Consider the following 114726-nt stretch of genomic DNA (forward strand, 5'->3'; position numbering starts at 1 on the left):
TGCGGTCGACGGACCTGCTGCGCGATTTAAACCGGCTGCGCCAGGAGTGGGGCGTGTCGGTCGTCGGCACGGTTTTGGACGAGCGCGCCGAACCACTGGCGACCTACGCACGCGACGCGAAGACGGCCATCCTGTTCGGCAACGAGGCGCAAGGGTTGGACGCCGCCACGATCGCGGCGTGCGACCGGCACGTGACGATCCCGATGAAGCTCGGCACCGATTCACTGAACGTCGCGGTCGCCGCGGGAATCGTGATGTACGAACTGACGCGGGTACGCGCTTTGCCATAAGATGCCTGCATGGCACGCGCAACCGTATTGGCGATGTGGGCGTTCATGTTGTTCGCGATCCACGGCTGCGGCCGAAGCGATGAATCGACGATCGCAGAACAACCTGCAACGCAATCGGCCACGGAGCCCGCTTCGCCCACGACGGTGGCCCCCAGTTCGACGCTCATCATCGACGGCAAGCCCGTCGCGTTCCCCGGTAGCAGTCTTGGCGTTACCGATACCGGCGAAGCGCTGACGCTGCTGCTCTACTCGCCCGAATTCGCCCTTCAGGATGACCCGACCGCCAACACGGTCCTGCTGAACATGACGGTGGAAGCCGACGCACCGAGCGATCTGCCCACGGCCAGCGTTCGTCTGGTCGGCACTGCGGCCGGCAATGAGAACGACACGCCCAACGGGCTCTTCCTGAACGGCAGCGCCACGCAGCTGTTGCCCCTAGATGTGCAGGTGACGTTCAGCGGCGATCCCAACGGCGTCATCGTCGCCCACCTGTCCGGCAAATTTGCCGCGATGACGAACGGCACGGCCGAGCGTACGGTGACCGTTACCGGCACCCTCGCCGCCACCGTCGACCGCGAGGGCACCAGCGACGCGGCCCCGCCGACCACGGTGCCGCTGGAACCGTAGAATATTGAACCGCCGAGACGCGGAGGACTTCGGAGTACCTCAGAGGGTGTTATTAAGTCTGGCCCCTCTCCCATGTACTCATGGGGGAGGCTGGGAGGGGGTGATCTCGAACGACGACAAGTGTCAGCCGTTCGAAATCGCCCCCTCCCAGCCTCCCCCGGCGTACCGGGAGAGGGGCCGGAGCGAGTCCGTCCGGCTCAATGAACACCCTCTCAGGATGACGGCGTGCGTCGGTTGAGGCGTAGTGCAAACCCGCGTCTCCTCTCCCTCCGTCTCCGCGTCCTCCGCGTCTCCGCGGTTAATCCTTCGTCATTCACCGGAGCACCCATGCCATCAACCACACGAACCGAACGCGACTCGATGGGCGAGATGACCGTGCCGGCCGACGCGCATTACGGCGCCAGCACCGCCCGGGCGGTCGAGAATTTTCCGATCTCCGACCTGCGCTTCAGCCGGCGGTTCATCGCGGCGCTGGGCATCGTGAAGTGGGCATGTGCCGATGCGTCGGCGGGCTTAGGGTTGATCAACGACCAGCGCAAGTCGCTCATTCAGCAGGCGTCCCAGGAGGTGATCGACGGCAAGCTCGACGCCGAGTTCGTCGTCGACATCTTTCAGACCGGCAGCGGCACCAGCACGAACATGAACGCCAACGAGGTGATCGCCAGCCGGGCCAACGAGATCGACACCGGCCAGCGCGGCGGGAAGGCGCCGGTCCACCCCAACGACCACGTGAACATGCAGCAGAGCAGCAACGACGTCATCCCCACCGCGATGCACGTCGCAGCGGCCACGGCGCTGCAGGCCAACCTGCTGCCGGCGCTGCAGCATTTGCACGATGCGCTGGCGGCAAAGGCCAAGGCGTTCGACGACGTGGTGAAGATCGGCCGCACGCATTTGCAGGACGCCACGCCGATCCGCGTGGGGCAGGAACTGTCCGGTTACGCGCAGCAGGCGCTGCTGAGCGCGCAGCGCTGCCGCCGGGCGGTCGAAGCGCTGCGCGAACTGCCGCTGGGCGGCACCGCGGTCGGCACGGGCATTAATGCGCATCCGGAGTTCGCCGCCAGAGCGATTGCCGTCATCTCGCAGCGCACGGGCGTTTCGTTTGCCGAGGCGGCCAACCACTTCGAATCGCAGGCGGCCAAGGATGCGATCGTGGAGGCCAGCGGGCTGCTGAAGACGATCGCGATCAGCCTGTCCAAGATCGCCAACGACATCCGCTGGCTCGCCAGCGGGCCGCGGTGCGGGCTGGGCGAGTTATCCATCCCCGCGACGCAGCCGGGCAGCAGCATTATGCCGGGCAAGGTGAACCCGGTGATGAGCGAGATGGTGCTGCAGGTGAGCGCGCAGGTCGTCGGCAACGATGCGACGATCGCCTTCGCGGGCAGCGGATTGGGGAGCACGTTTGAGCTGAACGTGATGATGCCGGTGATGGCGTACAACCTGCTGCAGTCGATCGATTTGCTCGCCAGCGCGAGCCGTGTGTTCGCCGACCGCGCCGTCGCGGGGCTGGAGGTGAACCGCGAGCGCTGCGAGTCGCTGGTCGAGCAATCGCTGGCGATGTGTACGTCGCTAGCGCCCAAGATCGGCTACGACAAGGCCGCCGAGATTGCCAAGGAAAGCTTCAAAACCGGCAAGACGGTGCGGGAGGTGGCGTGCGAACGGAAACTGATGAGCGACGATGAGCTGAACAAGCTGCTCGACCCCATCCGCATGACCAGCCCGCAGGCGGATGTTGTCGGAAGCGGGGGTGGGTGACGAATTGCCGTGGCATGGGCGTCTCGCCCATGCAGGCGGTTATGCCAGAGAATTCTTTTTGCTGGCTGCGGCTTGATCGAAGCGGGCTGCCACTAAAAGCATTGCCCGTTCCAGTCCACATGCATGGGCGAGACGCCCATGCCACGGTCGGAGCAAGCCGTACCTACCGCTGCAGCCGATCCCGAATCACGTCCCACGACAATGGCGGTTGGCCGTCGATGGGTTGGAACAGCTCGTTGTGGTCGGCGTGCAGCACGACGCGGTCGCTGACGCCGTCAAGCTTCGTGCTGCGCAGCGAGACCGGCCCGTCGCTGCGACTGTTGCGGTTCTTCAGGCGGTCGCTGAAGCGTTCGATCCCGCGCACGGTTTGGCGGAAGCCCCACAAATGTTCGGCGCGGTCGGGGATCGCCTTCTCCAGCGCGCCCACGGTACGGCCCGCGATGCGCCACGCCGGGTGACGGTCGCCGGCGATGATCGTGTACTTCACACCATCGCGGCGGGGCTGGGCATTCAGCGTCTCGATGAACGCGGAGTTCGGCGCCAGATCGGTGCCGGCCTCGCCGAGGCCGTCGGTGATCATCCAACTGGGCCGCCATTCGGGCTGGTTGCGCCACAGCGAATAGTGCTCGTCCAGTTCCAGCAGAAACCGATATTTCGCCCAGCGGCTGCCTGCGTTGGGTGGGCCGATGAGGATCAGGTGGTCGATGCCGCCGGCGTAGGCGTCGCTTTCGATGTAGACGCGGGTGACGAGCGAGCCCATGCTGTGTGCGACGATGTCCACCCGCATGTCCGGAAACATCTGCCGAAACGCCTCGTAGTGCTTGGCGAACAGCCGGCCACTGTCGGCGATCGGTTGGTCACTGGGATAGCTGAACCAGCCCACCTGATACCCCTCGCTGCGCAGCAGGTCACCTAGGCAGAGCCACTTTTCACGATCCGAATCCAACCCGTGCACCAGCAGCACCGTTCGGCGGGCGGGGTCGATCTTGTGCGGTAGCAACAATCCCATCGTGCGGTTCTGCGCGGCCGTCGCTTCGGGCGCCACGGTCGCGGTGAACGTGCGCACCGCGGCCTTGGTGGCTTCGGTATTCGCAGGCAGTTTTTCGGTGTCGTAATGAATAATTGCCGCATCAGGCGTGAACTTGAGCGTGCACCCTGCGCCAAGGGCCGCATTCAACGCATGGACGATGCGCGAGCCGTCCAGCGACTTCACGTCGATCGCGGCCACGGGGCAGTTCACCGCCGGCAGCCCAAGCTGGGCCATCGCGGCCGAAAGGTCCAGCAATTCCAGCTTTCCGTCCTTCAACGGCACATGAATCTGCTTTGGCGCCGCCATGGCGGGCATGGCAGTGGCCAAGGTGAGCGTGATCAGCAAAGCAAACAGGCGTTGGCACATCATCGGAAACTCCTTTTTCCACTTCGCTGGGCAAAGGGACTGGCAATAAAAATCAGAAGTCCCATAATAGGCTTGCTCGGCCGCAACTATCTGCGGGAGTGCGGGGATTCCCTGTATCCGCTTGCTGCTTTTTACAGGACCGTGGATTTTAGCTGCAAGTCTGCGACTACGGATGACGAAATTGTGTGAGTTACTGCACTGTACGCGATTATGTTTTATCGCGTAGGTCATAACGATGATGTGGAGCCGCGATGGGGCGTCTTCACAGTGGGAGATGGCACGATGTCGAACGATGATGGTTCAGTCACGCCTGACGGTAAGTCGGAGCTTTCTTACAAATTCCAGCGATTGCGCGAACGCATCCGGGCCGCGGTCACTTCGGGTGAACTGCACGGCAAGCTGCCTGGCGAGCGCACGTTGGCCAAGCGGTTTGGCGTGAACGCCAAGACGCTGTCCAAGGCGCTGACCGACCTGGCCGCCGAGGGCCTGCTGGACCGCAGCATTGGCCGTGGCACCTACGTGAAAGGGACCGGCCCGCAGGCAGTCACCAGCCAGGGCCGCTGGCTCGTGCTGGCCACACCGACGCAGGCCGATGGGTCGTTCGTGCGCAAGCTGACCGCAGCCGCGCCCGACCTGCAGGTGTACACAGAGGGGCAGTGGAACCTTCGTCCCAGCTTCCTGCAGCCGTTCACGGCCGTCGTGAGCCTCGATCCGTCGGTGCCGGAGTCGCTGTTGCGCGATCTGGTCGTGCGGAACATGACGGTGGTGACGGTCGATTATCAGCCGAAGATCTTCTCGATGCACGCGGTGCTCGACGACTCGTTCGCCAATGCCGCCACGCTGTCGCGCACGCTGTTGATGGATGGCCACCGGGCGTTCATCGCGATCGAGGACAAGGACGACGCCTCGATCAGCAAGGCGCTGCGCACGACCGCCCAGCGCATCGCGCCCGAGGCGACGGTCGACAGCCTGAGCCCGAGCGAGGTCGGCTCGCTGGCCGGCGGCTCGTCGCTGGGGCCCGTCGCGATCGTCTGCGAATCGTGCGATCTCGCGACCGACCTGCGAGCCCGCCTGGGCGATCGCAGCGACATCACCGTCTTTGCCGTCGGCTGCACCGATGGCCAGCCCGCGGTCGCCGGTTGCTACACCAACGAGCGCAACAAGGTCGCCGCGATCGTGGCCACGCTGTCTGAGCCACCGGCCCGCCCGACCGCCGTCTGGCTGGCCGGGGAAGTGGTGACGCAGGTCGCGACGCAGAGCAGCCCGCGACCGGTCAGCACGATGAACCGCCAGAACGTCGCCATGGCGTCGTGATAAGTGCGGCGACTTGAGGCCGCATAGCATGAAACTATCGAAATAGGGGCAGGCCGTCGGGCCTGCCCTTCTTCGTTACCGATCCTCCCGGGGCGTTCGCTTTCTCCACCAGCCACCTCACCATTTCGCGCGACCGATCCGGCGCGACTACAATCGTCCCATGATCGTTCGCGACCTTGGACAGATGCCTTATCGTGATGCGTGGGCCGAGCAGCAGCGCGTGCACGAGGCGGTCGTGGGCGGGGCCGAGGAGCAGTTGCTGCTGGTCGAGCATCCACCCGTCGTCACGCTCGGGCGTCGGCCGGACGTGGTGCGGAACCTAATCTCCACGCCCGAACAACTGGCCGCGCGCGGGGTGGAACTTGTTGAAACCGACCGCGGGGGTGATGTCACGTTCCACGGGCCGGGGCAACTGGTGGCTTACCCGATCGTGCGACTGATCGACCATCAATTATCAGTCGGGGGCTACGTCCACCGGTTGGAGGACGCGATCGTGTCGGCCTTAGGTAACCTGGGCATTCCGGGCCATCGCGATGCGTGCGCGGTAGGGGTGTGGGTAAAGCCCACCGACGACCAGCCGGCCGCCAAAGTCGCCGCCATCGGCGTGCGCGTACGGCAGGGGGCCACGCTGCACGGGTTGGCGTTGAACGTGACTACCGATCTGGCGTTCTTCGACCTCATCATCCCCTGCGGATTGAAGAACCGGCCTGTAACCAGCATCCAGCGTCTGCTGTCGCCGCAGGAAGTCTCGATAACGCGAGTAAAGCGTGTGCTGGCGGACCGGTTGACCGCGGTGTTTCAAGGTACGCCGTCGGCGGTCGGATGACGCGCTGAGCCAGAGCATTGTCAGATAAGATGTAGCGTTTGGTCCCCTCTCCCGCGTACTCGCGGGGGAGGGTAAGGGAGGGGGGCCTTTGCGGCTATCGAGCGTTTTACCGTTCGGCCCCCTCCCCAGCCCTCCCCCGGAGTACCGGGAGAGGGAGCCAGAGGTCGCTTCGATCTTGATGATTCACGCATGGGCCGCGAACTGCTTATAGAGGTGGGCGTACTTGCCGCCTTTATCGACCAGTTCATCGTGCGTGCCGCGTTCGACGATGTGGCCGGCGTCGATCACGAGGATCTGGTCGGCGTTCATGATCGTGCTGAGGCGGTGGGCGACGATGAACGTCGTACGGCCGGTCAGCAGGCGTTCGAGCGAGGTCTGGATGATCGCCTCGGTGGTCGTGTCGACGGCGCTGGTCGCTTCGTCGAGCATGAAGATGCGCGGGTCGGCCAGGAAGGCGCGGGTGAAGCAGATCAGTTGCCGCTGACCCAGGCTCATGTTCGCGCCACGCTCGCCTACCTCGGTGTGGTAGCCGTCCTTCAGCAGGCCGATCGCGTCGTGCGTGCCCAGCGCGTTGGCGGCGGCGATTACGTCGTCCAATGTGGCTTCCGGGCGGGCGTACTTGATGTTGTCCAACACCGTGCCGGTGAACAGGTAGTTCACCTGCAGCACGAGGCCCATCTGCTTGTGCAGCGACTCGCCGGTGACGTAGCGGATGTCGTGACCGTCCACCAGCACGCGGCCGCTCTGCGATTGGTAGAAGCGCGCGATCAACGAGATGATGCTGCTCTTGCCACTGCCCGTTGCGCCCACGAGCGCGATCGTCTGACCCGGCTGCGCCTCGAATGACACGCCGTGCAGCACGGGGCGGTCGGCGTTGTAGCCGAAGACGACGTTCTCGAATCGCACGTGACCCGTGATCGGGGGGATGGGTTTGGCGTCCGTGGCGTCCTGCACTTCAGGCGTGGCGTCGAGCAGTGCGAAGACGCGCTCGGCGCCCGCCATCGACATCATCAGCTGGTTGTAGAAGTTCCCGAACGCGATGATCGGGTTCATGAAGTAATCCCAGTACAGGAATGCCGCCACCACCTTGCCCACGCTGCTGATGCGTCCGTCGACCACGAGGTACGCGCCGTACGCCAAGATCGTCACCTTGCCGATAAACCCCAGCAGCTGCAGCAGCGGCTGATAGACGCCGTTGATGCGGGCGGCGTGCATGTTGTTGGCAGTGTTCTCCTCCTGCAGACGGTTGAACTCGCCGACGTTGGCGTTCTGCCGGTTGAACGCGGTGACGACGCGGATACCGGTGATGTTCTCGGCAAGGTTGGCGCTGACGCGCGTGAACCCCTCGCGCACCTGTTGCCACATGTTGCCGCTCTTGCGCAGGTACATGCGGTTGGCGACGAATAGCACCGGGCCGATCCACGCGACCGCGAGAAACAACCGCCAGTCGGTCGAGATGAGAAAGCCCGCAGCAATCACCATCTGCAGCGTCCAGATCGTGACGTGGTGAATGCCCCAGACGTTCACCTCGCGCATGGCGTTGACGTCGCTCGTGCAACGGCTGATGACGCGGCCGAGCTTCGTCTTGTCGTAGAAGCTCATGCTGAGCCGCTGCAACTGCGCGAAGATCGCCCGGCGGGTGGCGAACTGCACGCGCTCGCCGGCGCCGGTCATGATCAGGATGACGAACCGCTGCATGATCAACGCCGCCGTCAGCACGACCGCCCAGAGCAGCACGACGTTCACGACGTGCCGCACCGATGGCACCTGCCCCTCCAACTGACCGCTCGCGTGATCGATGATGTGCTGCGTGAACAGCGGGCTAAGCATCTCCAGCGCGACCATCGCCATGCCCAGCAGCGTGCCACCGATGTAACGCCAGCGGAACGGCCAGAGGTTCTGGCCCATGCGGCGCAGCAGCGCCAAATCGATCTGCTTGTAACGTTGGTCTTCCGGCTCACCGGAGTCGGCCTGTGCGGACGCCGGCTTGGCTGCAGTGGTGGATGTGCGGGCGACTGTCGTCATGGATAACTGCCTTCGCGCGATCGAAGCGGACGCACCGTCGATTGCTACATGTCCTGGTGTCCCCGCCCGCCTTCGCGGGCGGCGGTGGTGACGGCGTTCACGGCGCGGTTGTCGCTCACGCGGCGCATGTGGGACGGGTTGTTGTCGTCGGTCCGGCTGTCGGGTTGCAGTTGGACGGCGGCGATCTCGCGGTAATGGCCGTCCTCGGCCATCAGCTCGTCGTGCGTGCCCATCTGGGTCACGCGGCCGCTCTCGAGCACAATCACGCGATCGGCGCGCTTGGCGGTCGACAGGCGGTGGGCGATCACGAACGTCGTGCGGCCGTACATCGCGAACTTCATGCCGCGGCGGATCAGGTCTTCGGTCTCCGGGTCCACGGCGGCGGTCGCGTCGTCCAGCACCAGGATGCGCGGGTTGGACAAGATCGCCCGCGCGATCGCCAGGCGCTGCCGTTGCCCACCCGACAGGCTGCTGCCGCGCTCGGCCAGCACGGTCTGGTACCCGTGGGGCATCTGCTCGATGAACTCGTGCGCCTGGGCTAACCGGGCCGCCGCCTCGACGGGGCCACCGCTCATGTGCGGGCGGCCGTAGGCGATGTTGGCCTCAACGGTGTCGCTGAACAGGTACGTCTCCTGGAACACGAACGCGACCTCGCTGCGCAGCTGGCTGAGCTCGCACTGCTTGATGTCCATGCCGTCGACGCGGATCGTGCCGTGCTGGGGGTCGTAGAAGCGGGCCAGCAGGTTCACGAGCGAGGTCTTGCCCGCGCCGGTCGGCCCGACGATCGCCACTACGCTGCCGCCGGGCACCTCGAAGTCCAGGTCGCGCAGGACCGGCTTGGCGGGGTCGTAGCCAAATGTGACGTTCTCGAAGCGCACGTGCCCCGGCCCCGGGGGCAGCGGGCAGCACTCGGGGTGCTCGACCACGGTCGGCGGCGCCATCAGGATCTCGTACAGGCGGCGCGCCGAAACGATGGCCGCCTGGTACTGCTCGTTGATCGCGCCAACCTGCTGTAACCGGCCCAGAATGACGCCCATGCTGGCGCCCAGGATCAGGAAGTCACCCGCGTTCAGCTTGCCCTTGATGATCAAGATGCCAGCGGCCAGGAACAGTGTGAGGTTGCTGGCGGTCGCGATGCCGCGCACGACGGGTGTGAAGTTCGCAAACAGCCTGATGCGGCTTTGCACGCGCCCGAAGAACGAGTCGAGGTTCTCACCGTACTTGGCGATCTCCTTCTCCTGCGTTGCGAACGCCTTCACAACGTGAACGCCAGCGATATTTTCAGTGATTAGCGAGACGTTGCGGTCCTCGGCTTCCATCACCGCCTGTCCGGCCGGCTGCGCCTTCTTGCCGAACCGCAAGATGTACCACGTCCAGATCGGCAGCGGCGCCAGCGCCAGCAGCGCCACCCAAGGCGACCGCGACAGCAGCAGGATGATGTTGCCCGTCACCATCATCACGATGTCCAAGCTGATCAGCAGCGCGGTCTGGAGGAACGCGCGAACGTTCTGCAAATCGGTCAGCGACCGGTTGATGAGCTGGCCGCTGGAGAGCGCATCGTGGAACTTGAATCCGACTCGCTGCACCTTGTCGTAGACGGCCTCTCGGAGGTAGTAGACCATCGTCATGCTCATCTTCATCTCGAAGGTGATGCGCAGGTAGCGCAACACGAGCAGGCCGAGGGTCAATCCGATCAGCAGCATCACGACCGACCGCAGCGCGACGATCTGCGGGTCATCCGAGGCCAGGAACGCCCAAAAGCTCTGGCCGGTCTGCGGCTTGGCCACCAGTTGCTGAATCCGGTCTACGATGCTGCCACTGACGCCGATCGACAGCACCTCGGCCGTGTTGCCGAGCACCACGAACGTACAGCAGAGGAACGCCAGCCCCTTCACCGGCGACAGGAAACGCAGCATCCACGAGAACAGCTGCCAGTTCGAGACCTTCTTGGCCTCGTACAGCAACACGTCCGGTGGCACCGACGGATCGGTGGCGCTGGCTTGGGATACAAAGGGTTGATTCGAAACAACTGCGGATTTGGTCGCCACGGTGCCTACGCCATCCTTGGGGAATGCGGGATACGCTACCTTGCTCACCCTCAACGTCAATAGCGAAAGCGAAAATGGAGTGAAGCGGACGCCTGTAGCGCGTCTGGACTTGGGTCTGATAACGGTAGACCTTGCCCGGACGTGAGGCGTCTTCAGCTTAGCTGAGCACGCCAAAGCAGTTGTGAGCACCCTTTGGAACTGGCTTGTACGAACACGTTTCCCTCGTCGTCCAACACGACCGCGCGACGTCGTACAACGCGCGCACGGATCAGTTCCCCCATCTTCCACGGCGCGGTCGGAAAAACGTCCGGATTTCCCCTCGCGCGCCCTTCCAATGCTCCGCACGAGCCCAATTTCAATCATATGTTTCGCGTGGGTGTGACGCGGGCGTGTCGCCAGTGTCGCGATGTCAGAAGTTTGAAGGAGTCGGAAGAACATGGGCGCGAAGCAGTACGTCGGTAGCGTGTTATCGGTCCGTAGCGAACGGGTGCAGTTGCTCGGTGGCCGCCGGTCGGTCGTCGAGGCGTTGGAGGGTCGCCAGCTGATGGCGGCGCAGATCACTGGAACGGTGTACGAGGACATGACCGGCAACGGCCTGACGCGCGACGACCGCCGGGCCTCGGCGATCACCGTCAACCTCTACCGTGACGCCGACAACAACGGCAAGCTGGACGCCAGCGATGGGGGCCCGATCGCCAGCGCGATCACCAAGCGCGGCAATTACCGCTTCAGCAGGCTGGAGATCGGCAACTACCTGGTCGAAGAGGTGCTGCCCGCAAACGCGGTGCGCACGGCGCCCACGACCGCCGCGGTGCGCGACGTGGACGTGCTGAAGAACAAGCGGTACGGCAAGGTCAACTTCGCGCACTACGTCGACCGGTTCGACGAGAACTCCGTGCAGAACGTCACCTACGTGATCAACGGCACCACGACCGTCACCTCGCTGGCGGGTCACGTGAAGCAGGGCGACACCGTCGAGGCGCGCTTCACGCTGACCTCGAAGCAGACCGTCTCGCTCGTGTCGTACAAGACGACCAGCCCGCTCGGCCAGCCGTTGAGCGACCAGTACATCTACGATAAGGCCAGCGCCACGCTGAAGCCCGGCACGTACAGCCTGAAGGTGAAGGTGCCCAACTGCTATTTCCAGGTCGACTTTACCGGTGGCCGGCCGATCGATCGCTTCGGGCACGCGTACAGCAACATCACGTACACGAAGCAGAGCCGCCTGATCGCTGCCGCCGTGGGTGGTGAGAACGCCAACCCGGCGGGCACGAACTGGCACACGCAAAAGCAGGACAAGGACGTCGTGAAGGGCAAGAACGCCAAGTGGAACGGCGTGTTCTACTTCTTCAAGGACCGCTTCGTCGCCAAATGGCGTTAACGCGACCTGGTTCGGAAACACCCACGCGCCCGGCGGGCATGCACCATGCATGCCCGCCTTTCTTTTGCGCGCGGGCCCGTGATACGGTTCGTGATTAAAACGCGCGCGACCATGTCATCCTGAGAGGGTGTTAAAGAACAGCGCCGCGTCCGCTCCGACCGTGGCATGGGCGTCTCGCCCATGCATGTTGACTGGATTGGGAGGCTTCATTTGTGGCCGCTGCGCCGATCGAGCCGCTGCAACCAATGCTGTCTTCCGGCATCACCACACGCATGGGCGAGACGCCCATGCCACGGTCGGACGGTCACTCGCCGCGGCTGGTCGATCTACAGTTCCATCAGGTCTTCCACGATCGCATCGGGCTGCATTTCCGGTGGTGCCCCGATCATGTCGCGGCGGCGCGTGACGCCGGTGAGCGTGAGGATCGTGCGCATGCCCATGGCCTTGCCGCCGGCGATGTCGGACTCGAGATTGTCACCGATCAGCACGCATTGGTCGGGCGCCACGCCCAGCCGCGCGCACAGCTCGTTGAAGAAGATCGGTTGCGGCTTGCCGGTAAAGGTGGGGACCGTGTTGGCGGCGTAGGCGAGGTAATGCGACAGCGCGCCGGCGCCGAACTCGATGCCGCGCGGGCTGGGGTAGACGCGGTCGGCGCAGATGCCGATCAGCCGCGCCTTTTTGCGCAGCAACTGCAACGCCACCCGGCGGCGGTCGTCGGTCGCGTAGACGTTCACGGGCGCGCCCACGATCACCGCGTCGCACGGTTCGCCTGCTGTCTGCACCCAGTGCACCAGGCCGTCCAGCATCTCGGCGATCCCCTCGGTGGCCAGGTTGTACACGCGCGGGCGGGGGCGGGCGGTGGGGGGCGCGTCGCCGGTGTCGTTACCGGTGCGCTGGCCCGTCTGCGTCAGCACGAAGTCGCACGCGGCGGCGGCGGCGGTGTAAATGTGGTCGGGCTCGATCTCGACACCCATGCGCGACAACCGTTCCACCAGCCGCACCGGGCTCGACGTGCTGTTGGTCAGGCAGGCGTACGGCCGTCCCTGCGATTGCAGCCGGCGGACGAGGGCGACCGCGCCCGGCAGCGCGTGGTCCTCGTGATACAGCGTCCCATCCAGGTCCAGCAGCACGGCGGCGTAGTTCGATAGGTCGGTCGGCACGCGGCGCAGTGTGACGCACGGCCCGTCGTCTGACAAGCCGCGCCCTCTGCAACCGTGCCACCGCCTTATCGGACGCGGCCACATCACGGTCGGTCGCGCAGGCGTCATGCGTGGCGCAGGCTGTACTGAGGAATCGACCGCCAACCTCTAATGTGCGCCGGCGGCTTTGCCGAAGGTGCGTAGGGGAGGCATCTTCAACGCATGAAACGACACGCAGCAACCAATCCTCGCAACCGCCGTCGACAGGGCGGCGTGCTGGTCTACTCGATCATCGCGATGACCGTGTTCATCGGCTTCGTGTCGTTCGCGCTCGACTGGGGGCGCGTGCAGTTGTCCAAGACCGAGCTTTCCACCGCCACCGACGCCGCGGCGATGGCCGGTGCCTCGTACACGCACAAGGGGACGTACTACGCCCGCATGCACGCCAAGGACACCGCGCTGAAGAACCGGATCGGTGGCAAGGAGCTGACGCTGCTCGATGCCGACGTGCTCATCGGCCGCTGGGACACCGCCACGCGCACGTTCGAGACCCCGTCGAACGATCCCAATGCCGTCCGCGTGACCGGCTACCTCACGCAGGAGCGCGGCAGCGCGATCCCGCTGACGTTCGCCGGCGCGGTGTCGTCCCACACGTCGGCCGAGGCGCGCGAGATCGCGACGGCGGTGTATGTGGGCAGTCCGCAGATCACCCGCAAGGTGCGGGCGACCGCCAACCCGTTCCTGGCCGGCATGGGCCCCGGTTCGATCGCCAGCCACATCAACCCGCACCACAACCCCGACTACGGTGGCGACGAGTACGCCGAGAACCCCGCGGATCGAAAGGCCTCACCGCAACGGATCCCGGCGGCCTCGAAGATGAACTTCACGTTTGGCGCCATCACCGGCACCGCCAACCACGACCCGAACGACACGCGCTTCCAGCCCGACGGCAAGTTTTCCGACATTGGGCACAACAACACGACGACGAGCGACAGCAACTCGAAGACCAATCAGTTCTATCACGAGAACAACATCCACGACATGATCGCGCCGATCAACGCGCTCGTCGGCGTCTTCCTGAACGACGACAAGCCCACCGACTCGGCTCTGCCCGTGATCAGCGAGGACGACAAGAAGAAGGCGCCGACCGACTACTCGACGCCCGAGGCCCGCAACCGGTTGACCTACGAGCCGAAGCTGAAGCAGATCTTCTTCATCGGTGACGGCCTGACCGACAACGGTGTGCGGCAGACGTTCGTGGCGCCCGAAGGCGCAACGCGGCTGTATCTGGCGACGTGGGACTTCTACGAGTGGAACAACAACGGCGGCGAGCGTGAGGTTGAGATCAACCCCACGGGCCGCGTCTACCTGGTCGAATGAACATGAGCCTGCAAGCCTCACATCGCCGGGGTGGCGTACTGGTCTACGTGGTCGTCGCGATCACGTCGATGATGGCGTTCGCATCGCTGGCGATCGACTGGGGCCGCGTGCAGCTGGTGAAGACCGAACTCCAGCGCGCCGCCGACGCCGCCGCGCGGTACGGGGCCAGCGGGCTGGCGACCAGCAGTGCGACGGCGGTCCAGAACGCGATCCTCGCCGCCGCCGACAACACCGCCGATGGATCGTCGGTGGTGCTGACCAGCGCTGACGTCATGGTGGGCAACTGGAACACGACGACGCGCGTCTTCACCGCCAATGGCTCGCCGCGAAATGCCGTACAGGTGACCGCACGTCGCACGCAAGCGCGGGGCACGGCCGTCAAGTTGACCTGGACGGGCACGGTGCCCGGTGCCCCTTCCTCGGTGAACGTCGGCGCCACGGCCACCGCGTACGCCGAGGGCTCCGTCTTCAAGGGCTTCATTGGCCTGAGCAGCTTCGTCGCGAAGAACAACTCCGTGGGTGTCAGTTATCGATCCAGTTCGAACGTTGATCCGAACCCGGGCAACGCCTCGACGCGCGGCATGTTTGGCACCAACGGGGTGATGGACGGCAAGAACAACGGCAAAGTGTTCGGAGACCTATATCTGGGCCCCGCAGGCTCCAACGATGGAATAAGCGTCACCGGCTCCATCCGGAGCATGAGCAGCGCGATCCCCGAGCCCGTCCTGCCCGCCTGGAACCCCGGCACGAATCCGAACTCGATCCCACAGGCCTATAGCGCTGGCACGGCCCAGTTGGCGGGCGGAACGTACTGGTTCTCCAGCCTGAGGGTTACGGGAGCGCTGTCGTTCAGCGGTCCGACCACGCTGTACGTCAACGGCAACGTGGACTTGAGCGGCAGCCTTCTGGCGCACAACTCGATCCCCTCGAACCTGCGCATCTACGTGCTCGGCTCCGGCCGAACCTTCGGTGACGACTCGTCGAACGACGTGGAGATCTGCGCTCAGGTGCTGGCGCCGGGCGCCGCGCTGGAGGCCAAGAACAACATGAAATTCCGCGGGCGCGGCATCTTCCGCTCGATCGAGACGAAGAACAACGCCGAGTACTACTACGACGAGGACGACGGCCCGGCCGGCCCGTCCTCGTCGATCTCCCTCGTGAAGTGATCGGTCGGCGTCAGCACACTTACGGCTCGTGCGCGCACGGTCCGCCGATCCAATCCCAATCGTTCACCCGCGGCCTCGTATGAACCGGTGAGGCGATAGAGGTGGGCGCAGTACCGCGACAGCAGCTGGTCGGCCGTCAATGAACCGGCGGCGATGGCGCTTGCGAGGTCGTCGCCATGGGCGACGCTGGGCAGGGAAGTGGGGCGGTAATCGCCGCGCACCAGCACGTTACGCACGCACTGTTCCAGTTCGCGAAAGTTGCCCGGCCAGGGGTAGTCGCGGCCGAGGTTGCGCTTGATGCTCGCCATCGTCTCGTCCGCCAGCGTGTCGGCTTCGGCTGGTAGCAGGCGCTGGGCGATGAACTCGATCAGCGTGCGCAGCTCGCTTGCCGAGTCGCCCAACTGTTCGCGCAGCGACGGCGTCGTGATGATGTCGCTGCACAGGCGATAATAGAAGTCGCGCCGGAAACCGCCCGCCTGCATCTCCGCCGCCAGGTCGCGGTTGGTCGCCGCGATGATCTTCCCGCGAAACGCGATCGTCTTCGTCTCGCCCAGCCGTTGGAACGTGCGCGTCTGCAGCACGCGCAGTAGCTTTACCTGAATCGACGGGTCCAACTCGCCAATCTCATCCAGAAACACCGTACCCAATGGCGGGCACGTTTGCAGCCAACCCATGCGGTCGTCGATGGCGCCGGTAAAAGCGCCCCGGCGATGGCCGAACAGTTCCGACTCCACAAGCGTGGGCGACAACGCCGACAGGTTCAGCGGGTAAAAGGAGCCGGCGAAGTCCTCAGTGAACGTTTTCGACTTAGCATCAAACGGGATGTACCGCGATGCGCCGATCGCGCGGGCCACCAGTTCCTTGCCGGTGCCGCTGGGCCCTACGATGAGGGTGGTGAAGTCCCCGGTCTTGTCGAACAGCGACCGCCGATAGCGGCGCATGTCGTGCGTGAAGATCGACTGCCAAATGCCGGCCCGCAACCGCGCCGCCGGCATCGACGTGCCCACGATCGAGTTGAAGATCTGGTCAAACGCCCGGCGGATCTGAAAGAAGCAGGCCAGCATGTGGGCCGGGCAGGGCGCCTCGCGCCGCAGCAGCTTGCCGTCTCGGAAGAAGTGGCGCACCTCGTCGCGCAGCGCTTCAAAGATGCCGACGAGCCCGCGCATGGGCTTGGCGGCGCGGGCATCGTTGATGGCCGTCTCCAGCGATTCGTTGTGACGGTAGTAGAGCGCGTAGAGCACGAGGTCTTCGTAGAGCTGTCCCTCTTCCCCCGTTGGCCGCACCCCGGCGACCAGCTCGCTGCGAAGCGACTCGCACTGCCGTTCGATGACGTCCTTCAACGCCTCGATGTTCGCCCGCTGCCTTAACCCCGCCGCCGACACGTTCCAAACCGCGCCGCGCTCACTGAACGAGTCGCCGAGCACCTGCCGTTCCGCGGCGATGCGCTCGGGCAGAAACGGGTTGCAGTAGACCATCTGCGAAATCGCCTCGATCTGCGGACGGGCGGTAGGGGAGATAAGGGGCATACATTGAATGTACATACCTTGTGCATTGAATGCGCATCATTCTTCCGATCTGTTCGCGATGATCTAATCGTAATATTTCATAAGTCTTTTGTATGGGACCTCTTGAGATTGATCTTCGTCTCGCGGCACACCCATCGCTTAAGGGTCTTCCATGAACACGCTCAACACTCAACGTCGTTTGATTTCGGTCCTGTCGATCGTGGCCGCGATTGCGGTCGCGAGCGGGTGCGATCAGCCGAACCGCCGGGCGGCGCGCGTCCCCGGTGCCGTCGTCCAAGGGGGGGCGGTTCGGTTGGTCGTGCCCCCCATGTCGTCGGTCGGACCGAGCGTCCAGATGAAAGCCCACAATCCGGCGGAGCACGCTCAGTACCAGGCGTACCTGGCGTCGCGGTAAGGCCAGGGTCGTTCTCCCCATTTGCCCCGGGTTTGACCGTGGGTGTTCCTTCGACCGACGCAAGACACACGGGCAAGCCCGGGGCTATGTGAAGCGCCAATTCCATTACTCGACCTCTTTCTCGACATCACCCATTTGCGAGGTGCAACATGAGCAGTCTTAAAACCCGCGTCCGTCCCATCCTCATCGCAACCGCCCTAACCACGACCGCTATGTCGATCGGATGCGCCAGTACGGGGCTGTCGTCCCGCGAGGTGCCGGGGCAGTCGCAGTCGACGTACATCCGTGCCCTCTACGATGCGCCGCTGCCCACCGGCCATGCCGGTGCCGATAGCCACGCCACAGCGCCCGCGGCGCCGCGACCCTTCCAAGGGCCGGCCAAGCTGGCGGTGGCGCAGGTGGGCGAGGTGGCGCCACCCGAGCCGCTGTTGAAGGGCCTGCGGGGCCATCCCCAGCAGTTCTCGCGCGTCGAGCCCGTGCCGGCGTTGCCTGAAGGGTACGAGTACTCCCGCGGCGGTCCGGTGCGCCCCACGGCGACCGATCACGCCCGCCGGCACATCGACACGCTCTGCGACATTGCCATTAGCATGAACATGGACTACCTGCTGCTGGTCGGCGGCACGATCGACCATGACACCAACGCCACGCCGTTGTCGATCCTGAACCTGACGATCATCGGCGCCTTCGTCATTCCCAGCGACCAGACCCGCGCCCACGTGAAGGCGACCGGCGCCCTGATCGACCTGAAGACCCGCCAGGTCGTCTCGATCAGCTCCGCCGAGGTAAAGGGCGACCACCTCACGCCCGCCGTTTCGACCAACGCCGAACGCGTCCCACTCTTCAAACGCCTCGGCGACAAGGCCGCCGCCCAGCTGGCCGAGCAGGTTGCCGCCGACTGCCAAACGGACCACCGGGAGCCGGTCGTGCTGGGACCGAAGGGCGAGTGACGTCGCCGGGCGATGGCCTCAAGTCTGGGGCCCGCTGCGTCCGATAACAATTTTGAGATGCTCGACCGACTGATCCATGCGCTGGCCTCGTCGAAGAACGGGGCCGCCGACGACGTGCTGCTGGAAGCGTTGCGCCTTGGCGTCGATCGGGAGAAGGCGGTCGCGATGGGGGGGCTGCTGAAGCGCGGCACCAACCGCGGGCTGGGGGGCATCATCTCGCAGTACGAGGCGCTGCCGGGCGAGTTGCAGGAACTGGTGATCGCCGAGATCAAGGTGTTTCACAGCGCGCTACGTGAGAGCGCCCGCGGCACGCAGGTGGGGCGGCGGTTGTCGGCGCTGCGGTTGATCGCCCAGGGGCGACAGGGAAAGCTGGCATACGTGCTGTCCGAACATCTGCACGACCCCGACGAGGCCGTCAGCAAGGCCGCGTGCGACGCGATGGCGGCGCTGGCGCGGTGGGCTGCGGGTGAGGTGAAGCGCCTGCAGGCCAGCACCGAGATCCGCATCGATTCGGCCGGTGAAAAGCTGCTGCCACCCGACCCGGCCCAGTTCACCGCTGACTACAAGAAACTCATCGAACAGCGCGGCGAAATCGAAGCCGCGGTCGCCCGGGCGATCGACATCCATCGCGGGCGCCACGGGTCGGAGCTGTTGCGCGCCGCGGTGCTGCTGGCCGACAATCCTCAGAGCAAGACGTTCGAGATCCTGCGCCTCACCAAGCATGGCGGGCAATCCCCCATGGTCCGCCGGCTGCAACAGGCGCCGGCCAGCGAGCACGTGCCCGCCTTCCTGCTGGCCGCCAGCGCCGGTGGGCTGCGGACGCACTTCGGCAACATCTTTTCGAACATCGACGAGTCGCCCGTGCTCGATGCGCTGCTGCGCAAGACGCACTGGTTGAAGGACCACGCGCTGCAGGCCTGCGTCCACCAGGTCACGCGCGGCGTGTGGTGGGACGACGCCACGCTGCTGAAGGACGCCAACCGCCGAAGCGCAAGTGAATCGGTGCGCATCGCCGAGTGGTTGAGCGCATCAGGCATGCACGACGCGTTGCAGGACGAACGGCTGGAACGGCTGGCCGACATCTCCCGCGACGACGTCTCCGCCCGGCTGCGGTTGCTACGCATCGCGATGCGGCGCAAGCGCGGCGCCTCGGTGCGGCTGCTGACGAAGCTCATCGGTGATTCGGACGAACGCATCGCCCGCATGGCGGCGCGGGAGATCGTCCGGCGGCGCCCGGTGGACTACGAGAACATCCTGCTGCAGCGCGTCAGCACCACGTCGCCCAGCGTTCGGCGCATCATCACTCGCGCGATCGGGCAGGTGGGGTTCGAGCACTTCTGGAACCGCTTCGACCGCCTGCCGCGTCCCACGCGCCGCCAGGCCGGCCGGGCGATGCTGAAGATCATGCCCGACGCCATCGCACGGCTCGCGCGCAAGTTGGAGGCCGGCCCGCTCGAACAGAAGGTGAAGGCGATGCAGATCGCCGGCGAGCTGGAGCTGGGCGAGCCGCTTCGCATGCCGATCATGCGGTTGTGCGTCGATGCCAACCCGCGCCTGCGCAGCAAGGCGGTCAGCGTGATCACCTCGGCCACCACCGCACTGCCGGCGGCGCTGATCGACCGGTTGCTGAACGACATGGACGGCCGGGTGCGCGCCAACACGATCGAACTACTGGCCGTCAGCCGCCGCACGGAATTCCTGCCAATCCTGATGCAACGCGCCCGGGCCACCAGCCCCCGCGAGCGCGCCAACGCGATCAAGGCGCTGCACACGTTGCGCGTCGCCTCGGCGGTGGCGCAACTGCAGGCCATGCTGCGCGACGACCGCAGCGAACACCGCATCTCGGGCATGTGGGCGCTGCGATCGATGGGCCTGTGGCAACTGCTGAGCGAGGTCGGCCGCTTGGCCAAGTCCGACCCGAACGTGCGCGTGCGCCGCTACGCCATCACGATCCTGCGCGCCGCGGCCGAGCTGGCGGCGCAACAGAAAGTGGCCAAGGCGGGGTAAGTTGAAGGCGGAAGTAGATGCAGGAAGGAAACAACATGACCACGCGTTTCACGTGCATCGGTTCGATCGTTGCCCTGCTGTCGCCGGCGCCGCTTCTGGCGCAGGTGAAGCAGGAGGACGTCTTCCGAAGCATCAACGACAGCATGACCAGTCAGGGCTCCAACGGCAGCTCGATCCTGCTATTGGTCGGTGGCGGTGTCGGCGTCCTGCTGCTGCTGGCGTTTCTGAGTCGCCGCGGTGAGAACGCGCCGGCCGTTCGCTCGGTCAACCACGCCGGCAAGCTGCTGCGCGAGGTGCGCAAGCAGATCGGCCTGAAGCCCGTCGAACTGAAGCAACTGAAGCTGGTCGCCGACCAACTATCGAGCCACGACGGCGAGCCCGTCAGTCCACTGACGCTGATCGTCTGCCCGTCGGTGTTGGTGAAGGCCATCCAGAACGAGAACCTGAAGATCGACCGGGCCGTGCTGAGCGGCCTGGTGAAGCGCATCAAGGTCGGCTAATTCCCCGCCGCCCCGCGTCCACTGTCCTCTCTTCTGTAGGACAGGCATTCCTGCCTGTCTCTCCCCCCGTATTCATTCTTCGGTCTTCTGTGGCAAAGGCATTCTTGCCTGCGTCTCTTATTTGGTGGGACAGACATTCTTATCTGCCACGCAGCGCTAGCTGAGATGGCGAAGAGGCAGAGACGCGAAGGCGCGAAGGACGCGAAGGCGGACGCGAAGAAATGCGGGTGGTGTTGCGCCAACCCCGCGTCTTCTGCGCAGCGCGGGCGTAGAGATGGATAGCGTGCTCTTTGACAACTGAATAGCCGGCATCGTGGACATCCGCGTTCGCGTCGCGACCTACCGATGTTGCACAATGGTGCAAAATGGTGCACGGATTCGCGTTTTGCCTTACCCAGACCGCCGCCGCGAAGCGCACCTTCTTCTTCTTCGCGCTCCTTCGCGTCCGCCCTTCGCGTGCTTCGCGTTCGTATTTGCTTTCGTGGAGGCGCAATAGAGACGACGGAAAAGAGACACAGGCAAGAATGCCTATGCCACAGTCAAGAGAATACGGGGGGAAACCGGACGGGGGGAGAGACAGGCAGGAATGCCTGTCCTACAGAAGAGAGGGGGAGTGGCGGGGCGACTGTCGCTGGGGAGCGTGGGGTTCTAAGATGTAGCGGGTAACAATGAACGTGCCGCTGCGGAACAACTTCCCTCGTCAGGCCATCCTGCGTGGCGTTGGCACGTTTGGCGCCATCATGGACCAGCGCGTGCGCGACACGCGCGGGCCGTTGGTGTTTCACACGGTGCCCGCGGCGGTGGGGGCGCAGTCGCGGCTGGGCATCAGCATCGGGCGGCGGGTGGGGAACGCGGTTGCCCGCAATCGCATAAAGCGCCTGTTGCGCGAGTCGTTCCGACTGGCGCGCAACGATTGGCCGGCGGCGTACGATGTTGTCGTCGTCGTGCGGCCGCACAAGCCGTTGGCGTTGATCGATTACCAACAACACCTGTCGGCCGGCATCGCCAAGATTCACAAGGTGTGGACATCTCGATCGAAGGCGCCAAGTTGAGTTGGCTGCTCATCCAACTCGTGCTGGTCTACCGGGCGACGCTGGCGCGGTTCATGGGCGGGCATTGCCGGTTTCACCCGTCGTGCAGCCAGTACGCGATCGACGCGATCCAGAAGCACGGCCCCTGGCGCGGGGCGTGGCGGGCAACCAAGCGCATCAGCCGTTGTCATCCGTGGGGCGGGTCAGGTTATGATCCGGCATGATCTCACGGAAGCACGTCGGGCGCTGGGTCGCACTCATGGTCCTGTCGGCGTTCGTCATTGGGTGCGGTAGCGCCGGCCCGAAAGACTACGTGCCGACCGCAGAGCGATTCGCGCTGGAAGGGGACAAGGTCGAACCGAAGAACCCGGCCGAGCTGACGGTCTGCACGTTCAACCTGAGCGAGATGAAGACGCCGCAGTTGCTGGCCGAGGACGTACGGCTGATGCCGACGGTCGACGTCTGGATTTTGCAGGAAGTGCCACTGCCCCCACCCGGCGAGCCGCTTCAACCGACGATCGACAAGCTGCGGGCGCTACTGCCGGTCGGTGAATGGCACGGCGTGGTCGCGCGCATGAACCCGGCCGACGACAAGAAGCAGCTCGGCTGGGAAGGCCAGGCAACGCTCAGCCGGTTCCCGATCGGTGAGGCGCAGCTGTGGCGGCTGGAGGCGTCGGGCCCGAAGCGCCGGCGGGCGCTGGTGGCGCCGGTCGAGTCGCCGGTGGGGTCGCTTCAGGTCGTGAATACCGATCACGAGGTAAGCTTCCTCGATCCCGGTGATGGCAGCAGCAAGCAGGTCAGCGGGCTCATCTCGCAACTGCGCCGCAGTGGCGATGGACCGGCGGTGGTTGGCGGCGACTTCAACTCGGCGGGCAACGCGTTCCGCATGCGAACGAGCGCCAAGGACGTCGACCGCATCATCAACGCCATGGCCGGCGCCGATTTCGTGCCACTGCCCGATCGCCCGGCTGCCGAGGCGGCGCCCACCTACAAGTTCTGGTTCGCCGGGGTGCAGTTGGATCACCTGTTCAGCCGCGGCCTGGAATGCGTGGAGTGGGACTCGCCGGTCACGTCCGGTTCGAAGCACCGGGCGGTCTGGGCCAAGTACAAGCTGGCGCCGAAGAAGGAGTAGCGGGTGCGCGGGTGAGACAGGGGGCCCGCGCCGCCCTACAATCGATGTTATGTCTCCCGTTCGCGCGTACTTCGCCAACATCTTCGACACGGTCAGCTCGATCGTCACGGGGCTCCGCATCACGCTGAAGTATTGCGTGCAGCGGACGGTCACGGTGCAGTATCCCGAGCGCAAGCTGTCGTTCGCGCCGCGCTACCGCGGCATTCATGAGTTCGAGGCCGAGAAGTGCATCGCCTGCGACATGTGCGCCAAGGCGTGCCCGGTCGACTGCATCTACATCGACAAGTCCGGCCCGCGGCGCATCGACAAGAACACCGGCATCATCGACGAGAACGACCCGAAGAACGGCAAGCTGATCCGGTTCGCGATCGACTACAGCAAGTGCCTGTTCTGCGCCCTTTGCACCGAACCGTGCCCGACGCTCTGCATTCACATGGGCAAGCTGCACGACCTGTCGGGCTACAGCCGCGACGACGTGGTGGTTGAGTTCGCCGAGTTGGCCAAGCAGGGCCAGCGGACGCCGTTGCCACTGTGGATGGAGCGTAACAAGGACAGCATCGGCTGGGTGAAGGACGAGCACGACCGCGTGAAAGCCGGCCGGCTCGCGACGACGGCGGCGGATATCCCGGTGATTAAATAACGCCGTAGGTACTACGGTCCCTCACCAATGTTCCCATGGGAGAGGCTTGGTGAGGGAGATTTCGGTTTGCCCGCTGGTTGATGAAGCCCCGCGTGCGACTGCCGCGCCAGTTGTCATCCCGATGGGAGCTTTGGCGACCTGAGGGATCTCGACTGACTGACGATACGGGCCATGGGAGATTCCTCAGGTCGGCAAGCCTCCGCTCGTGATGCCGATTTGCGTGAGGCACCAAGGTCTTTTGCTGTCATCACGCGCGCGTGTTCGAGACGGGGCAAGCTCATCTACCGAAGGCAACTCTGCCCTTTGCCTTCCAGAGTCTTTTGTAGTCCAATTTCCGCCCCATGGTAGACCTGCGTGACATTCCGCCACAGAAGTTTCCCCGTCACATCGCGATCATAATGGATGGCAATGGCCGCTGGGCGGTGAATCGGGGGCTGGAGCGGGTGCGCGGGCACGAGCGGGGGGCCAACGTCGTCGTCGACATCGTCAATGAGTGCGCCGACCTGCGCAAGTCGCACGGCGGGCCGGACTTCCTCACGCTCTACTCGTTCAGCCTGGAAAACTGGAAGCGTCCCATGGAGGAAGTGGCGTTCCTCATGCAGATGTACATCGATTACCTCCGCCAACAGCGGCCGATCATGATGCGCAACAACGTGCGCTTCCAGCAGATCGGCCGGCTCGACCAGTTGCCTGACCCGGTGCTGGACGAGATGAACATCACGCTGGAAGAGACGAAGAACAACACTGGGCTAACGCTGGTGCTGGCGCTGAACTACGGCAGCCGGGCCGAGATCACCGACGCGGTGCGCGCGATCGCGGAGAAGGTGGCGCAGGGGCAGATCGATCCGCGGGACGTGTCGGAGCAGATGATCGCCCAGCACCTGTACACCGCCCACATGCCCGACCCGGACCTGCTGATCCGCACCGCCGGTGAGATGCGCGTCAGCAACTACTTGCTCTGGCAGATCAGCTACGCCGAGCTATACGTCAGCGACGTACTTTGGCCTGATTTCGCGGCGCCGGACCTGCACAAGGCAATCGCGTCGTTCGCGAAGCGCAATCGGCGGTTTGGCGCGCTGGATCACACCAATACGCTGCGATCCATCTGATCGCTGGTCCGGAGAAGATGTTCCATCGCGCCGGCCCTCGCCGAGGGGGAGGGCGTGCGGTGAGGGAGACGGGGGATAGACAGGCAAAAATGCCTGTCCTCCAGAAGAGCGGCGACGCCGAGCGGCTTACGCCGCGGGATCACTTGTCCTTCGGCGCCTGGTACTTCCAGTAGTATCCCACGTGATCGCCGCCCGGCAGGGGGATTTCGATGTCTTCCAGCAGCGGCTTGCCCGCCGAGGTGTTCTGGCGTTGGGCGAAGGCAACGACCTGTCCACCAATGCTGCGGAAGCCGAAGCGGGCGCGGCGCACGAGCGTGATGCGATAGATCGGGTTCGGCGTGTCGGCGGCGTACAGCAGGTACTGGCCGGGTTCGTCGGCGGTGGCGGCGAGGGGGAGCGGGCGGTTGGGCTCGAACCGCGACAGGACGCGATCTTCCTTAGCGCAACCGGCGACCGCCAGGAACAAAACCAACGCTGAAGCGATCGATGCAATTCGCATGGGACAAGGTCTCCTGTATACCAGCGGACTCTAGCCTGAGCCGCGCGGGCTGGCAACTTACACAATCGTCATCGCCATTGCGCGCCTGACAGCGCAACGGCGGAAAGTTGCCCGCCGCGCACCCACGGGGTATAGACGCGAACACAAGATGGAAGCCTCACTCCGCAATCGCCTGACGTTCGGTCCGCTGATGCTGCTCGGCCTGTTCGTGCTGCTCGGCCTCGACTACGCCGCCCAAGCCTGGCCTGCGCTACACGTGCCGACCCCGCGCGGCGACGTCGCGCTGCGCGGGGTCGGGTTGCTCGTCCTGCTCATCCTCGTCCTGCCCATCGCCGTCCGTGAACTGGCGACCCTGTTTGCGGCCGAGCAGGTGAAACCGTATCGACTCATTGCAGCGGTGGGGTCGGGGGCGCTGGTCCTGCACGCGTTCATGACGCAGTTCGCCAGCTTCCGCGTCATCTCGACCAGCGTGCTGGCGTTCATCATCGTTGGCGTCATGCTGCTAGCTGCCCTTCGGCGGGCGTGGGGGCAGCAGACGAGCGAGGCGATCCACCACATGGCCGGCACCGTGCTGGCGACGATGTACCTCGGTGGGCTGGCATGGTTCATCCTGGCGCTGCGCGTGAAGCAGTCGCCGCACTTTACGGGAACGACGATCACCATCCTGATGATGCTGCTGGTCGTGAAGTTCACCGACATCGGCGCCTACTTCGGTGGGCGCGCGTTCGGCAAACATAAGCTGATTCCCTGGCTGAGCCCCGGCAAGACGTGGGAAGGCCTGTTCTTCGGCGTCCTGACCGCCGCGGCGATCGGGGCGGCGTGCGCGCCGTTCATCGAAGCGGAAACCAGCTATGCGTTGCCCTGGTGGAAGGGGGCCATCTTCGGTGGCGTGATCGGCGGCATCGGCCAGCTCGGTGACCTGCTGGAAAGCATGATGAAGCGCGACGCCGAGGTGAAGGACAGCGGCCGGCTCGTCCCCGGCTTCGGTGGCATCCTCGACATCATCGACAGCCCACTTCTGGCCGCCCCGTTCGCCTACCTGTTGTTCAGCGTGTTCTAAGCGACGCCCCCAAGCCCAAACCCGTAGTGGCGACGCCTGCGTCGCGGTGCGGCGCAGCCGCAATCGCAAGGGCGACACTTGCGTCGCCCTTCTTACATGCGCAAGGAACGGAAGAGGGCGACACAGGTGTCGCCCCTACGGGATTCGATGCTGCGCATCGACCGTGACGCAGGCGTCGCCATTACGGGCTTTTGGGGCAGGAAACGAGGTTCCCGCGGCCTCGCACGTCCGATAACGAATCCGGGCAGATTCCGTAGATCCTCCCGCACGAAACAATCCGACTAATCCACTAATGCGGCACCGTTCCGCTTCCGATGAGATCAGTGCAATCGGGTCCCCATTCGTGGGCGTTGCCAGACGCAACGCGGTGGGATCATGACCAGCTCGGCCGTGTTGGCAGGGCTGCGGTGTCCAAGGGAGGACGCTTGCCTGTGTCCAAGGCGCCAACGAGCGACCTGGCGCGGAACGTGGGTCGCCTGTATTGGGAGAGTGTCATGAAGAAGGCTCTGAAGAAGTTGGCGTCGAACCTGATCAAGGACGAGCAGGGTGGCGAGGTGCTGGAATACGCACTGATCGCCGGCCTGATCGTCGTCGCCTCGATTGCCGCCATCGCGGCCGTCGGTGGCAAGGTCGTCGGCAAGTGGCAGTCGCTGCAGAACAACAGCAGCTGGTAAGCCCGCCGCCACCGCGCGACGCGTCATGATGTTCAGCGTCGCGCAACTGATTTACCGGAACACCGGGGGCCGTCCTTCAGATTGGGGCCGGCCCCCGATCCTTCCCTTAACCGGGCAGGACCGGTTTTCCCCAGTCGATTCAACGTTATGCGCCTGACGCTACTACCATTCGTCCCGATGTTCGCCGTGCTGATTTGGGCGGCGATCGAGGACGTGCGCACGCGGCGCATCCGCAACACGCTCACGCTCACGCTGGCGCTGGCCGGCATCGCCCAGAGCTTCTGGATGGTCGGCACGGTATCGCCGGTGGGTTCGATCCTCGGGTTGCTGGTCGGCTTTTCGCTCGGCCTGTCGCTGTTCCTGCTTGGTGGGATGGGCGGTGGGGACGTGAAGCTGCTGGCGGCGGTGGGGGCCTGGATGGGCCCGTGGGGCGTGCTGTACACGATGGTGGGTGCGGCGATCGTCGCGCTGGTCATCGTGCTGTTCAACGCGACGCGCGACGGCCAACTGGCCAGCCTGTTCCGCAGTGCCGCGGTGCTGGTGTCCCGATCGATCTACGCCCGTCCGACCAACCCTCGGCAGGCCTTTGAGGTGGGGATGGCGCACGTCAGCGTCGGTCGTCCGTTGCCGTACGCGGTGCCCGTGTTGGCCGCGTCGCTCGCCGTGGCCATCATCGGAGTGTAAAAATGAAGAACTGCTCTACCCGATTCCTCGTCACCCGCCCGCTCGCGGCCCGCGGTCGCACGCGCGGTGGGGCGGCGGTGCTGGAGATGACGCTCGTCCTGTTCCTGCTGCTAACGTTGACGTTCGGCACGATCGAGTTCGGCGACGCGTTCTTCAAGAAGAACACGCTGCAGGGCGCCGCCCGGGAAGGGGCGCGCGAGGCGATCATCGCCGGCTCGTCGAAGTCCAGCACAGAGGCCGCCATCGCTGCCGTGCTTCAGCAGGCCGCCAACCTCAAACCGAGTCAGTACACGGTCACCATCATCGATCACGACAGCAAGGTCCCGATCGACTTTGCGACGGTCCCCGCAGGCAGGCCCATCCGGGTGACGGTTGAAGCTAATTGGGGCACCATCGGCCTGCGCCCGATGGGGTTGATGGATGCCACTAAAACCATCAGTGGTACCGCCGTGATGCGCCGCGAAGGCTAAGGGGCGCGCCGCCGAAGCCAATCCCAACGAAGATCTCGAACGCGGGTGGTTCGTCCACCCGCGACCTGTTCTGAAAGACACGCATGGTCCGCGCGCGCGGACCGTTGGGGCCACGCTGGGGTGGAAGGTGCGCGCCGATCGTGCGTGGTCATCGCAAGACATCGAATAAATCTGACCTGATTACCTAAACCGACTGTACCGGTTGGACGACTAATGTGCGGGGCGACGTCCCCACTTGGAGAAACGCAGATGAACATCAAGACAATCGTGCCGCTCGCAGCGGCTGTGGTGCTGGGCCTGATCGCGGCGATGATCGCCAAGTCCAGCATGAGCAAGCCCGGTCCGGATGCCAGCGCCCAAGCGAAGACGACGATCGTCACGCTGAAGCGCGACCTGACGGCCGGTCAGGAGATCGCGATGGAGGACGTGACCGCGACGTCGCTGAGCAGCCCGGTCGCGCCGCCCGGGACGTTCGTGGACGTCACTGAGGTGATCGGCCGCGTCACGATCGCGCCCATGGTCGTCGGCCAGCCGGTCCTGTCGCCACTGCTGGCGCCCAAGGGCGCGGTGGGCGGGCTGCAGGCCCTGGTGCCCATGGGCATGCGTGCGATCACGATCGACGTGACGGAGACGACCGGCGTGGGCGGGCTGATCGTGCCCGGCTGCCTGGTCGACGTGCTGATCACGCTCAACGGTGACGCCAGCGGCGGCCCGCTGACCAAGACGCTCGTGCAGGGCGTGAAGGTGCAGGCGGTCGGCCAGCGCATGGGCCCCGCGCCCAAGGATGCGCCCGCCGACGCGTTCCGCAGCGCCACGCTGCTGGTGACGCCGACGCAGGCCGAGACGATCGAACTGGCCAGCACCGCCGGCCGGCCGCGCCTCGTGCTCCGCAGCAACAACGACACCGCCGACTCGAACACGTCCGGCGTCACGCTGACCGAGCTGCGCGGCACGCGTCGCTCGAACACCGACGACGTGGCCGTCACGCAGCAGGTGATGAACACCGCGCCCAGCACGCAGCCGGTCGCGGTCGCGCCGGTCGAGGCCGTGGCCCCGCGTCGCGAACCGAGCCGCCGCATCGTGAAGATCATCAAGGGCGGCGTGCAGAGCACGGTGACGTTTGAATCGAACCGTGGCGAGGGCATGGTCGTCTCGTCCGACGACATGTTCGCCGATTAACCGCTAACGCAACGCTGCTGCCGGGGCGGGCCACACCAGGCCCGCCCAGCAGCACGAGCGAATCGATCTTCCAGCACACACACAACCAAACGTAACCCAGAGGTCGCACGATGAACCGCACGAACACCACCAACCTGTCGAAGCTCGCCGGCCTGACGGCCGCCACCGGCGCCGCGCTGGCCGCGATGTTGCTCAACACCACGATCGCCACGGGTCAGACCGCAACGCCCGGCGCCATGACGACGACGACCACCACCACCGGCGCGCCGGTGACTGCGGCGGCGTCGACCACACGGCCGGCCGAGGCCGGGCAGCTGCGCCTGATGCTGAACAAGAGCTCGGTCGTCGTGACCAAGACCCCGTTCAGCCGCGTGAGCGTCGGTGAGCCTGACGTCGCGGACGTTACGCCGATCGGTCCGACGAACCTGCTGGTGACGGCCAAGCGGCCGGGCCAGACGCAGATCATCGTCTGGGACGACAACGAGCAGACGCAGACGATCGACGTGGTCGTCGAGTTCGACGTCGAGTCGCTGCGCGAGCAGATGAAGAAGTCGTTCCCCGACCTGCCGATCGAGGTCGACGCGGCCAACGGCGCCGTGATCCTGCGCGGCACCGCGCCGACGTTGCGCATCGCCGAGCAGGCCTCGCTGATCGCCTCGCCATTCGCGCCCAAGGTCATCAACACGATCGAAGTGGCCGGCGGGCAACAGGTGATGCTGGAGGTGAAGTTCCTCGAGGTCAGCCGCTCGGCGACCAACGCCTTGGGCATTCGCCTGGGCGGCTCGTACGCCTTCGGTGGCGGCGCGCTGAACGGTGGGCTGGGCCGCGGCCTGCCCGACCCGGTCGGAACGGTGGTCGGCAGCGGCACGTGGGGCGACCTGTCGTTCAACTACCTGATCGACGCGATGGAGCGCAACAGCCTGGCCCGCGTGCTGGCCAAGCCGAACCTGATCGCCACCAGTGGTGAGGAGGCCAGCTTCCTGGCCGGTGGCGAGTTCCCCATCCCCGTGCCGCAGGCGGGCGCGAGCGGGCTGTCGACGATCACGATCGAATACAAGGAGTTCGGCGTTCGCCTGAACTTCACGCCGATCGTGCTGGGTGACGGCAAGATCCGCTTGCGAGCCAAGCCCGAGGTGAGCGACTTGGACTACACCAATGGCGTGACGATCAGCGGCACCACGGTGCCGGGCGTCCGCACGCGGCGCGTCGACACGTCGGTCGACCTGGCCGACGGTCAGACCTTCGCGATCGCCGGGCTGTTGAACAGCAACAGCACGGTGGTGCGCGACGGCGTGCCGGTGCTGTCGAACATTCCCGTGCTGGGTGCATTGTTCCGTTCCAGCCGCTTCCAGCGCAGCGAGACCGAACTGGTCGTGCTGGTGACGCCGCGCCTCGTTGCCCCGTTGAACCCCGGCGACGTGCCGGTGCTGAACGGTGAGAACTGGCACCACCCGACGACCGCCGAGCTCTACTTCGGGCGCAATTTGGGCTACCCGCTGCCCAGCGCTGGCAAGCAGAAGGTCGCGCCACCGCCGCTGTTTATGGGCGACTATGGCTTTACGCCCGCCGCTGCCGATCCGACGACGGCGCCGGTCGAGGGCTAATCGCGGTCAGGACATGATCGGCCCGGCGCGCGCAAGCAAGCATGTGCGCGCCGGGCGGTCGAACCGCGCAACACGAGACGAGTGGGGACCGAGGGCCAAAGATGTATACGCACTTGAACTGCATTGTCGTCGACGCCGACCCGACGAACCGCGCCGAGCTGGCGTCGTTCCTGTCGCAGTACGGCGCGAACGTGTCGGCGCAGCTGAACACCACCGAGACGCTGCCCGGCATGCTCTCGCGGGCCGATGCGCCGCAGCTGGTGATCGTGAACCTCGACCCCGGCGCGCACGAGTCGCTGAAGAAGATCGCGCACCTGCCGCGGCAGCACGCCAACATCAGCTTCTTCCTCATGAGCCAGGTGCTCGACGCGAACCTGCTGATGGAGGCGATGCACCTGGGCGTGAAGGAGTTCATCCCACTGCCGATGAGCGTCGACAAGTTCACCGCCGCGCTCGACCGCGTGTCGCAGATGCACGGCGCGGCGCAGCGGGCGAAGGTGATCCACGTCATCCCGACGGTGGGCGGCTGCGGGTCGACCACGGTGTCGTGCAACATCGCCGCCTCGCTGGCCAAGGCCGGTAAGGCCGCGATCCTAGACCTGGACCTGATGCGCGGCGGCGTCGCCAACAGCTTCGACCTGCGCCCGCGATACACGATCGCCGACGTCATGGACTCGGCCGACAAGGTCGATAAGCAGCTGCTCGACAATGCGCTCACGATCCACGCCGCCAGCGGCCTGGCCGTGCTGGCACGCCCCGATTTGCCCGAGGACACGCAGCGCGTGAACCCGCCGGGCGTGGCGCGGCTGATGGGGGTGGTGGGGCGCATGTTCGACTACGTCGTGGTCGACTCCATGATGAGCATCGCGCCGATGTACACCACGGTCGTGCACGCGGCCGACACGAACATCATCGTGATGCAGCTGAACGTGCCCAGCGCCAAGAACGCCGAGCGGTTCGTGGGCGCCCTGCGTCGCATGGGCATCGAGAGCAGCAAGATCAAGATCGTCGTCAACCGCTACGAGAAGCGAAACCGCGACATCGAGCCCGACGAGGTCGAGCGGGCGCTGGGCCTGAAGATCTCGTGGCTCGTCCCCAACGACTTCAAGAACGCGATCGCCGCGATCAACTTCGGCGAGCCCGCCGTCCTGCGGTCGCCCAAGGCCGAGATGAGCACGAGCCTGCGCGATTTGGCCAACATGCTGGCCACGAAGGATCAGGGGACGGGTCGCTCGGCGGCGTAAGTTCCCGATCCCGGAGTGCCGGGAGCGGGGCATCGGAACGCATCACTAGGAACACGCACCATGGGTCTCTTCTCACGATCAAGCTCCTCGGCCGCCGTCCTTCCCACGCCGGCGCCTGCCGCGCCAGCGGCGCATGCCAATGGCGCGTCGCCCGCCGGCAAGGGCGGCCTGTTCGCCGCCAACGGCGCCGCCGCCGCAACGCTGCCCAGCGCCGAGGCCGCCCGACCGGCCAACGGTAGTTCGCTCACGCCACCGTCGCGCAACACTGCAGGCGTCGTCGTGCCCCTGACCGAGCGACAGGTCTACCTGCAGCAGCTGAAGGTCCGCATCCACCAGCAGCTCGTAGATCGCCTGGACGTGCAGAACCTGAAGACGCTGCCCGCCGACACGGTGCGCCACGAGGTCCGCAACCTCGTCCGCACGCTATGCGAGCACGAGAAGGGCCTGATCACCGGCGGCGAGCAGGAACGCCTGATGGACGAGGTGATGGACGAGACCTTCGGCCTCGGCCCGCTCGAGACGCTGCTGAAGGACTCGGCCATCAGCGACATCCTCGTCAACCGATTTGACCGCATCTACGTCGAGAAGAAGGGCCGCCTGGAAGAGGTGGAGACCCGTTTCCGCGACAACGCGCACCTTCGGCAGATCATCGACCGCATCGTCGCCCAGGTGGGGCGCCGCGTCGATGAGACGAGCCCGATGGTCGATGCGCGCCTACCGGACGGCAGCCGTGTCAACGCGATCATTCCCCCGCTGGCGCTCGACGGCCCCGCGATGAGCATTCGCCGGTTCGGTTCGAAGCCGCTGCAACTGGAAGACCTCATCCGCCACGGCGCCTTCCCCGCCGCCGTCATGGATTTCCTCAGCGCCGCCGTGCAGGCCCGCTGCAACGTGCTCATTAGTGGCGGTACCGGTTCGGGTAAGACGACGCTGCTGAACTGCCTCTCGCGCTACATCCCGACCGACGAGCGCGTCATCACGATCGAAGATGCCGCCGAACTGCAACTGCAGCAGCCGCACGTGGTGCGCCTCGAGACGCGCCCGCAGAACATCGAGGGCAAGGGCGAGGTGTCGCAGCGCGACCTCGTGAAGAACTGCCTCCGCATGCGTCCCGACCGCATCATCATTGGCGAGGTGCGCAGCGCCGAGGCCCTGGACATGCTGCAGGCGATGAACACCGGCCACGAGGGTTCGATGACCACCGTGCACGCCAACAACGCCCGCGACGCGCTGGCCCGCATCGAGGTCATGATCGCGATGGCCGGCTACGAAATTCCGATCCGCGCGCTGCGGGCGCAGGTCGCCAGCGCAATTCAGATCGTCATCCAGGCGCGCCGGTTATCGGGCGGTCGCCGTAAGGTGACGAGCGTGAGCGAGATTACCGGCATGGAAGGGGACAACATCTCCATGCACGATTTGTTCCTGTTCGAGCAGAGCGGCGTCGACGAGAACGGCCACGCTACCGGGCGGTTCATCGCCACGGGCCTGAGGCCGCGCTGTGCCGAGCGCATCGAACATCGCGGCATTTCGCTGCCGGGCGACCTGTTCACGCGCCGCGTGATCGAGATGTAGAGCGACGGAAACCTGTTGGCGGCCGGCGCGGATGGAAATGTCCGCAAAATCGGCCAACCTGGCGAAACCCGGACCGTCGAACGTCCGATGAAGGCTATGCCGGACCGTACCGCGTCCGTTCACCTATGACCACACTGATCCCCATCCTCGTGGCCGGTTGCGTCATCCTGCTGACGTGGGGCCTGATGTCGTTCTTCATCGACCCCGAACGGGCCGAGAAGCGCCAGCTCTCCAAGCGCCTCAGCAGCGACGCGCTGGCGACCAATTCTGCGTTGAAGCCGCGTCAGATCTCGCTGACGCTGGAAGACCCAACCCTGCCCGCAGCGCTGGCCCGGCTCTCGCTGATGCGCCACCTGCAACGGCGGGTCATCCAAGCCTATCCAGACGTACCGCTGAGCCGATTCCTTCTGATCGCCGTCGCCGCCGGCACCATGGGCGGGCTGACCGCCGGCGGTGTGACCGGTTCGATGTTCATGGCGGCCGTGGTGGGTGGCTTCCTGGCCTACGTGCCGTTCTTCGTGCTGAACACCAAGCGTTCGAACAAGCAAAAGCTGATCGCCGAGCAGTTGCCCGAAGCGCTCGACTTCCTGGCCCGCGTGCTGCGTGCCGGCCATAGCTTGACCACCGGTTTGCAGATGATGGGCGACGAGCTGCCCAAGCCGCTCGCGCTCGAGTTCCGCCGCTGCTACGACCAGCACTCGCTGGGCCAGCCGCTGGAGGACAGCCTGAAGGACATGATCGCACGGGTGGAATCGACCGACTTCGCGTTCTTCGTCACGTCGGTGCTCATCCAGCGCAGCACGGGTGGCGACCTGTCGGAAGTGCTGAACAACATCAGCGGCATGATCCGTGCCCGCATTCGCCTGCAGAGCCACGTGAAGGCCAAGACCGCCGAGGGCCGCTTCACCGGGTACATTCTGGTCGCGTTCCCCGCCATCATGTTCATGTTGACGTACATCATGAGCCCCGAGCACGCCAGCAAGCTGCTGCACACCGACCAGGGCCTGAAGATGCTCGGCCTGGCGTTCGGCCTGCAGGTGGTGGGGCTCTGGGCGATCAAGCGCATCACGACGGTGAAGGTGTAGGACGGTGGGCAGAGGCCTGTTTCTTGATCTTCTACTGCCCACCGTCCACTAACCACCGCCCACTGAACGAGAAGGACGACCGATGGACCAGCAACTCATACTGATCGCCTGCATCTTCGGCGCCTGCGCGATGCTCGGCTACTTCCTCACGGGCATGCTCATGGCCGGCGACGAGGCCAAGCTTCGCGACCGCCTGAGCAGCAACGCGATGGAAGACATCCAGTCGACCAGCACCGGCCGGCTGGAAGTCGGCTCGTTCATCAACCGGGTCGGGCAAGCCGCCGCCCAACCGTTCATGCCGACGGACCGCGAGAAGGTCTCGAAGATGCGGCAGGACCTGGCGATGGCCGGCGTTTACGCGCCCAGCGCCATCAAGGTGATGACCGGCGCCAAGGTGATCTGCCTCGTGCTCGGCCTGGTGATCGGCTACGTGGTGGGCAGCATGGCCGGGCTGCCGTTCCTCGGCGTGCCGGTGGGTGGGCTGATCGGGTACATGGCGCCGAAGTTGTGGTTGAAGTTCGCGATCAAGTCAAACCACACGCAACTGGCGTACGGACTGGCCGACGCGCTCGACTTGATGGTGGTCTGCGTGGAAGCGGGCCTGACGGTCGACGCCGCCATGCAGCGGGTCGGCACCGAACTGGCGCTGGCGCATCCGAACATCAGCCGCGAACTGGGCATCTGCCACATGGAGACCCGCGTGGGCCTGTCGCGGAGCGAGGCGATGAAGAACCTGGGCATTCGCACCGGCTCCGAGCCGCTGCAGGCCCTGTCGGCGATGTTGATTCAGGCCGACCGGTTTGGCACGAGCATCGCCCAGGCGCTGCGCATCCAGGCGGAAACGCTCCGCACGAAGCGCCAGCACGCCGCCGAGGAAATGGCCGCCAAGGCATCGGTGAAGATGAGCTTCCCGCTGGTGCTGTTCATCTTCCCGGCCACGTTTATCGTGCTGGCCGGCCCGGTGGTGATGGACGTGCTGAACAGCGAGATCATGAAGTAAAGGACGAACGCGAGTCACGCAGACGAAGACGAAGACGAAGACGAAGACGACGACGCGTCACGGACGCGCTAACCAACGAGGAACCGATGATGACCAAGACGAACCTGATGGTGTCCCTGATTGCCGGCCTTGCGCTGGGCGCGGGTTGCGCCACGCGGCCGCACCAGTCGCTGGACCAGAATTACGGCATGGGCCAGGACTTCGCCGCCGCCCACGCCGACGAGGGCGCGCTGGAAGATGCGATGATCTACCCACGGCACTTCGAGCACGACGCGCTGAACTCGCTCGGCCAATCGAAGCTCGCCCGGATCGCCAGCGCCGCCAAAGACGGTACCGCACCCGTCAACCTGTACTTCGACGCGCCCGCCGCCGAGCTGACCGACGCCCGCAAGGCCGTTGTCATGCAGTTCCTGGCCGAGTACGGCCTGCCGAGCGAACGCGTCACCCTTGCGGTGGGCGTGAACCCGGCAACGAAGGATCTGGCGATGTTCGGCGCCCAGCGGTTGTACACCAAGGACAAGCGTGAGCCCTTCAAAGGCAGCGAAGGTGCAAAGGGTGGCGACAAGGGTGAAGCTGCCCCGAACAAGTAGTGTCTTCCGGAGCGGAGATGCCTACAACGCGAACGAGGGACGACCTTTGCAGGCCGTCCTTCGTCTGCGTTGTTGCGCGTGTCGATAACCTGCGAGCGAACCCGACGAGTGATGCAGGAACAACTGCAGATTTCGAGACCAAGTTGGCTAACGCAGACGCGGCGTTTATTGTCTAATGGGTAGCAGGACGTCGGTGCCGTTATCGCAGGACGCGGAAACGCCATCGAGACCGAATTCGCTCAGCCGTCCCGGTGGATCTAAGTCACGATGACCGTTGTTGATACCCCCTTGGCACCGCAAGTCTCCGCACCGGCCGACGCGCCCGTTGCGGGTGGTGGACGCGCGCGCCGGGCCGTGCCCGTCACCGACCGCATCTGGCGTGATGGCAAGTTCTTCCGCCTGGGCAGTGAAAAGTTCTACGTGCGCGGCGTGACCTACGGGCCGTTCGCGCCGAACGCCGACGGCGACCCACTGCCCGGCATGGCGCAGGTGCGGCGCGATTTCGCGCAGATGAACGACCTGGGCGCCAACTGCGTCCGCATCTACCACGTGCCACCGAAATGGTTCCTGGACGAAGCGGACGCGGCCGGCATCAAGGTCTTCCTCGACGTCGCGTGGCCCAAGAATTTGAACTTCGTCGGCGATGCCGAGGTAACGCGCCAGGCCAACGACGCCGTCCGCCACGCCGCCCGCACGTGCGGCAATCACCCGGCGATGTTCGCGATCAGCGTCGTCAACGAGATACCGGCCGAGATCGTGCGGTTTGTGGGAGCCCGCAAGGTTGAGGCGTTCATCGACGACCTCGTCGAGATCGCAAAGGCCGAGGCGCCGCAGTGCCTGGTGACGTTCGCCAACTTTCCGACCACCGAATACCTTCAGCCGCGCGGCATCGACTTCGTCTGCTTCAACGTCTACCTGCACGACGACACCGTCTTCCGCAACTACCTCGCACGCCTTCAGATGATCGCCGGCGAGAAGCCGCTGATGCTCGGCGAGTACGGCATCGACACGTTCCGCGAATACTCCGAGGACGGCCAGGCCGACATTCTCGTGAAGCACGTGCGGGCGGTGTTCGACGAGGGCCTCGTCGGCACGTTCGTCTTCAGCTTCACCGACGACTGGCACACGCACGGCTACCAGATCGAAGACTGGGCCTTCGGCCTCGTGCGGCGCGATCGCTCACCAAAGCCGGCGTTCGAGGCGCTAAAGCAGATCCTGCCCCGCGTTCCGCAGGTGGCGGAGGTGACGCTGCCGAAGGTCAGCGTGGTCATCTGCTCGTATAACGGCGCCAGCACGGTCGAGACCTGTTTGGCATCGATGGAGCGCATCCGATACCCCGACTATGAGGTGGTGTTCGTCGACGATGGCAGCCGCGACAACACGCAGGAGATCCTGAAGCAGTTCCCGTGGGTCGTGAACGTGCGGCAGGAGAACAAGGGCCTGTCGTACGCGCGCAACGTGGGCGCCCGCACCGCGACCGGCGAGATCATCGTCTACACCGACAGCGACTGCGAGGCGGATGAGGATTGGCTGTACTACATCGCCCTCAGCCTCGTGCGCGGCGGGCACGGTGGCATGGGCGGGCCGAACCTCATTCCCGACGAAGGCAGCTGGGTCGCCGACTGCGTGGGCCTGAGCCCGGGCGGACCGACGCACGTGATGATCGACGACCGCACCGCCGAGCACGTGCCTGGCTGCAACATGGCGTTCTACAAGTGGGCGTTCGACCTCGTGAACGGCTTCGACAGCCAGTTCCGCAAGGCCGGTGACGACGTCGACTTCATCTGGCGCCTGCAGCACCTGGGCCACAGCATCGGCTTCTCGCCAGCGGCACAGGTGTGGCACTACCGGCGCAACAGCATCGAGGCCTACCTGAAACAACAGCGCGGCTATGGCGAGGCCGAGGCGCTGCTGAAGTACAAGCACCCCGACCACTTCAACACCCTCGGCGCCAGCCACTGGCGCGGCAAGATCTACGGCGGTGAGGCGATCGGCGTACGCGTGGGCGGCGACGTGATCTACCACGGCCTGTTTGGCACTGGCCTGTTCCAAACGATCTACCGCAAGCCCGCCTCGCTGGCCGCCATGATGTTGATGAGCATCGAGTGGCATTTGCTGTACGGCTTCACGTTCCTGCTTTCCATGGCGTTCGCGACGTTGGGCGCGTCCAACCCGGTATTCTGGATCGGGGTCGGCATGGCGATCGCGCCGATGCTGCTGGCGATCGTGGCGGCGATTCAATCGCCCATGCCGAAGCACCGCCATTGGCTCACCCGCCCGCTGATCGCTTGGCTGCACTATCGCCAGCCGATCGCGCGCGGGTGGGCGCGCTACTCGGTGCGGCTGCGGGCCAAGGTGATGAAGAGCCTGGGCAAGGGGTACCGGTGGTCGTCCGACCTGCCGTTCGACCCGTCGGACCCAAGCACGCTGCGCTATTGGAACAAGGACTACGACCGCTTCCCGCTTTTGAAGCAGATTGGTGACGACGTGCGCACCGCCGGTTGGCGTACGCGGCCTGACAGTGGCTGGAGCCCGTGGGACCTGGAGATCTACGGCAGCCGTTACACGAAGGTGCACATCATCACCGCCACCGAGCATCACCACGGCAGCGGCTACCTGACGCGCGTGCGCGTCACCTGCCGCATGAGCACCTTCTGCCGCGTGCTGATGGCGGCCTGCGCGCTGCTGGCGGGCATCTTGCTTTGGCACCTGTGGCCGTTCAGCCGACCGGCGGTGCTGATTCCGCTGGTGTGGTGGGCGATGTACGCGATCAACCGCCGCATGGTGATCGCGCCGGTCCTTGGCCTGATCGACGCCGCCGCCACCAAGGCGGGGTATTACCCGGTGCCGACGAAGAAGGCCGAGTAACCATGCAATTCTACCTGCGGGCGATCTCCTACTTCCGTGAAGACCTCGGCAAGATCATCCTCGCGCTGGTCATCATCGCGATCATGACGCTCTGCGGCTTGCTGGTGGTCTACCCGCTGTCGATCCTGGTCGATTCCGTCTTCGGACCCCACGGGCCCACCAACGCCGTGTCGGCGTTCTTCTTCCGCTTCGTGCCGGAAGGCAAGCTGGAACAGGTCATCGTGCTGGCTGCGTTCGCGTTGGTGCTGCGCTTCGTGCAGGAACTGCTGAGCATGGCCCACACGCTGCTCAACATCCAGATTGGTTACAGCGGGTTGATGCGCGTGCGCTGCGATTTGTTCCGCAAACTGCAAGCGCTGTCGCTGGCGTACCACCGCAGCCAGCCGCAGGGCGACGCAATTTACCGCCTGTCGTACGACACGTTCGGCTTCCAAACGATCCTGAACACGCTCGTGCAGACGATGCTGGTGAGCTCCGTCACGCTGATCTTCATGACCGTCATCATGCTCAGCATGAACTGGCAGCTCACGCTGCTGTCGCTGTCGATCGCGCCGCTGTTGTTCTGGACGACGAAGATCTACAGTCGAATCCTGACGAAGAAGGCCACGGAAGCGAAGGAGGTCGACACCCAGCTGACGACCACCATCCAGCGATCGGCCGCCACGATCGGCCTCGTGCAGGCCTTTAACCGTGAGGCCGACGAGTACGCCAAGTTTTCGTCGACCGTGCAGGCCTCGGTGTCGGCATACCTGCGGCTGCACTGGCAGGAGATGATTTTCTGGCTGTTCGTCGGCAACATCTTCGGCATCGGTGGGGCGCTCATTTTCGGCTACGGCGGGTACCTGGTCTACCGCGATCAGTTCCTGCTGAACCTTGGAGATAAGGGCTTCACCGTCGGCCAACTGTCGATCTTCCTCGCCTACGTCGGCATGTTGTACGGGCCGCTGAAGAACCTGTCCGGCAGCGGCGCCGCGCTGGCGGGGGGCGTGGCGGGCGTGAAGCGCGTGTTCGAGGTGATGGACCGCGACCCGATCATCAAAGATGCGCCCAACGCCATCCATCTGCCGAAGCAGCCGCGCGTGCTCACGCTCGACCACATCATCTTTGAGTACCAGAAGGGCCGGCCGGTGCTGGACGACGTGTCGTGCACCATTCGCCCGGGGCAGATGGTGGCGTTCGTCGGCCAGTCGGGCGTGGGCAAGACGACGCTGCTAAACCTGCTGCCGCGCTTTTACGATCCCGTAAGTGGCGCGTTGCGCCTGGATACCCACGACGTGCGCAACGTGCGTGTTGCGGACGTGCGCAAGCACATCGCGCTGGTGCTGCAGGAATCAGTGATCCTACCGACCACCGTCCGCGAGAACATCGCCTACGGCCGCCCCGATGCCACCGATGCCCAAATCCTCTCCGCCGCCGAGATCAGCGGCGCCGCGGTCTTCATCGACGCGCTGCCCGGCAAGTACGATGAAATGATCACCGAGGCCGGCCAGAACCTCTCCGGCGGACAAAAACAACGCATCAGCATCGCCCGCGCCCTGCTGACCGAGGCGCCGATCATCATCATGGACGAACCCACCAGCGCGCTCGACCCCGCCCACGAGCAGCACATCATCGAGACGCTGAAGCGCCTGAAGGGCCAGCGCACGATCATCCTCGTCAGCCACCGGCTCAGCACCGTCGCCGACTGCGACCAGATCTTCGTTATGGACGCCGGCAAGGTCGTGGAACGCGGGTCGCACGATGAACTGGTGAAGCAGCGGGGGCTGTACTTCAGCATGGCCAAGCACCAGATGAAGCTGCCCGATTCCGAAGCAATCGTTCATTAGAACAGGTATACTCAAGGCATGCTTACGGCGAACCTACCGTCGACGAAGCGTTTTTCGCTTACCGAGTACCACCGCCTCGTGGGGCTTGGTGCGTTTGATGGACAACGCGTCGAGTTGATCGACGGGGAGCTAATTGAGATGCCGCCGATTGGGGACGCGCACGCAATGGCGATCAGCTTGGGATTGGCGGCCCTTCAGCAGGCGTTTGGCTCCGGCTACCTCGTTCGCCCACAATTGCCCATCACGCTCGTGCCCGCATCCGAACCTGAACCGGATTTACTGGTGGTTCGAGGAACGCCTCGAGACTTTCCAAAACATCCGCGTGACGCGCTGCTGATTGTTGAAGTGAGCGATTCGACGCTGCATTACGATCAGACGCGAAAGATGTCGCTGTACGCCAAGGGTGGCATCCCCGAGTACTGGATCATCAATATTCCGGATGGCCAACTCGAAGTACATCGTGACCCGGTGGCGGATCGCGCGCGTCCGTTCGGCCGGCGTTATTCGACCGTCCTGACCTTTAAGCCCGGCCAATCGATCGCGCCGCTGGCGTTGCCGCGCAAGAAGATCGCTGTCGCTGACCTCCTTCCCTAATGGCTGGCACGCAAAAACTCCGCATCATCGTCGGTGGCATGGTTGGGCAGTTTCCGCTGGGCGGCGTTGCCTGGGACTACTTCCATTACGTCCTCGGCCTCGCCGAGCTGGGCCACGACGTCTACTACCACGAGGACACGTGGGTCTGGCCGTTCGATCCCGCAAAGCGCTACCCGACGGACGACCCGAACTACACCGTCAACTTCATCCGCGACTTCTTCAACACCTACGCACCGCACCTGAAGGACAAGTGGCACTACACGCTGCTGCACGAGACCAGCTTCGGCATGACGCGCGAGGCGTTCGACGAGGTCGCCAAGACCGCCGACGTGTTCCTCAACGTCAGCGGCGCCTGCTTCTTCCCGGACAACCTCAGCCCGCGCTGCGTGAAGGTGTTCATGGACACCGACCCCGGCTACAACCAGATCCGCCTCAGCGAGCGCTTCGCTTGGGAGGAACACGTCGACCGCTGGGTGGCGCAGGTCCGGGCGCACGATGTGCACCTGACGTACGCCGAGAACATTTACGCTGAAGACTGCGTCATGCCGCGCATGGACTTCGACTGGCGGCCGACGCGCTGCGTAGTCACGCTCGAACCGTGGCGGCAGTTCGTCGATCGCGCGCCCGCGGCCGACGCGCCGTTCACCACGGTGATGACGTGGGACTACTTCAAGGGTGCCGTCACGTACAAGGGCATCGAATACCTGACGAAGGTGAAGGAATACGACAAGTTCCACGACTTGCCGCGCCGCGTGCCGACCGTGCCGTTGGAACTGGCGATCACCGGCTACAAGTGCCCGACCGACGAGGTCCAGCGCGACGGCTGGCAGATGGCCGAGGCGTTCGCGCGCTCGCGCACGCCCGCGACGTACCTCCACTACATCGGCACCAGCGCCGGCGAGTGGTCGATCGCCAAGAACGTCTACGTCGACACGCGCAGTGGCTGGTTCAGCTGCCGCACCGCCTGCTACCTGGCCGCCGGCCGACCTGCGGTGGTGCAGGACACCGCCTGGAGCCGCTACGTCCCCAGTGGCGCCGGACTGTTCGCGTTCACCACGATGGACGAAGCCGTGGACGCCCTGCAACGCATCGCGAGCGACGCCGTGACGCAGCGCCAGCTAGCCTATGGCATCGCCCGCGACTACCTCGCGCCCGATAAGGTCCTGCCCCCCATGCTCGATGCCATCTTTGCCACCAGCGCCAAAGATGCCCCTCGGCCACCGTCACTGGGGTAGCGTGCCTCACCTTCATTCGCAACATCGTTTAGCCGCGAGCTTGCTCGCGGTGATTGCTAGGAAACATCGCGGGCAGGCCCGCGGCTAAACGGGTTCGCCAGAAGTGGGGGAAATGCACATCTCGTGACAGATACTGTTCCTCCGTCGCTCGCCCCTACTGGAACAGCTCTCGATCGGCGGTCATCTGCTCCACATGGTCCGCGAAGCAAAGTGGGCGCGCGTCCGTCTTGCGCAGGCGCACGAAGAGCGATCCCATCGCAAGCCGGTCGACGTGCCGCAGGTAGAGCGCAGCCGCCGGCACCGTGCCGAACATGAACACCTCCGGGTACGCGGCGGCGTTCTCCGGTACCGCGCCGATCTCCGCTGCCGTTTGCGACGAACCGCCGCGGGTTTCGATCTGCAGGTTCTGGATCTGCACGTCTTCGATGCGATGTCCCGGGATGCCCGAGATTACCGATGGATGCGTCGCGCCCGTGGCGACGATGTTCGACAGCACAATGCCGCGCATCTCGCCCGCCGACGTTCGCGCGCCGCTGCGCAGCCGTTCGCCAAGGCGCAGGAAGATCGGCGTGCGGGCGTTGGTCATGGTGATGTTGCTGCACGTCACGTTCCGCACGCTGCCGCCGTCCACCGTCTCCAAGGCAATCCCGCTGATGCACCGTTCGATCGGCCGCGCGTCGTTGGGGCTGTAGATCGCGCTGTTGCTGAAGCAGACGTTCTCCACGTCCTCCTCGGTCTCGGTGCCGATCTTGAACGCGTTGCAGCCGCTGTGCAGGCGGCAGTTGGTCACCGTTACATTGCGGATCGGCGTGCAGGTGCCGAACAGGTTCGTCGTCTTCAGCACGATCGCGTCGTCGCCGGTCTCAATCGTGCAGTCGGCGATCAGCACGTCGGACGAACCGTCGATGTCGATGCCGTCGGTGTTCGGGCCGTAAATCGGGTTCAGGATATCGATGCCGCGGATCTTCACGTCGCGGCAACCGACCACGTGGCACGTCCAGCTGACCGCGCCGGTCAGGTGCACGTCTCGCACCTGCACGTGCCGGCAGCGCAGGAAGGCCACCAGCCGGTTGGGCTTGGACAGCTCGCGCATGTGCTCGTACCAGAACTGGATGACGCCCACCTCGTCCACGTCCGCCCGGCTCGAGCGCGGCGCATCCAGCTTGCGCCAATAGCGCGATCCCTGCCCGTCGATCGTCCCGCCCCCGGTAATGGCCACGTCGACCGCGTCGCGCGCGAAGACCAGCGCCGTCATCCGCTGATGTTGCGGGTCGATCGCCCGGTAACTGTCGCCGTTGAAGATCCCGCGCAGCGTCGCGCCGCGTTCGAGGTGCAGTTCCACGCGATCCTTCAGCTGCACGGTCCCAATCATGTAAACGCCCGGCGGCACGACGACGCGCCCACCACCCGCCGCCGCGCACGCGTCGATCGCCGCCTGCACCGCGATTGTGTCTTCCGTCTCCCCATCGCCCGCTGCGCGGTATGCCGTAATGCTGTAATCCACGTTCGTCCTCCACCCCTTCGCGACGCCCCCTTTGCCAGAAGATCATTCTAGCGATTTCGTGATGCTAACGTCGCTTCGGAGGTGCGATGAATTGACCCCGCCAGCCATCGTCGCCTAAGATCTCCACGCGCGGAGACGACTCCGCGTTCCCCTTGGAAATTCCGATAGGGACGACCCTGTCACTTTGCAAAAAGGAGACAGCGTCATGGCGTGGTTCATTCTCATCCTCGCGGGCCTGCTCGAGATCGGCTGGGCCGTCGGCCTGAAACACACGCACGGCTTCACCCGCCCGCTGCCGACCCTGCTCACCGCCATCGCGATGCTGCTCAGCCTCGGCCTGCTCGGCCTGGCCCTCCGGCATCTGCCGGTCGGCACCGCCTACGCCATCTGGACCGGCATCGGCACCGTCGGCACCGCGCTCCTAGGCATGCTCCTCCTCGGCGACCCCACCAGCCCGCTGCGCCTCGCCTGCATCGGGCTCATCCTGCTGGGCATCGTGGGATTGAAGATGGCTTAATGGTGCTGGCGCCGGTGCTCGGATCACGGCTCGGGAAGAATGCTGCGCAACAGATGTCCGTACCGCAAGGCTAGAATCAGCGGCCCAAAGACAATTCCAAGCACGAACGCAATCGCCGCGGTGTAGGCCACGACGTGCCGGATGTCCACCGGTCGCCGCGGCTTTTGCTCCAAGGGCCGTTCGGGTGTCTCGTAGGCGATGGGCTGAAGCGGCATCGCGCGGACCGTCTCGCCAGATAGCATCAGCTCGATCGGCGCGGCCGCGACGCGCAGCAACGCTTCTGCGACGGGATTGGCGAGCTGCCGTGCGAACTCCAGTGGAGACGGGCCCATCGCCGTATCGGCCGTCGGGGAGGCGCCGTGCCGCAACAGCAAATCGATCATGTCTCCCGACCGTGCCTGTTCAAGTTGCGAGGCCGCATCTGACGACACCTCGATCGCGTGCAACAGCGGCGTGAACCAACCGTCGCGCGTCGTCTGTTCCACGTCCGCCCCCAGCTGAAGCAGCAGTTCCACCGTCTGCAATTGATTGTTCTCGATCGCCGCGTGCAGCGCGTTCAGCCCGCCATCGGAATAGGCCCGCAGGTCTGCGCCCTCCTCCACCAGCCGCGCGACCGCTGCGACATCACCTTTGAAAGCCGTCTGCACGAGGTCGTGCGTCTTGCGGTGCGCTTCGTGATGCTCAGCCATGCGGAGTACCTTCGACCGACCTGCCCACCGACGGGCCCGCCTGGCGCGGCGCGGCCGTCATATACGCCGCGTCGCGATTGGAAAAAATCTCTTGCCGGCTCGTCAGAAGAAGAATGCCGCCCAGCAGGCTCCACACGCAGAGCGCTATATTCACGATGCCAATAGCGACGAACATGCCGCCCACGATCCAACGCGCGCAACGGCCATCGCCCCAGAGGACCAGCGGCGGCTCGACAGGATCGCGCGGCCCCGCGTAGGGCAGCACACGGCGGAGTTCATCTGACATCAATCCTCCGATTCATCGCGGGGCGCCCGCGTCCCAGCGTCCACCGAAGCGAATCCTGCTCGATCCGCATCGACGGCGGAACTCTCCGGCGCCGGCTTGGGTTGCAGCACGGCGAACCCGCGCGGCTCGCCCCCAGTGCGCCGGGCGCCGGGCAACTGCCCGCGAAGGCCGAACGTGAAGAGAACTGGAAACGAGACGGCCCACGTCGCGAGGCAGACGATGGCGAACATCGCGCCCAGCACCGACCCGACTGGCCCATCGTTGGGCGTCAACGTCACGAAGTTTGCCCCAACAACTGCCGCCATGGCCCAAAGCGTCAGCGTGCACGCAAACATCCACCCCAGCATCACGGCCAAACGTTGGACCAACGGCGGCATGGCAGAATCGTACCCGCAACCGTCCCATTACACCGTACGCCGCCGGCCCTTGAATCACGAAGACAAGCCCAGGTCGCCCGTGGTAAACTTCCTCCCATGCAATGTCCCGCCTGCAAGACCGGCGTTTTGGAAGCCACCGAACTCGCCGCCGGCACTGCGGCCGCGCAGAACCTGTCCGCCCGCCAGTGCAGCCACTGCCATGGCCATTGGATCGACGGCGAGATCTACCTGGCGTGGGTCGAACGGCAGGGGGCCAACCTGCCCAAAAAGCAGCCCGACGACGTCACCGAACCGCCGCAATCCAGCGAGTCGACCAAGGCCAAGCTCTGCCCCAACTGCGGCCGGTTCCTCATCAAGGCGAAGGTCGGCCACGGCACGCGCTTCACCCTCGAACGCTGCGGCGGCTGCGGCGGCATCTGGTTCGACGCCAACGAATGGCAAGCCCTCGCCGACCGCAACCTGCACGACGACGTCCACTTCATCTTCAGCAGCACCTGGCAAGCCGACGTCCTCCGCCAGGACCGCCAGGCCCAGTACGAGAAGCTGATGATCTCCAAACTCGGCCCCGCCGACTGGCAGGAGATCCAACGCATCAAGTCCTGGCTCGACGCGCACCCCAACCGCCCGGAACTTTATGCGGTGCTGATGGAAGGGGCGGGGGAGAAGTAGGGCTGGATCGTGGCACCCGGCCAGAGTTATGTAGGGCGGGATGAAGATCCGTCGGGTGGTGGCCCGTTGGCGAGTGGCGCAATCGGATCGGAATCCCGCCGCTGCCGTCGACGGTGCGCGTTCGCGGCGGGATTGCGATCCCGGTCCGCCGCTGCGCGACCTCGAATTTCAAGGCGGGATCTCCATCCCGCCCTACGGGCGATGGGGCGGCGCCCGCTCGTCTGCGTCGTGCGACGCTTTCTGTGTTGAAGCGAAGCGAGTTGTTCCGTCGCAATGCATGCTGTTCTGAGGCAGAGCAGTCTGCTTTGCGTTGGGGCAGTTTGTTTCGGTGTGAGACGGTTTGTTTCGTTCTGACGCAGATTGTTTTGGGGTAGGACAATCTGTTTCGCTGCGACGCAGTTTGTTTTGCTGCGGAACAATCTGTTTTGTCGCGAAGCAATTTGTTTTGTGGCGAAACAATCTGCTTCGTTGCGGGGCAATTTGCCGTGAAACAGTTTGTTTCGTCGCGCAGCAGATTGTTTTGTCGCGAAACAATTTGTTTTGCCCGCGCACCAAACGCTGTGGGGCCCGGCAGGGGCGCGGCGGGCGATTCTATCGGACGGGGGGAAGAGGGAACCGCGCTTTGGTGCGACTGTGCGGATTTTGCCTGAAGCGCGGGGGTGGGAGTGACGATTTGTGAAGTAGCACCAGCAAATGCGGCGCACGGCGGGATGGCCCGCGGCGCGGCGAGGTCGGCTGACGCGAAGGAGCAACCATGGAGCGAGTACCACCGGTAACGGATCAGCTGCTGCCCGACTGGGCGCGGAACGTCAGCGAGAAGCTGGCGCTGGCGACGGTTGACTGGGGCGTGGCTGAGCCGCTGCGGGCGGAGTTCATTCTTAGGCAGGCGGAGTACAGCGCGGCGATCGCGGCGACGGCGGATCCGTCGACGATGGGGCCGCTGGCCACTGGTCGGAAGAACGAGGCCAAGCGGGCGCTTTTACACGTCGCGACGCTCGTTGTTGCGATGGTGAGGTCGCAAGTCGGCTTGGCCGAACCGCAACGGTACGAGATCGGAATCCGGGATCGCAAGTCGCCGACGCGGCGCGGGCGGCCGACGATCGTGCCTCGCCTACGCGTGCTAAGCGTGGACGGGCGCACGGTGACGCTGGGCATTCGGAAGGAAGGGACGCGCGAGGAGGTGGCCAACGCTGACAGCTGCATGATCTTCATTCACATGGGCGAACAGCCGCCGCAGGAACTGTCGGAGTTCACGTTCGCGGCCAGCGCCAGCCGGGCGACGGTGGACGTTACGTTCCCAGCCGATGCGCAGAGCTTCGCGACGGTGTGGTTGGTGGGGTTCTTCGTCTCGGGCCGTAAGGAGAACGGCCCGGCGTGCGAGCCGATCTCGACGAACTTGGGGAAGATATGGGCAGGGCCGCGGGCCGTGGCGGCGTGAGGGAAGGGTGGCAGGAAGACAAAAGATAGGAGAGAGACAGACAAGAATGTCCGTCCCACCACTCAGACAAGGACAGAGGAGAGACACCGGCAGGAATGCCTGTGCCACAGAAGAGAGAAGAATTCGGGGGGAGAGGCAGACAGGGGGAGAGACAGGCAGGAATGCCTGTCCTACAGAAGAAAGATCTCGAAGACACGAATAGAAGCGAGCGCACTAATGACACGAAGCGATTCCCGGCTAGCGGAAATCGCTTCGTGTCGTTGTGTCTTCGTGGTTGATTCTAATTCAACCCGCCGGCGGCTACTCGAGGTACGTGTAGCCCTCTAAACCGTTCTCGTAGAACTTCAGCAGGACGCGGCTTTCGTCGAAGCTGAGCTTTTGGTCGCGGAGGGCTTTTTCGACGGTCTTGCGCATCGTGCGCATCAGGTCGTCGGCGGAGAACTGGACGTATTGGAGGACCTCGCGGACGGTGTCGCCTTCGATGACCTCGTCGATGGAATAGCCGTTGTCGTCAACCGTGACGTGGACGGCGTTCGTGTCGCCGAGCAGGTTGTGGAGGTCGCCGAGGATCTCCTGGTAGGCACCGACGAGGAAGGCGGCCAAGCAGTAGTCCTCGCCCTTGTAGCCGTGCAGCTCAAGCGTGCTCTTCACCTGCCGGCGATCGATGAAGCGGTCGACCTTGCCGTCGGAATCGCAGGTGATGTCGGCCAAAATCCCGCGGCAGTCGGGCTCTTCCTTTAACCGGTGGATCGGCATGATCGGGAAGAGCTGGTCGATCGCCCAGCTGTCGGGCATCGATTGGAAGATCGAGAAGTTGCAGAAGTAGGTGTCCGACAGCATGGCTTCGAGATTCTGGAACTCGTCGGGCACGTACTCCATCTTGCGGATGATTTTCAGGACTTTGGCGCAGATGCCGAAGTAGAGCTTTTCGCCGAGGGCGCGGTCTTCCAGGTTGCAGTAGCCCAGGCTGAAGAGGTTCAGCACGGCGTCGCGGGAAACGTGGGCATCGTGGTAGTACTCCATGTAGTTCTGGTCGTTCACGCCTAGGAACGTGTCGAACAGATTGGTGACCGGGGCGGGCAGGGTGGCGCGCTGGTCGGGTTCGAGGCCTTTGGGGAGTTGGAAGCGGGCGAAGCCGCTCCAGCCGATGACGTTGAAGACGAGCACGCTGTGGTAGGCGACCATCGCACGGCCGCTCTCGCTGATAATCGTGGGATGGGCGACGCCGGTGCGGTCGCAGACTTCCTTCACGTGGAAGACGACGTCGTTGGCGTATTCCTGCAGGCCGTAGTTGATGCTGGAGCCGAAGTCGGTCTTGGAGCCGTCGTAGTCGACGCCGAGGCCACCGCCCACGTCGACGTACTGCAGGCCGGCGCCGAGGCGTTGCAGTTCGGTGTAGACGCGCGACAGCTCGATGATGGCGCCCTTGATGTTGCGGATGTTGTTGATCTGGCTGCCGAGGTGGAAGTGCAGCAGATTCAGGCAGTCGCCCATGCCGTTGTTGCGGAGGAATTCGAGGGCTTCCACGACTTCGGAGATGAAGAGGCCGAACTTCGAGCGCACGCCGCCTGATTGTTCCCACCGGCCACTGCCGCGGGCGGCCAGCTTCACGCGCACGCCGATGCTGGGCTTCACGTTGTGCTGCTTGGCGTACTTGACGATCAGCTCGAGCTCGCTGAACTTTTCGACGACCGGGATGACGTTACGGCCAATCTTCGTGGCGAGAATGACGGCTTCGATGAATTCGTCGTCCTTGAAGCCGTTGCAGACGATCGGCGTGTCGTTGTTGTCAACGATCGCCATGACGGCGAGCAGTTCGGGCTTGCTGCCGGCTTCGAGGCCGAAGCCGAATTCCTTGCCGAAGTGGTGGATCTCTTCCACCACGTGCCGCTGCTGGTTCACCTTGATCGGGTAGACGCAGCGATAGCGGCCCTTGTAGTCGTGGTCGCGGATGGCGTTCTGGAACGCCCCGTGCAGGCGTTGCACACGGTGCTCGAGAATGTCGGTGAAGCGGATGAGGCAGGGCAGCTGGATGTCGCGCTCGCGCAGCTCATCGACGAGCTTTTTCAGGTCGACGTTCTGCTGCGGGTCCTGGCGCGGGTGGACGGCGACGTGGCCGTCGTCGTTGATGCTGAAGTAACCCTGGCCCCAGTTGGCGATGCCGTAGGTCTTGGCAGAGTCGGCGATGGTCCAGGCGCGCGTTGTGGCACTGTTGCCGTTGCTTGCACCCAAGGCAGGCGGGTTTACAGGGCTGGCCGGCGGGGCGGTCAGCAGATCCTTGTCGCGGCCCGGGGTCTCGGTCGTCAATTCCATGTGCTCGTGTTCCTCTGCCTCGTGTCAGGCTCCATCGCGTTGCGCGTGCGGCGTACGTCCCGCACCGGCGTTACCAGACGTAATGGTATCCAAAGTGCGGGGAAGTCAAATGACCTAAATGGTAAATTTACGAACGAATGCGAGGGTTGAGTGCGGACCTCGGAAAGACGGCCCACGAATCAGCACGAATGAACACGAACTGGGAATGCCATTCCACGCCTTCTCTTATTCGTGAATTTTCGTGCCTTTTCGTGGGCCAATTCTGCGATCGGCCGACGTTTACACCTTCGGCTGCTGCTGCGTAAGGCAGTGAATGGCACCCAAGCCCCAGATGAGTTCCGTGCAGTCGATGCCGATCACCTTATGCTTGGGCAGGTGGTCTTGCAGGATCGACAGGGCCTTCTTGTCGTTCTTCCTGTCGCGGAAGGTGGGCACCAGTAGCGCGCCGTTGATGAACAAAAAGTTGACGTACGTCGCCGGCAGGCGTTGGCCGTCGTGGACGACGGGCTTGGGCATCGGGATCTGGATGATCTCGAATGGCCGGCCATCCTGGTCGCGCAACTTGTCGACCTGCTTGCGCACGGACTTCAGCACGCGGTGGTTGTCGTCTTTCGTGTCGGGCTCGACGCCCATGACGAGCTTCGTGGGGCTGAGGAAGCGGGCGAGGTCGTCGATGTGGCCGTCGGTGTCGTCCCCTTCGATGCCGCCGGTAAGCCAGGCCACGTGGGATTGGCCGTAGTAGTCTTTCAGGTACTGTTCGACTTGCTGCTTGGAGAGGTCGGGGTTGCGGTTCTTGTTGAGCAGGCAATCGGTGGTGGTGAGGACCGTGCCGGCCCCGTTGAAGTCGACGGAGCCGCCTTCCATGATGACGAGGTTCGACGGCATCTCGTCTTTCGTACCACGGGCGGCCCGCCCGTGTTTTTCTGTGGAAGGAGAGGACACGGGCGAGCCGCCCGTGGTACGGGTGGGATAGAAGACCGGCAGGCCGAATTCCTTCGCGATCCGCGTCGGCACGGCATCGTCATCATCGTACGGCGGATACTTGCCGCCCCAGGCGTTGAAGCCCCAGTCGACGATCGCCACCTTCTTCTTCGCCCGGTTCACGACAAACGCCGGCCCGTGGTCGCGGCACCAGCTTTCGTTCGTCTTGATGGGATGGAAGAAGACGTTCTTCGTCGGGCAGCCGAACTCCTTCAGATCCCGGCGGACGATGTGCTCCCAGTTCTCGTTCGGCACGTTGATGCGCACGGCCTGACGGCTCTGGATCTCGCACATGATGCGCGCCAGGTTCTCCGGGATCGTGTGGTACTTCCCAGGAAACGAAATCCCCTCCGGCCGCGGCCATGAAAACCATGTGGCGGATTGCGGCTCCCATTCGGCGGGGAAGGTGTAACCGAGGGCGGCGGGGGTTTGGTTGAGAACTTTGAGTTTTGCCATCGATCGTGAAACCTATGCTCGCTTACGCTTGGCCGATGTTCGTCCGCCGAGTTCCAACTGCTCGATACGCTCGATATTCTGGTACGCGACCAGGTCGTATCCGTCGGCTCTTGGGCTTCCAAGGACGGGGTTACGCAGCACGAGAAGCGCGTTCTTCAACGTGTGAGCAGCCGTTGCCCCCAGCACGTCGAGCGTCTTGCCGCTGACGAGGTGCAACCGAAACGGCGTGAACGGCTCGCGTTGAAGTTCGTCTGTGAGCTCTGCTTCAGTCATGGATCTCCTTTACCCGCCAATATACCGCTTCGCGATTCCCTCGTACGCATCAATCCGCCGATCCCATCTGAACGGCCGGTGATGCTGCTTACTCGGTTTCCTCGCCCTTCGGCTGGACCACGAAGGCGTTTCCTTCAACGCGTTTGCCTCGCCGGAGCAGGTCGCGATGTGGCCACAGTCCGATCAACGCGATGCAGCCAATCGAGGAGAATAGTGCAAACACTGCCGCTGCCTTTCGCCAAGCTTCCATGGCTGATGCCTGACGTTGAAACACGTCGGCCGCGAAAACCAGGCCCCAAAGCACCCAGCCGATAAGCCAGAAACAGCAGACCGCAACAACGACCTTGTCGATGAACAGCAGTCGACGCTCGTGCATCATACGGCCGAGTCCACGAACCGCTTCGTGATGTTCCCGTACGCATCGATCCGCCGATCGCGCAGGAAGGGCCAGTGCGTGCGGCTGAACTCGACGCGGTCCAGATCCAGCGGCTGAACGATCACCTCTTCTTGGTCCACTGACGCCTTCTGCACGATCTGCCCATCCGGGCCGCTGATGAACGATTGGCCCCAGAAGAGGATGCCGTCCTCGCTGGCGGGTTTGCCGTCGGCGTCGTGGACGTGTTCGAGGCCGATGCGGTTGGGCGAGCAGACGTAGCAGCCGTTGGCCACGCCGTGGCTGCGCTGGATCAGCTCCCAGCTTTCGTGCTGGGCGGTGCCGTACAACTCGCGCTCCTTCGGGTGCCAGCCGATGGCGGTGGGGTAGAACAGGATTTCGGCGCCTTGCAACGCGGTCAGGCGGGCGCCCTCGGGGTACCACTGGTCCCAGCAGATCAGCACGCCGATCTTGCCGTAGGTGGTGTCCCAGGCGCGGAAGCCGGTGTCGCCGGGCGTGAAGTAGAACTTCTCGTAGTACAGCGGATCATCTGGAATGTGCATCTTGCGGTAGATGCCCTTGATGCTGCCGTCGGTCTCGATGACGACTGCCGTGTTGTGGTACAGGCCCGCGGCGCGCTTCTCGAACAGGCTGGCGATGATGACGATCTTGTGCTTCTTCGCCAGCTTGCCGAACAGTTCCGTGCTGGGGCCGGGGATGGTCTCGGCCAGCTTGAAGAAGCGGTGGTCTTCCAGCTGGCAGAAGTACTTCGCGCGGAACAGCTCCTGCGTGCAGACGATCTGCGCGCCCTGCTGGGCCGCCTTCTCGATCAGGCGGGCCTGGTTCTTCAGGTTGGCGTTGACGTCCTCACCGACGGCCATCTGGGTGATGCCGACGTTGACGATGCGCTTGTTCTTGTCGCCGCGGGGGAGTGTTGGTTTCTTTGCCATAGCGTAATAATAGACGAAATTCGTGGCGTGATGTTCGTCACAATCTCCTACCCGCACAAGTCCCGCCCTGACCCCGCACGCCCCACAGGCATGTCCTCATTTCCGCTTCCACCCGCCGACCCCGTCCGAGAAAATTAACGCATTTGCACTCGCCGCCCCGTTCGCGAGCCGCATCGCCTGCTTGTGCTTCCGCGTGCACAAGGTTTCGCGCTCCGAAAACAAGGTTCCGTGCTCCGAACACAAGGTTTCGCGCTTCGAACAACAGGTTATGCGCTCCGACAAACAGGTGTCGCGCTTCGTGCACAAGGTTTCGCGCCTCGTGCACAAGGTTTTGGACTCCGTGCACAAGGTTTCGCGCTCCAAACACAAGGTTTCGCGCTTCGTGCACAAGGTTTCGCACCTCGTGCACATGTGCACGGCTGCCCTGCACCTGTTCGCGATGACGGGATACAGGTACGCAGGCCGTCACTTAGGAGCCGCGAGGCTTATCTTGCTCAATCTTCCATCCTCGCTGTCCCCCGCATGCCCGGCGGTTCAGTTCGGCCGCCAGACCAAGCCCACGCGGAAGTAGCCCGCGTCGGTTGGCTTGTAGACCGTGTCGGAGTCGCGGTTGTCGAAGCCGGTGCTGAACTCCTGCCCGTAGGCATAGCCCGCGGCGACGGTGATGCCGATCCACTTGTACTTGCTTGGGCTGATGATCAGGCCCGCCTCGGCGCGGCGCTGCTCGAACAGCAGGCGGTCGTTGCCGGGCAGCTCGTCGAGACGAAAGGCACGGCTGATGTTGCTGGCCGAGCCGTAGGCGATCACCTGGTCGGTCAAGTCGTATTCGATGCGACCGGCGAGCTCTCCAATCGACGCGGTCGCCTCCAACCGCAGCCGCTCGATCGGGCGCCAGCGCACCGTGCTGAACGGGAAGCCCAGCACGAGTTCTAGCTCGTCGTCGATCACCTTCGTGTACGCGATGGCGGGCAGCGGCACGTCGGGGTAGACGGTGCGGTTGCCGTCGTAGCTGAGCGCGACGAGGATCGAGTCCTTGTTGCCGAATTCCTTGCCGACGATGCCGGTCAGCTTTCCGTAATAACCACCGCGATGATCGCCCAACTCGCCACCCGAATACCCGGCGCCAATGCTGCCGGCGACGTACCAGCCGTTCTCGTACTGGTAGATGGGGGTCGCGAAGCCGATCGAGAGGTCGGTAAGGGTTGCGGGCACTTCATCGTTGTCGGTGTCGACGTTCAGGCGGAACAGCTCGAACCCCAGCGCGGGGTTCACCGGGTACTTGTCGGTCAGCCGCATTCGGCCGGCGGCCTCGTACTGGTTCAGGCGGAACGATTCATCGGTCCCCTTGATGTGCTCGCGGTTGAACCGCGTGGCCGTCAGCGTCAGCTCGAAATCCTTCGTCTCCGGAAAGGGCAAGAGCAACGGACCGGGATCGGTCTGGGCGCGAAGGGTGGAGGTGGTGACGATTGATGCAAGGCTGAGGGCAAGCGTCACAACATTCCGTTGCGCGCGACGCGAGAAGCTGAAGATCATGGGGGCAGAGAGTGACGCGAGGCGGGCAATCGTGCAAGCGGACAAAACTTTCGGTACGTACGTAGCTTTGGCAACCTATGGGCGCATCGTCATCCTGAGGTACGCCGAAGGATCTCCCCCCGTATTCGCATCGGAGAGGAAGAGAACCTTCGGAGTACCTCAGAGGGCGTTAACGAACGCGGTCGCGGCTGCTCCGGCCGTGGCATGGGCGTCTCGCCCATGCGTGTCGTGAAGCCTGAAGACTCGATTTTGAGCCTGCGGCGGGGTCAGCGCAATCGCCAGCAAATGGCATTTCCCGTTCCAGTCCACAGGCATGGGCGAGACGCCCATGCCACGTGAAAGGCGGACGCGAGCGTGTTCGTTCGCACCGCCTCAGGATGACGATGAGCACGTAGCGGGTGCGCAATGTGGATCGCGTCGATCACACTTGTCCGTCTTTCAAATATATGATCGACTTCAATCATAAAAGTTGATCGGTGTATTCGTGGTGGTATACTCTCTCACCCGCTGGCGAAAAGGATGTATGGCGACGCTTCCCACGCTGCAAAACGATCCCGCGACCAAGGCGTTCCTGCAGGAGGCTGCGGGCGCGAAGTTCGACTTCAACTCCGTCAGCGTGAAGGCCGCCGGTGACGAGAAGCTGCGCCTCGCCAGTGGCGGGGCGGTCACGCGCCAGGATGCGGGCAGGCGGCTCGGCATGCTTGCGCTCCCCGACCCTGACGGTATCCGCCAGCTCGCCGGTGACATCAAGCAGCACACGCTGGACTACCTCGACTACTACCTCGAGCAGCTGGCCACCAACGTCGAAAAGAACGGCGGGCACGTTCACTTCGCTGCCAACGGCGACGAGGCAAAACGCATCATCCTCGACATCGCCACCAAGGCGAACGTCACCCGCTGTATTAAGAGCAAGTCGATGGTGAGCGAAGAGATCGACCTCGCCCACGCGCTCGAACTTGCGGGCTTGGACGTCGTCGAAACCGACCTCGGCGAGTTCATCGTGCAGATCGGGCACGACAAGCCGAGCCACCTCGTGCAGCCGATCGTGCACAAGGATCGCCAGAGCATCGCGCGGCTGTTCGCCGACTACTTCAACACGCCGTACAACGACGACCCGCAGGCGCTCTGCCAGCAGGCCCGGCTGTACCTGCGCGATAAGTTTCGCGTCTCCGACTTCGGCATGACCGGCGGCAACTTCCTCGTCGCCGAGACCGGACACGTGGTGGGCGTGGAGAACGAGGGCAACCAACGGCAGAGCATCACCTCGCCCCGCGTGATGGTGGCGCTGGTGGGCATCGAAAAGGTCATCCCCCGGCTGACCGACCTGGCCGTCATGCTGAAGCTGTTGGCACGCAGTGCGACCGGGCAGCCGATCACGATCTACACCAACATCTACGGCGGACCCAAGGACGCCGGTGAAAAGGACGGCCCCGAAGAGTTCCACCTCGTGCTGATGGACAACGGGCGCACGGAGATCCTCGCCAGCGAAGAATATCGCGAGACGCTGCGCTGCATCCGCTGCGGCGCCTGCCTGAACGCCTGCCCGATCTACCGCAGCATTGGTGGGCACGCGTACGGCAGCGTCTACCCTGGGCCGATCGGGGCGCTCATTACGCCGCTCATGCAGGGGCTGAGCGAGTTCAAGGACTTGCCGCAGGCCAGCAGTTTGTGCGGGGCGTGTTACGAAGCTTGCCCGGTGAAGATCAACATTCCCAAGCACTTGATCAACCTGCGGCGCGACATCACCACGCGCAAGATGAACGGCCGGATCGAACGCTTCGTCTACCGCGCCTGGGCCAAGAGCTTGAAGTCGCCGTTGCTGTACAAGATCAACACGACGCTGCAGAAATGGGTGCTGCGCGCCCAGGCCGACGACCATGGTGGATGGGTGACCAAACTCCCCAACCCCGCCAGCGGCTGGACCAACATTCGCGACATGCCCCAACCGGCGGCGCGGACATTCCATGAAATGTGGAAGGACAGATAGCAGTGCCTCCGGTCCCTCTCCCGGTACTCCGGGAGAGGCTAGGTGAGGGTGCCTTCGTTCTTACTGGAGTCGTCAGCAGTTCGAAATCACCCTCACCTAGCCTCTCCCATGAGTACATGGGAGAGGGACCGGATCGACCACCCACAAACGAGATCGAGCATGAACGACGCCTCCGGAGTCCTCGACAAAGTCCGCCGCAGCCTGGGCCGTGAAGCGCCGCTGACGAAGCTGCCGGTGCCACCACCGGAGTTGCCTGAGCCGCTGGTGCGTCTGGTTCATACCGACTTTGGCCTGCCGGAGCTGTTCGCCAAGCGGGCGGCCGAGCTGAAGATGTTGGTCGAGTCGTGTTACGTCGAAGAGTTGGCGCCGAAGATGGCCGAGTTTCTGAAGGCGAACGGGTGCCAGAAGATCGGCATGAGCGTATCAAAACTGCTGACCGCCATCGGCCTGCCGCAGGCGCTGCGGGATGCGGGGCTGGACGTGAAGACGTGGGACGAACTGACGCTTGACTCTGCGTACGAGCTGGACGCCGCCGTCACGGATGTCACCTACGCCGTCGCGGAGACGGGCTCATTGGTCATCCGCACGAACGCCAACCATGGCCGCAGTTTGTCGCTGGTGCCGAAGTTCCACATCGCGGTGCTGGAACCGAAGAATTTCGTGCCCGATTTGCTCGATCTGATGGAAAAGATGACGGTCGACGGCGTCGGTTCGCACGTCACCCTCATCAGCGGCCCCAGCAAGACCGCCGACATCGAGATGAACGTTGTCACCGGTGTGCATGGGCCAAACGTCGTAAAGGCGTTTCTGCTGTCTTGACGTGCCGTTCGAGCGGTCAGCTGTCATCCCGATCGGAGCCTAAAGACTAGCGGACAGAACCCATCGCGTGACCATGCGCGCGTGTCATTCCGAAGGGAGCCTAAGGCAACCTGACGGATCTCGGATGACGAGCGATTCACGCCACTGGGAGATCCCTCAGGTCGCCAAGGCTCCCATCGGGATGACAACTGAAGTCTTAATTAAGTTCCCCGATATTCGCACGAACTCGTGCACGTTTCGTGGACCACGATGCTCGCCAGCAACGGCAGGGCGGGCTTGAGCTGCCGCCACAGCCATCGCGACAGCATTTCCGCGGTGGGGTTTTCCAAGCCTTCGATGTCGTTCAGGTAAAAATGGTCCAGCTGCGCCACGATCGGCGCCGCGGCCGCCTTGATGTCGCCGTAGTCGATGAGGAAGCCCTTGGCTTCGTCGACGTCACCTTCCACGATGACGTCGAAGCGAAACGAATGGCCGTGCAATCGCCGGCACTTGTGACCCTGCGGGAAGGTCGGCAGGTAGTGGGCGGCCTCGAAGCGGAAGGTTTTGGACAGTCGGACGATCATGCGAACGGGCCATTGTATGGCAGGACGCGACGCGTGGAAATACACTCGCCAACATGACTACGGCTGAGCTTCCTCGCTGTTCCTGGGCCAAGGGCGACCTGATGATCGAATACCACGACATCGAGTGGGGCGTGCCGGTGCATGACGACCGAACGTGGTTCGAGTTTCTGACGCTCGAGGGCGCGCAGGCGGGGCTAAGCTGGGAAACGGTCCTGAAGAAGCGCGACCGCTACCGCCAGTTGTTCGCCGAGTTCGATCCGGCCAAGGTCGCGAAGTTCACCGAAGAGAAGGTCGAAAAGCTGCTGACTGATCCCGGCATCATCCGTAACCGCCTGAAGGTCGCCGGCACGGTGAAGAACGCCAAGGCGTTCCTCGCGGTGCAGAAGGAATTCGGCAGCTTCGACGCCTACATCTGGCGATTCGTCAACGGCCGCCCGCTTTGTCCCCAGCCGCAGACGATGAAAGACGTGCCGGCGACATCGCCGGAGTCTGACGCGATGAGCAAGGACCTGAAAAAGCGCGGCTTCACGTTCGTCGGCAGCACGATCTGCTACGCGATGATGCAGGCCACCGGCATGGTGAACGACCACCTGGTAACGTGCCACCGGCATGGGCAGATGTAGCGGGATGGCTGTTCAATCCCTCTCCCACATGCGCCGGGAGAGGCTAGGTGAGGGTGATTCGCACCGCGGAGTTTGCCCACGAAGGCGCACGAAGCGACACGAATGCGAGCAGGCGAAGACTGTTCCTCTTATTCGTGCGTTTTCGTGCCCATTCGTGGGCGAGTGTTTTACTGCGGCACGTGGGGACGGAGATCACGTCCCGCGCGTGTTGCCGTACAACTCGACGTGCAGGCGCGGGCAGTATCGGTAGCCGGTGCGTTTGCAGATGTCGGAAATCCAGCCGGCCCGGCCCGCGAGCGTGGCGGCGTCTATGCCCTCGGGCATCAGCAGCACGTCGGCGGGGTGCCACCCGTTCAGTTGGGCCAGCAGGTCGGAAATCTCCGTCAGGTCCTGTTCGTTGGCGACCACGAACTTCAGCTGGAAGTCGGGAGATGCGTCGATGAACTGCTGGATAACTTGCACGTTCAGCCGTTGGCGCTCGTGGGCGATCGCGAAGCGGCCCCCCTCGCGCTCGTGCGGCGTGCTGTTTGAGAGCTTGGGCGACAGCGACGCCAGATCGACCGCGATCGGCTTGTAGACCGTGGCTGCGGTCTCGATGGTAATGTGATAGCCGCGTTCCTTCAGCGCGGCCGCCAGCGCGACGATCTCCGGCATGATCATCGGCTCGCCACCCGTCAGCACCGCATGGCGGGCGCCGTAGCTCTCCACTTGCGCCACGATCGCCGCGACCGTCATCTCGCCGCCCTCGGGTTGCCAGCTGGAATAGGGCGTGTCGCACCAGGTGCAGCGCAGGTTGCAGCCGCTGGCGCGCACGAAGACGGAGGGGACGCCGACGAGCTTCCCTTCGCCTTGGATCGAGTAGAACAGTTCGGTGATCTTCATGTGACGATGACGGCTGCGATCGTTCGGGCCATCTTAGCTGCCCACGAACGACACGGTGAACAGGAACGCGTCCGGCTGGGGTTGGCCGGCGGCGTCGCGCGGGGGTTCGAACCACCAATCGTAGGCGGCCACGCGGACGGGCTGGTCGATGTTGGGGCTGCCACTGGATTGCCGGACGGCGACGTCGGTGACCTTGCCGCTGGCGTCGGTGGCGATCGCGAGGGTAACGCGCGGGTTGGCCTTGCCGATCAAATCCATCTGGCCCGCCAGCAGCACGCGCGGGCGCGTCAGCTTGCTCTTGCGGCCGAACTGCACGTTCGTGCGACCACTGCGAAACTCGGCGGCGCCGGTCTTGGCGAACGGGTCGATCTCACTGTCGGCCAGTGGGGCAGGATCGGCCGATGCCGCGCGTTCACCCGGCGCGCCGGGGGCCACCGTCGCCTGAGGAACGTTCGACAAGTTGGCGGCCATCACTTGCGTCTGCGGCGCCTCGGCGGGCTCTTGAACGGTCGGCAACTCGCTGATCGATAGGTTGCTGGCGACGTCCGGTGGCAGCGCGGGCGAGGTACCGGAAGGCGATATCTCTTCGGCCGTTGGAACAGCGCGTCGCTGCGCCAGCGGTGGTCGCGGGCGCGGTTGGGGCATGGTGGAGGTGTCGCTGGGCAGGCCGAAGCGTGCCGGCGCACCACCGCCACCCCCTTCACCCGGCGGGGCGGCCGAGGGCGCGGGTGGGTCGCCGACTTTTCCGAAGCCCGCGGGGTCGAGGCTGGTAAAGGGTTGATCGGAGTTGGCTTGGCGGGCCAGTGCGTCCTGATCGCCTATCATCGGCGCGATCGCGGTGCCGGTGCCGGTCTCCTCACCCAATTGGAACTCGTTGGACGACGTCGTGCCAGTCGCCTGCGCCAATTCACGCGTCAGCGGTGGTTGCCAGATGCGCGATTCGAGCCGGTCGATGTAGATAACGCTCGCGCCGAACACGATCAGCCCGTGCGCCACGAGTGAGGCGCATAGACCGGCAGTGAGGGTGGCGTCGTGCCTGCGTTTCATGGTGTCCGCTTGGCTGAATATCGGCAAAACCGAGCCGATCCGCGTCGCGGATGTCGATTATACCCCCTACTCGGCGACCGCCTTCAGATCCGGGGCCGCGGGAACGGGATAAAACGCGTTCAGGTAAGCAATTACGTCTTGCACGGTTTCGGAGACGTGATAGAGGCCGCGATTGGCCTCGCGGATGAACCGGTGTTCGATGCCGTGCTCCATCATCGCCAGCAGCGGCCCGTAATAGTTGGCGGTGTTCAGGAAGACGATCGGCTTCTTGTGATACCCCAACTGCCGGCCGACCAGCACTTCGAACAGCTCCTCGAACGTGCCGATGCCCCCGGGCAGGATGACGAACGCGTCGCCGCGGGCTTCGAGTAAGCCCTTGCGCTCGCGCATGGTCTGCGTGACGATCAACTCGCAGTTCGGGTCGTGAATCCCCTCGTCCACCATCAACTGCGGCGTGATGCCCAGCACCTTCCCACCCGCGGCCCGGCAGCCATCCGCTACCGCCCGCATCAGGCCGACGTTGTTGCCACCGTAGACGAGCCTCCAGCCAGCGTTGGCGATGCCCCGCCCCATGGCGGCGGCATCGTCAAAGTAAACGCGATCGACGGAGTCGCGGGCGGAGAGGTAGACGGTGACGGAGCGGATCATGGGTGCAGCAGGCTCGGCTCTATCGGCCGGCGAGGAGCTTATCGTATTCATCGTGTGGTCCGATCCAGAACCAAACGATGATGTCATCGTCGGCACGCTGGCGACCGAGAACACGGTACTGGCGATTTACACGCGCCGACCAAACGCGCGGAACAATTTGCTTAAACTGCAGCGACGGATGATGCGGATCGGTGCGCCACAACTCGTACTGTTTGACCGCCTGTCGCTGAATATGGGGCGGAAGGCGATCGAACAGCTGTTGAAAACTCTGGTTGAGCTGCGACTTCAAGGCAGGTCTCGCACACGGCCGGCTTCGATATCTTCGTCAACCTGTTTGATCATAAAGTCCAGCCGGCCCGCCTCGGCGTCGTCTCTCATCTGCCGATCCCACTCGTCGTCGGCGTCGCCATGAAGCATGCGCTCGAGCTTGGCACGTTCCTCGGGCGTCAACCGGTCGATAGCTTCTTTAATTTCCTCGACGGTACTCATCGGCTCACCTCACCAGTTCTGGATGTCATTATTTTACTTTAGGTATCCCTTCTTCTCAAAGTGCTCCATCGCCTCGTCCATGCTGCGGAATACCTTCGTGGCGGTCTCGCTGATGAAGGGGCTGGGGATGCCCTTGCAGGCCCAGACGACGTAGACGTCCTTGCCCCCCTCGAAGGCGTGGTGCAGTTCGCGCTCGACGCCGCTGGAGAGGCCGGGTTTGCCGTTGGGCAACTGGGGGACGAGCGAGACGATCATGTCGCTCTGGTCGACCATCTTGAAGTCGCGCGCGTAGATCTGGCCCATGATGTCGCCGGCGATCTCGACGACCTCGCTCGTCTTCAGCGTGACGGGGCCGTCGGCGGCCATTACCTCCATGGTGTCGCGGCCCTCTTCGACGGCCTTGTTGGCACTGGTGTGCAGCACGAACTCGTCGACGTCGCCGGGGTCGAAGCAGATGAAGTGGTCGTTCAGCTTGGCGCGGAACCGGTCGATCTCGGCGAGCGTGTCGGGCAGGTCCATCACGTGGCTCATCGGGAAGCTGGGGTAGACCTTCTTCTTGTGGTTCTCGAACATCAGCCGGAAAATCGTCTGCGTCGTGGGAATGTTGCGCCCACGGCTGATCATGTAGAAGTGGCCGTACCCCTTGAGGATGTTGGCCAGGATCTCGGTCGCCAGCAGTTCCTCTTCCCGCCACACCATGATGTCCTTCAGGGTGTGGTCTATATCGTGCTCGCGGTTCAGCCGCTGGTGAACGCTTTCGGCATTGTCGAGCAGGGTAAGGTACAGATCGGCATTGAAGGCCTTGATCTGATCGAAGTCGAACGCGCTGAACAGCCCGTGCCGCCAGCGGAAGGTGGCGTGCGTGTTGACGATAATGTGCTCGTGCCGCTCGGCGGTACGCAGGATCTCCTTGAAGACCGCGCGCCGCAGTGTGTTCAACCGGCTGATCGGCAGGTTCAGGATTTTGCCCGGCGGAACGTCGGGGGCCTCCTCGTACATCATCTTACCGACGTGGCAAACCTCCAGATCGTGCCCCGCAGCCACGGCGGTCTTCTTTACGGCATCCAGATAGGGGCCCTTGTCTACGCCGACTTGTCCGGTCACGATCGCTCGCATCTGTCTGTCTCCCTGCGGGTTGGAACCCGAGTGTAGTCCATCAGGTGCCGATTCGCATTGGCGTTGCGCTAAGGGACAACCCCGACCACCCTATCTCCATTTCCCACGCCATTTTGCCACCCGTATGCCAGCAGTACTGGCTTCAGTTCAGTATTCCTATCGCACCTCCCAAGGCTAACTAGCGTGCGCACCCACGTTTATGCCAGCAGGATTTTGCCTTCGTGGCCCGCGATTTGCGATGGGATTAACCATGGTCGTCCGGACCGTCCGGTGACCGTGAGGAATATACGAGGTCCCTTGAGGGACGAAAGGAACTGAGATGGCAGAGATCTATTCAACGGGGCCGACGGCCGTTCTTACTAACGCAAACCAGCAGCGCATCTCGTGGGGCGCGATCTTCGCGGGGCTGGTGACGGCCTTGGGGACCATGCTGCTCCTGACGGTGCTCGGCATTGCAATTGGACTGTCTTCGGTGGACGCCAATGACGACCCGCGTAACTTCGGGCTCGGCGCGGGCATCTGGGGTGCCATATCGGCGCTGGTGTCGTTCTTCGTCGGTGGCTGGGTGGCGGGGTGGGGCAAACCAGCGGGTCACACGGCGAGCGGGCTCGCGCAAGGCATCATCATGTGGATGGTCGCGATGGTGCTGCTGGTTTACATGATCGCCGGCGGCATCGGATCGATCTTCCGTACGGCTGGCAGCGTTGCGTCAACCGGCGTTCAGGCCGTCAGCAACTCCGCCGACGCCGTCACCGGTACGGTGAACAACGACCCCGAACTGCGTGAGCAAGCCGCCGCGACGACGCAGCAGGCGACGAACCAGATCCAGCAGGCCGCCCAAGAGGCCCGCCAGGCCGTCACCCCGCAGAACGTCGAGCGGGTTGCCGACAACGCCGCGACCGGTGCTTGGGGCACGTTGATCTCGCTGATCCTCTCGTTGGCCGCGGCCGCGGTGGGTGGGCTGATCGGTGCCAAGTCGCATGATGATGGAACGCGACGCCGAGATTGAGTTAGAGGCTCTTGATCGCACTGACGCACCTTAGGGCAGGCCTCCGGGTCTGCCCTTTCCATTTGCGATCGATGAAAAGCAGCGGGGCAGGCGCTGAGGCCAGCCCAACGCGGGGTTTCGCGAATCCCGCGACGGCTACACCACCGGCGAGTCGTGCACTCTGTCGGTGGAGCTGAAACGCCGCGGCAACATGAGGAACTGCTCGCGAAGCGTTTTTACGTACAGGCCGAACAGTCGGTGCAGTTCCGCGATCGGATCGTCGCTGTCGTCGACGCGCAGGTCGCACAGCGGATACTGCTCCTGATCGAACACGAAGATGTGGCCCGATCGTTCCTCCTCCCGATCGCCCCCTTTGGCATGGCCGGCCTCCATTGCTTCCAGCAGCCGCTGCGCCAGGTCGAGATCGGCGCGGTTCGCGAACGTGTCGGCGATCGCGTCCACCACGTCCGGGCCCGTCAGTCGATTGCCCTGAACCGCGAACCCGTCGCCAATATGATGGCCGCGCCAGTCGAGATTGTCCGCTCCGCTGAACGAGACCGCCTGCCCATCAGCGTCGACGATACCCACCTGGCGCACCTCGCGATGCGCATCGTCCGCCAGCAGCGCCTTCAGCACCGCGTCCGCCGTCCGGCCGGTCCGCAGCAGGGCCAGACCATCGATGCCGTAATACGGGTTCGTGCTGGCCTGCGTGGCGATCGCGCCGACGCCCGCCTCGACGTACGTCACGAGTTTCCCCACCGCCGGCATCGCCGTCACCGCTGCGGCGCCGAGTTGATTGGTCCTCGCGCAACGCGCGACAATGGAGAACGTCATTCGTACCTCCGGTCGGGCCACCCGTCGTTCCCGGAATACCGTCAGCGACGCTGGATTAGAACGGATGATTTTATCGAAGGCGGTGGACCAGCGACGAAAACGAGAGGACGGCTGGATGCGTTCGCCACGTCAACGGGAGCGATCGGGAAAATCTGGCCTCGTCACCCGCACGGGCAACACGCTCCCGCCACGGCCGGAGAAGGTCGCCCCAAGGGCTTGCTAAGAATCGGAAGGGAAAATGCGCCAGGTAGGACTTGAACCTACAACCCGCTGATTAAGAGTCAGCTGCTCTGCCAATTGAGCTACTGGCGCGTTGGACGGGAAAATGTATCGATGCGGGCGGGATTGTCAAGCGACGCGGGCGGGGCGGAAGGGCCAACGGGGGCGCGCTTAGGGGCGTGCGGCGACGAAGCTCGGGGCGATCTCGGGGGATTGGCCGGTGATCAGGCGATCGAAGGCGTCGGCGGCGGTGTAGCCGGTGAAGCCGTCGCGGGGCAAGGGGCCGGTGGCGCCGATGAACGTGATGAGCGTGCTGAACGCCAGCACGATCCCCGCCAAGGCCCAGCTCAGGGGGCGGTGCGGGCGGCGGAGCCAGGCGCCGATCCAGAAGGTCAGCATCGGCATGACGACCACGAACCAACGCGACGCATAACCCGGATCACCGGGCTGGTCGATCGCGGCCAGGACGATGACGCCGATCGCAGCGGCGGCGCTGGCGACGGCCAGCATCTTGGTCGAGTTTGGCCAGTGGCGGTGCATGACCATCGAGATGCCGAGCGCGCCCAAAATCAGGATCGGGAAATGGCTCAGCAGGCCGTTGCCACCGAAAAGGGTGTCACCGACGCGGATCAGGCTGCGCAGGACGAGCGTGCCGTAGCCGTTGTCCGTCAGGTCGTCGTCCCAGTCGTCGCTATCGAAGGCATCGTAGGGGGCAAGGGCAAGCGGGGCGGCCAGTTCCGGATGGAGGTTGCCGGGCCGCCAATCGCCGGTGACAGGGATGGTGAGGGCCAGGTGCAGCAGGATCGGGGGCACCATGCCGAGGATGTACAGCAGCAGGGCTCCCGCACGCGTCAATCGCGACCAGGGCAGCGCCAGCACCACGCCCCCCAGCAGGGGGGCAAACGCGGCGGCGGTCAGGTCAACCGTCATCGCCAAGGCCGCACAGAAGCCCGCCAGCGTCAGCCAGACGCTGGCGCTAAGGCGGCGCTTGATCAGCGCGATGTGGACCAGGCAGGCGGCGCTGCTCATCACCAGCGCGGCGGCCGGCACGTGTTCGTTGAGCACGGTGGCGTAAGCCAGCACGCCTCCACCGAACACCACGACCGCCGCCAGCGCGGTGCGCCAGATGCGGGGCAGTTCAAACAACCTGCCCATTCGATAGACGAGCCCCGCGATGCCCGCAGCGGGCAGGGTGGTGCCGAGCACGGTCAGCAGGTAGGTCACCAGAGCAGGGTGGGTTGCGAACGTCACGTCCAGCCGGTGCATGCTCCAGTAGGCGCTGGCGAGCAACGCCGAGAAGACCGGCGGCTGGTCGGCGTAGAACTCCTCGCGCACCTCGATCACGTTCTGTTCCGGCTGAAACGTGTCGAAGTCCAGCGCTAGCGTCCCCCGTTCGACCATCGCCTGCACGGTCGCCAGCCGGGCGATCTCGTGGTCGGAAATCTGCCGTGGGTCCGCGTGCCGCAACGGTCTCAGCAAGGGCAGGCAGATCAACAGGACCAGGATCGGCACCGCCAGCGCCCATGGCCGCACGTGCTTCCGGCTATCCCGGTAGCGGCGAAGATAGGTGAGCAGGGCGTGCATAAGCGGGGAGGAGGGGGTTAGGAGTTAGGGGTTAAGGGTCAGGAAGATCGAAGAAGAAATTCTCGTGCCTTTGCGCTTAAAGCGATTGCGGCCAACCCTCTTTTCATTCCTCTCCCCTGTCTCCTAACGCCTAACCCCCTCGCATCAATGCACCTTCAAAAACTCCACGAAGTTCTCGAGGATCTTATTCCCCTGGCGTTCGAAGCGGGGATAGAACTTCTTCGTCTCCTCGCGGATCTTGGCCTCGCCGTCGGGGCCGAGCACGCTGGTGACGTCTTCCTTGCCGTTGGCCAGCAGGGCATCAATGCCGGCTGGTGTGATCTCGATGTGGTACTGGAAGCCGAACAGGCGGTTCTTAAAGCGGAACGCCTGGTTGCGGCACGTGCGCGTGCTGCTGAGCAGCGCGTTGCCCGTTGGCGGGGGCGGTGCCGGTGGGGGCGCGGGGTTGGCCGGGGGCGGGAACTTCGGCAAGTCGAACGTGTCGTAGTGCCAGTGGAACATCGGCGAACCGTCGATCTGGCCGAAGACGATCGGCTCCGTACCGCCCGGGAAGGGGAACGTCACCGTCCCCCAACCGATCTCAGGCAGCGGCACGATCGGCTCCACCGGCACCGGGGGCTGCCCCGGCCCGCCCGGCGGGCCCATCTTTACGTTCGGGTACACCTTCGCCCCGGCGGCATGGGCGAGCAGTTGGGCGCCGAGACAGATGCCCAGCACCGGACGATCCAGCGTCACAAGACGTTGTAGTAGCTCGACTTCCTTCGCCAGGAACGGGAACTTGTCGCTCCCCATGTCGCTGACGCCCATCGGGCCGCCCAGGACGATCAGGGCGCGCATCTCATCGATGTCGGACGGGACCTCGTCGCCCTTGTACAGATGGCGGACCTCGGTCGGGATGCCGAAGTCGCGAAAGACGGTGATGATGCGCCCCGGGGTCTCGTACGGCACATGCTGCAGGATGACGACCTTGCTCATAGACCCCCGATCATCGTTGCCAGTGCGGAGACGTGTCAAGTTTAGAAGGGGCGGGGCAACCGTGCTAAGCTACCTTCGGATGCACCCGTCGCTTCAGCATCTCGACCATCGCCCGTGGGCACTCCCGGTCAAGCCGTGGGACTTTCGCCAGCGGTGGATGGACCTGCTGTTCGCCCACTGGCCGATTCCCGCGTCGTCGGTGCGGCACCTGGTGCCGGCGGAACTGGAGATCGACGAGTTCGACGGCACGACGTGGGTCGGCGTGGTGCCGTTCCGCATGGAGGGCATCGCGCCCCGGCGACTGCCGAGCCTGCCGTGGGTGTCGGCATTCGCTGAGCTGAACCTCCGGCTGTACGTGCGGTACCGCGGCAAGCCCGGCGTCTTCTTCATCAGCTTGGACGCCGCCAATCCACTGGCGGTCTGGACGGCCAGGCGGTTCTTTCACTTGCCGTACTTCAATGCCCAGATGACCGCCACGCGGGATGGTGAGGCGATCGACTACCATTCCCGCCGGGTCGGCCCCGGCACGCCCGTCACCTTCAAGGGACGCTACTGGCCCACGTCCGACGTCTACCGCGCCACCGCCGGCTCGCTCGAGCATTTCCTGATCGAGCGCTACTGCCTGTTCACGAAGACCCCCGCCGGCGTCATGCTCTGCGGCGAGGTCCACCACGCCCCATGGCCCGTCCAGCGGGCCACAGCCGAGATCACCGAAAACACCATCGCCACCGGGCAGGGCATCCCGATCGACGGCCCACCGGCGTTGCTGCACTTCAGCCGGTCGATCGACGTGGCGCTGTGGCGATTCACCCGGGCGGATGCCGCGGTTACGGCGGCGTCGCAATAGCAACTCCGACCGTGGCATGGGCGTCCCGCCCATGCGTGTGGATTGAAATGGACGTCCCATTTGTTCCAGATCCGCTTCGACCAAGCTACCAAACCAAAAACAAAATCTCCTGACCCAACTCAGTGCATGGGCGAGACGCCCATGCCACGGCCAATTCACCGACGTCCACACCTTGATCCGCTTAGCGTGCTTGGCGTTCTTGGCGCGAGAACGAAGCCAACCGCGATCACCGGAGGTCTCAGGGGTTCGCCGCATGGACGCCAGCCGCCGCCCTGCATAAAGTACGTGAACTTCGGAACCTGGCCCCCATCACAGATGAGCGACACGCTTCGCCTGGACCCCGAGACGTTGCTGACGGCTTACGCGCAGGGCGTCTTCCCCATGTCCGACCGTGACGGCACGGTGCGGTGGTACACCGCCGACCCGCGCGGCGTGCTGCCGTTGGACGAACTGCACGTCCCGAAAACCCTCGCCACCCTCGTGCGGCAGCAGAAGTTCGACGTCCGCATCAACTACGACTTCGAGGCCACGATGCGCGGCTGCATGAGCAACCGTGAGGAAGGGTCCTGGATCAGCGACGACCTGATCGCCGCCTACAAACGCCTGCACGAACTGGGCTTTGCACACAGCGTCGAGACGTGGTTGAACGGCCAACTCGTCGGTGGCCTGTACGGCGTCAGCCTTGGTGGGGCGTTCTTCGGTGAAAGCATGTTCCACCGCGTCAGCGATGCCAGCAAGGTCGCGCTCGTCCACCTCGTCAACCGCCTGAACGAACGGGGCTACCAACTGCTCGACACTCAGGCCTCCACCGAACACCTCCGCCGGTTCGGCTGCATCGACATCCCCGCCAGCCAATACCTGCGCCTGCTGAAGTCCGCGATGAAGAAGCAGTGCGTGTTCGGCTAGCGCCACGCGTCGCCGCCTCCCTCTTCTGTAGGACAGGCATTCCTGCCTATCTCTCCCCCCGGCTTTCTCTCCCCCGTATTCTGTGGCACGGGCATTCTTGCCTGCGTCTCTTATCTTCCAGTGGGACGGACATTCTCGTCTGCCCCTCCTCGCGCGATCGTTGCGCTTTCATCGACGGAGAAGAGACGCGAAGGCGCGAAGCCGCGAAGGGATCGCGAAGGACACTCTTCCACCCGGTGCGGCGACGGCGGTATGGGTAAGGCAAGACCCGAATCCGTGCACCATTGTGCACCATTTTGCACCATCGGGTGAGGACGATGGAGGTTTATGCGCGAAGCGCGTCGGCTATTCAGTTGTCAAAGAGCACGCTATCCATCTCTACGGACGCGCTGCGCAACTGAGGCAGATTCAGCGCAACGCTCCTCGTTTTCCTTCGCGTCCTCCTTCGCGCCTTCGCGCCTTCGGGTCTCTTCATTTCTAAAAAGTAGAGACAGACAAGAATGTCCGTCCCACCAGGAAGATGAAAGACAGAAAGAGACACAGGCAAGAATGCCTGTGCCACAGAAGAGCGGCAAAGAGAATACCGGGGGGAGATGAATACGGGGGGACAGACAGGCAGGAATGCCCGTCCTACAGAAGAGGGCGACGCGGCTCCGGGCGTCGAACGCAATGGCGCGCGTGGCCCATCGCCTATTCGCCGATCACTTCTCCGCGGGCTCGATTGTCACGGTCAAGCCCTTGCTCTCGAACTGGTCCTTGTACAGCTCGGCCCGTTCCTTGTGGGTGACCAGCAGCAGCGTCAGGCCGGTGTCGTTGGCCTCGCGCATGCGGGTCTCGGCGTCCTGTTTGTTCAGGGGGGTCAGCTCGACAATCGTGTCGATCACGAACTTGAAGTCGTTCTTGTCGTCGTTGTGCAGCAGCACCTTCCACGGCGGCAGCATGCCGGGGGGCTTGCGCTTTGGGGCGCTCTTGGTCGACTTGCGCGGCTTGGTCGCGGTGGCGTTGCCGCCCTCGCTGGGTGCTGCCGGCGTGGGGGCGCCGGCGTCGCTTGGGGATTCCTTCGGTTCGTCTGCCATACAGCCTTCCTCCTTAGCCCGCGTTGGGAACGGGCCACGGTTCACCTGTTCATTATAGCGATGCGCGACCGACTTGGCACCGCAATAGTTCTCGCGGCACCCGCTGCGATATAGTGGGGCCATGCACGTCGCGACGAACGAGCCCAGCCGACTGATCGCCGGCGCCATGAGCGGCACGAGCGCCGATGGCGTGGATGTCGCGATCGTGCGAATCGTCGGCAGCGGCATGACGATGCGGGCGACGATCGTCCACCACCTCGCCCATGCGTTCGATGCGTCGTTGAAGCAGAAGATTTTTGCGATTCGCGGCAGTGGCACGGTCGCGTTGCGAGATTTAGCGGAACTGGCACACGACCTCTCGCTGGCCTACGCCACCGCCATCAACGCGGCGTTGCGAGCGGCCCACCTGTCGGCCGACGCGCTGACGGCTATCGCGGCGCACGGGCAGACGTTGTTCCACGCGCCGCCCCTGACGATTCAATGGCTCGACCCCGCGCTGCTGGCCGCCCGCGTGGGGTGCCCCGTCGTCAGCGACTTCCGCCGGGCCGACTGCGCCGCCGGCGGGCAGGGGGCGCCGCTGGTGCCGTTCGCCGATTACATTGTATTTCGCGATGCCGCGAAGCACCGCGTGCTGTTGAACATCGGCGGCATCGCCAACCTGAGCTCCATCCCCGCAGGTGGGGCGATCGACGACGTGATCGCGTTCGACACCGGGCCGGGCAACTGCATCAGCGATCATCTCTGTCGGCAGCTCGACCCCACCGGGCCGGGTTACGACGCGAACGGCGCGCGGGCGATGGCGGGGCAGGTGGACGCGCGTCTCGTGGAGTCGGTGATGGCCGCCGACTACTTTCGCCAGCCCCCGCCCAAGAGCACGGACGTGCCGACGATGATCGACCTGTTCGAGCGCGCCCGCGCCACGGCTGGAACGCCGTTGCCCGCCGCCGACCTGCTCGCCACGGCGTGCGCGATCACGGCAGCGTCGATCCTGACTGCCTTTCGCGCCGCGGTGGGCGACGCGCCCGCCGAGTGGGTGGTCAGTGGCGGCGGGGCGAACAACGGCGCGATCATGCGGGCGCTGGGGCAGCGCGTCCCGACATTGCTGCGCAGCGAAGACCTCGGCGTCGACGCCGCCGCGAAGGAGGCCCTGGCCTTCGCCCTCCTCGGCGCCGCCACGCTCGACGGCGAACCGGGCAACCTGCCGAGCGTCACCGGCGCATCGCGCCGCGTGGTGGGGGGAACGGTCACGCCCAGGCCCGGCTGATCGCGCAGCACGATCCACCTCGACATTATCAGCCCCGGCACGATCCGCGCCACCGCGATCAGGAATCCGCGGACACCGAACCCATTCGTTCGGGTCGCCAAACGGTTCGTTGTGCTGCGCAACACGGATCGTGATGAATTGATGCGCGGACCCGTCGTCCTGAGAGGGCGTTTCAAAACAGGGTTGAGGTCGTTGGCCGGCTCGTGGCATGGGCGTCTCGCCCATGCGTGTCGACTGGAACGCGAGGCGCAATTAATGACCTGTTGCGCCGGCCACGCGGTATTGATCCAATGGAACCATCCGACCCCACGCACGCATGGGCGAGACGCCCATGCCACGGCCGGAGCGGACCGAGCCTTGTCATTTGACACCCGCTGAGGCACTCCGAAGCATCTATTCGAGGCGTCGGACAGAAGAGATCCTTCGGAGTACCTCAGGATGACGAACGCGCGGTTTCATCATGATCCGCATAACACGTCCGTTCTCGTGAGCTGACCGTACGGGCGCGCTCTGCGCCCGTAAAGGCGCGGAGCGCGCCCGTACGAGCACGGAGCTCGCCCGTAAAGGCGCAGAGTGCGCCCGTACGAGCACGGAGCGCGCCCGTAAAGGCGCAGAGCGCGCCTGTACGAGCACGGAGCGCGCCCGTAAAGGCGCAGACCGCGCCCGTACGAGCACGGAGCGCGCCCGTACGAGCACGGAGCGCGCCCGTACGAGCGCGGAGCGCGCCCGTACGTGCGCGGAGCGCAAACGTACGAGCGCGGAGCGCGCCCGTACGAGCGCGGAGCGCGCCCGTACGTGCGCGGAGCGCAAACGTACGTGCGCAGAGCGCAAACGGACGTGGCCGCGGCCTGCACGTACGTGTTGCCAAGCCGCTGGAACGTGTTAGAGCGGATTTCCGCACGTCGTCGCGGCAGTGCCTTGTGGCACGGGTTTTCAACCCGTGTTTCATTGGAGCAGATCACGGGTTGAAAACCCGTGCCACGCTACGCAGAGCTGCAGCCCACTCTAGTGATCAGCGGGTTCATGTTGCTGACCAAGATGTACGCCGGGTGCCAGAGGTCGGCGTACTCGCAGACCTGTGTCTTCCCGCGCGGCCGAAGGCACAGGTCTCGGCGTACCGCGACCTGTGGCACCCAGCCGCGACATCAACGTGCGCACCGCTCCATTCGGCAAGAACACCCCTCGTCGCGGGCGCAGGTGATGGCGTGGCGGCGTGGGTGTGGTCTAATCTCCGTTATGAACGACCGCTCGCATCTGCTGACGGAACAACGGCTGGCCGACTCGATGAACCTCGACGCGATGAACGTCGCCGACGCGGTGGCGCTGATGAACCGGCAGGACCAGATCGCGATTGACGCGGTGACGGCCGAGCGGGCGAACGTCGCGCGGGCGATCGACCTCGTCGTGGCGGCGCTGTCGCGCGGCGGGCGGTTGATCTACGTGGGGGCGGGCACGAGCGGACGGTTGGGGGTGCTGGACGCATCCGAATGTCCCCCGACGTTTCGCACCGACCCCGAAACTGTGCAGGCGATCATCGCCGGGGGTGAGGCTGCCGTCTTCCGATCGCAGGAGGGGGCCGAGGACAACGCCGCCGCGGGCGCCGATGCGGTGGACGCGAAGGACGTGGGGCCGAACGACGTCGTCTTCGGCATCGCCGCCGGCGGCACGACGCCGTACGTGCATGGAGCGCTGCGGCAGGCGACGCAGCGCGGCGCGAGGACCGTCTTCCTCTGCTGCGTTGCCGACGTGCCGAACGAGCCACCGGTGGACGTGGTGATTCGCCCGCTGACCGGGCCGGAGGTGGTGACGGGTTCCACGCGCCTGAAGGCGGGCACCGCCACGAAGCTGGTGCTGAACACCGTCACCACGCTGGCGATGGTGCAGCTCGGCAAGGTGTACGGCAATTTGATGGTCGATCTGCGCTGCTCGAACGACAAGCTGTGGGAGCGCGGGGCGCGCATCGTGGCGGCAGTGACAAACCTCGATCGCGACGCGGCGCTGACCGTGTTGCGGGCGGCCAACGGGTGGGTGAAAGCGGCGATCGTGATGCACGAGCGGGACGTGAACGAAAAGGAAGCGACCCGCCTGCTGCATGCAGCCGACGGGTCGCTTCGCGTTGCGTTGTTGCCGTCGCCTGGTGGGCCAGGGGGCAGCAAGAAAGCTTAGGCGGCTTCGGCGACGTTTTCCTGTTCGTCGTCGAGATCGTTGTTGATCGAGATCTCGACCTCCGCCTCGCTGCTCTGCTGGATCAGCTGGTCGATCAGCTGCTCGATGTGGCGGGCGGTCTGGTTGAACGCGAAGTGCTGTTCGACGCGGGCGCGCATCGTCTTGCCGAGCTTGGCCCGGTAGGCCGGCTCGCGGATGATCTTGCTGACGCGCTCGATGTAGGCGGCGGTGTCGCGGCCGCTGATCGTGCCCTCGCTGCCGACGAACGACGCCGCCTGAGACTGCTCGGCGCTATCGCCCCAGCGCATCGCGACGACCGGCCGTTCCATCGCCATCGCCTGCAGCACGCCGGTGGCGCCGGCCGCGGGGAACTCGGTGAGGTACAAATCGGCGATGCGGAGGAAGCCGGGCAAATCCTTCCGCTTGCCTGCGTAGCCGACGCGCTTGCCCACTCCAGCCGACTCGAACTTGCGCTTCTGCCACGCGAGGTCACCGTCGCCCACCAGCAGGTAGATGGCGTGGGGGTGGGCACGGAGGATGTTGATGACGGTCTCGACGAACTCGCCGCTCATGGCGTTGTCGAGGTCACCGGCGGCCGTGGCGAGCACGATCGCCTGTTCCGGAATGCCGTAAGCGCTGCGCTGCGGCGCGGGGCCGTTGGCGTCGTCGACGTCGATGCCTTCCAGGATGAAGTTGCTCTCGACGCTGTTGCGGTTCCAGTGCGTCTTGTCCAACTCGAAGCGGTTCTGGTCGACGTAGGTGACGCAGTCGATGCCACCGGCGTACAGCGGGCTGCGGCGCACGAGGTTCATCTTCACGCGGGCCACGTCCCAGTCGGCCACGATCGCGGCGACGGGGTCGGCCTGCGTGGTGTCGAAGATGACCACGTCGATCTGGTCCTTCACCAACTGGTCGGCCAACTGCCGGCTGGCGGTGACGAGGTCGCCGTCGAGCGGGGCGATCCACGCGGACACCTTCAGCTTGGCCAAGGTTTCCAAAGTGTCCTTGGCGCGCTTGGCGCTGGGCAGGGCATAGGTGGCCTGCGTGAGGGCCGACTTCTCGCGGCGGGCTGCGGCGTCGGTCACGTAGACCTGCAGCTTGAACCGCTTGGTGTCGTAGTGCTTGGCAAAGCTGCGCACCGCGCGGCCGGTCGCGTCGTCGTCGGCAATGCCGGAGACGATGTAGGCGATCTTCGTCAGCTTGTTGTTCCACTCGATGCTCTCGGGCGCGGCCCAGTCGATGCCCTGCGCGGCGCGGGCATACTGCGTGGCGACGAACTGACAGTTCTCGCGGTCGGCGGTGTAGCTGCCGTTCTGCCCGAGGTCGAACGCCATGCCACTGGCGATGGCTTCCAGACCCAAGGCATATTCACGCCGTGCGATCGCGCTGCTGCCGAACCGAACGGTCGGCTGCGCCCGCATGTCGGCCAGGCCCAGGAAGCTGCTGACGCTGACGAACTGGTTCAGCACCTTCTGGTCCGAGTAATCGATCGCCTCCAGGCTCTGCAGCATGTGCTGATGCGCCTGGCGAAGGTCGAGCATGGCATGGGCATGATGGGCCAGGAACTTCTCGGCGCTGTTGGGCGACTCCTGGTACACCTCCAGCTGCGCGGGTTCGACCGTCTCACCTTTGTTCACGCGATCCACAAGTTCCATCAACGATGCCATGGGCCAGATCCTTTCGTAACGACCGTGCGGGGTACAACGATTATGCGATGCATATCGGGCCGTTACCCACGCGACATTAGCGCCACAGTTCGCCTATTTTCACGACCGATAATGGACGGCGCGGGGAGGGTAATGGAGCGTGGGGCAACCAAGTTGAACCGCCAAGAACGCCAAGGACGCCAGGAAGGCAAAAGCTAACGCGGCGGCAGGAAGGTGGCGATTGGGCGGGTGGCGCGAGGGCGCTCAGGGCATGGCATGGGCGTCTCGCCCATGCCTGTGGACTGAAATGGAGATGCAATTGGTGGCAGCCCGCTTCGGCCGCGCGGGCTACTAGCAAAAAGAACGCTTCGGCCTCATCACAAGCATGGGCGAGACGCCCATGCCACGGTGGAGAGCCGAAACTTCAGCACCCGGCTAATCCGGCGCCACCGTCAACTGCTTCGTCACCGCGGCGAGGCAGGCGATGTCACTGCAGGGTTGGTACTGGAGCGCCAGCCGCAGCGGCGCCTTCGGCGGCGATGACAGGTGCAGCGCGATCGTTATCTCGCCGGCGTACACCGGCAGCAGGTCCGGCGCGAACTCGAACTTCTGCTTGATCGATGGCGGGTAGTCGATCTGCGTGACCGTCGCACCATCGCCACCGGCGACCGAAAGCTGCGTGGCGACCAGGCCGGCGAGCGGTTCGTGGGCGTTGATGTGATAGCCGTCCATCACCGTCACGTTCAGCCACAACTCGGTCGGCGAGACCCAGACCGGTTGGATCGACAGCACGTCCGATGCGCTGGCCTGAAGCGACGCCGCGGGCGCGACCGCGCTCGGTGGTGCCGCAGCGGCGGTCAGGGTGTTGTCGCGGGTCGGCTTGACGTCGGCAGTGGCCCCGATCTCGATCGGCCCCTCCTGCCGCACGTACTTGGCGGCCGCCAGGATCATCGAACTCATGCCCTCGCCCATCTGCTCCATCTGCGGCGCGAATGCCGCGATCGTAGCGCGGGCGGTGGCGCCGTGACCGAGGTCCTGCATCACCATCGCGGCCATTGCGTTACCGCTGGGCAGCGGGCTGTCGCCGGCCACCTTCTGGCGCACGGGCAGTTCGGACGAGTCGACGGCGGTGTAGAAGAAGCCGCCGTTCTTGTCGTCCTCGAACTTCTGCACCATGTCGGTCGCGATCGTGGCGGCAGCGTCCTTCCAACCGTAGCGGCCGTCGGACTCGTGAAGCGCCATCAGCGCTTGGGCGAAGAAGGCGTAGTCGTCCAGAAAGCCCGCATACTTGGCCTTGCCGTCGCGGCTGGTGCGCAGCAGCGTGCCATCGGGCGTGCGGTGATGCGTGAGCAGGAAATTTGCCCCGCGAGCGGCCGCCTCGGTGTACCGCGGTTCGCTGAGCGTACGGCCGGCGATCGCCAGCGCGCGGATCATCAGCGCGTTCCAGCTGGTGATGATCTTCGTGTCCAGCATCGGCTGCTTGCGCGTGTTGCGCACTGCCTTCAGTTTGGCGCGCAACAAGGCAAGGCGGTCCTCCAACTCGTCATCTGGAAACTCGTCGAGGCAGAGGATGTTCTTGTCCGGATCCGATGGGTTGGGCCCGTGCGGGTCGGCGAAGTTCGGGCCGCGGTCGAGGCCGTACACGCGGTTGAACAGCCGCGCGTCGTCGGCGCTGCCCAGCGCCTCTTCGACCTCGGCCGGCGTCCAGAGGTACGACTCGCCTTCCTTGGCATCGGTCTCGGCGTCGAGGGCGGTGTAGAAGCCGCCGTCGGGCGAGGTCATCTCGCGCAGCACGAAATCGAACACGCCGCGCGCGATCTGCGCGTAGCGCGGCCGCTCGGTCTGACGGTACGCCTCGACGTAGGCATGGCCCAGCATCGCGTTGTCGTACAGCATGATCTCGAAGTGCGGCACCAGCCACTGCGCGTCGGTGCTGTAGCGGTGAAAGCCCCCGCCCAGGTGGTCGCGAATGCCGCCGAGCGCCATCGCGTCGAGCGTGTGGGCGACCATCGCCATCTGCTTGGGGTTGGGGTTGTAGAACAGGTGGTCCAGCAGCAGTTCGAGCAGCGTTTCACGGGGGAACTTGGGCGCGCTGCCGAATCCGCCGTACTGCGGGTCGTAGTCGGTCATGGAGTCGCGCACGACGCGGGCGATGAAGTCGTCGTCGATCGTCAGCGTTCGCTCGGCGGCGTGCGGCTGGGCGACCTGCTGGAGGATGTTGGCCAGCTGGCCGGCCGATTTCTCGACCTCGTCTTTTCGGTTCTGCCACGCGTCGTCTAGGCCCTGCAGCACGCTGACAAACCCGGGGCGGCCGTGGGCATCGGTGGGGGGGAAGTAGGTGCCGCCGTAGAACGGGCGCAAATCGGGCGTGAGGAAGACGCTCATGGGCCACCCACCGTGCCGCGTCAGCACCTGCACGGCCGTCATGTACAGCGAGTCGACGTCGGGGCGTTCCTCGCGGTCCACCTTGATGTTGATGAACCGCTTGTTCATCTCGTCGGCGATCGACTCGACCTCGAAGCACTGGCGTTCCATCACGTGGCACCAGTAACAGGTGCTGTAACCGACGGACAGGAAGATCGGCTTGTTCTGCGCCTTGGCCGCCTCGAAGGCTTCCCGGCCCCACGGGTACCAGTCGACCGGATTGTGCGCGTGCTGCAGCAGGTACGGCGAGGTCTCGTCGGCGAGTCGGTTCGTGTGCTTGTGATCTGCCATGTCTACGCGCTCCTTTGCGTCCTTCGCTCCGGTCCCCTCTCAGTTCGGGAGAGGGAGCAAGAGTCGCTAATCTTCCGGCTTCTCGCCCGCCGGGGCCATCTTGACGATCTTGGGGTCGAAACGGGCCAGCACGTCGACCAGGTCGGCCTGCTGCGCCATCACTTCGTTGATGTCCTTGTAGGCGCCGGGCGCCTCATCGATGCCGGCCGACAGCAGCTTCACGCCCTGGCGCTCGAACTGTTCCTTGTAGTGCGCCCAGCGGAACTTTTCCTTGGCGGCGGTGCGGCTCATGCGGCGGCCGGCGCCGTGGCTGGCGCTGGCGAGCGATTCCGGCACGCCGCGCCCGCGCACGACGAACCCCGGCGCTGCCATCGAACCGGGGATGACGCCCAGCACGCCCTTGCCCGCCGGCGTGGCGCCCTTGCGGTGGACGATGACGTCGCGCCCGCCGTGGCGTTCCTTCCAGGCGAAGTTGTGGTGATTCTCCACGCCTGCGATCACCTCCGCGTCGAGCGCCTTCGTGATCTTCTTATGAATGACGGCATGATTGGCTGCCGCGTACTCGCCCATCAGGTTCATGGCGGCGAAGTATTCCTGACCGGCGTCGCTGTCCAGGTCCAACCAAGCCAACCGCCGCAGTTGCGGCGGCAATTCCGGGTGCTTGTCCATCGCCAGCTTCGAGTAATAGTCGGCAATGGCCGCCCCCGTGCCGCGCGAGCCCGAGTGCGTCAGCAGCGCCAGATGCTCGCCAGCGGGCAGGCCGTCGGCATCTTCCTTCACGGTAAGGATGCCGAACTCGGCAAAGTGGTTGCCCGAGCCGCTCGTGCCCAACTGGGCGCTCGCCTTGTCGAAGTTCTTCCGCGCAATGGGCGACACTGACCAGTCGGCCTCCAGCACGGGGTGGTCGGCGCGCTTGCGCAGCTCGCCACCGGTACCGAAGACGGTCTCGCGCTCCAGCGCGCGCTCGAGCGTGGCCGATAGGCGGTGCAGGTCTTTGGCGGGGATGTCGAAGACCGTCAGCCGCATGCGGCAGGCGATGTCGACGCCGACGGCGTAGGGGATGATCGCGTTCTCCGTCGCCAGCACGCCCCCGATCGGCAGGCCGTATCCCTGGTGCGCATCGGGCATCAGCGCCCCCGAGACCGCCACGGGCAACTGCGCGGCGTTCTTCATCTGATCGAGCGCGCCCGCCTCTAGCCCTTCGCCCCAAATGCGGTACGGCGCAGGCTCCGCCCGTGGCACGTAGGTGCTGCGGCGGGCATCCTGGTCGATCAGCGCCTGCGCCAGCATCGCCCAGTGCGTGTGTTCCTTGTAGGCGTTGGGCTCGCGCAGGATCGCCAGCAGATCGCTTTCGATGACGTGCTTGCCCGCCGTGCCGCGGAGCTGCTTGATGAGTTCGAGCGCCACGCCGATGGAGGGGCCGGGCTTGTAACCGAGGTCTAGTAGGTCGCGGGCCTTCATGATGGGGTTATCGTAGTCGATGCAGGCACGGGCGCGAGGGCGGAAAGGATGACTTTTGCAGAGGAACCTGCACGCTTGCTGGCACTCGACACTCACTCCTTCTGTAGCCTCGGGCGCACTTGTCATCCCGATGGGAGCCTTGGCGACCTGAGGGATCTCGACTAACTCACAATGCGCGCCGTGGGAGATCCCTCAGGTCGGCAAGCCTCCCATCGGGATGACGGCTGACGTGGGTGCCGCAATGGCTCACGAGATCGTCAGCGTCGGCCCCTTTGCCTGCGCGTTCTGCCGGGCGACTTCTTCGGCCAGCCGGGTCGCGACGGCCTCCAGCGAGTCCTTCAGCTTCGGGTTCCCCTCGAAGTTGGCGTGGGGTCGGCCGGTGTCGCTGTTGACGCGCAGTTCGGTGAACATCGGGATGGCGCCCAGGTACGGCATGCCCAGTTGGCCCGCGACGCGCTCGGTGCCGCCGCGACCGAAGATGTCGTGTTCGCGGCCAGATTCATCGATGAAGTAGCTCATGTTTTCGATCATGCCCAGCACTGGTGCGCCAAGCTGTTGGAACATGCGCACCGCGCGAATGGCGTCGTCCAGCGCCACCTGCTGCGGCGTGGCGACGACCACCGCGCCGGTGATCGACAGCAACTGGCAGAGCGTGAGCGGCACGTCGCCGGTGCCGGGGGGCAGGTCGACAACGAGGTAGTCCAAATCGGGCCATTCGGTGTTATCCAGCAGCAGTTGCTTGAACGCGCCGTGAGCCATGGGGCCGCGCCAGATGAGGGGCTTGTCTTCTTCCACGAGCGCGCCGATGGTAACGACGTGCAGGCCGTGGACCTGGAACGGCAGCATCTTGTTGCCCCGCACGCGGGGGGCCTGGCCCTTGATCGCCAGCATGGTGGGGAGCGACGGGCCATAGATGTCGCCATCCATCAGGCCGACGCGCGCGCCGGTGCGCTGCAGTGCAACAGCGAGGTTGACGGCGACCGTGCTCTTGCCCACGCCCCCCTTGCCCGCGCCGACGGCGATGATCGTCCTCACCTGTGGCAGCACGCTGCGCGCGCCCTGCCCCGGCGCGGCGGGTCCCGCCGCGGGCGACTGGCCGCCACCGGGTCGGGCGCTCGGCGGGCGGGCGGTGATGTTCAGCTGCACGTTGCCGGCGTTGATCTTGTCCAGCGCCGCCCGCACGCTGCGCTCGATCTGCTGCTGTCCCACCGCCGACGCCAGCTCCAGCGTGATGCGGACGGCGTCGCAGTCGACCACGACCTCCTTCACGAGGTTCAGCGTGACGATGTCCTTGTACAGTTCCGGGTCCTGCACCGTCCGCAACGCGGCGATGACTTGTTCGCGATCAATGGCCATGCCGCGATTATAGGGCACGTGAGCGAGGATGGAACCGTGCGGCATTATGCGGGGCTCTTCACGTAGCATGGGCGTCTCGCCCACGCCTGCGGATTGGAACGAGCGTCGCGATTAGTGGCCGACAGCGCCGCTCGAACGGTAATCCACTAATAAGACTTCTGGCCTCACCACAGGCGTGGGTGGGACGCCCATGCTACGTGCGGAGCGGAATACCTGTCGAAGAACTCCGCAGGATCCCAACGGCGCAGGCTCGGCCGATCGCACAACTTCTTATGGGACAAGTCGATTTTACCATACCCGACGCGAGCCCAGCCCATATGATAAACCCATGCCGACCGCGGAAGAGGCAAATCCCGACACCACCTGGCAAGCCGCCACGGCGTTGCCCGTGGCCGACTGCGCCGGGCCGCACGATGGCGAGGCGGGCACCAGTTCGGGCGTCAACATTCGGCCGGGCAGCGACGACGACGGGTGGATCGTGCCCGAACCGGTCGAGCTGGCCGACGGATCGCACGTCCGACTGTACAAGGACGGCGAGGCGCTGCACGCGGGCCTGAACGCCATCCGCCAGGCGAAGCGCCGCATCTGCCTGCAGTCGTACATCTTTGCCGACGACGAGACGGGCCACACGTTCGCCGATTTGCTCTGCCAGCGCGCCCAGCTGGGGGTGAAGGTCTTCGTCATCTTCGACTCGTTCGGCTCGCTGACGCCCGCGGTGCTATGGCGGGAAAAGCCGGCGATGTTCGACCGTATGCGCCGCGCCGGCGTGCGCGTTCACGAGTTCCACCCGTTCCGCCCGTGGGAGGGCAACTCGAGCTGGCGGCCGTTGAACCGCGACCATCGCAAGGTGCTCATCTGCGACGACGACGTCGCCGGCATGGGCGGGCTGAACGTCGGCCAGGAGTATGCCGGGTCTTGGGTGATCAAGAGCAAGACCAAGTGCGACCCGTGGCGCGACAACGCGATCGGCGTGCGCGGGCCGGCGGTGCGGCAACTGCTGCACGCCTTCGCGCGGGCCTGGAACTACGGTGTGCACGGCGGGCCGATCCGCCGGGCGGAATACCGCTGCAACCTGCGCGAGGGTGACTTCGGTGTGCTGGCGAGCGTGCCGACGATCCACAGCCCGCTGCGACCGTTCTTCGTCGACTTGCTGACGAACGCGCGCACGAGCATCGACATGACGATGGCCTACTTCGCGCCCGACGACGACCTGGTCGGCGCGCTGCTGAAGGCCGCCAAGCGCGGCGCGCGGGTGCGACTAATGCTGCCCAGCCGCAGCGACGTGAAGGCGCTGATCATCGCGGCCCGCTCGTTCTACGAGCGCCTGATGGACGCCGGCATCGAGATCTACGAGCGCCAGGGCGTCGTGCTGCACGCCAAGACGATGTGCGTCGACGGCTACACGTCGATCGTCGGCTCGGCGAACCTGGACACGCGCAGCATCGAGTTCAACCTCGAACTGTCGGCCATCATTCGTAACGCCGAGTTCGGCCAGCAGATGCGCGATTTGTTCGACAACGACGTCCGCTACGCCCACCGGATCGACCCCGACGTGTGGCGCTCGCGGCCGTACCGGGATCGGATGATCCAGTGGATGGTCAGCCGGGCGCGATACCTGTTGTGAGTTTCTCTTGCCCCTCTCCCGGTACGCCGGGAGAGGCTGGGTGAGGGTGATTCGTACTTCCGAGTATCGTCAGCAGTGCGAAATCACCCTCACCCTAACCCTCTCCCGGAGTACCGGGAGAGGGAACTGAATCACCGCCCCCTTACCTGCTTCCTATATGCCCCCGGCGTGTTGCCCACCTCATCCCCGAACACCACGGTGAAATAGCTGGCCGTCGAGAACCCGCTGGCGGTGGCGATCTGGGGGATCGTCAGTTCCGTCTCGCTCAGCAGTTGCTTGGCGCGCTCGATCCGACATCGCTTGATCTCGTCGAACACGCTGCGGCCCAGCACGGCGCGGAACCGGCGCTCGAGCTGGCGGCGCGAGATGACGACCGAGCGCGACACATCGTCGACCGAAATATTGGCCGCGGCGTGGTCCCGGATGTATCGCACGGCGGCGGCGACGTCGCGGTCGTTGATCGCCAGCACGTCGGTCGATTGCCGCGTGATGATGCCGGTGGGGGGGATCTGCATCCGGCTTGGCGGCACGCGCTCGCCCGACAGCATGCGCTCCAGCAGCGCCGCCGCCTCGAAGCCGATGCGGTCGGTCGCCATATTGATGCTGGAGAGCGGCGGGAAGGCCAGGCTCTGAATGAGGTCGTCGTTGTCGACGCCCAGGATCGCGACCTCGTCGGGTACCTTCACCCGGTGCGCGCGGCACTGGTCGAGCACCGCCAGCGCCGCCGAGTCCGTCGCCGCCATTACGGCCAGGGGGCGCGGCAGGCGGAACAGCGCGGTCGACAGGTCGGCCTCGGTCGCGATCAGCTCGTTGCTATTGTTGGTTTCCGATAATCGCTGCGAAAAGGCCTTGTGTCGCAATCTCGCGAACTGTCGATCGACCGGCGAGTAGAACGCGAAGCTGCGGAAGCCCAGGCGCAGGAAATAGTCGGCCCCGGTGCGGCCGACCGACAGGTCGTCGGCGACCACGGAGGGCATGTCCGCCTCGCCGAGGGCGCTGGAGATGTTGACCACCGGCACACCGGCCCGGTGGAGGTCGGCCGCAATGTCGGGCGACAACGCCTGCACGATCCAACCGTCAAATTCCGCAGGGGAATCCAACCCGCCCCAGCTGTTTACCCCTTGGACCTTGCATTCCCACGACTTCGTGAAGGCAAAGCTGGAGATCCCGCGCAACACGCCGCGCGAGTAACCACCCATGTTGTTGACCATGACGGCAATGCGCTTTGCGCGGCCCACCGAGGGTGTCGCGGCGTCCGGTAACCGTGCTGGCGAGGCTTTGGCCATGTCGCAAAGTTAAAAAGCTTCGGCGGAAAGTTCAATCGTCACGCGTGCGTTTGCAATGTATGTTTCTCACCATGCGAATTCTTATCTCCGGTGCGGCTGGCTTCCTGGCGTCCCATCTGACCGACCTCCTGCTTGGGCAGGGACACGAGGTCGTCGGCATGGATAACTTCATCACGGGCAAGCCCGAGAACATCAAGCACCTCGAAGGCAACAAGAAGTACACGTTCATCAAGCGCGACGTGATCGACTCTGTCGCCATCGACGGCCCCGTCGACCGCATCTACCACATGGCCAGCCCGGCCAGCCCGATCGGCTACGTGAAGCACCAGATCGCCACGCTGAAGGTCAACAGCGAGGGCACCTGGAAGCTGTTGGAACTGGCCGAGCAGAAGAAGGGTCGCTTCCTCATGGCCAGCACGTCCGAGTGCTACGGTGACCCGGCCGTCCACCCGCAGCCCGAGAGCTACTGGGGCAACGTGAACCCGATCGGCATGCGCAGCATGTACGACGAGGCCAAGCGTTTCAGCGAGGCCTGCACGATGGCCTACCACCGCGAGCGCGGCGTGGCCACCCGGCTCATCCGCATCTTCAACACCTACGGCCCGCGCATGGACCCCTACGACGGCCGCGTGGTCATCAGCTTCATCCGTCAGGCGCTGAACAACGAGCCGCTCACCGTGTTCGGCGATGGCATGCAGACGCGCAGCCTTTGCTACGTCTCTGACCTCGTCCGCGGCATCAACCTGACGATGGAGAGCGACTTCGTCGAGCCGATCAACCTCGGCAACCCGAACGAGCTGACGATCCTGGATATCGCCAAGGAGATCTTGGCGCTGATCCCCGAAAGCACGAGCAAGATCATTCACCAGGCGATGCCGCCCGATGATCCGAAGGTCCGCAAGCCCGACATCAGCCGCGCCAAGGCGATCCTCGGCTGGGAACCGGTGGTCACCCGCACCGAAGGTCTCGGCAAGATGATCGAGTTCTACCGCGACACCCTCGCGAAGAAGCCCCACGTGGCGGCGTAAGGCTGACCCTGGCGGAACTGCCAAGGCGGAAGCCGGACTCACCCACCGGCTTCCGCTTTTTCATGCGCTATAGGTGCGGCGGTTGATGCTTAATGCGTGGTATCGCTCTTCTGTAGGACAGGCATTCCTGCCTGTCTCTCCCCCCGTCTGCCTCTCCCCCCCCCGTATTCGCTTTGCCTCTCTTCTGTGGCACAGGCATTCTTGCCTGTGTCTCTTCTCATGCGTTGCGCCGTCACAGATGCAAAAGAGACGCGAAGGCGCGAAGGCGCGAAGCAAGACGCGAAGGAGGATCGAAAAGGGAACGCGGCCTCGTGTCGGGACGGCGGTCTGGGTAACGCAAAACGCGAATTTGTGCACCATTTTGCACCATTGTGCACCATCAGGTGAGGACGATGGGGGGCCACGACGGCTCGCACGTCAGCTATTCGGTTGTCAAAGATCACGCTATCCATCTCTACGGACGCGCTGCGCGATTGAGGTGGAACCAGCGCAACGCGCTCCGCATTTCTTCGCATCCTACTTCGCGCCTTCGCGACTTCGCGTCTCTTCCTCTGCCTAATCGCGGCTAGCGCCGCGCGGCAGACGAAGATGTCCGCCGGACCAAAGGCATAAGACACAGGAGAGACAGATAAGAATGTCCGTCCCACCAGCAAAGGCAAAGACAGAAGAGACACAGGCAAGAATGCCTGTGCCACAGAAGAGAGGCAGAGAGAATACGGGGGGAGAGGCGGACAGGGGGAGAGACAGGCAGGAATGCCTGTCCTACAGAAGAGGGGAAGCCGCGGGCCAGACGAGAACAGGGGCGGGCCGGGTGGCCTGCCCCTGGGGCGTTGCTCGGAATGGGCGTCACCGCTGAAAGATCACTTCAGCTCGACGGTCCAGTAGGCGTTGTCCAGGAACGTCTTCCAACTGGAATACCGCGCGTCGGCCAACCGGATGCTGATGACCGGGCTGCGTTTCGGCTTGATCGGCTTGGTGATCAGGTGCATCTTCGCCTGCTCGGGCGTGCGGCCGCCTTTCTTCACGTTGCACTTCACGCAGCAGCAGACGATGTTGTCCCAGCTGGCCTTGCCGCCCTGGCTTTTGGGCTTCACGTGGTCCAGCGACAGTTCGGTGGTGCTGAACTTCTTACCGCAGTACTGGCACTTGCTGCCGTCGCGCGCGTAGATGTTTCGGCGGTTGAACTTCACGTCCTGGCGGGGCAGCTTATCGTAACCCACCAGCCGGATGATGCGCGGCACCGCGATCTGGAGCCGCACGGTGTGGATCCAATCGTACTCCTCGGGCTCAAACTCGGCCTTCAACTGGCTGAGCTCGGTCCACTCCGTAAAGTCCATGTTCGTCCAGCGCGATTGCCCGGCGGCGTCGGTGTCGATATGGACGACCTCGGCCAGGTCCTTGCACAACATCGCGAACGCGCGGCGGACGTTGATGACGCGGATCGCCTGGTAGTGCTTGTTCAGCACCAGCACGTTCGCGTTTAACGCGGAGACTACGTTTGCCAGTGGACTGGCACCGAAGGGGTGGCTTGATTCCAGGTTCATAGGGACGCTGAACCTCGCTTTGCGCAAATCGGATGGCGTGAACGGGCCACTGATGGACCCACAATTCCCGCCCGCGGTCGGACGCAAATTCTAGCCCGCCGTCCATACAAAGGCCACACAAAACGGCCGGGACCGGTGCGATCTAACTAAAAACAAATTTTTGAGGGGTGCGACACGTTATACCTGTGCGCGTAGAGTCAGTGGACCTGGCTAAGGTTGAGGACGTTATTCCTTGCGCGTTGGGCGTTCAGCCGGAACCGGAAGTTTATGATGCGATTCATCGCCATCCTTGCCCTGTTCACCACCATCACGCTGGGCACCGCCCACGCCGCGTCGCCCAAGGCCAAGCACGTGCAGGCCGACCTGCTGGCCGACGTCTCGAACATTGCGCCCGGCAAGCCGTTCACGGTGGGCGTGCGGTTGAAGATGACGCCGCACTGGCATACTTACTGGCTGAACCCGGGCGATTCCGGCCAGCCCGTCAAAGTGAATTGGAACCTGCCCGAGGGGTTTACTGCGGGCGATTTGCGCTTTCCGGTGCCCACGCGGTTCATGCAGCCGGGCGACATCGTCGGATATGGATACGAAGACGAGGTGATGCTGCTGGCGACCCTCACGCCCCCGGGCAACCTATCGACCGGCTCGCCCGTACCGCTGACCGCGAACGTGTCGTGGCTGGTCTGCAAGGACGTCTGCATCCCCGGCCGGGCCACCGTCGCGCTGAGCTTGCCCGTGGCGGCTACTGGTGGATCCGCCCCGCCGGCCCATGAATCGCTGTTCCAGGAATGGGCCGCCCGGGTGCCCACGGCACCGGCCGAGGTGCTGGTGGACGGCAAGATCGCGTCGGTTCGAAAGCAAGCGAACGACCAGTACGTTGTGGAACTGCGCTGGACCAAGCCCGTGCAGAACGTCGAGTGGTTTGCCCCACCGACCGGCGACGTCGAGTTCAGCGAGGCGAAGGTCGAACACAACGGCGATTCGTCGACCGTCACGTTTACCGCTCGGCCGTTCAGCAGCGATACCCCTACAGATTTCAAATCCCTCGTGGCGACGGTCGCCTACGTGGGCCAAGACGGTAATCGCCGCGGCATCGATGTGCCGCTGGCAGCCCTGGCAGAGGCAAAATAGAGAAGGAGACTCTCGTATGCGTAGCGTAAATTTGTTCGTGGCGGCATTGATGATGGTTGGTTTCGTGGCGAACTTCGCCAAGGCGGACGTGAAGGTCGGCGATATGGCGCCGTCGTTCACGCTGGAAGACCAGAACGGCAAGACCCACTCGCTGAGCGACTACGCCGGCAAGGTCGTGGTGCTGGAATGGTTCAACGACGAGTGCCCGTACGTGCAGAAGCACTACAAGGAAGGGCACATGAACGCCCTGGCCAAGCAGTACGAAGGCAAGGAAGTCGTGTGGCTGGCGGTGAACTCGTCGAACTTCACGGCCAACGACAAGAACAAGTCGATCGCCGAGAAGTGGTCGATCGACCGTCCGATCCTGAACGACGCCAGCGGCGCCACCGGTAAGGCCTACGGCGCCAAGACGACCCCTGACATGTTCGTCATCGGCACCGACGGCAAGGTGCTGTACAAGGGCGCCATCGACAACAACAGCGACAGCGAGACGAGCAGCATCGCCTCGGCCGAGAACCACGTCGCCAAGGCCCTGGACGAAGTGCTGGCCGACAAGCCAGTCACCAAGGCCGAAACCAAGCCTTACGGCTGCAGCGTGAAGTACGCCAAGTAAGGCTTACCGACCGCTAGCTTGAGACGATTGATGCGAAGGACCTCCTGACACGTCAGGAGGTCTTTCTCGTTTTGGAAGCAATACGACCGCGGAGACGCGGAGAGCGCGGAGACAGAGGGAGGGGGAGGAGTAGCTTGGAGTTGTGCTCTCGAGGAGAGTGTCGCGATGGTCGTTTTCCGGGGAGCGTGTCAAAGATTTTCGTCGCGGTTGGCTTTACCGTGGCATGGGCGTCTCGCCCATGCTTGTCGTGACGCCGGAAGACAAGATTAATTGCAGCGGCATGGTCGGCGCAACGGCCTGCAAATTGCATTTCTCGTTCCAGTCAAAACGCATGGGCGGGACGCCCATGCCACGGGCGAAGCGTCCTCCGCGTCTCCGCGGTGAAGCATTTCCTTCTGCATCTACCGCCGCGACATCAGCAGCAGCGTGGCGGTGAGCAGTTGCAAAGCGATGGCGGCGAGCAAGGCGTCGACGCGTTGGTCGGGGTTCAGGTAGGCGTAGAGCAGCGCGCCCAGCGCCAGGATCTGGACGATGCCGGCCAGTAGCTTGGGGACGGAGAAGTCGTGGTCGGGCTGTTCCCGCTGGCGCTTCAGTTCATGCAATATCTGCTCGGCCAGCAGTTCCAGCTTCGCCGAGCTGGCGGGGGGCGTCGCGGTCGACACTTGCCCCGAAGTGGCGGCTGCGGGTAGCGCAGCGGTGGGTTTGCCGGAGCCGGTGACCATGGGTTGGGCGAGCATGCGGATCGCCGGTGACGGTGAGCCCGCGGCCGGTTGTGACGGTGGGGGGAAGCTGCGTTCGTGGTCGACCGCGGGGGCATCGTGGTCGGCCGGGTGCGATGTGTCGGCGGGCAGGGTGGGGTGGCGCTCGATGTACTCGATCGCCTCCTTCAGCGTGGTCGCGATGTGTTCCGGCCGAACGGTCATCTCCTGCTCGGCCGCGGGGGACTTGGACAGGCCCGGCGCGCTGAACAGCACCGTGCGGCAACCGGCCGCAATGCCGGCCTCGATATCGCGCGGGGCGTCGCCGACCACCCAACTGCGGGAAAGGTCCAAGGCCAGCGTGCGGGCGGCCTCCAGGATCATGCCGGGCTTGGGCTTGCGCAACTGGCTGTCGTGGCGATATTCCTCAACAGTGCCGTCGGGGTGATACGGGCAGAAGGCGTGGCGATCGATGACCGCGCCGGGGTGGCTGCCCAGCAGCAGTTCATCCAGCCGTGCGTTGACGGCGTGGACGGCGTCCTCGTCGAACATGCCGCGCGCCACACCGCTCTGGTTGCTGACGACGATCGCCGCGTACCCCAGTTGCCGCGTCCGCGCCACCGCGGCGGCGGCGCCGTCGACCAGCACGACCTTCGCGGGGTCGCCAAGGTACGCGTCGCAGGCGATCAGCGTGTTGTCTCGATCGAAGAAGATGGCGGGACGCTTCATGACGACCGGATTAGAACCGATGGGCGTTGCCGTGGGCAAATTTACAGAAGGTTTGGGACTCCGGTCCCCTCTCCCGGTACGCCGGGGGAGGGTTAGGGAGGGGGCCGAGCGCCACGCATCACGAAGACGTGCAGAGCCCCCTCCCCAGCCCTCCCCCGCGCGCGTACGCGGGAGAGGGGGCAAGAAGGAGGACTCCATTTAGCGTTGAGCCTGCGTCGCGCGCAGCGCCTCGTACAACCCGATCCCCGCAGCGGTCGAGAGGTTCAGGCAGCGTTCTCCCGCGGCTTGTGGAATGCGGAGCGTCTGATCGGGAAAGCGCGATAAGACGTCATCGTCGATGCCGTGCGTCTCGCTGCCGAAGACGAGCCAGTCGCCGTCGCGAAAGTCCGCTTGCCAGAGGCCGCGGTCGGCCTTGGTGGTGAACAGCCACATCCGCCCGTCACCCACCGCGGCCAGGAACGCCGCGGCGTCGTCGTGGACGGTGAGCTTCAGGCGTGGCCAGTAGTCCATCGCGCTGCGCTTCAACTGCTTGTCCGACAGGATGAACCCCAACGGCCGCACGAGGTGCAGTTCCGTGCCCGTGGCCACGCACATGCGGGCGATGTTGCCGGTGTTCGGGGCGATCTGGGGCCGCAGGAGCGCGACCTTGGTCGAGTGGGGCGGGAGGATTGAAGAAGCTTTCGACATTCGGTCTTCGCGGGCAGGGGGATTGAATGACCAATGACCAAACCAGAATGACCAATCAATCACCAATGACCAATACCCAAGTCAGGTTCCCGTCTTCATTGTTCATTGGTGCTTGGTCATTCATTGGTCATTCTGGTTTGCTCATTGGTCATTCTTCACCCGCCCTGATACACAATCGCCCCTTCCCGATCCGCCTGAATGAACTTCTCCGTCTCGTGGCAGAACGCCGTCAGTCTTCCCCGCGGGTCGGTGGCGGCGGCGGTGTCGACCAGGGTGACGTGGGGGCCGCGGATCGGGTGGAACGGTTGCAGCAGCAGGTTGTGATAGAACGGCGTCGGCGTGTGGCCGAAGTAGCCGGTGCGCGACCACGTCTTGTCGTCGGTAATCTGCCGCTCGGCGAAGCGCGTCCAGACGACGTCGCGGCGGGCCCGCGCGTTGGTGGTCAGCCGGGGGGGCAGCGGCGCCTCGGGCGTCAGGTCGTTCGGGTACCAGTAAGCGTGGGCGATGAAGAAGTCGTCCTGTTCGATCACCGGCGGCAAGTTCTGGATGAACGCCTTGTGCCGGTCCGGCACCGCATTGCGGATGCGCGCCAGGCCGGCGGCGGGGTCGCGGCGAATCTCGCGCAGCTCCGGCGCGTCGATGCCGTAGCTGGTCAGCGTCTCGGCCAGGCCGAACTCCAGAAACCACCGCACCGCCAGCGATGGGTCGTTCGTGGCATCGTTGTCGGCGAAGCATTGGCCGGTCAGGATGAGCTGGAAGATGTCGTCGTGATTGCCACGGATGAACCGCGCGCCCCGCAGCGACAGCAGCCGATCGATCACCCCGCAACTGGCCGGCCCGCGGTTGACGTAGTCGCCGGTGAAGAACAGCTGCGCGTGCGCATCCTGCCGCGCGATCGCGCTCAGCAGCGCCTCGAGCGGTCGCAGCATGCCGTGTATGTCACCGATGATCCAACGCATCCGTGGGAAAGATAGAGCAAGAGCGGGAAGGGGGGAAGGTGGAGGGGGATTGCGGATTGCGGAATGGGGCGTGCGGAGTGCGGATGGTGTGATGCGATGCCGGTGTGGGCCGCTTGCAGCTGTCATGCCGAGCGGAGCCTTAAGGCTGGTGGACCAGACACCTGTCGCCTGGCGCGCGCCATTGTCATCCCGATGGGAGCCTAGAGCGTGTTATGCACTTTCCAGATCAGAAGCTGGCTTGGGTGCCACGGTTTGGTACTCCAAGCCGTGCCGGTACACGCAGACACGGCTTGGAGTACCAAACCGTGGCACCCAGCATCGCACGCCTGCGTTACTGACCCCGAAAGTGCCTAACACGCTCTAGGAGAACTGCCTCGCTGCCATGAACGCCGAGCGGCATTCCGATCGACCAAGCAGGCCGCCTGAGTCATCGAGGAAGGCATCTGAGTCATCGAGGGAGGCACCTGAGTCACCCAAGAGGGCACCTGAGCGACTGATGGGGGTACATGAACGACCCATGGGGGCACATGGGTCACTCATGGGGGCACATGAGTCGCTCATGGGGGCACATGAGTCACTGATGGGGGCCCATGGATGGCTCATGGGGGCACATGAGTCACTGATGGGGGCCCATGGATGGCTCATGGGGGCCCATGAATCGTTCATGCGGGCCGACATGTTGACCGGGTGAGGGGGTGGGGAAGGCGTTGAGGCGTCGGGTGGCTCGGAAGGGGGGATTTTCTCGGACGGGGCGGGGCGGGTGGGTTATCGGGCGCGGGGGCGGTGGGTTCATGCGGCGCCGCCTTGACACCCGTTCCCGTCAACCGCTACAACGCGACGGTTTGGGGGCCTGTGTGGCGGATGCGTGACCGGGCGATGCGTCTTATATGGTGTGGCCGTCCTTCCAACTTGCGCTCGCGGACGGCATCGTGCACCGGTTGGTCTTCGACTCGCTCGACCTGCCCAACACGCTGATGACGCGCACGGTCTTCGGCGTCGCGGTGGCGATGTTCGTCTTCGTGCCGAGCATCCTGTTGATCGCGGTGCTGGGCATCTGGTGGGAACGCAAGGTGGCCGGGCGCATCCAGAGCCGGCCGGGGCCGAACCGGGTGGGGCCGATCGGCATCCTGCAGAGCTTCGCCGACGGCATCAAGCTGATCACCAAAGAAGACCTGCGGCCGGCCGGGGCGGATGCCGTCCTGTTCAAGATCGCGCCGTACCTGGCGTTCATCCCCGTCTTCGCCGTCTTCCTCGCGCTGCCGTTCGGGCCGGACATGACCTTCGAACCGCGGCTGAGCGCGGGGGTGTTCTGGATTTTGGCGATGATGGCGATCGAGGTGATCGGCGTGATCCTGGCGGGGTGGTCGAGCAACAACAAGTGGAGCCTGTACGGCGCGATGCGCGAGGCGTGCCAGATCGTGAGCTATGAGGTGCCGCTGGGGTTGTCGATCATCGTGGGTGTGATGGCGGCCGGCACGCTGAACATGGTGCAGCTGGGGCATTTGCAGGGCGGCGGCATTCACACCTGGCTGGTGTTTCAGAACCCGTTCGCCATGGGGGCCTTCGTCGTCTACTTCATCGCGTCGCTGGCGTCGAACAAGCGGGCGCCGTTCGATTTGCCGGAAAGCGACTCGGAGCTGGTGGCGGGGTATCACACGGAATACTCGGGGATGCGGTTCGCGTTCTTCTTCTTCGCCGAGTACGCGGCCATGTTCGTGGTGGCCGGGATTCAGGTGGGGCTGTTCCTGGGCGGCTGGCACGACCCGCTGGGGCTCATCGGCTACTTCGACGCCGCCTGGCGCCCTGCGTGGCAGGCGAACCCGACGCTCGCCAGTGCGTGGCCATTGCTGTTGTTGAACGTGGTGGGGGTGGGCATCTTCGTCGGCAAGTGCATCCTGCTGGTCTTCGTGCAGATGTGGCTAAGGTGGACGCTGCCCCGGCCGCGGATCGATCAGGTGCTGTACACGTGCATCAAGGTGCTGTTGCCGCTAACGTGCGTGCTGTTGCTGGGCACGGCGTTGTGGCAGTTGCTGATCGCGCCGATGCCGGGCGTGCCGTGGCGCGACTTCAACCCCTACCTGCCGCGCGACTGGTCGGTCGCCGGCTCGCTGGGGGCGTTCGTGGCGCAGATGATCCTGGCCAACCTGGGTGGGGCGGTCATCGGCACGATCGTCTTCTGGATCGTCCACGCCCGCGGGCTGGACCCTGGCCGTCGACATAAGAAGCGCCTGACCGACCCCGCGCCGATCCCGGTTCCGTAGATGCTGCCGATCGCCCTCGACATCCTCGCCCAAGCCAACGCCCCCGCGGCCCAGCCTGCCGGCTCGCTCGCGGGCGCGGCGTTGTTCTACGCGTTCGCGCTCTTTTGCGTGGGGGCCGCGCTGACGGTGGCGTTCTCGAAGAACATCGTGCGGATGGCGGTGGCGCTGATGTTCGCTCTGGTGGGGATCGCCGGCCTGTACTTCCTGCTGAACGCCGAGTTCCTGGCAGCGGTGCAGCTGGTCATCTACACCGGTGGCACGCTGATTTTGATGATCTTCGGCGTGATGCTGACCAGCCGCAAGGCCGTCAGCCGCTTCCAACCGAAGCGCGGCGAGTACGTGCTGGCGATCCTGATCGCCGCCGTGCTGCTTGGCACGCTGACGCTCGCCATCACGCGATGGACGAGCGCCAATCCGTCGCCGGTGGTCGCGCAGACCGAACACGATCCTTACGCGCTGTCGAACCTGGGCCAGGCGTTGCTGGGCGACTACCTGATACCGTTCGAACTGGCGAGCGTGCTGCTGCTGACCGTGATGATCGGCGCCGCGTATCTGGCAAGAGGGAGGCGGGAGACGAGTTGAATTGTGGAGAGCCCTCCGGTCCCCTCTCCCGGTACGCCGGGAGAGGGTTAGGGTGAGGGTGATTTCGAACTGCGAACGCGCCGGCCATTGCAAGTTCCGAGCTGCTCGTCACTCGAAATGCACCCTCACCCAGCCTCTCCCGGAGTACCGGGAGAGGGGCAGGAAGTCGCCCGTCCCAACTTGATTGCGAACGATGCTGACCATCACCCTCACCCATTACCTCGTGCTCGCCGCGACCATCTTCGCGGCCGGGGTGCTCACGATCATGCTGAAGCGCAACGCGATCGGCATCCTAATGGGCGTGGAACTGGTCTTGAACGCGGCCAACATCAACCTGGTGGCGTTCAACTACTTTCAACATCCCGGCACGCCGGCGCAACCGCTGCTGACCGGCCAGATCTTCGCGATCTTCATCATCGTCATCGCCGCCGCCGAGGCCGCGGTGGCGCTGGCGATCTTCCTGAACTTCTACAACAACTTCGCGACGGTCGACGTCGAACGCGCGACGGAGATGAGAGGATGACGTAGGGGCGGGCCTCCGTGCCCGCCCGTGCCTTTGTCTGCGAGCACCCAAGTCGGGCAGGCACAGAGGCCTGCCCCTACAGCACCGATTACCATGCCCACCCCCGCACTCCTGCTCCTGCTCGCGACGCTGCTGCCGTTGATCTCGGCGGGGTTGCTCATGGGCCTTGGCAAGCGCATGGGGCGACCGCTGGCCGGCGTGGTGGGGACGGTCTTCATCGCTGGCAGCATGACGGCGAGCCTCGTCGCGATGGCGATGTGGTTGAACGTGCCGCCCGACAGCCCGTACGGGTCCGGTCAGGGGCCGGTCGTGCAGTTCCTGCGTTGGCTGCCGATGGGCGGCGAGTCGTACCTCGACGTGGGCGTTTACATCGACAGCCTGACCATCGCGATGTTCGCGACCATCACGACGGTCGCGACGTTCGTCCACATCTTCAGCCTCGGCTACATGGCCGACGATGCGCGCTTCCACCGCTTCTTCGCCTACCTGGGCCTGTTCTGCTTCAGCATGCTGGGCCTGATCACCGCGGGCACGCTGCTGCAGATGTTCGTGTTCTGGGAACTGGTCGGATTGTGCAGCTACCTGCTGATCGGCTTCTGGTACGAGCGCAAGAGCGCCAGCAACGCCGCGATGAAGGCGTTCATCATGAACCGCGTGGGCGACGTGGGGTTCCTGGTCGGCATCGGCCTGCTGGTGTACCACCTGTGTCACACGTCGCTGCCGTTGCTGTGGATGCAACTAGGCGGCGCGGGGACGATGGCGCCCACCGACGCGGCCGCGGGTGGATTCAGCTATCTCACGCTCACCATCATTGGTTTGTGCCTGTTCCTGGGCGCCGTCGGCAAGAGCGCGCAGATTCCCCTGCACACGTGGCTCGCCGACGCGATGGAGGGCCCGACGCCGGTCAGCGCGCTGATCCACAGCGCGACGATGGTCGCTGCCGGCGTCTATTTGATGGCCCGTGTCTTCCCGATGCTCACGCCCGACGCCAAGCTCGTCATCGCAATTGTCGGCGTGACGACGCTGACCTTCGGCGCGCTCGTGGCGCTCGTGCAGAACGACATCAAGCGCGTGCTGGCCTACAGCACGATGTCGCAGCTGGGCTACATGATCCTGGCAATCGGCATCGGCAGCTGGGTGGGGGCGCTGTTCCACCTGGTGACGCACGCGTTCTTCAAATCGCTGCTGTTCCTGGGGGCCGGCAGCGTGATTCACGCGATGCACCACGAGCAGGACATGCGCCAGTACGGCGGGCTGTCGCGGCGGTTGCCGATCACGTCGCTGGCGTTTGCGATTGGCGTGATCGCGATCGCGGGCACGCCGTTCTTCAGTGGGTATTACAGTAAGTCGATGATCCTGACCCACGCGGCCGCGTACGGTATTGCGGCCGAGGGGGAAGGACGCGCGTGGGCGAACTGGTTGCTGTTCATCCTCCCGACGGCTGTGGCGTTTTTGACGGCGTTCTACATGGCGCGCTGCTGGATGCTGACCTTCGCCGGTCGACCGCGCAACGTGCGGCTGTACAACGACGCGCAGGAATCGTGGGTGATCTACACGCCGTTGCTCGGGCTGGCGATGATGTCGATCATCGCCGGGCCGCACATTGGGGTGGGGCACTTCCTGAACGGGTCCATCCGCGAGGCGACGCGCTACATCGAGTCGGGCCGCGTCGCGCCGCTGGCGCCACCGGCGCGCTTCGCCGGGTTTGACAGTCACTGGCCGGTCGTGCTGCCGACCGACCTCCGCACGCGCGGCAACGCGGAGTCCAACGCCATCCCCGAGGCCGATCAGCCCGAGACCGACACGGTCCCCGACACGCTCGAGGTCGCCGCGGCGCTGGAGCACCTGTGGGCCTACTGGGCCTTCGCCGTCGGCATCGGGCTGGCGATCGCAGTCTACTTCCGCGGGTATGCGCTCACGCAGCACCTGGCGCGCATCGCGCCGGTGCGCCACGCGATGACGTTTCTCGAAAATGCGTTCTACATCGACCGGCTTTACCGCGCGATCTTCGTCAGCGTTGCGCGCACGGTCGCGTTTTTGTGCAGCGCGTTCGACAAGTACGTGGTGGACGGCGTCGTGAACGGAGTGGCCGGGCTAACGCGGCACCTATCGACGCTGGCGGGCCTCGCCGACCGCTATCTCGTTGACCGCGCCGTCACCGGCGCCGGTGAAGCTGCCCTGAACATCGGCGCCGCCGTCCGGGCGCCGCAGGCGGGGCGCATTCGCCTGTACGTGACGGCGCTGCTGCTCCTGGCGACGTTCGCGCTGGCGATCGCCGTCTACCTGATCGGAACGTAATGGGTGATCGCCTGCGGTCTCGCGGGCCGATCGACGTGGGACGGCCCTCCGTTCCGCGAAGCCGCAAGCGACAAATGAACTGGATCCGCTAGACTCTGCCCGACGCGATGAAGACGAACACGACGAACTGACGCTCATGGAACTGCTTCAAAACTGGATTCTGACGATCCTGATCTTCCTGCCCACCGCCGGCGCGGGCATCGTGCTGCTTGCGCGCAGCAACCGAGCCGTGCGCGGCGTGGCACTGGGAACGACGCTCGCGACGTTCGTGCTGTCGCTGATCGTGCTGGCGATCTACGACTGGTCAGCGCCCGCGGCCTACGGGTACGGCGACCTGACCGCGCCGGGCGTCGTGCAGATGGTGCAGCAGGCGACGTGGATCGACGCATTCAACATTCAGTATAAGGTCGGCATCGATGGGCTGGCGCTGCCGCTCGTGCTGCTCAGCACGTTCATCAGCGTGCTGGCGTGCGTGGCGAGTTGGAACGTCGATAAGCTGACCAAGCCGTACATGGCGCTGTTCCTGTTTCTGGAGACGGGCATCCTCGGCACGTTCCTGGCGCTCGACTTCTTCCTGTTCTACGTCTTCTTCGAGATCACGCTACTGCCGATGTACTTCCTGATCGGCATCTGGGGCGGCCCGCGCCGGCAGTACGCGGCCATCAAGTTTTTCCTCTACACGCTGGTCGGGTCGATCGGGCTGCTCGTCACGCTGATCGGCACCTACCTTTACACGCGCGGCCTGCAGGTGCCGGGACTGGACCTGTCCAACGGCACGTTCGACCTGATCCTGCTGGCCCGCCCGGACGTGCGCGCCGCCATGGGCGCCGCGGGGCTGAGCGTCGGGCTGGCCAAGACGTTCTTCCTGCTGCTCATGTTCGCGTTCTTCGTGAAGCTGCCCGCGGCGCCGTTCCACACGTGGCTGCCCGATGCGCACGTGGAAGCGCCAACACCCATGAGCATGATCCTGGCGGCGCTGCTGCTGAAGATGGGAGGCTACGGCATCTTCCGCGTGGCGTATCCGTTATTCCCCGAGGCGGCCAAGGCACTGTGGCTGGTGATCGCGATCGTGGGCGTGGTCAGCATCATCTACGGCGCGCTGTGCGCAATGGGCCAGAGCGACTTCAAGCGATTGGTCGCCTATTCGTCGGTCAGCCACATGGGCTTCGTGATCCTGGGTGCCGCCGTAATGACACCCGCGGCCATTAGCGGGGCGATCTTCATGATGGTCGCGCACGGCATCACCAGCGCGATGATGTTCTTCGTCGTCGGTGTCGTCTACGACCGCGCCCACCATCGCGAACTGAGCCGCATGGGCGGGCTGGCGACCACCATGCCCGTCTACACCGGCTTCAGCGCCGTCGCCTGCTTCGCGAACCTCGGCCTGCCGGGCTTGGCGGGGTTCGTCGGTGAATTCCTCGTGATCGTCGGCACGTTCGCAGCAGCTTCCGATGCGTCGGGATTAATCGCCGGTGGATATGCGTCGCGCACGCAGCTGATCGTGCTGGCCGTGGCCGCGAGCCTCGGCATCGTGTTGTCCGCCGCCTACATGCTGTGGGCGGTGCAGCGGGTTTTCTTCGGACCCGAGCGGGCCGAATTCAAGGGCTTTGCCGAGGTTGATCGGCGCGAGCTGTCGGTGCTAACTCCGCTTGCGGCGCTATGTGTATTGCTCGGCGTGCTGCCGACCGTGTTTGTGTTCGCGTACACGCAGACGACGGTGGACGCGATCGTAAAGTTGTTGGAGTAAGCCTCCGGTCCCTCTCTCGGTACGCCGGGAGAGGGAGTGAAGAAATATGCCTTCCGTGCTCTCCATCATCGGCCAACCCTTCATCCCCGGCTGGGCCGAGCTGCGCCCGTTCGTCGCCGAGGCGTGGTTGATCGGCACGATGATCGCGGTGCTGCTGGCGCCGTTCTTCACCCGGCGAGTGAACCTGGTCAGCCCCATCATCGCGCTGGCAGGACTGGCCTTGGGTCTGCTTTCGATGGTGCTCGTTGGCAATGGCGACGCGATCATCGGGGAACACTTCCGCGGGCTGCTCTTCATCGACGGCGCTGCCATCGTCTGGAAAGTGCTGCTCTTCATCTTCACCGGCGGCGTCGTGCTGATGTGGTACGCCACGATCGCCGACCAGATGCGCGAGGGGGACGCCGCCGAGTTTCTGTTGCTGCTCTTGGGCGCCACGCTCGGCATGAGCCTGATGGCCAGCAGTGGCAACCTGCTGATGATCTTCATGGCAGTGGAACTGGCCTCGCTGCCAAGCTACGTGCTGGCGGGCTTTCGCAAGACGAACAAGCTGGGGGCCGAGGCGTCGCTGAAGTACGTGCTGTTCGGGGCGGCGTGCAGCTCGATGATGGCGTACGCGCTGTCGCTGTTGTACGGCCTGTACGGCACGCTGCAGATAAGTGACATCGCGACGGCAATGGCCGCGGGCGGGACGGTGCCGGCGCTGGCGGCGGTGGCGCTGCTGGGCGTGCTGGTGGGCATTGGCTTCAAGATCGCCGCCGTCCCATTTCACTTCTGGTGCCCTGATGTGTTTCAGGGCGCGCACGTCGACGTCAGCCTCTTCCTGTCGGCCGCCAGCAAGGGGGCGGGGTTGCTATTGCTGCTGCGCGTCGCCCACACGTTTGGCGACGCGTACGGGTACAGCCCCGCCAGCAGCATGCTGACGACGATGGCGGTGGTGCTGAGCGTCTTGGGCATCGTCACGATGACGGCCGGCAACACCGCGGCGCTGGTGCAGACGAACGTGAAGCGGCTGCTGGCGTACAGCTCGATCGCGCACGCGGGCTACATGATTTGTGCGGTGGCGCTGCTGACGAAGTCCTCAACCGCGGCCGCGACGTACAACCCGGCGGCGCTGTCGACGCAGTCGCTGCTGGCGTACCTGGCGGTCTACTTCCTGATGAACCTTGGCGCGTTCACGGTCGCTGGCGTCGTCTACCGGCAGACGGGCAGCGAATCGATCCCCGACTACGCGGGTCTCGGGCGCCGCTCGCCATTGCTGGCGGTCTGCATGGCCGTCTTCATGGTCAGCCTGATCGGCATTCCACCGCTGGCCGGCTTCTGGGCGAAGGTGAACATCATGACCGCCCTCATCGGCAACGGCGGCTGGTGGTGGACGTCCGCGGCGGCGATCGGCATCAACACGATCGTGTCGATGTACTTCTACCTGCGCGTGGTGAAGGTGATGTACCTCGACGAGTCGCCGCTGCCCAAGCTGCGGTTCGCCCCGCTGGGAACCGCGATCGCGGGCGTGTGCGCGGGGCTGCTGTTCGTGCTCTTTATCGGCTGGGGACTCGTGATTTCCGGTGCGGAACGCTTCGGCGATCTGCAGACCGCGAAACCGCAAGCGACGGTCTTAGTCACGCGGTAGTTTGACGCGGAGAAATGCGAACCGCGGAGACGCGGAGATATAGGGAGAAAACCATCAAATTCGTGGTCTTTTCTCCTATTTCTCCGAGTCCTCCAAGTCTCCGCGGCTAATCCGCTTTGGTGATGGCTCACTCGCCTGTCGGGCGGGGTGAACGCAGGACGGCTACCTTCGACGGCTCGGTTGCCGCTGGCCGCGCGCTGCACGGCGGTGGCAACAGCATCAGCACTTCCTCACTCGTCGCGGGCATCTTCAGCTGCTCGGCAATCTTAGGCGACACCGCCCGCAGCGCGTCCTTTACGGCCGTCCAGACCGACAGCCCCAGCACCAACGGCGGCTCACCGATCGCCTTGCTGCGCTTCAGGCTGACGTGGTTGTCCGGGTTATCGAAGAACGCCACGTTAAACACCGGCGGCACGTCGCCGATGTTGGGGATCTTGTACGTCGTCGGCGAATGGCTCAGCAGTTCGCCCTTGGCGGAATATTTCAGCTCCTCGTTCGTCACCCAACCCATGCCCTGGATGAACGCCCCAACCACCTGCCCGCGATCGAGGCCCGGGTTGATCGGCAGGCCGACGTCCATCAGCAAATCGACGCGCGTCACCTTGACCTCGCCTGTGAGACGGTCGATGAGCACTTCCGACGCGCACGCGCCGTTCGTGTAGTACAGGAACGGCGTGCCCTTGCCGGTGTCGCGGTTGTAGTCGACGCCCGGCGTGGCGTAGAACCCGCGCTCGCCGAGGTTCACGCGCGCCAGGTACGTCTGGACGACGATCTCCCTGAACTTGAACGACACGCCGGGCCGGCGGTCGTCCCACACCTCGCCGTCGGCGAAGACGATGTTGCCCGGCGACGGATGCAGGCCCGACGCGTTGTCCGCCAGCAACGTCGCCGCGAAAGCTACAAGGCGCGAACGCAAGCGTGAACACGCGTCGACCGCCGCGGCGCCGTTCAAGTCGGTGCCGCTGCTGGCGGCGGTGGGGGAGGTGTTGTTGTTCTTGCTGGTGTCCGTCGCGCCGATGCGCACGTGTTCGTACGGCACACCCAGCTCGTCCGCGACGATCTGCCGCACGCGCGTGTTCAGACCCTGGCCCATTTCCGTGCCGCCGGTCGTCACCAGCACGGTGCCGTCGGTGTAGATGTTCACCAGCGCGTTCGCCTGGTTCAGGTGCTGTTTGGTGAACGAGATGCCGAATTTCACCGCCGTCATCGACAAGCCGCGCAGTTGCGTGCGGTTGGCACCGTTGAACTTCGTGATCTGCTCGCGGCGCGTGCGGTAGTCGCTGCTTTGCTCCAGTTGATCGAACAACCCATGCAGCGTGTTGTTCTTCACCAGTTGGCCGTAGGGCGTGACGTTGCGATCGTCGATGCCGTACAAGTTCGCACGCCGGACATCGATCGAGTCGATGCCGAGTTCCGTCGCAATCGACTCGAGGATGTTCTCGATGTTCACGCATCCCTGCGGACCACCGAAGCCGCGGAAGGCGGTGTTGCTGGGCAGGTTCGTCCGACAGACGCGCCCGGTGATGCGCACGTGCGGCAGGAAGTAGGCGTTGTCCGTGTGCAGCATCGCCCGCTCCATCACCGCCAGCGACAGGTCGGCCGAGCAACCGCCGTTGGAGAGGTAGTCGATCTGCAGACCGTGAATGCGGCCACGCTCATCGAAGCCGATGGTCCAGTGCGTGTTGATCGGGTGGCGCTTGCCGGTGATCGCCATGTCGTCGTCTTTTGTGTAGACCACTCGCGTCGGGCGGTTGGTAAAGCTGGCGACGATGGCGGCGAACATGGCGGGTTGGGCGGCCTGCGTCTCCTTGCCACCGAAGCCGCCGCCCATGCGTTTACAGACCACGCTGACCGCGTTGAACGGCACGCCGAGCACTTCCGCGACCAAGCCCTGCACCTCGGTGGGGTGCTGCGTGGACGAGTGGATCGTCATCGTCGCGCCCTCGCCGGGGATGGCGATGGCCGCCTGCGATTCGAGGTAGAAATGTTCCTGGCCGCCACCGATGAGTTGGCCGCTGAGCGTGTGCGGCGCGGCCGCGATGGCCGTGGCAACATCACCGCGCTCGATGGTGCGAAGCGGGCCGATGAAGCTATCATCGGCGACGGCCTCGTCGATGGTGAAGATGGGCGGCAGTTCGTCGATCTGCACGACGATCTTTTGACGTGCGATGTTGATCGCCCGCCGACTGGTGGCGGCGATGATGACGATTGGGTGGCCGACGTACATCACCTCCTCGTGCGCCAGCAGATCTTCATCCTGCAGCACCGGCCCGAAGCGCAGGTGCCCCTTTACGTCGGCGGCCGTGTAAAGCGCCACCACGCCCGGCACCTCGCGCGCGGCGGCAAGGTCGATCGAGCGGATCGTGCCGTGTGCGGTCAGACTGCCATAGGTATCGACCAGCAGTTCGCCATGGGCGGGCGGCATGTCGTCGATGAAGATCGATTCGCCGGTGACGTGCGTGCCGGCCGAGTCGTGCGGGATGTCGCGTCCTACTGCGGGCATTAGCGCACCTCCACGGCGGCGGACTGCTCTGTCAGATCGTGATACAGCTTCACGAAGATGTTGGCCGCCAACCGCGAACGGTACGCCGCCGACCCGCGCACGTCACTGAGCGGCGTGATGGCCGTCGCGGCGCGTTCGCCGGCTTCGATGAAGGTGTCTTCGCTGATCGGCTGACCCGCGAGCCAGGCTTCAACTTCCGGCAACCGCAGGACCGTGCCGGCGACGCCGCCGTAGGCGATGCGGATGCTCGCGATGTGGTCGCCGTCACGTTCCAGCAGGAAGGCTGCGGTGAACGTGGAGATATCGAGGTCGTGGCGTTTGCTGATCTTGTAGAGCTTGAGCGTCTGCCCCTCTGCCGGCCGCGGGATGATGACGCGGCTGATCAGCTCGTCGGCCGCCATCACGCTGCGCTTGTAGCTGGTGAAGAAGCCGGTCATGGCGACCGTTCGCGTGCCGCGCACGCTCGTCAATTCGACCTGCGCCTCCAGCACGTATAGCGCCGGCAGCGAGTCGGCGATGGGTGACCCGTTGGCGATGTTGCCGCCGATCGTGCCGGCGTTCTTCAATGGCGGGCTGGCGAAGCGGCCAAGCATGCGGCTGAACTCGGGGATCGTGTCGGCCGTCTGCCGTTCCAACGCCGTCCACGTAACGGCGGCGCCGATCGTGACGGCGTCGGCCGTCACGCGCGTCGTGCGCAGCTCGCGCAGGTGGCCGAGCACCAGCACTTCCATCGGATCGCGCCGGCCTTTGTTGATCTGCACGCCCAGATCCGTGCCGCCCGCGTATGGCAAGCAATCCGGCCGCTGTGCCTTGAACGCAGCCGCCTCGGCAAGCGTGGTGGGGATGAAGGCGATGCGCCCGTCGTCTCCGCGCAGTTCAACGGGTTCGCAACACGTGCGCTCGATGTCGGCGATGATCGACATCGGCGGATACAGTTCGTTCGCCCGCTTCACCTTTGCCGGGTCTACCGCCAAACCGGCGTTGATGATCGCTTCATACCCCGTGCAACGGCAGAGGTTGCCGACCAGCTCGCGGCGGATGATCGGTTCGCCGATCTTTTCGTGCGACTCGTACATCCCCGCCATTGCGACGACGAAGCCCGGCGTGCAGAAGCCGCACTGCGCGCCGTGACAGGCCACCATCGCCGTCTGCACCGGGTGCATCGCCTCCAGGCTGCGCAAGCCTTCGACGGTGATGACGTGCGCGCCGTCCAGTTGGTACAGGAACTGAATGCACGACGTGACGCCGTGGTAGACCAGTTGGCCCTCTTCCAGCCGGCCCAGCAGCACGCTGCACGAGCCGCAGTCGCCTTCGGCGCAGACGACCTTCGTGCCGGTGTGCCGCAGCTCGTAGCGCAGGTAATCCGACAGCGACCGAAACGCCCGCGCGCCGCGAATCTCGCGGCGAACGCCGTTCACGTACAACAACAGGTAATCGCGCATAGGGGTCGTGGGGCGGTCGGTCGGACCCCGCCAAGTATACGACTGTGTTGCCGCAGCTTCTAGCGGGGAAACCCGCGAGGCGGCTGGGGGTGCGATTCATGCGTGGATCAAAAGAAGGATGAACCGCGTAGCTCCGCGTCTCTGCGGTCGCCTTCAATCGCGCAACTGAGGCTGTCAATCCTCGTCTCGATCGAACGCTACAACGCCGCCAAGCGTGACGCGCGCGACGCGGCCTTCGAGCCTCGCAACGGCGGTGGCCACGTCGACTTTGATGGAGGACATTGCGTGGCCGGTGGACAGGCCCGCCAGTTCCAACGCGCTGTAGGCGTCCATCATGTGATCGACGGCTGCGCGATAACCCAGCAGCGTGTCGCGAATGACCTCATCGGCGCTCATCGCGACAGTGACTGGCGCGAACGTGTCCACCTCGATGAACGACACCGGCTCGCCCGCAGCGAACGCGGCGGGGCGGGGCGAGCGCTGCATGACGGCATCGGCGCCAAGCGTCACGCGGAACAGCGCCTCGCTTGGGGTGGCACGGGTCGACCGCCCTTCGTGGACGCGGAGGAACTGGGCCATCTCCGCGAGCAGCGAGGTCGTGGGCGACGCGCCGACGTCGGTGCAGATGGCGTACGGAATGTTTCGTTCGGCGATGCGGTCCAGCGGGGCGATGCCGGAACCCAGCAGCGCGTTCGACGTGGGGCAGTGGGCCACGAACGCGCCGGCGGCGGCGATCTGGTCAAACTCGGTCGGCGACATGTGAACGCAGTGCGCCAGGATCGGCGCATGAGACAGCAGGCCGTCGACGGCATACACGTTAGTGTACGTGCCGTGCTGCGGGTACAGGAACCGCTCGACGAAGGCCTTCTCGCCGATCTGCTCGTTCAGGTGCGTCTGCATGCGCAGCCCGTGCTTGGCCGCCGTTGCCACGGCACGGCGGCGCAACGGTGAACTTACGGCGACGGCGAAGCGATCGGTCACGATGAACCGCTGGCCGAACTCGGCCGCGAGCACGTCCAGATCGTGGTCGACGGTGGCCTCGTCGGTGCGCAGGTAGGAGGGGCAGTTTTGGTTCATCAGGACCATGCCGACCGACCAACTCGGCGGCAGAATCTCCAACGCGATGCGAGTTGCAGCAGGACTTACGGTCATGTACGCCGCGCCACCGGTCACGCCTTGGGCCAGCGTGTCCTGCAGAAACCGCCACGTCACCCGCTCGGCATGCGCAGCATCGTCACACTCGGCCTCGGCGGGGAAGACGTTGCGTTCCAGCCCGGCCAGCAGCCGCCCATGCGGCGTGTCGTCGGTCACGCCGTCCAGAAAGTGTCCGCGGATCGGGTGTTGTGGGATGTGGATGTGACAGTCGGTCAACGGCGGAAGGATGAGGCCGTTGCTCTGCCGTATGTTCAGGTTCGCGTGAATCGCGGCCATGTACGGGCCGACGTAGTCGATCGCCGTGCCATCCCGCGAAGCGACGAGGATGCCGTCGGCGATGAAGTCGACGCTGCCGTCGGACTGAGGGTTGAGGATGGGCCCACGGATGGCGAACAACGGCATAGGTGCTCTCTGGTCCCTCTCCCGCATGCTTCGGGAGAGCCTAGGTGAGGGTGCATTCTGAACTGGCTGGTGGGGCCGTGTGCAGTTTCAGAATCACCCCCACCCTAACCCTCCCCCGGAGTACCGGGAGAGGGGACTAGTCTACGTCATTATGGGCCTCACCAACCGACCCATCGGCCCGCCGACGATCTTTCCATCAAGGAACACGGTCTGCCCACGCAAAATCGTCCGCCTGATGCGACCGCGGAACGTGCGGCCGACGTAGGGACTGAGCTTGTGACGGTCCAGCAGTTCCTCTCGCTTCAACTCGTACGTTTCGTTCAGGTCGACCAACGTCAGATCCGCATCGCACTGCAACGCGATGACGCCTTTACCAGCGATGCCGAAGCGCTCGGCGGCGGCGGTGGCCGTGTACCGTGCGACGAGATTCAGTGGCAATTGATGATCGAGGCTGAACATTGCCGGCAAGGTTGATTGGACACCCGCGATGCCGCCCCAGATGGCGAAGAAATCGTTGCCCTGTTTCATCGACGGCGGCGCCGGTGAATGGTCTGACGCCACGAAGCTGATCTCGCCCGTGTGCAGCAATAACTGAAGGTGCTCGATGTCCCACTTCCTGCGACGTAGCGGCGGCGCGCACTTGGCGATGGCGCCGAGCGTTGCTAGATCATCTTCGGTCAACAGGAGGTAATGCGGGCACGTCTCGTACGTGACATCATGGCCCCCATTGGCGTGCGCCGCCCACGCGCCCTCGGAACTGCTCACGTGAACGATGTGCAGTTTGCAACCGGCCTCCCCGGCCAGGGTGCACGCTCGCCGTATTGCTTCCACCTCTGCTACTACAGGACGCGACGCGAGATAGTCGGCGATGCCGGTGTTGCCGCGTCGGATCGCCTCGGCAGCCAGGCCGCTGGTGATCGTGTCGTTCTCCGCATGAACGGCGACCACGAGGCCGCGCCGTGCCGCGATCTGCATGCCGCGATACAACGTCAAATCATCCGCAGCGGGAAACTCGGCGATGCCGCTATTGGACATGAACGCTTTGAACCCCACCACGCCGCGGTCGGCCAGTTCGTCGAGCTTGTCGATGTTGTTCGGCGTCAGCCCGCCCCAGAGCGCGAAATCGGTGAATGCCTTGCCGGTGGACGCCGCCACCTTCGCGTCGAAGGTCGCGCCATCCAACACGGGCGGCGACGAGTTCAGCGGCATGTCGAAGTACAGCGTGCCGCCGCCCGCGGCCAGGGCGCTGCTGCCGGTGGTGACGCCTTCCCAGTCGGTTCGGCCGGGCTCGTTGAAATGGACGTGCGGGTCGATCACGCCCGGGAAGACGTGCAGGCCGGTCGCGTCGATCGCTTCGTTGGCAGGGCCGGTGATGGTGGCGGAGATATCAACGATCTGCCCGTTCTCGATAGCGACGTCGGCCTGCTGCACGCCGTGGGGCGTCACGACCTGTCCACCGCGAATGAGGAGATCGAATGGCATACCCGTTACCGACTAGCTCCCGCGATACGTTGAGTATGCCCACGGCGACACGAGCAGCGGCACGTGATAACTCCGCGTGGCGTCGTCGACGACGAAGACGACGGGCACCTTGTCTAAAAACTTCTTCGCATCGGGATGGCCGCGCTCGGCGAAGTAGTCGCCGACGTGGAACAGCAGCTTGTAGCAGCCGGCGCTGAATCGCTCGGCGTCCAGTAGGGGGCCATCGGTGCGGCCGTCAGCGTTGGTGACGAGGCTCTTCATCGGCACGTCGGCCTGCGTCTCGACCCAGAACAGTTGGATGCGTAGCCCTGCGGCGGGGGCGCCGGTGGCGGTGTCGAGCACGTGCGTGGAGAGTTTGGCTGCCATCGTCCTACTTTCGCGTAATCGTGCCGGTAATCAACCCGTGCGGCTCATCCGTCGCCACGTAAATGTCGTTGTCGAACTTCAGTCCGAACGGTTCCAGATTGAACGGAATGCGATGCAGGTTGGGCAGCGTGAACGAGATCTGCTCGATCGCGTCGCTGGCCGCCAGCGCGGCGTCGCCCATGTCCATGAGGGTCTGCTGCACGCCCAGGCTGTGCGTGGTGGCGAACGTTGTCACGATCGCCTTGTTGATGGCCTCGCACGCGGCGTTGTAGTCGACGCCGACCGTGGTGTAGTTCCATTCCGCGCTCACCTTGGTAGCCATAATGCGGTCGCGCGTGTCCTTCAACGTGCGGTAGCGGTCGGTGACGAAATCGCGCCATTCCGATGCGGTCGTCTTCAGCACGATCAGGTCATGAATGCCACCGACGACGCTGGCGCTGCCACCGCGCACCAGCGTTGCGCGCGCAAGCCGTTTCTGCGGCCCCGCTACGGTAAAGGCGTGGTCGTGCGGCCGGCCGTCGACGGAGATGCGTTCGTAAGTGGCCTGCTGTAACTCGACCGTTGCGCTCGACACCTGTGGGTACGTCTTTACGAAGTGCTCGGACAGCATCATCGCGAACTGTTCAACGCTGGTGAAGGCGTGTTCCTTGGCCAGCACGTAAACGGTGTTTTTGATCGAATCGGTCGCGACCACGTCGCGGTTATCGCCGGCGGTGTAGGCGGCGCCGAAGTCGCCCTGCAGTTGAATGGCGGCGTCGATCTCGAAGAGCTCGTGAACCGGGCCGTTGCGGACGACCTTAGTCAGGCGCACGCGGGACTTGCCGTAGGAGTTGAAGCCAAGTGTGGGCATAGGACGGTTACTCGTGGTCGGTCAATTTATCTGCTAAACGCAGCCGGGCGATCTTGGCAATTTCGGCCAGGGCCGTCTGGATTTCCTGAGCACGGTCCTTCGCCAGCCGTTGGGGAAAGGCGGCGAGGATGGCGGCTTTCTTGTTCTCGCGGGCGCAGATGACGAACGGGAAGCCGAACGTCTCGCGATAAGCCGTGTTGTAGCGGTCGAAGGCGGCGATCTCGTCGTCGTTAAGCTGCGTTAGCCCCGCGGCCGCTTGTTCGCCGGTGCTTTCGCGGGTGAGCTGGCCCTCGCGCGCCAGCCGGCCGACGAGGTCGGGGTGGGCCGCGATCAGGGCGATCTGCTCGTCGACCGATGCGGCGTACATCGTCGCAACCAACGCGGCGTGTAACGCGTCGATGCTTACGAACGGCCGCTGGCCCGCGGTGCGCTGGGCGATCCACGGCGAATGCTCGAAGAGCGGCCCGCATACCGCGATGAAATCGCTGGTGGTCGCGGCATTGAGGTTGGCGAGCGATGTCTTCATCTTCACGTGGCATGGGCGTCTCGACCATGCATGCTATGAGGCCAAACGGTTCATTATATGGCTTCCCGCCTGGTCCGCGCAACGGCCAACTGAATCAAATCTTTCATTCCATTCCACACGCATGGGCGAGACGCCCATGCCACAGTCGGAGCGGCCGCGATTACGTTTCGACCGCCGCCGCCAGTATGCGCGCCGCCAGGGCGATGTCCTCGATCCGGCTGAACTCCGCGGGGTTGTGGCTGATGCCCCCTTCGCTTGCGACGAAAAGCATTGCGGTCGGCACGATCGGCGCGAGGATGGCGGCGTCGTGCAGCGCGCCGCTGGTGACGGCCGGCAACTGGTCCAGACCCACTTTGCTGGCAGCAGATTGCAGTGCGGTGCAGACGGTGTCGTCCATCGGAATGGCCGGCAGCGATTCGGTACAACGCACCGCGCACTGCACGCCGCGGCGTGCGACGACGTCGCTGAAGACGCGCACGACGCGCTCGTCAGCCTCACTGAGCATGGCGGACGAGCGGGCGCGAAGATCGACGGTAAACGCGACCTCGCCGGGGATCACGTTGATCGCGTTGGGCTTGGGCCAGACTTGACCGACGGTGACTACCGTGCCCGCGGCCCGGCCGGCAAGCTCGTGGCCGAGCGACTCGAGCGCGATGATGCATTCCGCCATGGCCACCAGCGCGTCGCACCGGTCGTCCATCGCGGTCGATCCGGCGTGGTTGGCCGTGCCGATCACGCTGCCCGCGTACTGCCGCCGCCCGTTGATCGCGGTGACGAGCGCGACCGGCACGTTCGCGTTCCCCATCGATTGACCCTGCTCGGCGTGAACTTCGATTAAGCCGCGATAGGTACCGGCCCTTAGACGTTCTGCGGCCAGCCGGTCGGGATTAACGCCGTGCGCCGCGCCGGCTTCAAGATAGTTCTGCCCATCCCGATTTCGCACCGCCGCCAGCTTGTCGATAGATAGCGTGCCGGCCCAAGCGTGGCTGCCGAGCATGCCGAGGTTGAAGGTGGTGCCTTCCTCTTCGGCGAAGATGATCAGCTCCAACGGTAGGTCATGTCGGCCTGCTTCGTGAGCCGCCCGCAGCACTTCCAGCGGCACGACGATGCCCATCACGCCGTCGTACTTGCCACCGGTGGGAACCGAATCGATATGCGACCCGCTTAGCCAGGTCGGCTGGATCCAATCGATGTCCACCGGCCGCGCGTGCACGTTGCCCGCGGCGTCGATGCGCACCTTGCAGCCGGCCGCGGTGGCCTGCGCGATCACGTAATCCCGCGCCGCGACCCAGGGCGGCGAAAACGTGGGGCGGCTATAGCCAACGTCCGGCAGACTCTCCGAGAACGCCGCGATGGCGTCGATATCGGCGAGGATGCGATCGGGACGAATGGGCATTATCGTCCCCTCTCCCGGTACTCCGGGAGAGGGCTAGGGTGAGGGTGATTTCGAGCTGCTAGTTGCTTGCACTCGCGCAGGATTTCTTCCAGAACCGCATCGAGATAAAGGGCAACATCGACGTTCAGGAAACGCATCACGTGACAGCCGTCCCGCTCCAATCGCTTCGTTCGCTGTTCGTCATACTCAGTAGTTGAAAGATGAGACGTCCCATCCAGTTCGATCACCAAGCTCAGCTCGGCGCAAAAGAAGTCGGCGACGAATGGCGCGATCGGGTGTTGTCGTCGGAACTTGTATCCACCAAGGCGACGGTTCCGCAGGAACCACCACAGTTTGGCCTCGATCGGCGCAGCCTCGTGCCGCATCGCGCGGGCGCGGGTTAGCGTTTCGGCGGGGATGAGGCGGGTGGTGGACATTATCGTGCTGCTGGCGTTGTTTGTGGTTCGAAATCACCCTCACCCTGGCCCTCTCCCGGAGTACCGGGAGAGGGAATCAGGCGCCGAACTTCTCGCGCCAGATGATGCCCGTCTTTTCCATCGTGCTGTTGGCGGCGGTGCGGCGCATGCGGTGCAGGGTGGGCATGCCGAGGGCGAACTCGTTCATCCACTCCTTCGCGAACTCGCCGCGTTCGGTTTCGGCGAAGATCTTGCGGATCTCGGCCTCGTTGATCACCCGCGGGCCACGCGTGCGCACGGCGTACTCACACGTTCGGCTGCTGCGACGGCTGATGTATTCCTCGATGCCCACCTCGTCCATCACGTCGATCACGCTGCGCAGACTGCGGATCGCCTTGGCGTAGGCGAAGCTGGCGGGGTAGCCGTTGTCGACCATGGTGTTGAAGCAAGCCCGCATAAGCGCGATCGCGCCGCCGTAGAGGATCTGTTCTTCGAAGTTGTCGCCTTCGGTCTCATGTTGAAACGACAGCTCGACCACGCCCGCGCGCGTGCTGCCGACCGCTTTGCTGATGGCGAAGGCGATCTCGCGCGCATCGCCGGTGGCGTCGTGGTCGACCCCCACGCAGCCGTAGACGCCCTCGCCCTTCAGGAACTTCTCGCGCACGAACTTGCCCGGCGCGTTTGGCACGAACAGCACGCAGTTCACGTCCCGCGGCGGCACGATCTGCCCGTACAACACGCTGAAGCCATGGCAGAAGCAAAGCGTCTGTCCGGCCCGCAGGTTCGGGGCGATGTCTTTCTTGTAAATGGGTGGCTGAACTGGGTCGGCCAGTTCGATCAGGATGATGTCGGCCTTGGCGACCGCCTCGCCGATGGGGTAGGCGTCGAAGCCGTCCTGCTTCGCTTCGGCCAGGCTCGATCCCGAGCCAATGATGACCTTGAAGCCACTCTCGCGCGTGTTGGCCGCCTGCGCCTTGCCCTGAATGCCGTAGCCCAGCACGGCGATCGTCTTGCCCTTCAGGACGTCCCAATTCACGTCTTCGTCGCGGTAGATTTTTTCCATTGTGTATGTGCTTCTTAGAGTGCGGATGGTCGTCATCTTTCGGAGTACGTCAGGATGACGAGCCGAGGCGTGCCTAGACTGACCTACAGCGCAATTTCGCGATTTACGTTCTTATAGTAGATGTACTTCGATGGCGACGGGCCCGTGGCGTAGAAGCTTTGGGGGCAGAACGGGGCCATCCAGATGAAGTCGGTCTGCTCGACCTCCATCCATTCGCCATCGAGGTAGTACATGCCCTTGCCGGCCAGGAAGTAGAGGCCGTGCTCCATCACGTGCGTCTCGACGTACGGCAGGCCGTGGCCGGGGTCGAACGTGAAGATGTTCATCGCCAGGTCGTACTGCAGATCGTCGGGGATCAGCAGTTGCAGCCGGGCGTGCTCATTGCCGGCGAAGGGCTCGGGTTTGACGTCGCGCTCATGGCCGACGATCGCTTTCGGCTGGCCCACGCCGACCGTGGCTTCGTACGTCTTGCGCAACAGCAGGAGGGAGGCTGGCCCGGAAGCTTTGATCTCGAACGCAGCCGTGTGGGGCACAAACGCGAACCCGCCCGCGGATAGGTTCGACTGCTGACCGTCGACGGTGATCGTGATGTCGCCGCTCAGCAGGTAGACGAACGCTTCCGTCCGCCCGTCGCTCGCCTGCTGCGTACCGCCACCGGCGGTCAGATCGATCTTATACTGCACGAAGCCCGCCCCCATCGCCGGCGACGTGAGGATGCGCACCTCCGCGCCGTTCCACAGCGGCAGGCGAGACGTTGGGTAGCCCTCGATCGGGAATAACGCATACCGGCGACGCAGGCGCGCGCGGCTGTGAACGAGTTGGTCTGGCGATCGCATGTCAGTTACGGTTGGACGACCGGTTATACATGAAACCACCGCCACGGCAAAGGTGTGGGAAACGCGGCAGGGGGCATGGTTGCAAGTCGCTTCTATAGGACAGGCATTCCTGCCTGTCTCTCCCCCCGGAATTGAAAATCAAAATCCCAAGCCCCCATGCCAAACGATTGGCAAGCCCCAAACCCCGACGAGGAGAAGCAATCTCTTTGTGCCCGCTGTGGCTCCCTCCATGAGAGGTAGAAGAGACACACGCAGGAATGCCTGTGCCACTGAAGAGAGCATACGGGGGGAGAGAGGACGGGGGGGGAGAGACAGGCAGGAATGCCTGTCCTACAAAAGAGCGCGAAGGGGTCAGGTGAACAGGTCGACGAAATCGAATTTTTCGACGTCCACCAGGCCCTGATCGGTCAGCTTCAACGTCGGAATGACTTCCAGCGCCATGAAGCTCATCGCCATGAACGGGTCGTGCATCGTCGAGCCCAATTTCGCCGCTGCGGTAAGCAAAGTGGCGTAGGAGTCGCGGACTTCGGTGATGGGGCGGTCGCTCATCAGGCCGGCGACGGGCAGCGCCAGCGATGCGGCGATTTGGCCGGCGTCGATGACGACCAGCCCGCCGTTCATGGTGATGACCGCGGCAATGGCGGCGTGCATCGAGGCGTCGTCGCAGCCAATCACCACGAGGTTGTGATGGTCGTGCGCCACCGTGCCGGCGATAGCGCCGTGGGTCAGGCCGAAGCCGTGGATGAAGCCAAGACCCACGTTGCCGGTGCCGCGGTGGCGTTCGATCACGGCCATCTTCAGGATGTCGCGGGACGGGTCGGCAACGGCGTGTCCGTTCACGATTGTCGTCGGTTCGATTCGCTCGGTGGTGACGAGTTGGTTTGGCAAACTGCCGATCACGCGGATGTGGGTCCGCCCTTGGGGCAGCGCGATCGATAGGTCGATCGGCTGGGCAATGCGCAGTCGAGAGGGGAGAGGTTGTAACGTCTCGCCATCCTCAGCCGCGATGGATGGCCGCTCACTCAGATTGTCATCCCGATGGGAGGCTTGCCGACCTGACCCATCTCGGACTGGGGAAGTTGCTTGGCCCTTCGAGATCCCTCCCGTCGCCTTAGGCTCCGCTCGGGATGACAACCGAGGGTGAGGGGGCGTCGGGGTGAACGCCGTCACATCTCGCCCGCCGCTGAACACCTGCTTGGCCCGCGGCGATTGAAGGTCATCGAAGATGAACAGATCCGCCAGCCTTCCAGGCGCAATCCCGCCGCGGTCGGGCAGCGCGAAGCACTCGGCGGTGTTCAGCGTCGCCATGCGGATCGCGTCGATCGGGTCGATGCCGAAGCGAATGGCCCGGCGGACCATGTCGTCGATGCCGCCGGGGCCCAGCAGGTCGGCGGGGGTGCGGTCGTCGGTGCAGAAGCAGATTCGGCGGTCATTGGCGAGCGTCACCACCGCCAGCAGCGCGTCGAGGTTCTGCGCATTCGTCGCCTCGCGAATCAGCAGGTATTGCCCGCGCGACAGGCGCTGGCGGGCCTCGTCGGGCGTCACGCACTCGTGATCGGTGCCAATGCCAGCGGCGACGTAGGCATTGA

General features: G+C 64.6%; 101 protein-coding genes and 1 tRNA gene (2 of these 102 running past the window's edge). 53 read left to right on the forward strand and 49 right to left on the reverse strand.

Going from position 1 to position 114726, the window contains the following annotated elements:
• The 3 genes from VGN72_16160 to VGN72_16170 all read left to right on the forward strand — a co-directional run.
• Window positions 1-290: the final stretch of an RNA methyltransferase gene (locus VGN72_16160; protein ID HEV7300902.1), read on the forward strand. The gene continues 520 nt to the left of window position 1, outside the view; only the last 290 of its 810 coding nucleotides appear in the window; its start codon lies beyond the left edge, outside the window; the stop codon is at window positions 288-290.
• Between the two features lie 9 nt (window positions 291-299).
• On the forward strand, window positions 300-917 hold the full coding sequence (locus VGN72_16165) for a hypothetical protein (GenBank protein ID HEV7300903.1): 618 nt from the start codon (window positions 300-302) through the stop codon (window positions 915-917).
• 327 nt (window positions 918-1244) lie between these two features.
• Complete coding sequence (locus VGN72_16170; protein ID HEV7300904.1) at window positions 1245-2672, forward strand: class II fumarate hydratase; 1428 nt, start codon at window positions 1245-1247, stop codon at window positions 2670-2672.
• Between the two features lie 163 nt (window positions 2673-2835).
• On the opposite strand, the gene VGN72_16175 is transcribed toward VGN72_16170, so the two are convergent.
• Window positions 2836-4071, reverse strand: a complete 1236-nt coding sequence (locus VGN72_16175; protein HEV7300905.1) for an alpha/beta fold hydrolase — start codon at window positions 4069-4071, stop codon at window positions 2836-2838.
• 279 nt (window positions 4072-4350) lie between these two features.
• On the opposite strand from VGN72_16175, the gene VGN72_16180 reads away from it, so the two are divergent.
• Both VGN72_16180 and lipB read left to right on the forward strand, forming a co-directional pair.
• Window positions 4351-5382 carry a winged helix-turn-helix domain-containing protein gene (locus VGN72_16180; protein ID HEV7300906.1) on the forward strand — a complete coding sequence of 344 codons (1032 nt, stop codon included), beginning with the start codon at window positions 4351-4353 and terminating at the stop codon, window positions 5380-5382.
• Between the two features lie 160 nt (window positions 5383-5542).
• Window positions 5543-6208: a lipoyl(octanoyl) transferase LipB gene (gene lipB / locus VGN72_16185; GenBank protein ID HEV7300907.1), complete on the forward strand. Its 666-nt coding sequence runs from the start codon at window positions 5543-5545 to the stop codon at window positions 6206-6208.
• A 183-nt stretch (window positions 6209-6391) separates the two neighbouring features.
• On the opposite strand, the gene VGN72_16190 is transcribed toward lipB, so the two are convergent.
• Window positions 6392-8233 (reverse strand): ABC transporter ATP-binding protein, encoded by a 1842-nt coding sequence (locus VGN72_16190; protein ID HEV7300908.1) that lies wholly within the window; start codon window positions 8231-8233, stop codon window positions 6392-6394.
• 44 nt (window positions 8234-8277) lie between these two features.
• Complete coding sequence (locus tag VGN72_16195) at window positions 8278-10281, reverse strand: ABC transporter ATP-binding protein (GenBank protein HEV7300909.1); 2004 nt, start codon at window positions 10279-10281, stop codon at window positions 8278-8280.
• 436 nt (window positions 10282-10717) lie between these two features.
• Here VGN72_16195 and VGN72_16200 point away from each other — a divergent pair, with 436 nt between their 5' ends.
• Window positions 10718-11662 (forward strand): hypothetical protein, encoded by a 945-nt coding sequence (locus VGN72_16200; GenBank protein ID HEV7300910.1) that lies wholly within the window; start codon window positions 10718-10720, stop codon window positions 11660-11662.
• A 326-nt stretch (window positions 11663-11988) separates the two neighbouring features.
• On the opposite strand, the gene VGN72_16205 is transcribed toward VGN72_16200, so the two are convergent.
• Entirely contained in the window at window positions 11989-12858 is an 870-nt protein-coding gene (locus tag VGN72_16205; protein ID HEV7300911.1) for an HAD-IIA family hydrolase, read from the reverse strand.
• Between the two features lie 165 nt (window positions 12859-13023).
• Here VGN72_16205 and VGN72_16210 point away from each other — a divergent pair, with 165 nt between their 5' ends.
• Both VGN72_16210 and VGN72_16215 read left to right on the forward strand, forming a co-directional pair.
• Window positions 13024-14181, forward strand: a complete 1158-nt coding sequence (locus VGN72_16210) for a pilus assembly protein TadG-related protein (protein ID HEV7300912.1) — start codon at window positions 13024-13026, stop codon at window positions 14179-14181.
• 2 nt (window positions 14182-14183) lie between these two features.
• Complete coding sequence (locus tag VGN72_16215) at window positions 14184-15347, forward strand: pilus assembly protein TadG-related protein (protein ID HEV7300913.1); 1164 nt, start codon at window positions 14184-14186, stop codon at window positions 15345-15347.
• Here the strand turns inward: VGN72_16215 and VGN72_16220 are convergent.
• On the reverse strand, window positions 15290-16873 hold the full coding sequence (locus VGN72_16220) for a sigma 54-interacting transcriptional regulator (GenBank protein HEV7300914.1): 1584 nt from the start codon (window positions 16871-16873) through the stop codon (window positions 15290-15292). The genes VGN72_16215 and VGN72_16220 overlap by 58 nt on opposite strands.
• A 151-nt stretch (window positions 16874-17024) precedes the next feature.
• Here VGN72_16220 and VGN72_16225 point away from each other — a divergent pair, with 151 nt between their 5' ends.
• The 9 genes from VGN72_16225 to VGN72_16265 all read left to right on the forward strand — a co-directional run bounded on the left by VGN72_16225 (window position 17025) and on the right by VGN72_16265 (window position 24633).
• A complete protein-coding gene (locus VGN72_16225; protein HEV7300915.1) occupies window positions 17025-17267 on the forward strand; it encodes a hypothetical protein in 243 nt (80 codons plus the stop codon).
• A gap of 149 nt (window positions 17268-17416) precedes the next feature.
• Window positions 17417-18214 carry a hypothetical protein gene (locus VGN72_16230; GenBank protein HEV7300916.1) on the forward strand — a complete coding sequence of 266 codons (798 nt, stop codon included), beginning with the start codon at window positions 17417-17419 and terminating at the stop codon, window positions 18212-18214.
• Window positions 18215-18271: 57 nt separating this feature from the next.
• Window positions 18272-20221: a HEAT repeat domain-containing protein gene (locus VGN72_16235; protein HEV7300917.1), complete on the forward strand. Its 1950-nt coding sequence runs from the start codon at window positions 18272-18274 to the stop codon at window positions 20219-20221.
• Between the two features lie 35 nt (window positions 20222-20256).
• Window positions 20257-20721 (forward strand): hypothetical protein, encoded by a 465-nt coding sequence (locus VGN72_16240; GenBank protein HEV7300918.1) that lies wholly within the window; start codon window positions 20257-20259, stop codon window positions 20719-20721.
• 668 nt (window positions 20722-21389) lie between these two features.
• The gene (rnpA, locus tag VGN72_16245) at window positions 21390-21773 is read left to right on the forward strand and encodes a ribonuclease P protein component (GenBank protein ID HEV7300919.1); all 384 of its coding nucleotides are present in this window, start codon (window positions 21390-21392) and stop codon (window positions 21771-21773) included.
• Window positions 21770-21976: a membrane protein insertion efficiency factor YidD gene (yidD, locus tag VGN72_16250; protein HEV7300920.1), complete on the forward strand. Its 207-nt coding sequence runs from the start codon at window positions 21770-21772 to the stop codon at window positions 21974-21976. Before rnpA ends, yidD begins: the two co-directional genes overlap by 4 nt.
• Entirely contained in the window at window positions 21973-22884 is a 912-nt protein-coding gene (locus tag VGN72_16255; GenBank protein ID HEV7300921.1) for an endonuclease/exonuclease/phosphatase family protein, read from the forward strand. The genes yidD and VGN72_16255 overlap by 4 nt, the downstream gene beginning before the upstream one ends.
• A 49-nt stretch (window positions 22885-22933) precedes the next feature.
• Window positions 22934-23524, forward strand: a complete 591-nt coding sequence (locus tag VGN72_16260; GenBank protein ID HEV7300922.1) for an NADH-quinone oxidoreductase subunit I — start codon at window positions 22934-22936, stop codon at window positions 23522-23524.
• 341 nt (window positions 23525-23865) lie between these two features.
• Window positions 23866-24633, forward strand: coding sequence for an isoprenyl transferase (locus tag VGN72_16265; protein ID HEV7300923.1), 768 nt, complete (start codon window positions 23866-23868; stop codon window positions 24631-24633).
• A gap of 139 nt (window positions 24634-24772) precedes the next feature.
• Here VGN72_16265 and VGN72_16270 read toward each other — a convergent pair whose 3' ends face one another.
• A complete protein-coding gene (locus VGN72_16270; protein HEV7300924.1) occupies window positions 24773-25132 on the reverse strand; it encodes a hypothetical protein in 360 nt (119 codons plus the stop codon).
• A 148-nt stretch (window positions 25133-25280) separates the two neighbouring features.
• On the opposite strand from VGN72_16270, the gene VGN72_16275 reads away from it, so the two are divergent.
• The 15 genes from VGN72_16275 (at window position 25281) to VGN72_16345 (ending at window position 42817) form a co-directional block, all read left to right on the forward strand.
• Entirely contained in the window at window positions 25281-26192 is a 912-nt protein-coding gene (locus VGN72_16275; GenBank protein ID HEV7300925.1) for a phosphatidate cytidylyltransferase, read from the forward strand.
• A 494-nt stretch (window positions 26193-26686) separates the two neighbouring features.
• Window positions 26687-26866, forward strand: a complete 180-nt coding sequence (locus VGN72_16280) for a Flp family type IVb pilin (GenBank protein ID HEV7300926.1) — start codon at window positions 26687-26689, stop codon at window positions 26864-26866.
• A 177-nt stretch (window positions 26867-27043) separates the two neighbouring features.
• Window positions 27044-27550, forward strand: a complete 507-nt coding sequence (locus tag VGN72_16285) for an A24 family peptidase (GenBank protein ID HEV7300927.1) — start codon at window positions 27044-27046, stop codon at window positions 27548-27550.
• Between the two features lie 2 nt (window positions 27551-27552).
• A complete protein-coding gene (locus tag VGN72_16290; GenBank protein ID HEV7300928.1) occupies window positions 27553-28020 on the forward strand; it encodes a TadE/TadG family type IV pilus assembly protein in 468 nt (155 codons plus the stop codon).
• Window positions 28021-28269: 249 nt separating this feature from the next.
• Window positions 28270-29199 (forward strand): Flp pilus assembly protein CpaB, encoded by a 930-nt coding sequence (gene cpaB, locus VGN72_16295; protein ID HEV7300929.1) that lies wholly within the window; start codon window positions 28270-28272, stop codon window positions 29197-29199.
• A 110-nt stretch (window positions 29200-29309) separates the two neighbouring features.
• Complete coding sequence (locus VGN72_16300) at window positions 29310-30803, forward strand: type II and III secretion system protein family protein (GenBank protein ID HEV7300930.1); 1494 nt, start codon at window positions 29310-29312, stop codon at window positions 30801-30803.
• 101 nt (window positions 30804-30904) lie between these two features.
• On the forward strand, window positions 30905-32047 hold the full coding sequence (locus tag VGN72_16305) for an AAA family ATPase (protein ID HEV7300931.1): 1143 nt from the start codon (window positions 30905-30907) through the stop codon (window positions 32045-32047).
• Between the two features lie 60 nt (window positions 32048-32107).
• The gene (locus VGN72_16310) at window positions 32108-33619 is read left to right on the forward strand and encodes a CpaF family protein (GenBank protein HEV7300932.1); all 1512 of its coding nucleotides are present in this window, start codon (window positions 32108-32110) and stop codon (window positions 33617-33619) included.
• A gap of 125 nt (window positions 33620-33744) precedes the next feature.
• Window positions 33745-34704 (forward strand): type II secretion system F family protein, encoded by a 960-nt coding sequence (locus VGN72_16315; GenBank protein ID HEV7300933.1) that lies wholly within the window; start codon window positions 33745-33747, stop codon window positions 34702-34704.
• An 82-nt stretch (window positions 34705-34786) separates the two neighbouring features.
• Entirely contained in the window at window positions 34787-35704 is a 918-nt protein-coding gene (locus VGN72_16320; GenBank protein ID HEV7300934.1) for a type II secretion system F family protein, read from the forward strand.
• A gap of 89 nt (window positions 35705-35793) precedes the next feature.
• Window positions 35794-36294 (forward strand): hypothetical protein, encoded by a 501-nt coding sequence (locus tag VGN72_16325; protein HEV7300935.1) that lies wholly within the window; start codon window positions 35794-35796, stop codon window positions 36292-36294.
• 267 nt (window positions 36295-36561) lie between these two features.
• Window positions 36562-39162 carry a glycosyltransferase gene (locus VGN72_16330; GenBank protein ID HEV7300936.1) on the forward strand — a complete coding sequence of 867 codons (2601 nt, stop codon included), beginning with the start codon at window positions 36562-36564 and terminating at the stop codon, window positions 39160-39162.
• A gap of 2 nt (window positions 39163-39164) precedes the next feature.
• Complete coding sequence (locus tag VGN72_16335) at window positions 39165-40988, forward strand: ABC transporter ATP-binding protein (GenBank protein ID HEV7300937.1); 1824 nt, start codon at window positions 39165-39167, stop codon at window positions 40986-40988.
• An 18-nt stretch (window positions 40989-41006) separates the two neighbouring features.
• Complete coding sequence (locus VGN72_16340) at window positions 41007-41582, forward strand: Uma2 family endonuclease (protein ID HEV7300938.1); 576 nt, start codon at window positions 41007-41009, stop codon at window positions 41580-41582.
• The gene (locus tag VGN72_16345) at window positions 41582-42817 is read left to right on the forward strand and encodes a hypothetical protein (GenBank protein HEV7300939.1); all 1236 of its coding nucleotides are present in this window, start codon (window positions 41582-41584) and stop codon (window positions 42815-42817) included. Before VGN72_16340 ends, VGN72_16345 begins: the two co-directional genes overlap by 1 nt.
• A gap of 154 nt (window positions 42818-42971) precedes the next feature.
• On the opposite strand, the gene VGN72_16350 is transcribed toward VGN72_16345, so the two are convergent.
• Window positions 42972-44321 (reverse strand): glycosyl hydrolase family 28 protein, encoded by a 1350-nt coding sequence (locus VGN72_16350; GenBank protein HEV7300940.1) that lies wholly within the window; start codon window positions 44319-44321, stop codon window positions 42972-42974.
• A gap of 205 nt (window positions 44322-44526) precedes the next feature.
• Between VGN72_16350 and sugE the strand changes: the two genes are divergently transcribed.
• On the forward strand, window positions 44527-44838 hold the full coding sequence (sugE, locus tag VGN72_16355; protein ID HEV7300941.1) for a quaternary ammonium compound efflux SMR transporter SugE: 312 nt from the start codon (window positions 44527-44529) through the stop codon (window positions 44836-44838).
• 23 nt (window positions 44839-44861) lie between these two features.
• Here sugE and VGN72_16360 read toward each other — a convergent pair whose 3' ends face one another.
• The 3 genes from VGN72_16360 to VGN72_16370 are packed head-to-tail and all read right to left on the reverse strand — an operon-like array spanning window position 44862 to window position 46190.
• Window positions 44862-45527 (reverse strand): ankyrin repeat domain-containing protein, encoded by a 666-nt coding sequence (locus tag VGN72_16360; GenBank protein HEV7300942.1) that lies wholly within the window; start codon window positions 45525-45527, stop codon window positions 44862-44864.
• Complete coding sequence (locus VGN72_16365; GenBank protein HEV7300943.1) at window positions 45520-45813, reverse strand: hypothetical protein; 294 nt, start codon at window positions 45811-45813, stop codon at window positions 45520-45522. The genes VGN72_16360 and VGN72_16365 overlap by 8 nt, the downstream gene beginning before the upstream one ends.
• Complete coding sequence (locus tag VGN72_16370; GenBank protein HEV7300944.1) at window positions 45813-46190, reverse strand: hypothetical protein; 378 nt, start codon at window positions 46188-46190, stop codon at window positions 45813-45815. Before VGN72_16370 ends, VGN72_16365 begins: the two co-directional genes overlap by 1 nt.
• A gap of 96 nt (window positions 46191-46286) precedes the next feature.
• Here VGN72_16370 and VGN72_16375 point away from each other — a divergent pair, with 96 nt between their 5' ends.
• Together VGN72_16375 and VGN72_16380 are read left to right on the forward strand one after the other, a co-directional pair.
• Window positions 46287-46859 (forward strand): zf-TFIIB domain-containing protein, encoded by a 573-nt coding sequence (locus tag VGN72_16375; GenBank protein HEV7300945.1) that lies wholly within the window; start codon window positions 46287-46289, stop codon window positions 46857-46859.
• Between the two features lie 754 nt (window positions 46860-47613).
• A complete protein-coding gene (locus tag VGN72_16380) occupies window positions 47614-48297 on the forward strand; it encodes a hypothetical protein (protein ID HEV7300946.1) in 684 nt (227 codons plus the stop codon).
• Between the two features lie 300 nt (window positions 48298-48597).
• Here the strand turns inward: VGN72_16380 and speA are convergent, their stop codons facing one another.
• The 6 genes from speA to VGN72_16410 all read right to left on the reverse strand — a co-directional run bounded on the left by speA (window position 48598) and on the right by VGN72_16410 (window position 55137).
• On the reverse strand, window positions 48598-50610 hold the full coding sequence (gene speA, locus VGN72_16385) for a biosynthetic arginine decarboxylase (protein HEV7300947.1): 2013 nt from the start codon (window positions 50608-50610) through the stop codon (window positions 48598-48600).
• A 279-nt stretch (window positions 50611-50889) separates the two neighbouring features.
• Window positions 50890-52047, reverse strand: a complete 1158-nt coding sequence (locus tag VGN72_16390; protein ID HEV7300948.1) for an agmatine deiminase family protein — start codon at window positions 52045-52047, stop codon at window positions 50890-50892.
• Window positions 52048-52059: 12 nt separating this feature from the next.
• Complete coding sequence (locus tag VGN72_16395; protein ID HEV7300949.1) at window positions 52060-52320, reverse strand: hypothetical protein; 261 nt, start codon at window positions 52318-52320, stop codon at window positions 52060-52062.
• Window positions 52321-52408: 88 nt separating this feature from the next.
• Entirely contained in the window at window positions 52409-52699 is a 291-nt protein-coding gene (locus VGN72_16400; protein ID HEV7300950.1) for a hypothetical protein, read from the reverse strand.
• A complete protein-coding gene (locus VGN72_16405) occupies window positions 52696-53643 on the reverse strand; it encodes a carbon-nitrogen hydrolase (GenBank protein ID HEV7300951.1) in 948 nt (315 codons plus the stop codon). Before VGN72_16405 ends, VGN72_16400 begins: the two co-directional genes overlap by 4 nt.
• 534 nt (window positions 53644-54177) lie before the next feature.
• Window positions 54178-55137 carry a hypothetical protein gene (locus tag VGN72_16410; protein ID HEV7300952.1) on the reverse strand — a complete coding sequence of 320 codons (960 nt, stop codon included), beginning with the start codon at window positions 55135-55137 and terminating at the stop codon, window positions 54178-54180.
• Window positions 55138-55699: 562 nt separating this feature from the next.
• On the opposite strand from VGN72_16410, the gene VGN72_16415 reads away from it, so the two are divergent.
• Window positions 55700-57163, forward strand: coding sequence for a LutB/LldF family L-lactate oxidation iron-sulfur protein (locus VGN72_16415; GenBank protein HEV7300953.1), 1464 nt, complete (start codon window positions 55700-55702; stop codon window positions 57161-57163).
• 159 nt (window positions 57164-57322) lie between these two features.
• Window positions 57323-57982: an LUD domain-containing protein gene (locus VGN72_16420; protein ID HEV7300954.1), complete on the forward strand. Its 660-nt coding sequence runs from the start codon at window positions 57323-57325 to the stop codon at window positions 57980-57982.
• 200 nt (window positions 57983-58182) lie between these two features.
• On the opposite strand, the gene queD is transcribed toward VGN72_16420, so the two are convergent.
• A complete protein-coding gene (gene queD, locus VGN72_16425; protein HEV7300955.1) occupies window positions 58183-58545 on the reverse strand; it encodes a 6-carboxytetrahydropterin synthase QueD in 363 nt (120 codons plus the stop codon).
• A gap of 53 nt (window positions 58546-58598) precedes the next feature.
• Here queD and VGN72_16430 point away from each other — a divergent pair, with 53 nt between their 5' ends.
• Window positions 58599-59168, forward strand: coding sequence for a DNA-3-methyladenine glycosylase I (locus VGN72_16430; protein ID HEV7300956.1), 570 nt, complete (start codon window positions 58599-58601; stop codon window positions 59166-59168).
• 192 nt (window positions 59169-59360) lie between these two features.
• On the opposite strand, the gene VGN72_16435 is transcribed toward VGN72_16430, so the two are convergent.
• From VGN72_16435 to VGN72_16460, 6 genes are all read right to left on the reverse strand, one after another.
• On the reverse strand, window positions 59361-60050 hold the full coding sequence (locus tag VGN72_16435; GenBank protein HEV7300957.1) for a 7-carboxy-7-deazaguanine synthase QueE: 690 nt from the start codon (window positions 60048-60050) through the stop codon (window positions 59361-59363).
• 33 nt (window positions 60051-60083) lie between these two features.
• The gene (locus VGN72_16440) at window positions 60084-61097 is read right to left on the reverse strand and encodes a TonB family protein (GenBank protein ID HEV7300958.1); all 1014 of its coding nucleotides are present in this window, start codon (window positions 61095-61097) and stop codon (window positions 60084-60086) included.
• Window positions 61098-61163: 66 nt separating this feature from the next.
• Window positions 61164-61796: a TIGR00730 family Rossman fold protein gene (locus VGN72_16445; GenBank protein ID HEV7300959.1), complete on the reverse strand. Its 633-nt coding sequence runs from the start codon at window positions 61794-61796 to the stop codon at window positions 61164-61166.
• Window positions 61765-62034, reverse strand: a complete 270-nt coding sequence (locus VGN72_16450; GenBank protein HEV7300960.1) for a hypothetical protein — start codon at window positions 62032-62034, stop codon at window positions 61765-61767. The genes VGN72_16445 and VGN72_16450 overlap by 32 nt, the downstream gene beginning before the upstream one ends.
• A complete protein-coding gene (locus VGN72_16455) occupies window positions 62031-62234 on the reverse strand; it encodes a hypothetical protein (GenBank protein ID HEV7300961.1) in 204 nt (67 codons plus the stop codon). The genes VGN72_16450 and VGN72_16455 overlap by 4 nt, the downstream gene beginning before the upstream one ends.
• Window positions 62235-62267: 33 nt before the next feature.
• Window positions 62268-63350, reverse strand: a complete 1083-nt coding sequence (locus tag VGN72_16460) for an AAA family ATPase (protein HEV7300962.1) — start codon at window positions 63348-63350, stop codon at window positions 62268-62270.
• Window positions 63351-63669: 319 nt separating this feature from the next.
• Between VGN72_16460 and VGN72_16465 the strand changes: the two genes are divergently transcribed.
• Window positions 63670-64359: a hypothetical protein gene (locus VGN72_16465; protein ID HEV7300963.1), complete on the forward strand. Its 690-nt coding sequence runs from the start codon at window positions 63670-63672 to the stop codon at window positions 64357-64359.
• Window positions 64360-64494: 135 nt separating this feature from the next.
• On the opposite strand, the gene VGN72_16470 is transcribed toward VGN72_16465, so the two are convergent.
• The 4 genes from VGN72_16470 to VGN72_16485 form a co-directional block, all read right to left on the reverse strand.
• Window positions 64495-65172, reverse strand: a complete 678-nt coding sequence (locus VGN72_16470; protein ID HEV7300964.1) for a DUF1028 domain-containing protein — start codon at window positions 65170-65172, stop codon at window positions 64495-64497.
• A gap of 239 nt (window positions 65173-65411) precedes the next feature.
• A tRNA-Lys gene (locus tag VGN72_16475) sits at window positions 65412-65484 on the reverse strand.
• A gap of 78 nt (window positions 65485-65562) precedes the next feature.
• A complete protein-coding gene (locus VGN72_16480; GenBank protein HEV7300965.1) occupies window positions 65563-66975 on the reverse strand; it encodes a hypothetical protein in 1413 nt (470 codons plus the stop codon).
• Window positions 66976-67119: 144 nt separating this feature from the next.
• The gene (locus VGN72_16485) at window positions 67120-67950 is read right to left on the reverse strand and encodes a gamma-glutamyl-gamma-aminobutyrate hydrolase family protein (GenBank protein ID HEV7300966.1); all 831 of its coding nucleotides are present in this window, start codon (window positions 67948-67950) and stop codon (window positions 67120-67122) included.
• Window positions 67951-68029: 79 nt separating this feature from the next.
• Between VGN72_16485 and VGN72_16490 the strand changes: the two genes are divergently transcribed.
• The gene (locus VGN72_16490) at window positions 68030-68797 is read left to right on the forward strand and encodes a DUF2071 domain-containing protein (protein ID HEV7300967.1); all 768 of its coding nucleotides are present in this window, start codon (window positions 68030-68032) and stop codon (window positions 68795-68797) included.
• Window positions 68798-69112: 315 nt separating this feature from the next.
• Window positions 69113-69703: a leucyl/phenylalanyl-tRNA--protein transferase gene (gene aat / locus VGN72_16495; protein HEV7300968.1), complete on the forward strand. Its 591-nt coding sequence runs from the start codon at window positions 69113-69115 to the stop codon at window positions 69701-69703.
• 701 nt (window positions 69704-70404) lie between these two features.
• On the opposite strand, the gene VGN72_16500 is transcribed toward aat, so the two are convergent.
• The gene (locus tag VGN72_16500) at window positions 70405-70779 is read right to left on the reverse strand and encodes an ATP-dependent Clp protease adaptor ClpS (protein HEV7300969.1); all 375 of its coding nucleotides are present in this window, start codon (window positions 70777-70779) and stop codon (window positions 70405-70407) included.
• 121 nt (window positions 70780-70900) lie between these two features.
• Between VGN72_16500 and VGN72_16505 the strand changes: the two genes are divergently transcribed.
• Both VGN72_16505 and murQ read left to right on the forward strand, forming a co-directional pair.
• A complete protein-coding gene (locus tag VGN72_16505; GenBank protein ID HEV7300970.1) occupies window positions 70901-72043 on the forward strand; it encodes an anhydro-N-acetylmuramic acid kinase in 1143 nt (380 codons plus the stop codon).
• A 1236-nt stretch (window positions 72044-73279) separates the two neighbouring features.
• Window positions 73280-74209: an N-acetylmuramic acid 6-phosphate etherase gene (murQ, locus tag VGN72_16510; GenBank protein HEV7300971.1), complete on the forward strand. Its 930-nt coding sequence runs from the start codon at window positions 73280-73282 to the stop codon at window positions 74207-74209.
• On the opposite strand, the gene VGN72_16515 is transcribed toward murQ, so the two are convergent.
• The 4 genes from VGN72_16515 to VGN72_16530 all read right to left on the reverse strand — a co-directional run bounded on the left by VGN72_16515 (window position 74206) and on the right by VGN72_16530 (window position 81387).
• Window positions 74206-75876, reverse strand: coding sequence for a glycosyltransferase family 4 protein (locus tag VGN72_16515; protein HEV7300972.1), 1671 nt, complete (start codon window positions 75874-75876; stop codon window positions 74206-74208). The two genes, murQ and VGN72_16515, sit on opposite strands and share 4 nt — an antisense overlap.
• A gap of 414 nt (window positions 75877-76290) precedes the next feature.
• Window positions 76291-78570: a DUF255 domain-containing protein gene (locus VGN72_16520; protein ID HEV7300973.1), complete on the reverse strand. Its 2280-nt coding sequence runs from the start codon at window positions 78568-78570 to the stop codon at window positions 76291-76293.
• A gap of 66 nt (window positions 78571-78636) precedes the next feature.
• Window positions 78637-80031, reverse strand: a complete 1395-nt coding sequence (locus VGN72_16525; protein HEV7300974.1) for an RtcB family protein — start codon at window positions 80029-80031, stop codon at window positions 78637-78639.
• A gap of 246 nt (window positions 80032-80277) precedes the next feature.
• Window positions 80278-81387, reverse strand: coding sequence for an Mrp/NBP35 family ATP-binding protein (locus VGN72_16530; protein HEV7300975.1), 1110 nt, complete (start codon window positions 81385-81387; stop codon window positions 80278-80280).
• Window positions 81388-81715: 328 nt separating this feature from the next.
• On the opposite strand from VGN72_16530, the gene VGN72_16535 reads away from it, so the two are divergent.
• Complete coding sequence (locus VGN72_16535) at window positions 81716-83011, forward strand: phospholipase D-like domain-containing protein (protein ID HEV7300976.1); 1296 nt, start codon at window positions 81716-81718, stop codon at window positions 83009-83011.
• 131 nt (window positions 83012-83142) lie between these two features.
• On the opposite strand, the gene VGN72_16540 is transcribed toward VGN72_16535, so the two are convergent.
• Window positions 83143-84297 carry a DNA-binding transcriptional regulator gene (locus tag VGN72_16540; protein HEV7300977.1) on the reverse strand — a complete coding sequence of 385 codons (1155 nt, stop codon included), beginning with the start codon at window positions 84295-84297 and terminating at the stop codon, window positions 83143-83145.
• Window positions 84298-84368: 71 nt separating this feature from the next.
• Here VGN72_16540 and VGN72_16545 point away from each other — a divergent pair, with 71 nt between their 5' ends.
• A complete protein-coding gene (locus VGN72_16545) occupies window positions 84369-85325 on the forward strand; it encodes a UDP-glucuronic acid decarboxylase family protein (protein HEV7300978.1) in 957 nt (318 codons plus the stop codon).
• A gap of 860 nt (window positions 85326-86185) precedes the next feature.
• On the opposite strand, the gene VGN72_16550 is transcribed toward VGN72_16545, so the two are convergent.
• The gene (locus VGN72_16550; GenBank protein HEV7300979.1) at window positions 86186-86869 is read right to left on the reverse strand and encodes an HNH endonuclease; all 684 of its coding nucleotides are present in this window, start codon (window positions 86867-86869) and stop codon (window positions 86186-86188) included.
• A 267-nt stretch (window positions 86870-87136) separates the two neighbouring features.
• On the opposite strand from VGN72_16550, the gene VGN72_16555 reads away from it, so the two are divergent.
• Both VGN72_16555 and VGN72_16560 read left to right on the forward strand, forming a co-directional pair.
• Window positions 87137-87997, forward strand: coding sequence for a protein-disulfide reductase DsbD domain-containing protein (locus tag VGN72_16555; protein HEV7300980.1), 861 nt, complete (start codon window positions 87137-87139; stop codon window positions 87995-87997).
• Window positions 87998-88013: 16 nt separating this feature from the next.
• A complete protein-coding gene (locus VGN72_16560; GenBank protein ID HEV7300981.1) occupies window positions 88014-88610 on the forward strand; it encodes a thioredoxin family protein in 597 nt (198 codons plus the stop codon).
• A gap of 401 nt (window positions 88611-89011) precedes the next feature.
• Here VGN72_16560 and VGN72_16565 read toward each other — a convergent pair whose 3' ends face one another.
• The 3 genes from VGN72_16565 to VGN72_16575 form a co-directional block, all read right to left on the reverse strand.
• On the reverse strand, window positions 89012-90037 hold the full coding sequence (locus tag VGN72_16565; GenBank protein HEV7300982.1) for an HAD family hydrolase: 1026 nt from the start codon (window positions 90035-90037) through the stop codon (window positions 89012-89014).
• 198 nt (window positions 90038-90235) lie between these two features.
• The gene (locus tag VGN72_16570; GenBank protein ID HEV7300983.1) at window positions 90236-90724 is read right to left on the reverse strand and encodes a tRNA (cytidine(34)-2'-O)-methyltransferase; all 489 of its coding nucleotides are present in this window, start codon (window positions 90722-90724) and stop codon (window positions 90236-90238) included.
• A gap of 155 nt (window positions 90725-90879) precedes the next feature.
• Window positions 90880-91809 carry a metallophosphoesterase gene (locus tag VGN72_16575; protein HEV7300984.1) on the reverse strand — a complete coding sequence of 310 codons (930 nt, stop codon included), beginning with the start codon at window positions 91807-91809 and terminating at the stop codon, window positions 90880-90882.
• A 761-nt stretch (window positions 91810-92570) separates the two neighbouring features.
• Here VGN72_16575 and nuoH point away from each other — a divergent pair.
• The 6 genes from nuoH (at window position 92571) to VGN72_16605 (ending at window position 100721) form a co-directional block, all read left to right on the forward strand.
• On the forward strand, window positions 92571-93944 hold the full coding sequence (gene nuoH / locus VGN72_16580) for an NADH-quinone oxidoreductase subunit NuoH (GenBank protein ID HEV7300985.1): 1374 nt from the start codon (window positions 92571-92573) through the stop codon (window positions 93942-93944).
• Window positions 93945-94526 (forward strand): NADH-quinone oxidoreductase subunit J, encoded by a 582-nt coding sequence (locus tag VGN72_16585; GenBank protein ID HEV7300986.1) that lies wholly within the window; start codon window positions 93945-93947, stop codon window positions 94524-94526.
• A gap of 193 nt (window positions 94527-94719) precedes the next feature.
• Window positions 94720-95049, forward strand: a complete 330-nt coding sequence (nuoK, locus tag VGN72_16590) for an NADH-quinone oxidoreductase subunit NuoK (protein ID HEV7300987.1) — start codon at window positions 94720-94722, stop codon at window positions 95047-95049.
• 93 nt (window positions 95050-95142) lie between these two features.
• Window positions 95143-97347 carry an NADH-quinone oxidoreductase subunit L gene (gene nuoL, locus VGN72_16595; protein ID HEV7300988.1) on the forward strand — a complete coding sequence of 735 codons (2205 nt, stop codon included), beginning with the start codon at window positions 95143-95145 and terminating at the stop codon, window positions 97345-97347.
• A gap of 136 nt (window positions 97348-97483) precedes the next feature.
• Window positions 97484-99094 (forward strand): NADH-quinone oxidoreductase subunit M, encoded by a 1611-nt coding sequence (locus tag VGN72_16600; protein ID HEV7300989.1) that lies wholly within the window; start codon window positions 97484-97486, stop codon window positions 99092-99094.
• A 46-nt stretch (window positions 99095-99140) separates the two neighbouring features.
• Window positions 99141-100721 carry an NADH-quinone oxidoreductase subunit N gene (locus VGN72_16605; GenBank protein HEV7300990.1) on the forward strand — a complete coding sequence of 527 codons (1581 nt, stop codon included), beginning with the start codon at window positions 99141-99143 and terminating at the stop codon, window positions 100719-100721.
• Between the two features lie 127 nt (window positions 100722-100848).
• On the opposite strand, the gene xdhB is transcribed toward VGN72_16605, so the two are convergent.
• The 12 genes from xdhB to VGN72_16665 all read right to left on the reverse strand — a co-directional run.
• A complete protein-coding gene (gene xdhB / locus VGN72_16610; GenBank protein ID HEV7300991.1) occupies window positions 100849-103224 on the reverse strand; it encodes a xanthine dehydrogenase molybdopterin binding subunit in 2376 nt (791 codons plus the stop codon).
• Complete coding sequence (locus VGN72_16615; GenBank protein ID HEV7300992.1) at window positions 103224-104666, reverse strand: FAD binding domain-containing protein; 1443 nt, start codon at window positions 104664-104666, stop codon at window positions 103224-103226. Before VGN72_16615 ends, xdhB begins: the two co-directional genes overlap by 1 nt.
• Before the next feature lie 174 nt (window positions 104667-104840).
• Window positions 104841-106223 carry an amidohydrolase family protein gene (locus VGN72_16620; GenBank protein HEV7300993.1) on the reverse strand — a complete coding sequence of 461 codons (1383 nt, stop codon included), beginning with the start codon at window positions 106221-106223 and terminating at the stop codon, window positions 104841-104843.
• A gap of 141 nt (window positions 106224-106364) precedes the next feature.
• Window positions 106365-107705, reverse strand: coding sequence for an allantoinase AllB (allB, locus tag VGN72_16625; protein ID HEV7300994.1), 1341 nt, complete (start codon window positions 107703-107705; stop codon window positions 106365-106367).
• A 12-nt stretch (window positions 107706-107717) separates the two neighbouring features.
• Complete coding sequence (uraH, locus tag VGN72_16630) at window positions 107718-108071, reverse strand: hydroxyisourate hydrolase (protein HEV7300995.1); 354 nt, start codon at window positions 108069-108071, stop codon at window positions 107718-107720.
• Window positions 108072-108075: 4 nt separating this feature from the next.
• Window positions 108076-108921 (reverse strand): urate oxidase, encoded by an 846-nt coding sequence (pucL, locus tag VGN72_16635; GenBank protein HEV7300996.1) that lies wholly within the window; start codon window positions 108919-108921, stop codon window positions 108076-108078.
• Between the two features lie 7 nt (window positions 108922-108928).
• Complete coding sequence (gene uraD / locus VGN72_16640; protein HEV7300997.1) at window positions 108929-109447, reverse strand: 2-oxo-4-hydroxy-4-carboxy-5-ureidoimidazoline decarboxylase; 519 nt, start codon at window positions 109445-109447, stop codon at window positions 108929-108931.
• A 160-nt stretch (window positions 109448-109607) separates the two neighbouring features.
• Window positions 109608-110843, reverse strand: a complete 1236-nt coding sequence (locus tag VGN72_16645) for a Zn-dependent hydrolase (protein ID HEV7300998.1) — start codon at window positions 110841-110843, stop codon at window positions 109608-109610.
• On the reverse strand, window positions 110843-111259 hold the full coding sequence (locus VGN72_16650) for an endonuclease domain-containing protein (GenBank protein ID HEV7300999.1): 417 nt from the start codon (window positions 111257-111259) through the stop codon (window positions 110843-110845). The genes VGN72_16645 and VGN72_16650 overlap by 1 nt, the downstream gene beginning before the upstream one ends.
• 76 nt (window positions 111260-111335) lie before the next feature.
• A complete protein-coding gene (gene ilvC / locus VGN72_16655; GenBank protein ID HEV7301000.1) occupies window positions 111336-112301 on the reverse strand; it encodes a ketol-acid reductoisomerase in 966 nt (321 codons plus the stop codon).
• 83 nt (window positions 112302-112384) lie between these two features.
• Window positions 112385-113137, reverse strand: a complete 753-nt coding sequence (gene allE, locus VGN72_16660; protein ID HEV7301001.1) for a (S)-ureidoglycine aminohydrolase — start codon at window positions 113135-113137, stop codon at window positions 112385-112387.
• Window positions 113138-113488: 351 nt separating this feature from the next.
• On the reverse strand, window positions 113489-114726 hold the 3' portion of the coding sequence (locus VGN72_16665) for an adenine deaminase (GenBank protein ID HEV7301002.1). 619 nt of this gene lie beyond the right edge of the window; 1238 of the gene's 1857 nt are visible here — the last part of the coding sequence; the start codon falls outside the window, past its right edge; its stop codon occupies window positions 113489-113491.

Source organism: Tepidisphaeraceae bacterium, from assembly GCA_035998445.1.
Classification (GTDB): Bacteria; Planctomycetota; Phycisphaerae; order Tepidisphaerales; family Tepidisphaeraceae; genus DASYHQ01.

Bases quoted from the DNA above. Each gene is read 5' to 3' on its own strand.
- lipB (HEV7300907.1), top strand. From the start codon at position 5,543: ATGATCGTTCGCGACCTTGGACAGATGCCTTATCGTGATGCGTGGGCC.
- VGN72_16380 (HEV7300946.1), top strand. From the start codon at position 47,614: ATGGAGCGAGTACCACCGGTAACGGATCAGCTGCTGCCCGACTGGGCG.
- VGN72_16315 (HEV7300933.1), top strand. From the start codon at position 33,745: ATGACCACACTGATCCCCATCCTCGTGGCCGGTTGCGTCATCCTGCTG.
- VGN72_16530 (HEV7300975.1), bottom strand. From the start codon at position 81,387: ATGGCCATTGATCGCGAACAAGTCATCGCCGCGTTGCGGACGGTGCAG.
- VGN72_16605 (HEV7300990.1), top strand. From the start codon at position 99,141: ATGCCTTCCGTGCTCTCCATCATCGGCCAACCCTTCATCCCCGGCTGG.
- VGN72_16260 (HEV7300922.1), top strand. From the start codon at position 22,934: ATGTCTCCCGTTCGCGCGTACTTCGCCAACATCTTCGACACGGTCAGC.
- VGN72_16190 (HEV7300908.1), bottom strand. From the start codon at position 8,233: ATGACGACAGTCGCCCGCACATCCACCACTGCAGCCAAGCCGGCGTCC.
- VGN72_16545 (HEV7300978.1), top strand. From the start codon at position 84,369: ATGCGAATTCTTATCTCCGGTGCGGCTGGCTTCCTGGCGTCCCATCTG.
- VGN72_16375 (HEV7300945.1), top strand. From the start codon at position 46,287: ATGCAATGTCCCGCCTGCAAGACCGGCGTTTTGGAAGCCACCGAACTC.
- VGN72_16235 (HEV7300917.1), top strand. From the start codon at position 18,272: ATGCTCGACCGACTGATCCATGCGCTGGCCTCGTCGAAGAACGGGGCC.
- VGN72_16215 (HEV7300913.1), top strand. From the start codon at position 14,184: ATGAGCCTGCAAGCCTCACATCGCCGGGGTGGCGTACTGGTCTACGTG.
- VGN72_16415 (HEV7300953.1), top strand. From the start codon at position 55,700: ATGGCGACGCTTCCCACGCTGCAAAACGATCCCGCGACCAAGGCGTTC.
- VGN72_16515 (HEV7300972.1), bottom strand. From the start codon at position 75,876: ATGGCATCGTTGATGGAACTTGTGGATCGCGTGAACAAAGGTGAGACG.
- VGN72_16305 (HEV7300931.1), top strand. From the start codon at position 30,905: ATGTATACGCACTTGAACTGCATTGTCGTCGACGCCGACCCGACGAAC.
- VGN72_16275 (HEV7300925.1), top strand. From the start codon at position 25,281: ATGGAAGCCTCACTCCGCAATCGCCTGACGTTCGGTCCGCTGATGCTG.
- murQ (HEV7300971.1), top strand. From the start codon at position 73,280: ATGAACGACCGCTCGCATCTGCTGACGGAACAACGGCTGGCCGACTCG.
- VGN72_16285 (HEV7300927.1), top strand. From the start codon at position 27,044: ATGTTCGCCGTGCTGATTTGGGCGGCGATCGAGGACGTGCGCACGCGG.
- VGN72_16490 (HEV7300967.1), top strand. From the start codon at position 68,030: ATGCACCCGTCGCTTCAGCATCTCGACCATCGCCCGTGGGCACTCCCG.
- uraD (HEV7300997.1), bottom strand. From the start codon at position 109,447: ATGAAGACATCGCTCGCCAACCTCAATGCCGCGACCACCAGCGATTTC.
- VGN72_16225 (HEV7300915.1), top strand. From the start codon at position 17,025: ATGAACACGCTCAACACTCAACGTCGTTTGATTTCGGTCCTGTCGATC.
- rnpA (HEV7300919.1), top strand. From the start codon at position 21,390: ATGAACGTGCCGCTGCGGAACAACTTCCCTCGTCAGGCCATCCTGCGT.
- VGN72_16390 (HEV7300948.1), bottom strand. From the start codon at position 52,047: ATGGCAAAACTCAAAGTTCTCAACCAAACCCCCGCCGCCCTCGGTTAC.
- allB (HEV7300994.1), bottom strand. From the start codon at position 107,705: ATGCCATTCGATCTCCTCATTCGCGGTGGACAGGTCGTGACGCCCCAC.
- VGN72_16270 (HEV7300924.1), bottom strand. From the start codon at position 25,132: ATGCGAATTGCATCGATCGCTTCAGCGTTGGTTTTGTTCCTGGCGGTC.
- VGN72_16520 (HEV7300973.1), bottom strand. From the start codon at position 78,570: ATGGCAGATCACAAGCACACGAACCGACTCGCCGACGAGACCTCGCCG.
- VGN72_16465 (HEV7300963.1), top strand. From the start codon at position 63,670: ATGGCAGAGATCTATTCAACGGGGCCGACGGCCGTTCTTACTAACGCA.
- VGN72_16560 (HEV7300981.1), top strand. From the start codon at position 88,014: ATGCGTAGCGTAAATTTGTTCGTGGCGGCATTGATGATGGTTGGTTTC.
- VGN72_16440 (HEV7300958.1), bottom strand. From the start codon at position 61,097: ATGAAACGCAGGCACGACGCCACCCTCACTGCCGGTCTATGCGCCTCA.
- VGN72_16330 (HEV7300936.1), top strand. From the start codon at position 36,562: ATGACCGTTGTTGATACCCCCTTGGCACCGCAAGTCTCCGCACCGGCC.
- VGN72_16345 (HEV7300939.1), top strand. From the start codon at position 41,582: ATGGCTGGCACGCAAAAACTCCGCATCATCGTCGGTGGCATGGTTGGG.
- VGN72_16525 (HEV7300974.1), bottom strand. From the start codon at position 80,031: ATGAAGGCCCGCGACCTACTAGACCTCGGTTACAAGCCCGGCCCCTCC.
- VGN72_16540 (HEV7300977.1), bottom strand. From the start codon at position 84,297: ATGGCCAAAGCCTCGCCAGCACGGTTACCGGACGCCGCGACACCCTCG.
- VGN72_16340 (HEV7300938.1), top strand. From the start codon at position 41,007: ATGCTTACGGCGAACCTACCGTCGACGAAGCGTTTTTCGCTTACCGAG.
- VGN72_16615 (HEV7300992.1), bottom strand. From the start codon at position 104,666: ATGCGCGATTACCTGTTGTTGTACGTGAACGGCGTTCGCCGCGAGATT.
- ilvC (HEV7301000.1), bottom strand. From the start codon at position 112,301: ATGGAAAAAATCTACCGCGACGAAGACGTGAATTGGGACGTCCTGAAG.
- aat (HEV7300968.1), top strand. From the start codon at position 69,113: ATGAGCGACACGCTTCGCCTGGACCCCGAGACGTTGCTGACGGCTTAC.
- VGN72_16230 (HEV7300916.1), top strand. From the start codon at position 17,417: ATGAGCAGTCTTAAAACCCGCGTCCGTCCCATCCTCATCGCAACCGCC.
- cpaB (HEV7300929.1), top strand. From the start codon at position 28,270: ATGAACATCAAGACAATCGTGCCGCTCGCAGCGGCTGTGGTGCTGGGC.
- VGN72_16165 (HEV7300903.1), top strand. From the start codon at position 300: ATGGCACGCGCAACCGTATTGGCGATGTGGGCGTTCATGTTGTTCGCG.
- VGN72_16255 (HEV7300921.1), top strand. From the start codon at position 21,973: ATGATCTCACGGAAGCACGTCGGGCGCTGGGTCGCACTCATGGTCCTG.
- nuoL (HEV7300988.1), top strand. From the start codon at position 95,143: ATGCCCACCCCCGCACTCCTGCTCCTGCTCGCGACGCTGCTGCCGTTG.
- VGN72_16505 (HEV7300970.1), top strand. From the start codon at position 70,901: ATGCACGTCGCGACGAACGAGCCCAGCCGACTGATCGCCGGCGCCATG.
- speA (HEV7300947.1), bottom strand. From the start codon at position 50,610: ATGGAATTGACGACCGAGACCCCGGGCCGCGACAAGGATCTGCTGACC.
- VGN72_16175 (HEV7300905.1), bottom strand. From the start codon at position 4,071: ATGATGTGCCAACGCCTGTTTGCTTTGCTGATCACGCTCACCTTGGCC.
- uraH (HEV7300995.1), bottom strand. From the start codon at position 108,071: ATGGCAGCCAAACTCTCCACGCACGTGCTCGACACCGCCACCGGCGCC.
- VGN72_16405 (HEV7300951.1), bottom strand. From the start codon at position 53,643: ATGGCAAAGAAACCAACACTCCCCCGCGGCGACAAGAACAAGCGCATC.
- nuoK (HEV7300987.1), top strand. From the start codon at position 94,720: ATGCTGACCATCACCCTCACCCATTACCTCGTGCTCGCCGCGACCATC.
- queD (HEV7300955.1), bottom strand. From the start codon at position 58,545: ATGATCGTCCGACTGTCCAAAACCTTCCGCTTCGAGGCCGCCCACTAC.
- sugE (HEV7300941.1), top strand. From the start codon at position 44,527: ATGGCGTGGTTCATTCTCATCCTCGCGGGCCTGCTCGAGATCGGCTGG.
- VGN72_16445 (HEV7300959.1), bottom strand. From the start codon at position 61,796: ATGAATACGATAAGCTCCTCGCCGGCCGATAGAGCCGAGCCTGCTGCA.
- VGN72_16325 (HEV7300935.1), top strand. From the start codon at position 35,794: ATGACCAAGACGAACCTGATGGTGTCCCTGATTGCCGGCCTTGCGCTG.
- VGN72_16290 (HEV7300928.1), top strand. From the start codon at position 27,553: ATGAAGAACTGCTCTACCCGATTCCTCGTCACCCGCCCGCTCGCGGCC.
- VGN72_16180 (HEV7300906.1), top strand. From the start codon at position 4,351: ATGTCGAACGATGATGGTTCAGTCACGCCTGACGGTAAGTCGGAGCTT.
- allE (HEV7301001.1), bottom strand. From the start codon at position 113,137: ATGCGATCGCCAGACCAACTCGTTCACAGCCGCGCGCGCCTGCGTCGC.
- VGN72_16455 (HEV7300961.1), bottom strand. From the start codon at position 62,234: ATGAGTACCGTCGAGGAAATTAAAGAAGCTATCGACCGGTTGACGCCC.
- VGN72_16470 (HEV7300964.1), bottom strand. From the start codon at position 65,172: ATGACGTTCTCCATTGTCGCGCGTTGCGCGAGGACCAATCAACTCGGC.
- VGN72_16485 (HEV7300966.1), bottom strand. From the start codon at position 67,950: ATGAGCAAGGTCGTCATCCTGCAGCATGTGCCGTACGAGACCCCGGGG.
- VGN72_16460 (HEV7300962.1), bottom strand. From the start codon at position 63,350: ATGCGAGCGATCGTGACCGGACAAGTCGGCGTAGACAAGGGCCCCTAT.
- VGN72_16280 (HEV7300926.1), top strand. From the start codon at position 26,687: ATGAAGAAGGCTCTGAAGAAGTTGGCGTCGAACCTGATCAAGGACGAG.
- VGN72_16430 (HEV7300956.1), top strand. From the start codon at position 58,599: ATGACTACGGCTGAGCTTCCTCGCTGTTCCTGGGCCAAGGGCGACCTG.
- VGN72_16320 (HEV7300934.1), top strand. From the start codon at position 34,787: ATGGACCAGCAACTCATACTGATCGCCTGCATCTTCGGCGCCTGCGCG.
- VGN72_16265 (HEV7300923.1), top strand. From the start codon at position 23,866: ATGGTAGACCTGCGTGACATTCCGCCACAGAAGTTTCCCCGTCACATC.
- VGN72_16240 (HEV7300918.1), top strand. From the start codon at position 20,257: ATGACCACGCGTTTCACGTGCATCGGTTCGATCGTTGCCCTGCTGTCG.
- VGN72_16575 (HEV7300984.1), bottom strand. From the start codon at position 91,809: ATGACAGCTGCAAGCGGCCCACACCGGCATCGCATCACACCATCCGCA.
- VGN72_16600 (HEV7300989.1), top strand. From the start codon at position 97,484: ATGGAACTGCTTCAAAACTGGATTCTGACGATCCTGATCTTCCTGCCC.
- VGN72_16555 (HEV7300980.1), top strand. From the start codon at position 87,137: ATGATGCGATTCATCGCCATCCTTGCCCTGTTCACCACCATCACGCTG.
- VGN72_16585 (HEV7300986.1), top strand. From the start codon at position 93,945: ATGCTGCCGATCGCCCTCGACATCCTCGCCCAAGCCAACGCCCCCGCG.
- VGN72_16650 (HEV7300999.1), bottom strand. From the start codon at position 111,259: ATGTCCACCACCCGCCTCATCCCCGCCGAAACGCTAACCCGCGCCCGC.
- VGN72_16420 (HEV7300954.1), top strand. From the start codon at position 57,323: ATGAACGACGCCTCCGGAGTCCTCGACAAAGTCCGCCGCAGCCTGGGC.
- VGN72_16645 (HEV7300998.1), bottom strand. From the start codon at position 110,843: ATGCCCATTCGTCCCGATCGCATCCTCGCCGATATCGACGCCATCGCG.
- VGN72_16535 (HEV7300976.1), top strand. From the start codon at position 81,716: ATGCCGACCGCGGAAGAGGCAAATCCCGACACCACCTGGCAAGCCGCC.
- xdhB (HEV7300991.1), bottom strand. From the start codon at position 103,224: ATGCCCGCAGTAGGACGCGACATCCCGCACGACTCGGCCGGCACGCAC.
- VGN72_16480 (HEV7300965.1), bottom strand. From the start codon at position 66,975: ATGCACGCCCTGCTCACCTATCTTCGCCGCTACCGGGATAGCCGGAAG.
- VGN72_16335 (HEV7300937.1), top strand. From the start codon at position 39,165: ATGCAATTCTACCTGCGGGCGATCTCCTACTTCCGTGAAGACCTCGGC.
- VGN72_16370 (HEV7300944.1), bottom strand. From the start codon at position 46,190: ATGCCGCCGTTGGTCCAACGTTTGGCCGTGATGCTGGGGTGGATGTTT.
- VGN72_16500 (HEV7300969.1), bottom strand. From the start codon at position 70,779: ATGGCAGACGAACCGAAGGAATCCCCAAGCGACGCCGGCGCCCCCACG.
- VGN72_16400 (HEV7300950.1), bottom strand. From the start codon at position 52,699: ATGATGCACGAGCGTCGACTGCTGTTCATCGACAAGGTCGTTGTTGCG.
- VGN72_16200 (HEV7300910.1), top strand. From the start codon at position 10,718: ATGGGCGCGAAGCAGTACGTCGGTAGCGTGTTATCGGTCCGTAGCGAA.
- VGN72_16365 (HEV7300943.1), bottom strand. From the start codon at position 45,813: ATGTCAGATGAACTCCGCCGTGTGCTGCCCTACGCGGGGCCGCGCGAT.
- VGN72_16300 (HEV7300930.1), top strand. From the start codon at position 29,310: ATGAACCGCACGAACACCACCAACCTGTCGAAGCTCGCCGGCCTGACG.
- VGN72_16360 (HEV7300942.1), bottom strand. From the start codon at position 45,527: ATGGCTGAGCATCACGAAGCGCACCGCAAGACGCACGACCTCGTGCAG.
- VGN72_16550 (HEV7300979.1), bottom strand. From the start codon at position 86,869: ATGAACCTGGAATCAAGCCACCCCTTCGGTGCCAGTCCACTGGCAAAC.
- VGN72_16310 (HEV7300932.1), top strand. From the start codon at position 32,108: ATGGGTCTCTTCTCACGATCAAGCTCCTCGGCCGCCGTCCTTCCCACG.
- VGN72_16170 (HEV7300904.1), top strand. From the start codon at position 1,245: ATGCCATCAACCACACGAACCGAACGCGACTCGATGGGCGAGATGACC.
- pucL (HEV7300996.1), bottom strand. From the start codon at position 108,921: ATGCCCACACTTGGCTTCAACTCCTACGGCAAGTCCCGCGTGCGCCTG.
- VGN72_16435 (HEV7300957.1), bottom strand. From the start codon at position 60,050: ATGAAGATCACCGAACTGTTCTACTCGATCCAAGGCGAAGGGAAGCTC.
- VGN72_16565 (HEV7300982.1), bottom strand. From the start codon at position 90,037: ATGAAGCGTCCCGCCATCTTCTTCGATCGAGACAACACGCTGATCGCC.
- VGN72_16220 (HEV7300914.1), bottom strand. From the start codon at position 16,873: ATGCCCCTTATCTCCCCTACCGCCCGTCCGCAGATCGAGGCGATTTCG.
- VGN72_16570 (HEV7300983.1), bottom strand. From the start codon at position 90,724: ATGTCGAAAGCTTCTTCAATCCTCCCGCCCCACTCGACCAAGGTCGCG.
- VGN72_16210 (HEV7300912.1), top strand. From the start codon at position 13,024: ATGAAACGACACGCAGCAACCAATCCTCGCAACCGCCGTCGACAGGGC.
- VGN72_16395 (HEV7300949.1), bottom strand. From the start codon at position 52,320: ATGACTGAAGCAGAGCTCACAGACGAACTTCAACGCGAGCCGTTCACG.
- nuoH (HEV7300985.1), top strand. From the start codon at position 92,571: ATGGTGTGGCCGTCCTTCCAACTTGCGCTCGCGGACGGCATCGTGCAC.
- VGN72_16620 (HEV7300993.1), bottom strand. From the start codon at position 106,223: ATGCCGTTGTTCGCCATCCGTGGGCCCATCCTCAACCCTCAGTCCGAC.